Origin of the sequence: Comamonas sp. NLF-1-9, from assembly GCF_019195435.1 — a bacterium.
Taxonomy (GTDB): domain Bacteria; phylum Pseudomonadota; class Gammaproteobacteria; order Burkholderiales; family Burkholderiaceae_C; genus Comamonas_C.
On sequence record NZ_CP078069.1, the window covers coordinates 2,173,254 to 2,285,841 of the forward strand.

The following is a 112,588-nucleotide window of genomic DNA, read 5'->3' on the forward strand; positions in this document are numbered from 1 at the left end:
GCTGGTGGCCGACGCCAGCAAGTTCAACCGGCCGGCAATGGCGGGGGTGGGCAAACTCGCGCAAATCGACCGGCTCTATACCAGCGCGGCGCCACAGGCGCCTTTTGACCGCCTGCTTGAGGAGGCCGGCGTGGACTGCAGAATCTGTAGCTGAGGGCGGGACACCAGGCCATGGTTCAAGCGGCATGTCGCGCGCGGATCCCCAGCCCCGCAGGAAACGAGAGACCATGAAAACCTATCTTCTCGCGCTCGACCAGGGAACTTCCAGTTCACGCAGCATCCTGTTTGACCGTGACGGCCATATCGTGGCCATCGCGCAGCAGGAGCTGCCGCAGATCTATCCACTCCCCGGCTGGGTCGAGCACGACCCGATGCAGATCTGGCACACCCAGCTGGCCACGGCGCGCGAGGTGCTGGCACGCGCAGGGGTGAGTGCGGCGCAGCTGGCAGCCATAGGCATCACCAACCAGCGCGAGACCACGGTCGTCTGGGATCGGCGCAGCGGAGAGCCGGTACACCATGCCATCGTCTGGCAAGACCGGCGCGCCGAAGCCACCTGCGCGCGCCTGCGCGAGGCGGGTTTGTCGCAACATGTACGCGAACGCACCGGGCTGATCATCGACGCGTACTTTTCCGCTACCAAGCTGCACTGGATACTGCAACACGTGCCAGGCGCACGCGAGCGCGCCGAGCGGGGCGAACTGGCGTTTGGCACGGTAGACAGCTGGCTGATCTGGCAGCTCACCGGGGGCCACGAGGCCAGCACGCGCGCCGGCGCCCGCCACGTGACCGACGTGAGCAACGCCGCGCGCACCATGCTGTTTGACGTGCACGCCAACCGCTGGGACGAGAAACTGCTGGCGGCGCTGAAGATTCCGCCAGCCATGCTGCCCCAGGTGCTGCCCTCCAGCGGCGAATTCGGCCACACCAGCGCCGACCTGCTGGGCGCGCCGGTGCTGATCGGCGGCGCGGCGGGCGACCAGCAGGCGGCGCTGTTCGGCCAGGCCTGCTTTTCTGCCGGCATGGCCAAGAACACCTATGGCACGGGCTGCTTCATGCTGATGCACACCGGGCAGAGCTTCCAGACCTCGGCCAACGGCCTGATCACCACCGCAGCGGCGCAGCCCGGCGCGCAGGTGCAGTACGCGCTGGAGGGCAGCGTCTTCGTCGGCGGCGCAGTGGTGCAGTGGCTGCGCGACGGGCTGCACGCGATCAAGGCGAGCAGCGAAGTGCAGCAGTTGGCCGAAAGCGTGCCCGACTCGGGCGGCGTGGTCTTCGTGCCCGCCTTCACCGGCCTGGGCGCGCCCTACTGGACGCCGGACGCGCGCGGCAGCATCACGGGACTGACGCGCGGCAGCACCATTGCGCACATTGCGCGCGCGGCGCTCGAATCGATTGCCTACCAGAGCGCGGCGCTGCTGGCTGCCATGGGGCGCGACGCCGTGGCCGCTGGCGGCCAGCCGGTGCGCGAGCTGCGCGTGGACGGCGGCGCCTGCGTGAACGATTTGCTGATGCAATTCCAGACCGATTTGCTCGGCATTCCCGTGGTGCGCCCGCAGTGCGTGGAAACCACCGCGCTGGGCGCGGCCTATCTGGCGGGCCTGGCCGCAGGGGTGTATGCCAGCCTGGAAGAGCTCTCGGCGCAGTGGCGGGTGCAGCGGCGCTTCACCCCGCAGATGCCGCCCGAGCGCGCGGCCGAGCTGATGGCACGCTGGGAGCATGCGGTAGCGCAGACCCGGCTGACGCAATAAATTTCATAGCTGTCCGCGCATGCCAACATTGAGTTCATGATAGATATTCTTCTAAAAACCCTATAGATACAGCGCGAGATGCTCTCTTTTTGAAAGGCCACCCATGACATCCACCCAAGCCCCCTTGATCGCCTGCATAGGCGGCGGCAACATGGCCAGCGCGATTCTGGGCGGCCTGCTCGGCCAGGGCCTGGCGGCAGAGCAGGTGACGGTGGTCGAACCCTCCGAGGCCGCACGCGCTGCGCTGCACCAGCGCTACGGCCTGCAGAGCGCGCCCGACGCGCTGGCCGTGGCGCCGGCGCTCGCGCACGCCGATCTGGTGCTCTGGGCGGTCAAGCCGCAGGTTTTTCGCGCCGCCGCCGAGCCAGTGGCGCCGCACGTGGGCGCGGCGCTGCACCTGAGCGTGGCCGCCGGCATTCCCACCGACAGCATCGCGCGCTGGCTGGGCACCGGGCGCATCGTGCGCGCCATGCCCAATACGCCGGCGCTGATCGGACAAGGCATCAGCGGCCTGTTTGCCCGCCCCGAGGTGAGCGAGGCCGACAAGGCCTTGATCGAGCGCGTCATGGCCAGCACCGGCCAGTCGCTGTGGGTGCACAGTGAGGCGCAGCTCGACGCGGTGACCGCGCTCTCGGGCTCGGGCCCGGCCTATGTGTTCTTTTTCCTCGAAGCCATGATGCAGGCCGGCCAGGAGATGGGCCTGAGCGCAGCGCACTGCCGCCAGCTGGCCCTGGCCACCTTCGGCGGCGCCACCGAGCTGGCGCGGCGCGCCGATGAATCCCCGGCAGAGCTGCGCGCGCGCGTGACCAGCGCCGGCGGCACCACGCACGCGGCCATCACGCATCTGCAGCAGCAGCGGGTGGACGCGCACTTCATCGCCGCGCTCAAGGCCGCGCAGGCCAGGGCCGGGGAGCTGGCGGCCGAGTTCGGCAAGGACTGAGCAGCAAAGGCCTGCGCTCGCCGGGCGCACAGAGCGCATGCGGCCATGGCGCCGTCCCGCGCCGCACGTCGACCGGGCAGGCCGGCCGCTCAGCGCGCGTACGCCAGCGCCACGCCGGCAAACAGGCAGGCGCCCATCCAGTGGCTCTGGCTGAAGGCGGTAAAGCAACCCGCGCGCTCGCGCTGGCGGATCAGGCGGTAGTGCCAGGGCACCTGCGCCGCTGCGGCCAGCCAGCCGAGCCAGAAGGGCCAGCCCAGGCCCAGGGGCGCGAGCAGCCAGGCGGTGAGCAGCAGGCAGGCGCTGTAAAAACCGATGACGCAGGCCACGTCCCAGCGGCCAAAGGTGATGGCCGAGGTCTTGATACCTATCTTCAGGTCGTCGTCGCGGTCCACCATGGCGTATTCGGTGTCGTAGCCCAGCACCATGCCCATGTTGGCCAGCAGCAGCAGCCAGGCAAGCAGCGGCACGCCGCCCGTCACCGCCGCAAAGCCGATCACGATGCCGAAGCTGAAGGCCACGCCCAGCACTGCCTGGGGCACCGAAAGAAAGCGCTTGGTGTAGGGATAGACCACCGCCACCAGCACGCCGACCGCGGCCCAGGCCACGGCCTCCAGGCGCGTGGTGAGCACCAGCGCCAGCGCGAGCCCGGTGAGTACCATGCCGACCATGCCGGCCTCGGCCACCGACAGCTCGCCGGTAGTGAGCGGGCGCCCGCGCGTGCGCTTGACGTGGCGGTCGAACTCGCGGTCGGCAATGTCGTTGATCACGCAGCCGGCCGAGCGCGTGAGGATGGTGCCGGCCACGAAGACCGCCAGCAGATGCCAGCCCGGAAAGCCGCCCGAAGCCACCCACAAGGCCACCAGCGTGGGCCAGAGCAGCACCAGCCAGCCGGCCGGGCGGTTGAAGCGGATCAGGTCGAGGTAGAGCGCCAGCCGCGTGCGCGGCGCGCGGGCAGGCAGGGGCAGCGCGGAATCGGTCATGGGGCGAAATTGTCCGCAAAAGCCGCGCGCCCTGCACGCACGCCCGAATGCGCGCGCCCACTGCTTAGGGCGACGCTGAACAAGCCCCCGTGATTGCGCGCGCCCAGCCTGGGGATGGGCTGCAAGGCGCAAACCGCAGCAATAGCCGAAGCTATTGCGAGGATTTGCAAGGCCGCAGACCGCCGTAGGCTGGGATGCGCGACGCGCGAGGGGCTTGTTCAGCGTTGCCTTAGGTGTGCGGCGCGGCGGGCGCCTCTGAGGGCGCTCAGGCCCGAAGCGGCCGAACGCTCAATCCTGCAGCAGCGCGCGCAGCATCCAGGCCGTCTGCTCGTGCACCGTCAGGCGCTGGGTGAGCAAGTCGGTGGTGGGTTCGTCGTCGGCGTCGTCCACCAGGTCGAGCATGCCGCGCGCGGTGCGCGCGACCGCCTCGTGGCCCTCGACAAGGATGCGCACCATCTCCAGCGCCCTGGGCGGCGTGGCCGGGGCGTCCGCCAGCGAAGACAGCTTGCCGAACGCGGCATAGGAGCCCGGCGCCACGTGGCCCAGGGCGCGGATGCGCTCGGCGATCGGGTCCACCGCGTTCCACAGCTCGGTGTACTGCTCCATGAACATCAGGTGCAGGGTGTTGAACATCGGACCGGTCACGTTCCAGTGGAAGTTGTGCGTGGTCAGGTACAGCGTATAGGTGTCGGCCAGCAGGTGCGACAAGCCGTCGGCAATGGCCGCGCGGTCCTTCTCGCTGATGCCGATGTTGATCTGCAGGCCGGCGCTGCTCGGGCGTGCGCTGCGGGGTTGGTTGGGCTTCTTGGCCATGCGTGCTGCTCCTTGCTTGGGGTAAATGGGCGTGCTGAATACGATAGCAGCAAGCGCCGATTTTTCAAGGGTTTGGCGATGGTTTCTGGCTATCGCGCAAATAGCCATGCGCCTCAGGTGAGCATGCGCACGCCGGGCAGCTTGCAGGCGTAGATGGAATTGCGCAGCGCCGCAATCGCCTCGTAGCGCGTGAAGCTGCGCCGCCAGGCCAGCACCACGCGGCGGCTGGGTACCGGCACGCCCGGCGCCTCTTCCAGCGGCAGGTAGCGGATGGAGGGCTCGTCCGAGCGGCGCCGACGCACAGGCGAGAGCGCGTCCTGGGGCACGGCCAGGCGCGGCACCAGCGTCACGCCCATGCCGGCGGCCACCATGTGCTTGATGGTCTCCAGCGACGAGCCCTCGAAGGTGCGGCGTATGCCCTCGGCATTGGTGGCAAAGCGCGCAAACTCGGGGCAGACCTGCAGCACGTGGTCGCGAAAGCAATGGCCGGTGCCCAGGAGCAGCATGGTCTCGTTCTTCAGTTCCAGCGCCGATACCGCCGCCTGGCGCGCGAACGGATGGGTCGCGGGCACCGCCGCGAGAAATGGTTCGTCGTACAGCGGCGCCAGCGCCAGTCCGGTGTCGGGGAAGGGCTCGGCCAGGATGGCGCAGTCGATCTCGCCGGTGCGCAGCATCTCCAGCAGGCGCACGGTGAAGTTCTCCTGCAGCATCAGCGGCATCTGCGGCGTGCGCCGTATCGACTGGTACACGAGCTGCGGCAGCAGGTAGGGTCCTATGGTGTAGATGATGCCCAGGGTCAGCGCGCCGGCCAGCGGGTCCTTGCCGCGCTTGGCGATCTCGTGGATGGCCGCGGCCTGCTCCAGCACGCTCTGGGCCTGGCGCACGATCTCCTCGCCCAGCGTGGTCAGCGTGACTTCGGCGGCGCTGCGCTCGAAGATCTTCACCTCCAGCTCTTTTTCCAGCTTCTTGATGCCCACGGAGAGCGTCGGCTGGGCCACGAAGCAGGCCTCGGCCGCGCGGCCAAAGTGGCGCTCGCGCGCCACGGCCACGATGTATTTGAGTTCGGTCAGCGTCATGGGCGGGCCTGCCAGGTGCAATGGGTCGCGGATCGGGCGCCGGCGGCGCGCTCAAGCCTTGAGATATTCCGATTTTCCCCCGAGCCAGCGCGCAATGTGTGCGCTGGCAAGCTCAGGGTACTCGGCGAGCATGCGCGGCGCGGTATCGCGCGCCCATTGCAGCAGCGCGCCGTCGGTGGCCAGGTCGGCAAAGCGCAGCATCGCGTCGCCCGACTGACGCGCACCGAGGAATTCGCCGGGGCCGCGGATGTCCAGGTCGCGCCGCGCAATCTCGAAGCCGTCCTGGCTTTGCACCATGGCCCGGAGCCGCTCGCGCGCGCCCGGGCCCAGCCGCCCGCCTTCGCCCGTGCCGTAGAGCAGCACGCAGGCCGAGGCCGCCGCGCCGCGGCCCACGCGCCCGCGCAGCTGGTGCAGTTGCGACAGGCCAAAGCGCTCGGCGTGCTCGACCACCATCAGGCTGGCATTGGGCACGTCCACTCCGACCTCGATCACCGTGGTGCAGACGAGCAGCGCCAGCGCGCCCGCCTGGAAGGCCTGCATCACCGCCTGCTTCTCGGGCGCCGGCATGCGCGAATGCAGCAGGCCCACCTGCACGCCGGGCAGCTCCCCGGCCAATTCCATGTGGGTGGCGGTGGCATTGCGCAGGTCCAGTGCCTCGCTCTCTTCGATCAGCGGACAAACCCAGTAGGCCTGGCGCCCGCCCGCGACCTGATCGCGCAGCCGGGCTATGACCTCGTCGCGGCGGCTGTCGGCGATCAGCCGGGTGACGATGGGCGTGCGCCCCGGCGGCAGCTCGTCGATGGTGGAGACGTCCAGATCCGCGTAATAGCTCATCGCCAGCGTGCGCGGAATCGGCGTGGCGGTCATCATCAGCAGGTGCGGCTCGCCGCCCGCAGCGGCGCCGGGCTTTTGGCGCAGCGCCAGGCGCTGGGCCACGCCGAAGCGGTGTTGCTCGTCGATCACCACCAGGCCCAGGCGCGCGAGCTGCACCTGCTGCTGGATGACCGCGTGCGTGCCCACCACCAGCGCGGCCTGGCCGCTGGCGATCTGCGCGAGCATGGCGGCGCGCTCCTTCTTCTTCTGCCCGCCGGCGAGCCAGGCCACGGCCTGCCCGCGCGCTTCGAGCAGCGGCGCGAGCCATTGCACCAGCTTGGCAAAGTGCTGGCGCGCCAGGATCTCGGTTGGCGCCATGAGCACGCATTGCCAGCCCGCATCCATGGCCTGGCAGGCGGCCAGCGCCGCCACCACCGTCTTGCCCGCGCCCACGTCGCCCTGCAGCAGGCGGTGCATGGGCTGGGCCCGTGCCAGGTCGGCCGCAATCTCGGCGCCCACGCGCTGCTGCGCTGCGGTGAGAGCGAAGGGCAGACGCGCAAGCAGCGCCGCATGCAGACCCTGGCCAGCCTGCGGCAGCGCCAGCACCGGCGCGCGTTGGCGTGCCCGCTGGGCGCGCGCCGTGGCCTGGGAGAGCTGCTGCGCCAGCAACTCTTCGGCCTTCAGGCGCTGCCAGGCGGGGTGGCTGTGGTCTTGCAGCGTGGCCAGCGCCACGTCGGGCGTCGGGTGGTGCAAAAACAGGAGCGACTCGCGCAGTCCCCACCAGCTTTTTCTGCCATTTCCCATCTGAATTTGTGGCGGCAGCGGTGGCAGCAGCGCCTCGGGCACGGTGTCGGGCAGTTGCACCCGCGCCAGCGCCGTGGCCACTGCGCGGCGCAGATAGGCCTGGGGCAGCTGCGCGCTGGCCGGATAGACAGGGGTGAGCGCGGCGGGCAGCGGCCCTTCGGCCTTGCGAAACGCCGGATGCACCATCTGGCGCCCCCAGAAACCGCCGCGCATTTCGCCGCGCACGCGCAGGCGCTCGCCCACGGCCAGGGTCTTGAGCTGTGAAGGGTAGAAGCTGAAAAAGCGCAGCTCGCAGCGGTCGCTGCCGTCGTCCAGCACCACCACGAGCTGGCGGCGCGGGCGCTGCTGCACCTCGCTGTGCACCACCACGCCCTCGATCTGCGCAACCTCGCCGTCGCGCGCGTTGCGTATCGCGGTGATGCGGGTTTCGTCCTCGTAGCGCAGCGGCAGATGCAGCGCCAGGTCGATGTCCCTGAGCAGTCCCAGCCGCTCCAGCGCCTGCTGCGCAGGGCTGCGCCGTACAGTTGACAATTTCGCGGAATTGCGGGGTGCCTCGCTCACCCAAACAGGCTACCATGGCCGCCATCCATTGCAGCCGATTCTGCCGCCCGGGGCATGCTCAAGCGCATACACGTCCGCCATCTTGCCGCAGGCATGTATATCCACGAGTTTTGTGGCTCGTGGATGGAGCACCCGTTCTGGCGCACGCGCTTTCTGCTCAGGAACGCGCAAGACATCGCGCGCATCCGGGACAGCTCCATCCAGGAGGTCTGGATCGATACCGCCAAGGGCCGCGACGTGGCCCAGGCCGCCGAGCCGGTGCTGCCGGACGAGGCTGAGGCCCAGATCCAGAGCGCGCTGGCCGAGCTGCAGCCCGAGCTGCCCACCACGCCACTGCCCCAGGCCGCGCCGCTGGCCGACCTCTCCCCCACCAGCACCAGCGAGGAGCTGCAGCGTGCGCGCAGCATCTGCAATCGTGCGCGCGAGCAGGTGCTGTCGATGTTCGAGGAGGCGCGCATGGGCCAGGCGATCAACGCCCAGGGCGCGCAGGCGACGGTAGACGAGCTCGCCGGGTCGCTCGCGCGCAACCCTGGCGCGCTGATCAGTCTGGCGCGGCTGAAGACGGCCGACGAATACACCTACATGCACTCGGTGTCGGTCTGCGCGCTGATGATGGCGCTGGCGCGCCAGCTGCAGCTCGACGAGGCCACGGTGCGCATGGCGGGCCTGGCGGGGCTGATGCACGACGTGGGCAAGGCGCGCATTCCCGACGCCATCCTGAACAAGCCGGCGCGCCTGAGCGAAGAGGAGTTCGACATCATGCGCAGCCACCCGGCCTTCGGCCTGGAAATCCTGCGCGTGAGCAAGATGCCGATGCAGGTGCTCGACGCCTGCCTGCACCACCACGAGAAAATGGACGGCAGCGGCTACCCGCACCGCCTGACCGGGCCCGACATCCACCTGCTGGCGCGCATGAGCGCGGTCTGCGACGTCTACGACGCCATCACCTCCAACCGCCCCTACAAGAACGGCTGGGACCCGTCGGACGCGCTCCGACGCATGGCCGAATGGACGCGCGGGCACTTTGACAGCCGCATCTTCCAGGCCTTCGTCAAGTGCATGGGCATCTACCCCACGGGTTCGCTGGTGCGCCTCGCCTCAGGGCATCTGGCGGTGGTGCAGGAGCAATCCCCGGGCACCCTGCTGGCGCCGCGCGTCAAGGCCTTCTACAGCCTGCACAGGGGCGAGCGCATCGCGCCGCAGCTGATTGACCTGTCGCGCGCCGGCGCCGAGGACCGGATCGCCGCGCGCGAAGACCCCGCCCGGTGGGGCTTTTCCGATTTGAATACCCTCTGGTCTGGCCTGCCCCTGCCCCCCTGAACACCGCGGTGCCCAAGCACCATTTTTTCGCCCAATGCTCAAGCGTATTTCCGTTGATGACCTCGCCCTCGGCATGTTCGTGCACGAGTTCTGCGGCTCCTGGATGGACCATCCGTTCTGGCGCGCACGCTTTGTGCTGGACAGCGCGCGCGACCTGGAGCGCATCCGCGCCACGCCCATCCGCGAAGTGATCATCGACACCGCCCGCGGCAAGGACGTGCAGCGCGCGCCCGCCGACACCGCTGGCAGCGCGCCGGCTACCGCCTCCGTCCCCGAGTCCGCCCCCGAGCCGCCGCCCGAATCCGGCGCAGCGCAGCGCAGCCCCGCCAGCATGCAGGACGAAATGCGCCGCGCCGCGCTGATCTGCAACAAGGCACGCCAGGCGGTGGTATCCATGTTCAGCGAGGTGCGCCTGGGCAAGGCGCCCGACACCGTGCTGGCCAGCGGCCTGGTGCAGGAGATTTCCGATTCGGTGATGCGCAACCCCGGCGCGCTGATCAGCCTGGCGCGGCTGAAGACGGCCGACGACTACACCTACATGCATTCGGTCGCGGTGTGCGCGCTGATGGTGGCGCTGGGCCGCCAGCTCGGCCTGGACGAAGCCCAGCTGCGCACCGCCGGCATGGCCGGCCTGCTGCACGACCTGGGCAAGGCGATGATGGACCAGAGCGTGCTGAACAAGCCGGGCAAGCTCACCGACGCGGAGTTCGAGCACATCAAGACCCATCCGCACGAAGGCTGGAAGCTGCTGCACCAGGCGGGCAGCGTGGACGCGGCGGTGCTGGACGTGGTGCGCCACCACCACGAGCGCATGGACGGGCGCGGCTACCCCGACGGCCTCAGCGGCGAGCGCTTTTCACTGCTCGCGCGCATGGGGGCGATTTGCGACGTCTACGACGCCATCACCTCCAATCGCCCCTACAAGCGCGGCTGGGACCCGGCCGAATCGATACGCCGCATGGCCGAATGGACCAAGGGGCATCTGGACCCGGTGGTGTTCCAGGCCTTCGTCAAGAGCCTGGGCATCTACCCGACCGGATCGCTGGTGCGGCTGAACTCGGGCCGCCTGGCGGTGGTGCTGGAGCAATCGCGCGAGACCCTGGTCGCGCCAGTGGTCAAGGCCTTTTATTCGACCAAGTCCGGGTTGCGCATCACGCCCGAGCTCATCCACTTGGCCGCGCCGGGCTGCCGCGACGGCATCGCCGGGCGCGAAGAGCCCTCGAAATGGAATTTCCCCGACCTGGACGAACTCTGGACCGAAGCCGAAGTGGCCGCCTGAGCGCGCGACAATCGGCCTCTTGCACACAGACCCGGCGTGGCCTCTTGCGCGTGAGCCACGCAACCCCCGATGACGCTTCCCGCGGACCACGCCTACACGCTGGGCGATTTCGACTTCGCCCTGCCCCCCGAACTGATCGCCCAGCATCCCGCGCCCGAGCGCAGCGGCTCGCGCCTGCTGGACGCTTGCAGCTGGCCGCCGGGCGAGCGCATCTTCAGACAGTTGCCGGCGCTGCTGGCGCCCGGCGACCTGATGGTGTTCAACGACACCCAGGTGGTGAAGGCGCGCCTGTTCGGCGAAAAGAGCACCGGCGGCCACGTGGAGCTGTTGATCGAGCGCGTGCTGGCCGATGGCGAAGTCCTCGCCCACATGAAGGTCAGCAAGAAGCCCGCGCCGGGCGCGACGCTGCACTTTGCCGGCGGCGCGGCGCAGGGCGGCTTTGACGCGGTGCTGCTTGCGCGCTGGCCCGACGCCCATGGGCCACTGTTTCGGCTGCGCCTGCATGGCGGCGCCGGCGAAACGCCCTGGGAGCTGATGCGCCGGCACGGCCATCTGCCGCTGCCGCCCTACATCCGGCGTGAGCAAGCGGGCGGCCACGACCGCTACGAAGCCGAGGACAACGAGCGCTACCAGACCATCTTCGCGCACACGCCCGGGGCCGTGGCCGCGCCCACGGCCGCGCTGCATTTCGACCAGGGTGTGCTCGCCGCCCTGGCCGAGCGCGGCGTGCAGCACGCGCAGGTGACGCTGCATGTGGGCGCGGGCACCTTCCAGCCGGTCAAGAGCGAGAACATTGCCGAGCACCACATGCACAGCGAGTGGTATTGCATTCCACCGGAAACGCTCGCCGCCATTGCCGCCTGCCGTGCGCGCGGCGCCCGGGTGCTGGCCATTGGCACGACCACGGTGCGCACGCTCGAATCCTGGGCGCGCACGGGCCTGAGCAGCGCCGACACCGACATCTTCATCACGCCCGGCTTCGACTTTCGCGTGGTCGACCTGCTGGTGACCAATTTTCACCTGCCCAGAAGCACGCTGATGATGCTGGTGAGCGCCTTCGCCGGCTACGAGCACGTGATGCGCCTGTACCGCCATGCGGTCGCGCAGCGCTACCGCTTCTTCAGCTACGGCGACGCGATGCTGCTGCAGCGCGCGGCGCGTTGATCACTCGTTCGCCGCCACCTGGTTGCGCCCGCGCTGCTTGGCCAGGTACAGCGCCCGGTCGGCCAGCGCCACCAGGCGCTGCGCGTCGCCCAGCTCATCGGGCACCAGCGCGGCCACACCTATGCTGACGGTGACCACGCCGGCGACGTTCGAGCCCTCGTGCACCACCGCCAGGTCTTGCACCGCCTGGCGCAGCGCCTCGGCCTTGCGCAGGCCGCCGTCCAGGTCGCACATCGGCAGCACGCACAAAAACTCCTCGCCGCCGTAGCGCCCCACCAGGTCGTGCGCGCGGCTCAGGCCGGCACGCAGCGCCCCGGCCACCGCCACCAGGCATTCGTCGCCCTCCTGGTGGCCATAGAGATCATTGAAGGCCTTGAACAAGTCGATGTCTATCATCAGCAGCGCCAGCGACTGGGCCCCGCGCTGGCAGCGTCCCCATTCGGCCTTGAGCGTGAGGTCGAGCTGGCGCCGGTTGGCCACGCCGGTGAGGGCGTCGATATAAGCCATTTCGCGCAGCATCTCGCTGTGCGCGTGCTGCTCGGTCCGATCGACGAAGGCCAGCAGATAGTGCTCGCCAAAGGCCATGCCGCTCACCGACATGATGCGCTGGCCCGAGCTGCGCGTCCACATGCGCGCGTCCCCGGGCAGAATGCGCCCGCCGTGCTGCGGCGCGTTGGCCTTGGCGTCGTTCCACTGCTGCCACATCTGCGCGCGGTAGTCCTCGTCCGGATAGACCTCGTGCCACCAGCGCTCGCGCGTGATGACCTCGTCGGGGCCGTAGCCAAAGTACTGCTCGAAGGCGCGGTTGCGGTAATAGAACAAGCCGTCCTGGTCGACCATGCACAAGGCCACGGGCATCTCGCGCATCAAGTGGTCCAGCAGCTGCTGCGCCTCCTGCAGGCGAGTGGCCTGGGCGCGCGCTTCGGTTACGTCCTGCGCATAGCCGTGCCACTGCACTGCGCCGCCCGGCAGGCGCTGGGGCCGGGCCTGGGCGCGCACCCAGCGCTGCGGCTGGCCAGGCAGCTTGACCCGGTAGTCGTGGCTCCACAGCGTCAGGTCGCGCGCGCAAGCGGCGAGCTTTTGCATGCCGCTGTCGAAGTCGGCCCGCTCGAAGCGCTCGAACACCGACTGCGCGTCGCTGCACATCTGCTCGGGGGTGACGCCGTACAGCGCGATAGCGCCCTTGCTCGCGTAGGTGAAGTACGTGCGCCCATCGGGCTCCAGGCGCGACTGGTAGAGCAGCCCGGGCACGTTCTCGACCAGCATGTCCAGGCGCTCGCGCAGCGCGTGCTCGGCCGTCGTATCCCAGAGGTAGCCGCTCCACAGCGTGGCGCCATCGTCCGCGCGCCGCGGCTGCGACATGCCGCTGACCCAGCGCACCGCGCCGCCGGGCAGGACCACGCGATAGGAATGGCGCCAGGCGGTGAGGTTTTGCACCGACACCAGCAGGCTGCGCAGCAGCGGCGCCACATCCTGCGGATGCACGCGCTTGAGCAGGTGGCCGGCGCTTTGCCTGAGCTGCTCGGGCGTCAACTCCAGCAACTCGCGGATCTTGTCCGTGCAGAACGGAAAGCTGTCGCGTCCGCTCGGGTCGCGGCGGTACTCGAACAGCGCACCGGGCACGCCGGCACTCAGGCGCTCCAGCCGGGTTTCCAGCGCGCGCCGCTGGCTGATGTCGCTCTGTACCCCGGCCACGCGCAGCGGCCGGCCGCTGTCTTCGCGCTCCACCACGCGCCCGCGCACCTCCACCCACTGGTAGCTGCCGTCCTTGCGGCGCATGCGGTGCACGCTCTCGAAAAACACTTCCTCGCGCTGGGCTACGAACTGGCGCAGGCGCTGCAGCAGGTCCGCGCGGTCGTCGGGATGCAGCAGGCTCTCCCAGGCATGCCAGCTGCTGCCGAATTCGTCTTCGCCGTAGCCCAGCATGGTCTGCACCGCGGGCGAGTAGTACATCCGCCGCGTGCGCTGGTCCCAGTCCCAGATGCCCATGTGCGTGGCGTGCAGCACCGCACTCCAGCGTGCCTGCAGGCTCTGCAGCTCCTGCTTCTCGTCCCGGCGCTGCGCCTGGCGCGAGCGTCGGCGCCGGCGCACCCAGACGAGGCCGCCGAGCGCGGCCAGGGTGCCGAGCAGATACAACAGCGCGAGCGCCCGGGCCAGCGCATGCCAGTTGTCCATGATGGCGCGCGTGCTGCGTGCCACGCTCAGCGTGAGCGGCCGGTCGGTGACCACGCCGGGCAGGCTAAGGCTTTGCACTGCCGCGACCAGTTCGGGCGACTGCCCGTGGACGGCCACCTGCTGCACGCTGGCCGGCACCCCCAGCGCCCGATGGCGCATGAGCGCCATGCCCTGGGCCGTGGGGTCCAGGGCCGCGCCCGCTCCGTCGTCACCCAGCGGGATGAGCATGGCCTGCTCGCCGTAGATGAGTTGCGCCACCGCGTCCGGCGCCATCCGGACGTCTGCAAAGCTGCGCTTGAGCAGCGACAGGTCGAGCGCCGCCGACACGACGCCGAGCAACTGTGCCTCGGGGGAAACAATGGCGCGCGAGAGCATCAACGCGCCGCCCGTGAGACCTTGCCTGTGCGGCGGACCGAGGTAAAGCGTGCGCGCGGACGGCGCGCGGCGAAGCGGCTCAAAGAAGGGCTCGCCGTCGCGGCGCGTGCCGATGAGCGCGCCGTCGCTCGCCGCAAGCACCACGCCCTGCCCGTCGAGCACCGCCATGAGGCCGCCGGCAAGTCGCGCCTGCGCCTGCACCTGGCGCAGCAGCCAGCCGCTGCCTGTGGCCGCTTCCTCGCGCGTGTGCTCGGGCGCATCGGCCAGTACCGCGAGCATGCCGTCGAGTGTCACGATCTGCTGCGCCAGCAGCGAGGACAACACCCGCGCCTGCTGCGCCAGCAGCGCGCCCTCGCGCTCTTGCACCCGCCCCTGGGCCAGCCAGAGCACGCCGGCCAGCAACAGGCCTACCAGCAGCCAGACCAGAGCCAGCCAGCGCAGCTCACCCGCCGAGGGATTCAGCGCATGGGCGCCAGCATCCGCCATGGCCGGCACAGGGGCAAAACGAGGGAGAGCATGATCGGTCCGATGAAACGTAACCGATTGCAATTTACCCGAACAATTGCCCCAATGCCAGCCCCGGATCGGCCGCGCGCATCAGCGTTTCCCCTATGAGAAAGGCGCCAATGCCGGCTTCGCGCAGGGTTCGCACGTCCTGGCGCGTGGCGATGCCCGATTCGGCCACCAGCAGCCGGTCGGGCGGCACCTCGGCGCGCAGGCGCAGCGTGGTCTGCAGGCTGACCTCGAAGCTGCGCAGATTGCGGTTGTTGATGCCTATGAGCGGCGTCTTCAGGCGCAGCGCGCGTTCGAGCTCGGGCGCGTCGTGCACCTCCACCAGCACCGCCATGCCCAGCTCGTGCGCCAGCGCCTCCATGTCGGCCATCGGGCCGTCGTCCAGGCAGGCGGCGATCAGGAGGATGCAGTCCGCGCCCATGGCGCGCGCCTCGTGGATCTGCCAAGGGTCGATCATGAAGTCCTTGCGCAGCACCGGCAGCACGCAGGCGGCGCGCGCCTGCTGCAAATATTCGGGCGCGCCTTGGAAGTAGTGCGCGTCGGTCAGCACCGACAGGCAGGCCGCCGCCAGCGCGCCGTCGCCGCGGGCGTAGCTGCGCGCAAGCTCTGCGGGCGCAAAGTCGGCCCGGATCACGCCCTGGCTGGGGCTGGCCTTCTTGATCTCGGCGATCACCGCGGGCTGGCCAGCAGCGATGCGCGCGCGCAGGCTGCCCACGAAGTCGCGCACCGGCGCGCCGGCCTGGGCCTGGGCGCGCAGGGCGGATAGAGGCCTGCGCGCCTTGGCGGCGGCGACCTCCTCGGCCTTGGTCGCGCAGATGGCCTGCAGGATGTCGGGCACCGCGCTCATGCCTTGCAGCTCTGGGTGAAGGCGACGAAGGCGTCAAGCCGGGCGCGCGCGGCGCCGCTGGCCACCACCTGCTGCGCGCGGCGCAAGCCGTCGGCAATGCTCTGCGCCACGCCGGCGGCGTAGAGCGCGGCGCCCGCGTTCAGGCAGACCACGTCGTGCGCCGGGCCTTCCTCGCCCTGCAGCACGCCCATCAGCATGGCCCGCGATTCCTCTGGCGTCTCTACCTTGAGCGCGCGCGTGCCGGCCATGCGCAGGCCGAAATCCTCGGGGTGGATTTCGTATTCGCGCACCACGCCGTCCCTGAGCTCGCCCACGCGCGTGCCCGCGCCCAGGCTGATCTCGTCCAGGCCGTCGCGCCCGTAGACCACCAGCGCGTGCTCGGCGCCCAGGCGCTGCAGCGCGCGCACCTGGATGCCCACGAGGTCTTCGTGAAACACCCCCATCAGGATGTTGGGCGCGCCCGCCGGGTTGGTCAGCGGTCCCAGGATGTTGAACAGCGTGCGCACGCCCATCTCGCGGCGCACCGGCGCGACGTTCTTCATCGCCGGATGGTGGTTGGGCGCGAACATGAAGCCAATGCCGACCTCGGCCACCGAGCGCGCGATCTGCTCGGGCGTGAGCTGGATGTTCACGCCCAGTTGTTCCATCACGTCGGCGCTGCCCGACTTGCTGGAGACGCTGCGCCCGCCGTGCTTGCTCACCCGCGCGCCGGCGGCGGCGACGACGAAGGTGGCGCAGGTGGAGATGTTGAAAGTGCCGGCGCCGTCGCCCCCGGTGCCGACGATGTCCACCAAGTGCGCGGTATCGGCCACCTGCACCTTGGTGGAGAACTCGCGCATCACCTCGGCCGCGGCGGTGATCTCGCCTATGGTTTCCTTCTTCACGCGCAGGCCGGTGACGATGGCCGCGGTCATCACCGGCGAGAGCTCGCCGCGCATGATCATGCGCATCAGGTGCAGCATCTCGTCATGGAAGATTTCGCGGTGTTCGATGGTGCGCTGCAGCGCCTCCTGCGGGGTGATGGGGGTCATGGATGCTCCGTTTATAATAGCTGTTAGCGCTTTACTGGCAAGCGTTACAATGCAATTTGACTCAAATTCTCGCTCTTGCAGCCCACGCCGCGAAGTGCAAGCCGCTCAGGCGCGCTGCTCCAGGAAATTGCGCAAGAGCGCATGCCCGTGCTCGGTCAATATGCTCTCGGGGTGGAACTGCACGCCCTCCACGGCCAGCTCGCGATGGCGCACGCCCTGGATCTCGCCGTCCTCGCTCGTGGCCGTCACGATCAGGCATTCGGGCAGGCTGGCCTGCTCTACCACCAGCGAGTGGTAGCGGTTGACCGTGAACTCGCGCGGCAGCCCGGCGAACACGCCCTTCTGGTCCGTGGTGATCACGCTGGTCTTGCCGTGCATCTGCCTGCCCGCGCGCACCACCTTGCCGCCAAAGGCCTCGCCGATCGCCTGATGCCCGAGGCACACGCCCAGCAGCGGAACCTTGCCGGCAAAGTGGCGTATGGCCGCGACCGAAATGCCGGCCTCGCTCGGCGAGCTCGGGCCGGGCGAGACCACGATGCGCTCGGGCGCGCGCGCGGCAATGTCCTGCAGGCCAATCTCGTCGTTGCGCACCACCTCGACCTGCGCGCCCAGCTCGCCCAGGTACTGCACCAGGTTGTAGGTGAAGCTGTCGTAGTTGTCGATCATCAAGACGTTCATGCTGCCCCCACGCTGTTCACTTTGTGTACTGCGCTGGCCCGCGAGGGGGCCGTGCCTTGCCTGGGGCCACGGGGCGCTGCGGCATTCATTGCAATCCCTCCTCGACGAGTTCGGCCGCGCGCAGCAGCGCGCGCGCCTTGGCTTCGGTTTCCTTCCATTCAAGCTCGGGCACCGAATCGGCGACGACGCCGGCCGCCGCCTGCACGTAGAGCACCCCGTCCTTGACGATGCCGGTGCGGATCGCGATGGCCACGTCCATGTCGCCGGCGTAACTGAGATAGCCGCAGGCACCGCCGTACAGACCGCGCTTGGTCGGCTCCAGCCGGTCGATCAGCTCCATCGCATGCACCTTGGGCGCGCCGGTGAGCGTGCCCGCCGGAAAGGTCGCGCGCAGCACGTCCATGCTGCTCAGGCCCTCCCTGAGCAGGCCCTCGACATTGCTCACGATGTGCATCACATGGCTGTAGCGCTCGACGACGAAGGCCTCGGTCACCTTGACGCTGCCCACCTGCGCGATGCGCCCGATGTCGTTGCGCGCCAGGTCGATCAGCATCACGTGCTCGGCGCGCTCCTTGGGGTCGGCCAGCAACTCCTGCTCGGCCGCCTTGTCCTTCTCGGGCGTGGCGCCGCGCGGGCGGGTGCCGGCGAGCGGCCGGATGGTGATCTTGGTGCCCTCCTGGACCTGTTCCTGGCGCACCAGGATCTCGGGGCTTGCGCCCACCACCTGAAAGCCCCCGAAGTCGTAGAAATACATGTAGGGGCTGGGGTTGAGCGAGCGCAGCGCGCGGTACAGCGACAATGGCGACTCGGTATAGCGCTTGTGGATGCGCTGCCCCACCTGCACCTGCATGAACTCGCCGGCGGCGATCAACTCCTTGGCCTGCAGCACCGCGGCGATGTAGTCCGGCTTGGCAAAGCTGCGCTCGGCCGGATGACTCTCGCTTGCCCTCACCTGCGGCGCGCTGACCGAATACTTGAGCTGCTCCTTGAGTTCGCGCAGGCGCTTCTTGCCGCGCGCATAGGCCTCGGCCTGCGCCGGGTCGACCCAGACGATGAGGTAGAGCTTGCCCGAGAGGTTGTCGATCACCGCCACCTCTTCGCATTGCAGCAGCACGATGTCCGGGCAGCCCAGTTCGTCGGGCGGGCAGGTTTTTTCCAGCTTCTTTTCGATGTAGCGCACCGCGTCGTAGCCGAAATAGCCCGCAAGACCGCCGCAAAAGCGCGGCAGGCCGGGGCTGAGCGCCACCTTGAAACGCTGCTGGTAGGCGGCGATGAAGTCCAGCGGATTGCCGCTGACGCTCTCCACCACCACGCCATCGGTCACCACTTCGGTCTTTGCCGCCTCGCCAAAGCCGCTCGCGCGCAGCAGGGTGCGCGCGGGCAGGCCGATGAAGCTGTAGCGCCCGAAGCGCTCGCCGCCGACGACCGATTCGAGCAGAAAGCTGTTGGCGCCGTCGCCGCGCCCGCGCGCGAGCTTGAGGTAGAGCGAGAGCGGCGTCTCCAGGTCAGCAAAGGCTTCCGCGATCAATGGGATGCGGTTGTAGCCCGAGCCCGCGAGGCTCTTGAATTCCAGTTCCGTAATCACGGGGGTCTCCCAGTTCCGGCGGCGCAGATGCAGAGGCCGCCGGGTTCATCGTTCGGGGATAGGCCCGGCCCCTCGTGGCCAAAGCCTTCGGGCACCCTGGGAGGTGTACCCGGGGCGCGTTCAGCACAGGTGCATGCAGCTGCGCCAGGGCCAGGCTCCCCGGTCGCTCAGACCTGCAACGAACGCGCGATGGATGAACATGCGTGCCAGTGTAGCAAAGCCCGTGCGCCCTGCCCGGGGGCCCGGCCGGCGCCGAAGGCCGTTCGGCGCTACGCTGTGGCCTCAACGACACCAGGAGCCCCCATGCAACAGCTACCCACCCGATCGTCCATGCGCCGCAGCCTGCTCGCTTCGGGCCTGCTCGCGGCCAGCGCCACAGCCGTAGCAGCCGCAGCCCAGGACGCCAAGGACGGCCAGGACAAGGTGATCTACCACATCGACGACGCCGCCAGCCAGGCCACCAAGGGCCTGCGCAACATCCGCAACCACCTGGACGTGGCGCCGCAGACGCGCATCGTCGTGGTCACGCACGCCGCCGGCGTGGACTTCCTCATGGAAGCGGCCAAGGACGCGAAAAACCCCGACATCGATTACGCCGCCCTGGTCAGCGCCCTCAAAGGGCGCGGCGTGCGCTTCGAGGTCTGCGAAATCACGCTGCGCAACCGCAAGCTCAAGAAAGAGCAATTCATCATGGATGCCGACTTCACGCCCTCGGGCGTGGTGCGCATCGCCCAGTTGCAAAACCGCGAGCAGTTCGCCTACATCAAGCCCTGAGCCCGTGACGGGGCGCGGGCGGCAGCAGGAGGGCTGGCCAGCGCCGGTGCGTGAACAGAGCTCTTGCCAAGATGTGACAATTGTCTTAGTCTGTCTCGCACATTCTTGCGAGCACTTGCACCATGGCCAACACCCGCCCGCTTCAGCGCCCGCGAGTCCTGCCGCCCTTTGGCGCCTTCTCTCCTGCTCGCTCGTGGCGCGTCCTGTGCGCCGCCGGCGCCCTGTGCCTGAGCGCTGCAGCGTGGGCCGCCCAGGCACCCGTGCCAATCACCCAATTCGAAGTCGGCGGCAACACTCTGCTGAGCTCAGCCGAGGTTGAGCGCGCGCTGGGCGAGACAGGCGCGGCGATGACCATCGCCGACATGCAGGCTGCGGCCCAGCGCCTGCAAGATGCTTACGCGCAAGCAGGCCATGGCGCCGTGATCGTGCTGCTGCCCGAACAGACTTTTGACGACGGGCTGCTGCGCCTGCAAGTGGTCGAAGGGAAAATCAGCCAGATCAGCGTCACCGGGCAATACGGCTTCAGCCGCGAAAACATCCTGCGCAGCCTGCCCGCGCTGAGCCCGGGCCAGACGCCCCGACTCAAGGACTTGGACCGCGAGTTGTTGCTGGCCAACGCCAACCCGGCCAAGTACACACGCGTGGTGCTGCAGGCCGGCCAGAATCCGGGCGAAGTGCAGGCGCTTGCCACCGTCGAGGAACGCCCGCTGCCGCCCTGGCGCATGGACCTGGAGAACACCGGCACGCCAGACACCGGCCGCTGGCGCCTGGCGGCGAGCTACCAGAATCCCAACGTCGCCGACCGCGACATGGTGCTGGGCGTGCGCGCCGTCACCTCGCCGACCGCGCCCTCGCGCGTGGCGGTGCTGGGCAGCACGCTGCGCCTGCCGCTGTACGCGGCGCACACCGCAATCGAAGCCGCACTGCTCGCCTCCAACACCAAATCGAGCACCAACACCACCCCCGCAGGTGACTTGCGCTTTGCCGGTGACGGCCTGTCGGCGGGCGCGCGCGCGATCTGGCTGCTGCCGTTCGTGAGCGATGCCAAATCGCAGCTTTCGCTCGGCCTGGACATACGCCGCTACCGCACGCAGTGCACCCTCGGCGATCTGGGCGAGGCCGGCTGTGGTGCGGCGCGCAACAACACGCAGCACGCGCTGCCGCTGACACTGGGCTACACGCTGTACCGGCCCGATGCCTACCTCCTGAACCTGCAATGGGTGCGCAACCTCGCCTGGGGCAGCGCCGGACGCGACAGCGATTACGAGGCCAACCGCGCGGGCGCTACCAGCCACTACCAATTGCTGCGCGTCAACGCGCAGCTGCTGGGGCAGCTCTCGCGCCAGTGGCGGCTGAAGTGGCGCCTGGACGGCCAGATTGCGCCACGCGCGCTGGTTGCTGCCGAGCAGATCGGCGTGACCGGCAGCCAGACCGTGCGCGGCTACCAGGAGCGCGAGCTGATCGGCGACTCTGGCCTGTCGACCACGCTGGAGCTGAGCAGCCGCCTCGATACGCTGGTTGGCCAGCCGGTCTCGGACGCCTGGCCCACGCTCTCGCTCTTCGTGGACGCGGGGCAGGTCTCCAACCGCCTGGGCACGCCTTGCCGCCCGGGGCATTCGCGTTGCAGCGTCTGGTCGGCGGGCCTGGGCGCCGCGTGGAACGGGGAAAACCGTTTCTTCGTGCGCATCGAAGCGGCCCGCGCGGGCACGCGGCTGCAATTCACCGATCGCGGTGACTGGAAGCTGCACCTGGCCCTCTCCGCCCTGTTCTGACCAGCGCGCACCCAGGCCTTCACCGCACATCCGCCGCCGGAGCTCGACATGATTTCCTTTCTTCCCTCCCGACGCCCGGCCCTGATCGGCGCGCTCGTTGCTGCGGCGGCGTTGAACCTTGCGCCAGCGGCAGGGATCGCGCAAGTGACCGCCCCCCCGCCGTCGCCTTCACCGAGCCCTTCACCGAGCCCTACGCCCAGTCCAACGCCCAGTCCAACGCCCAGCCCTACGCCCAGTCCAACGCCGACGCCGCTACCGCCTCCTCTACCACCTCCTCCACCTCCGCCGCCGCCACCTCCTCCTCCGCCACCGCCTGCTCCCGCGCCGATACCTGCGCCGCCTCCGGCGCCAACGCCGGCACCCGCCCCGCTGCCGCCCCCGCCCCCGCCCCAAAGCAGCGACATGTGGGGCGACTGGGAGCGCGCGGCTCGCAGCATCGAGGGGCCGCGTGCGCCGCTGGGCTCATCGGCCTACCTGCTCGATGCCGTCCAGCCGGGCCCGGCCGACGCCACTGGCGCAACGCGTTGGCCCGCACCGGGCTTGCTCACGCCGCAACCGGATGGCAGCCAGTATCTGCGCGTGTTGCCCGTGCGCCAAATGTCGCGCGACGCGCTGCGCGACGTGCTGCGGGCGCGCGGCGACTACATGGACGGCTTGCTCGCCGGCGCCACCAGCCAGCTCAAGACCAATCCTCGCCTGGCGGATGCGCCGGGCTGCGACAGCGCCAGCCCCGGCTGCCTGCTGCGGCGCCAGACGCACGCGGTCTCGCCTCTGCGCCCGGCGCGACGCATGGCGCTCGTCATCGGACTCGATCGCTACCAGGATTTGCGCATTCCGCAACTCGCCAACCCGGTCTCTGACGCGCAGGCCATCGCCCGCACCTTGGGCCAGCAGATGGGCTTCGAGGCGCGTGTGCTGCCCAACGCAGGCAAGGCGCAGGTACTGCAAGAGCTCAATCGCCTGATCGAGGAATCGGGGCCGAACGACAGCGTGGCGCTCTACTTCGCCGGGCACGGCACCGTCGTCAAGGAAACCGGCGAGGGCTACTGGTTGCCCTCGGACGCACGCGCCGACGACCCCTCGGGCTGGCTCTCCAATGCCGACATCAACCGCGCACTTTCGGCCATTACCAGCCGACAGATCGCGGTCTTTGCCGACAGCTGCTACGCCGGCACGCTGGCGCAGGGCGACGCGCTGCTCGCCAGCGCTGGCGCGGATGCACCCCCCGACATCGATCGCATCCAGCGCCTGCGCGCGGTCGTCGTGATGGCCTCCGGTGGCAACGAGCCGGTGGCCGACGGCGGGCGGGCGGGCCATTCGGTCTTTGCCTGGAGCCTGCTGCGCCAGCTCGACGAGGCGCGCGGCTGGGTAGCGGCCGCGCGCATCTTCGGCGCGGTGCGCAGCGACGTCGAACGCGAGCTGCCGCAAACGCCGGTGTACGGCGTGGCGCAGGCCGCAGGGCATGAGGAAGGCGCGGACTTTCTGCTGCGGGCCAGCGGGCCGACAGGCCACTGAGGTCGGCCAGGCGCCTCAGGGATGTCCGGCACGGCCCGGGCGAGCCTGTGGCAGCGCCAAGCGAGATGGGCCGCAAAGACTGATGCAGGAAATCCTCAGCCCACGCCCATCTCTGCAAAGCTGTCCATGTAGCCATCCGCATCCACCTCGCGCACCGGCTGCCCGTGGTTGTAGCCCCAGGTGACGAGGACGACGGGGCAGCCCGCAGCCCGCGCCGCCTGGGCGTCGTTGCGCGAATCACCGACCATCAGGGTGCGCGCGGGCACGGTGCCCAGCCACGCACAGGCCTGGAGCAGCGGCAGCGGATCGGGCTTCTTGCGCGCGAAGCTGTCGCCGCCGAAGACAGTCTCGAAAGCGCCGTCCAGCCCCTTGGCGCGCAGCAGCGCCAGGGCGTGCGCGTGCGGCTTGTTGGTCAGGCAGACCAGGCGCAAGCCGGCGCGGCGCAGGCCCGCCAGGCCCTCTTGCACGCCCGGATAGAGCACTGCGTGGCTGCCGTTGACAAGGCCGTAGTGGTGCTGATAGCGTAAATGCGCCCGGGTGTAGAGCGCCTGGGCGCGCGCTGCGGCGTCGGCGTGCCCGGCGCGGGTGCAGGCCCAGAGCAAGACCGATTGCAACAAATGTTCCGAGCCCTTTCCCACGCGCAGCGCGATTTCCTCGCGTGGCATGGCGGGCAGGTCCAGTTCGGCCAGCGTGCGAGCCAGGGCCAGGGCGAAGTCGCCCAGCGTGTCGACCAGGGTGCCGTCCAGGTCGAGCAGCACCGCGTCCACCTGCGCCAGCCACGGCCCGCGCGCGAAGGACGCGGCATCGGCCGGGCCGGTTACATCCATTGACATGCTGCGGCACCCCGATTGCCGGCGAGGCATCCAATGCATTCACTGAGCCGGAGCTTGTTCCGGCGCACTACAAGGAGTTTGAATATGCGCAATTTTCGTCTTTCGGTTTTTCTCGGTAGCGCCTTGCTGGTATTTGGCGTGCATGCACAGGCCGCAAGCCCCAGCGCTGCCGAGCAGTGCGCGGGCGTGGCCCCGGCGAGCCGCGCCGCCTGCATCCGCGAAGTGGGCGCCGCCGCCCAGGCAGCGCGCAATGGCCAATTGAGCAGCGCAGACGCCGCCACCTACGAGCGCAACGCCATGGCGCGCTGCCAGGTGTTCAAGACCGAGCAGGATCGCAGGGATTGCGAAAAGCGCATGGGGCCTGCCGCGGAGCTCAGCGGCTCGGTCCAGGGCGGCGGTATTCTGCGCGAGGAAACCACCACCTACACCATCACGAAGTAAGCCGCGCGCGCATCGCGCCTATCACCTGCGCGTAATCGGGCTGGCCAAAGATGGCGCTGCCCGCCACGAAGGTATCGGCCCCGGCATCCGCCACGGCGCGGATGTTGGCCGCCTTGATACCGCCATCCACCTCCAGGCGGATGTCCCGCCCTGAGGCATCAATTCGCCGGCGCACCGCTTCCACCTTGCGCAAGGCGCTATCAATAAAGGACTGACCACCAAAACCGGGGTTGACGCTCATGATGAGCACCAGGTCGATCTCGTCGATCACCCAGTCGAGCACGTCGAGCGCGCTGGCCGGGTTGAACGCGAGCCCCGCCTTGCAGCCCGCGGCCCGGATGGCCTGCACGCTGCGGTGCACGTGGGCGCTGGCCTCGGGGTGAAAGCTGATCAGGTCGGCCCCCGCCGCGGCAAAGGCGGCGGCCAGCGCATCCACCGGCTGTACCATCAGGTGCACGTCGATCGGCACGGCGCTGCCGTCGCTCTTCTGTGCGTGCGGCCGTAGCGCCTGGCACACCATGGGGCCCAGGGTGAGGTTGGGGACGTAATGGTTGTCCATCACGTCAAAATGGATCCAGTCGGCGCCGGCGGCGATCACGCTGCGCACCTCTTCGCCCAGGCGGGCGAAGTCGGCCGAGAGGATGGACGGGGCAATGCGGTAGGCGGGGTTCATGGCGGCGATTGTCGCAGCGGCGCCGCGGGGCAGTCGGCCCGGCCCCTCGAAAACAAGGATAAACAATGGACGGATGGAGACAATGGTGGGCGCAGTGGCTGCCCGCCGCAACCGAGCTGGCCACGGTGCAATGGGCACTGCTGCTGGCGCTGGCTGCGGCGGCGGGTTATCTGGTGCAGCGGCGCATCGGCCTGCCCAAGATGGTGGGCTACGCGCTGGTCGGCTCGCTCGCTGGCTTGCTCGGCTTTGACGGAAGCGCCTGGCCGCTGCAGGGCACGGGCCTGTTCGTGGTGGAGCTGGCGGTGGCCGTGGTGCTGTTCGAATGCGGCGGCCGCCTGCCGCTGCGCTGGCTGCGCCACAACCCCATGGTGCTGGTGCAAAGCCTGGCCGAGTCGGCGCTGACCTGGGTCGCGGTCTATGCGCTGATGCTCTGGCTGAAGGTGCCCGAGCAGGCAGTGGGGCCGCTCGCGCTGGTGGCGGTAGCCGCATCGCCCACGGTGCTGATGCGTGTGGTCACCGACTCGCGCGCGGCCGGCGCGGTGACCGAGCGCGCCATCGTGCTGTCCACGCTCTCCACGCTCTACGTGCTGGGCTTGGGCGCGGCGCAGGCGCAGTGGCTCGGGCGCCCCGGCGCCAGCGCGGGCGCCGTGGCCGAGGCCGTGCTGACGGTGCTCGGCGCTTCGGTGCTGATCGGCGCGCTGCTCGCGCTGGCGCTGCGCGCGGCGCTGCGCGTGATGAGCCCGCTGAGCGAGAACACCGCCATCGTGGTGCTCGCGCTGATTGCCGCGACCACGGCGCTGGCCCCGCGCGCGGGCGGCTCGGCGCCGCTGGCGGCGCTGCTGGCGGGCATGCTGCTCAAGCACTTCTACCCGCGCCCCTGGGCCTGGCCGCGCCAGGCGAGCTCGGCCTCCACCATGCTGGCGATCGTGATGTTCGTGCTGGTCTCCACGGTGGCCGCGCAAACCCCGTGGAACCTGGCCGTGGCCGCGAGCGTGCTGGCATTGGTCATTGCGCGGCTCGTGGCCAAGGCGCTGGGCGTAGGGCTGGGCAACGCAGGCAGCGGCGCAAGCTGGCGCCAGGCGCTGTGGACCAGCGCCGCCATGGCCCCGATGTCGGGCGTGGCGCTGCTGGTGGTCACCGGCTTTGCCTCTGCGGCGCCCGAAACCGGCGCGCTGGTGGCGCAGGTGGCGCTGCCTGCCATCCTGCTGATGGAGCTGCTGGGCGCGGTCATTGCCACGTTTGCGCTCTATGGCGCGGGCGAGAGCATCCGGCCGCTGGCGCACCAGATGCGCGCGCGGGCGGCCGAACAGGTCAAGGAGCAGCCATGAGCCTGGAAGCCTTTCACGACTCCGAGCCGCTGACCCTGGGCGTGGAGCTGGAGCTGCAGCTCGTCAACACCCACGACTACGACCTCGCGCCCTACGCCGAGGACATGCTGCGCCTGATGAAGAAGACGCCGCTGCCCGGCTCCGTGGTGCCGGAGATGACCAGCGGCATGATCGAAGTCTCGACCGACATCTGCCGCTCCAGCGGCGAGGTGCTGAGCCAGCTCACCCCTATCCGCGACGCGCTGGTGCGCAGCGCCGACAAGCTCAACATCGCGGTGCTCGGCGGCGGCACGCACCCCTTCCAGCAATGGCACGAGCGGCGCATCTACGACAAGCCGCGCTTTCATGAGCTCTCGCAGCTGTACGGCTACCTGTCCAAGCAGTTCACCATCTTCGGCCAGCACGTGCACGTGGGCTGCCCCGACGCCGATGCTGCGCTCTTGATGCTGCACCGCCTGAGCCGCTACATCCCGCACTTCATCGCGCTGTCGGCCTCCAGCCCCTACGTGCAGGCGCACGACACGCAGTTCGACTCGGCGCGGCTCAATTCGGTGTTTGCGTTTCCGCTCTCGGGGCGCGCGCCCTGCGTGCTCACCTGGGCCGAGTTCGAGCAGTATTTCGACAAGATGACCGGCACCGGCGTGGTCAAGAGCATGAAGGACTTCTACTGGGACATACGGCCCAAGCCGGGTTTTGGCACCGTGGAGATCCGCGTCTTCGACACGCCGCTCACCATAGAGCGCGCGGCCGCGCTCGCCGGCTACGTGCAGTCGCTCGCCGCCTGGTTCCTGGCCGAGCAGCCCTTCACCCCGCAGGAGGACGACTACCTCGTCTACACCTACAACCGCTTCCAGGCCTGCCGCTTCGGGCTGGAGGGCGAGTACGTGGACCCGGTGAGCGGCGAGCACCTGCCGCTGCGCGAGCACATCCTGCGCACCATGGACTGCATCGCGCCGTTTGGCGAGGCGCACGGCGCTACCAGCGCGCTGCAGTTGCTGCGCGCCGAAACGCTCGCCGGCCAGAACGACGCGCGCTGGCTGCGCGAGCTGATGGCGAGCGAGCAGCTGCTGGCCGAAGTCACGCGCCGGGCGGCGCTGCGCTTTCGCGGTTGAGGCGCGCCATGGGCGAGTTCGAACTGATCCGACGCCACTTCACCCGCCCGGTGCGGCGCGCAGCCCTGGGCGTGGGCGACGACTGCGCGCTGCTCTCGCCCGCGCCAGGCATGCAACTGGCCATCTCCAGCGACATGCTGCTCGAAGGCCGGCACTTCCTGGCCGGCACCGACCCCGAGCGCCTCGGGCACAAGGCGCTGGCGGTGAACCTGTCGGACCTGGCGGCCTGCGGCGCGCGCCCCCTGGCCTTCACGCTGGCGCTGGCGCTGCCACGCGCCGATGAGGCCTGGCTTGCGGCCTTTGCGCGTGGCCTGTTCGCCCTGGCCGACGCGCACGGCTGCGAGCTGATTGGCGGCGACACCACGCAGGGCCCCTTGAACATCTGCATCACCGTCTTTGGCGAGCTGCCCCAAGGCGACGCGCTCAAGCGCAGCGGCGCACGTCCGGGGGACGATCTCTGGGTGAGCGGCGCACCCGGCCAGGCGCGCCTGGCGCTGGGCGCGCTGCGCGGCGAATGGCACCTGAGCGAAGGCGCGCTGCCCGCGCTGCAGGCGCGCCTGGATGCGCCCAGCCCACGCGTCGCCCTGGGCCTGGCTCTGCGCGGCCTGGCCAACAGCGCGATCGACATCAGCGACGGCCTGCTCGGCGATCTGCAGCATGTGCTCGACGCTTCGCGCGCGGGCGCCGTGGTCTGGGCCGATGATGCTGCCAATCTGATAGCTGTTGGCGCAGACCCACAAAGTGCCGCAGGCCAATTTGATGCAGAAATTCTGACCCAGCCAGACCCGGCTTTGCTGCGCCAGTGCGCGCTGGCCGGCGGCGACGACTACGAGCTGCTCTTCACCGCCGCGCCCGCGCGGCGCACGGCGGTGCTCGAAGCCGGCCGGCGCTGCGCCACGCGGCTCACGCGCATCGGCCAGATCCAGGCCGAGCCCGGGCTGCGCCTGCTGGACGCGCGCGGGCAGCCGCTGGCCGGCGATTTCGCTTCCTTCGACCATTTCGCTTGAGCGCCGCGCCGCCCGCCGGGCTGCAGCACACAGCCCCGCACAGGCCGGCGCGCGCGCCTTGCACCCTGTTGCAGCGCGCAGCGGGCGCTGCGGCACACTAGGGGGCTTGCGTTTGAACACCTCGTCCACAGGAAAACCCATGCGCCTGTCCCCGCCCGCCTTGTTGCGCCATGCCGCCGCGCTGCTGCCTCTGGCCCTGTCCCTCGCCCCCCTGCCGGCGCTGGCCGCGCTCGCCGGGGCCACGGGCGCGGACGCCTCGCGCATCCAGTCGGTCACGCTCTATCCCGGCGTGGCCACGGTGCAGCGCGTACTGCAGGTGGCGCCGGGCAGCAGCAGCGCCGTGTTCGGCTGTCTGCCGGCGCAGCTCGATGCGCGCACGCTGCAGGTGAGCAGCCCGGCCGAGGTGCGCATCGGCGACGTGAACGTGCAGACGCTGGAGCGCGCCGTCGCCAGCGGCTGCACCGGCGCGCTGGATGCGCGCATCCGGGCGGCCGAGGACGAGCTGGCGCGCGCACGCGCCGAGACCGACGCGCTGGAACTGGCCCAGACCTGGCTCAACACCCAGGCCGGCACGCCGCCGGTGCAGACGCGCGACAGCCTGGCGCCGGCGCAGATTGCCGCCACGCTGCAGGCGCTGCGTCGCTCCTCGCTCGACACCCTGGCCGAGCTGCACCGCGCGCGGCGCGCGCTGCAGGAGCGCGAACTGGCGCTCAAGCGCCTGCAGGCCGAGCAGGGCAGCGCCCAGGCGCCGACGGTGGCAGTGGTGCGCGTGAGCCTGGCCACACGCAGCGGCGGCGAGCTGCGCCTGAGCTACCAGGTGCGCGGCCCGAGCTGGTCGCCGAGCTACCGCGCCAATCTGGACAGCGACAGCCGCCAGGTGCAGCTCGAGCGCCTGGCGCTGGTGTCGCAGACTACCGGCGAGGACTGGAGCGGCGTAGCGCTCACGCTCTCTACCGGCCAGCCGCTGGCGGCCACGCAAGGTCCGCTGCCCCGCCCCTGGACGCTGGACGTGCAGCCCAAGGAGCCGCCGCCGACGCCCAAGATGGCACGCAGCGAGGGCGTGGCGATGATGGCCGCGCCCGCGCCGCCGGCCCCGGCGCTCGCCGCCGAGCCCGATGCCGAGCCGCTGCCAAACTTTGCGCCCAGCACCCGGCAAGGCGCTTACGCCACGCAGTTCGTGCTGCCCCAGCGCGTGAGCGTGCCCTCGGGCGGCGAGCGCGTGACGCTCTCGCTGGGCGCGCAGCAGCTCGCGGCCACGCTGCTCACGCGCACCACGCCGGCGCTCGATGCGCACGCCTGGCTCGTCGCCTTGCTCGAGCCCCTGCAAGGCAACTGGCCGGCGGGCCCGATCGCGCTGCAACGCGACGGCGCCAGCGTCGGCCAGGGGCGGTTTGACCCCATGGCCAGCGACTTCGCCCGCCTGGGCCTGGCCTTCGGGCGCGACGAGAACGTGCTGGTCAGCAGCGAGCCGGTCAAGGAATTCACCCAGAGCGCGGGCTTTACCGGCGCGCGCAGCGAACGCAGCATAGAGCGCAGCTACCGCGTGGAAAACCGCCATCGCCAGGCGATCACGCTGCAAGTGCTCGACAGCGCACCGGTCTCGCGCAACGAGGCGATCACCGTGCAGTCGCGCTACGAGCCCAAGCCCCAGGACGACAACTGGGGCGGCAAGGGCGGCGTCGCCTGGCAGCAGCAGCTCGACGCCGGCGCCAGCGCCGTCTTCAGCGCGCGCCACGTGATCGGCCACGACAAGGACGTGCGCGTGCGCGAGGGCCACTGAGCCATGGTGCAGGCCACGGCCGCCGCCGTGCGCGCCGACGTGCGCTTCATGCTCGCGCACCCGGCGCACTTGCTGGCGCTGGGTTTTGGCAGCGGGCTCTCGCCCGTCGCGCCCGGCACCGTGGGCACGCTCTGGGGCTGGCTTGCCTTCGTGGTCGCGCAGCAGTGGCTCACGCCGCTGCAGCTTGGTCTGGTCACGCTGGCGGCGCTGCCCCTGGGCTGGTGGGCCTGCACGCTGACCGCGCAGCACCTGGGCGTGGCCGATCCGGGGGCGGTGGTGTGGGACGAGATCGTGGCCATCTGGCTCATCCTGCTGCTCGTCATGCCTACGGGGCTATGGGACCAGTGCGCGGCGTTTGCGCTGTTTCGCTTTTTCGACGCGCTCAAGCCCGGCCCGGTGGCCTGGGCCGACCGCGCCTTCAAGGGCCTGGGCTGGCGCGGCGGCTGGGGCATTTTGTTCGACGACCTGGTCGCGGCGCTGTGCACCCTGCTGGTGATCGCGCTCTGGCGTCATTTTCTGGCCTGACGCGGATGATGCTATCAACACAAGAGCTGCCAACGCTGGACGTACAAGCGCTGGAGCCGTTTTTGTTGCAAATTTCCCGGGCCTTGCTGGCGCGCGGCGAGATGCTGGCGACGGCAGAAAGCTGCACCGCCGGCTGGATTGCCGCCGCCTGCACCGCGCTGGCCGGCTCCAGCCAATGGTTCGAGCGCGGCTTCGTCAGCTACTCCAACGCCGCCAAGAGCGAGATGCTGGGCGTGAGCGCCGCGCTGATCGAGGCCGAAGGCGCGGTCAGTGAGCCTGTGGCCCGCGCCATGGCCGAGGGCGCGCTGCGCCACGCGCACGCCAAGGCAAGCTTGGCGGTGACCGGCGTGGCCGGGCCCGGCGGCGGCAGCGCCGACAAGCCCGTCGGCACGGTCTGGTTTGCCTGGTGCGTGGCCGGGCGCACCCACAGCCAGGTGCAGCACTTTGGCGGCGACCGCGCCGCGGTGCGCGCGGCCACGGTGCACCACGCGCTGGCGCAGCTGGCGCACCATCTGGCCTGACACGGTTTTGCCTGCGGACACGCGGCAAGGCGCGAAGCCGCAGAGCGCGCTGCAGCGCAGGCCCACGCAGCCATCCGCTTGAAGGCGAAGCCGCGGGAGAGCGCCGGCGCGCGCAAGACCCCGGCGCCCTTGCGGTGGCCGGAGGCGCTGCCCGCTGGCCGCGCGGCGCTGCACTACCATCGCCTGCGAACATGTCCCCGGTCGCCGTCGATCCCGCCGCCTTCCTCGCCCGCCAGTTGCCTGCACAGCAGCTGCCGCTGGCGCGCTACCGGCTGGGCGAGGAGCGCACCGTCTGGCTGCGCCGCGCCCGCCCCGGCGCGCACCCGCTGCAGCGCCGGCTGTGGGCGCTGGCGGCGCGGCTGTCGCGCGTGCCCGCGCTGCGCCCCCTGCCCATGGCGGGCGCTGCGGCCTGCGCCGCCGCCCAGGCGGCGCGCCTGCGCGAGTTTGCCGATCACGGCTTGCCCGTGGCCCAGGTGCTGGCGCAGCAAGGCGAGGGTCTGCTGCTGGCCGACGTAGGTGCGGTCTCGCTCGCGCAAGAGCTCGCGCAGGCGCCGGATGCGGCGGCGCTGATCGCGCTGTGGCAGCAAGGCTTGGCGTTGATCGACAACGCGCATGGGCGCGGGCTCAGCCTGGGCAGCGCCCTTCCGCAACATATGGTGCGCAGCCCTGAGGGCGCGCTCACCCTGGTCTACCTGCCGCCCGACCCCGGCGCGCTGCTCACGCCGGCGCTGTGCCAGGTGCGCGATGCGCTCAGCTATCTCTACGCCAGCGCCATGCTGCTGCACGCCGGCGGCGCGCGCCAGAAGGCACGCCCGCTGTGGCAGGCCTGGCTGGACGGGCCGGCGCGCGCACCGGGCTTTCGCCAGGCGCTGCAGGCGCAGCTCACGCGCCTGAGCTGGCTGCGCTATCTGCCGCCCGACGCCCGCTGGGGCCACGGCGCCTGGCAGTTGCGCGCGGCCTATGAACAAGCGGTTTTACTACAATACAAATAGCTGTCAGCGCTTTGTCGGCGGGCTTTTGATCGACTTTTTGCTTGAAAGGATCGGACATGAACCTCATCCACACCGTGGCCTTGCTGGCCGTGGCCGAGTACATCGTTTTCAGTGCGCTGGTGGGCCGGGCGCGCGTGCGCGGCCACGTGATGGCGCCCAGCACCAGCGGCGACGAGGCCTTCAACCGAGCGTTTCGGGTGCAGCAGAACACGCTCGAGCAAATCGTCGCCTTCCTGCCGGCGCTGCTGCTCGCGGGCCAGTACTTCTCACCCGCGCTGGTGGCCGGCATCGGCGCGGTCTGGCTGCTGGGGCGTCTGCTCTACCGCCAGCAGTACGTGAAGAACCCGGCGAGCCGCGCGCCGGGCTTCATCCTCACGCTGCTGCCCACGGTGGTGCTGCTGCTGATGGCGCTGTGGGGGGCGCTGGGCCTCGCCCTGGCGCGCTGAAGCCGCCGCAGCCCGCCCGCGCGGGCTCAGGGTGCACAAAAAAAATGCCACGCCGGACGAGACCGGGCGTGGCGCGTTTCAGGCAGGGGCGCTTACTTGACCAGCGGGCACTTGCTCTCGGACAGCGGGCGCGTCACCAGGCTTGCGGGCAGCGTGGAGACGATCTTGTAGTAGTCCCAGGGCTGCTTGGACTCTTCGGGTTTCTTGACCTGCACGAGGTACATCTCCTGCTCGACGCGGCCGTCCTTGCGCACGGTGGCGCCATCGGCAAAGAAGTCCTTGACCGGCATCTCGCGCATCTTGTCGGCCACCTTGGCGCCGTCGGTGCTGCCTGCGGCCTTCACCGCCTTGAGGTAGTGCAGCACGCCCGAGTAGGTGCCTGCCTGCACCATGCCGGGCATGCGACCGGTCTTCTCCATGAAGCGCTTGCCGAAGGCACGGCTGGCGTCATCGCGGTCCCAGTAGAAAGGGGTTGCGGCCACCAGGCCGTGGGCGGTCTTGAGGCCCAGCGAGTGCACGTCGCTGATCACCATGGCCAGGGCCGCGAGCCGCTGGCCGCCCGCCATGATGCCGAACTCGCCGGCCTGTTTGATGGCGTTGGTCATGTCGGTGCCGGCGTTGGCCAGCGCAATCACGTTGGCTTTGGAGGATTGGGCCTGCAGCAGAAAGGAGGCAAAGTCGGAGGTGCCCAGCGGCGCGCGCGCGGCACCCACCACCTTGGCGCCCTTCTTGTTGATGGTGTCGGTCAGGTCTTGCTGCATCGCATGGCCGAAGGCGTAGTCGGTGGCCAGGATGAACCAGTTCTTGGCGCCGTCGTCGATCATGCCGGTGGCCACGCCGCGCGGCGCCGCATAGGTGTCAAAGGTCCAGTGAAAACCCGTGGGCGAGCACGATTCATTGGTCAGCGCGGACGAAAACGGCCCGGTCGCAATGGTGATCTTGCCCTTGTCCTTGGCCAGGTTCTGCACCGCCAGCGCCACCGCCGAGTTGGTCAGGTCGGTGATCATCTCCACACCTTCGGTGTCAAACCACTTGCGCGCGACCGAGGCCGCGACGTCGGGCTTGTTGGTGTGGTCGGCATCGATCACCTCGATCTTGCGGCCCAGCACCTCGCCGCCAAAGTCTTCCACCGCCATCTTGGCTGCGGTAACCGAGGTCTTGCCGCCAAAGTCGGCGTAAATGCCCGACTGGTCATTGAGCACGCCGATCTTGAGCACGCCTTCGGCGTTCGCCGCGGTGCCGAGCTGACAGGCGCCGAACACCAGCGCCGCCATGAACCATGATGCTTTCATTGTGCAAATCCTCCGGGTGAAAAAAACCATCATGGCAGCGCCGGCCCGCATGCGCAATCGGTTCTGGCCCTGAAGCCGCCGTGAGCAGGGTGCCCGCAGTCACATCAAAGACAGCGCGGGAGAGCACCGCGCGATCAATCCGCGAGCGCGTCTGCCAGCGCCGCGCGCAGCAGCGCGGCGTAGCGCTCGGCGCCGACGAAGCCGGGCTGCAGCTCGGCGCAGGAGACGGTGCGCGTGCGCATCACGCGCTCGTCCTCGGGGTGGCCGAGCGCGGCGCACAGCAGCGCCCAGTCGGGCGGTGCCACCAGCGTGCCCGCGACCAGCAGCACGCCGCTGCGCTGGCGCCGCTGCGCCAGGCCAACGAGCTTGCGCCCGCCGCCGGCATCCACCACCTCCCAGGAGGCGAGCGAGCCAAAGCAGGCCCAGGGCAGCCTGGGGCCAAGCAGTGCGTCGGCCGGCGCGACCTGCTCGGGCGCCAGCGCGCGCGCCGCCACGCCAAGGCCGGCGAGCAGGTCCACGTACATCTGACCCAGTCCCTGGTAGCTGGCGTTGATGCGCCCGCCGACCCAGGGGTGCTCCAGCGGCAAGACCACCGAGCTGCTGACCATCCACGGCCCGGTAAGCACCGCCCCGCCGCCCGAGGCGCGCACCAGCGTCGCCACGCCGGGCGCTGCCGCCTGCAAGCCGGCCAGGTAGTGCTGCTGCGAGCAGCCGAGCACGATGGCCGGCGCCTCGTGCACCCAGACGGAAAAGGCCGGCCTGCGCACCGGCTCGGCCAGACGGGCCAGGTTCCACTGCTGTTCCTGTTGGGCGATGGTGGGCATGCGTTGCGCTCAAAAAAACGCCGGCTTCGGCGCAGGCGCAAGCCTAACAGCGCGGCAGGGGGCGCGGGGCTGTCGCACAATCGGCGCCATGCACCTGTCGAGCCCCACTCCGTTTCCCCTGAACCGCCCGCGGCGCCTGCGCCGCGACGCCTTCTCGCGCAACCTGGTGCGCGAGTCGCGCCTGTCGGCGCACGACTTCATCTACCCGGTGTTCGTGCACGAAGGCAAGCAGCGGCGCGAGGCTGTGCCCTCCATGCCCGGCGTCGACCGCCTGAGTCTGGATCTGCTGCTGCCCGTGGCCGAGGAATGCGCAAAGCTGGACATTCCGGTGATGGCGCTCTTCCCCGCGATCGACACGGAACTGAAAACCCCCGACGGCAAGGAAGCGGCCAAGCCCGACGGCCTGATCCCGCGCGTGGTGCGCGCGCTGAAAAAGGAATTTCCGCAACTCGGGGTGATGACCGACGTGGCGCTCGACCCCTATACCAGCCACGGCCAGGACGGCGTGCTCGACGACACCGGCTACATCCTGAACGACGAGACGGTGCAGGTGCTGGTGCAGCAGGCGCTGGCGCACGCGCAGGCCGGCGTGGACATCGTCGCACCCAGCGACATGATGGACGGGCGCATAGGCGCGGTGCGCCGCGCGCTCGACGCCGAGCGGCACATCCACACCCGCATCATGGCCTACAGCGCCAAGTACGCGAGCAGCTTCTACGGCCCGTTTCGCGACGCCGTGGGCACGCGCGGCGCTTTGGGCAAGGCGGACAAGAACGTCTACCAGATGGACCCGGGCAACAGCGACGAGGCGCTGCGCGAAGTAGCGCTGGACATTGCCGAGGGCGCAGACATGGTCATGGTCAAGCCCGGCATGCCCTATCTGGACGTGCTGCGCCGCGTGAAGGATGAATTTCGCATGCCCACCTTCGCCTACCAGGTGAGCGGCGAGTACGCCATGATCAAGGCGGCCAGCGCCCAGGGCTGGCTGGAGCACGACGCGGTGATGATGGAGGCACTGCTCGCGTTCAAGCGCGCCGGCGCCGACGGCATCCTCACCTACTTCTCGCTGGCCGCGGCGCGCCTGCTGCGCGGCTGAGCGCGGCTCAGCGCGTGCCGGCGCGCAGTGCGCCTATCTGCTCCTCGTACACGCGCCAGGGCAGCAGGGTCTTTTGCATGGCCGGCGGCACATCGGCCACCGGGAAGAAATACGGCACCGGGTAGTTGGGGTTGTTCTTGCCGATGTACTCCAGCGCGGTGTAGCTGCTTTGCAGCGTGCCCAGGTCGTACTGGGCGGCGCGAAACGTCCAACTGGCAACCCAGCCCCCCACGGCCCTCGGCCCCATGTCGTTGCGCAGGATCACCTTCAGCGGCGTGCGCGGCGCGTCCAGGCGGAAGAAGCGCACCACGCCGGGAATCGCGCAGTGGTCGGCAAAGGCGTGCCAGTTGAAGTCCTTGGTCGGGCTGTTGAACTCCGCCAGGTAGCCGTGCTTGATGTAGTCGCCAAAGGAGTCGTCCATGTTCTTCTTGGTCGGCAGCCGCCAGTCGAAGGCCCGCACCAGCGCGTCGCTGATGCTGGCGTCGGCCAGCGCACTGGCGCTGTCCACGCAGGGCGCGTCGTAATCCACGCGCATCAGTCGGCCCAGGTCAAAGTCGCGCCGGCCCCAGGGCAGGTCGCGCGGGTACCAGACGTCCTCGGGCACCATCTCTTCCAGGCGCGCCGGCTGGTTGCAGCCACCCACCCAGGCGAGCTGGTACTGCACGTCGATGATCAGCTTGGCGCTGAGCAGGCGCTCGGGGCGCAGCCGCTGCAGCGCCAGGGTCTGGCGCTGCAGCTGCTCGCGCACCAGCGCGACCTGGTCCGCATCGTGCTGCCCGCTCAACCTGGCGACGGTGGCATGCGCGTCGAACAGGTAGTTGCAAATGCGCGCATTCCACAGCGCATACCAGTCGAGCAAGTCGTTGTACTGGCGCTCGACCACCGCGGTGTAGTACTTCTTCTTGCGAAACACCGTGCACCAGCGGTAGAGCACGCTGTCGTTGCCCACCGGCCCCAGGCCGATGAAGAGCTGATGGGCGGCAACCAGCCTGGGGTAGAGCGCAATCAGTTTGCGGCTTTGCTCGAGCACGTAGTCGTCGTAGAGCCTTTGCTGCTCGGGCGAGCCGCCTACGTGGCGCCGGCGGCGCTCCTCGATCAGCTCGATCAGCGCATTGAATTCGATGAACACGCCTATCACCTGGTCGAGCGCGCGCTTGTGCTCGGCCATGGACACCTGGGAGGCAAGCTCATCGACCTTGGAGGCGATGCGCGAGAGCTGCACCTGCATGCTCGACAGCGCCTGCTGCACCGGGTCGCTGCCGGGCAGTGCGCGGTCCAGAATGAAGTTCAGCCCTGGCTCCAGGAAGCCGCTGCCGGTGAGCGCCATGGCCTTGGCGAAGGCCATGCCCAGCACCGCCTTGCCCGCAGCGGACCAGAAGTCCTGCAGCTCGCGCCGCAGCTCGACGGGAATCTCCCGCTCCCACGGGCCAAAGTCGGGCGGCGGCGGGCAAGCGCTGGCCACCTTGCGCGCCACGGCGCTGCCCCGGGCAGCCGGCGCGACCGCCACGGCGCCCTCGTCCAGGTCCGCGTCCAGCAACCGCACGACTTCATCGGCCAGACGGTCGAGGTAATCCGCCACCGGCAGACCCGAGCCCCGCGCCCGCAGCAACAAGGCCTGCTGGTCCAGCTCGGTATCGAAGGGGTCCAGGTCACTCAGGTTGGTGCTGTATTCCAGACCCAGGAAGTCGTTGATCACGAACTCCACCTGGCCGGGATGCACAGCCAGGCGCTGAAACACCTTGTAGAGCAGCGTGCCGGCCAGATTGACGTCGATGATGGGGTTGATCTTGGCGCCGCCGTTGTATTCGAGTCCGTACAGCACGCCCTCGCCGGTCTGGGCCTGCGCGAGCAGAAAGCGCCGGCCGGTCTGCGCGGAGGCGTACATGCCCTGGGCGTCGGTGAGGCCTTGGTCGACCAGCGTGCCGTGGATGTCGCGCACCTGCAGCGCGGCACCCGCAAGCAAGCCGCTGCCCATGGCCACGCGCACGCGAAAGCTCAGCCCCTCGGTGGGCTCGGCCAGCAGTTGGGCGCCGAGAGGCTGCGCCGGCGGCAGGGTGTGGCGCCCCTGCTGGTGCTGGTAGCCCGCTTCGTCGTGGCCGATCTCGGGGTCCAGCGGCTGCAGGGCGCGCGGGTCGCTCAGGCTGTCGCCTTCGCTCTGCTCATCGCTGCTGCCGCCGCCGCAGGCCGTCGCCACGGCCGCGACCGCCCCCAGTACGGCGCCGCGCAGCAGGGCGCGGCGCGCCAGCGGCAGGGCGTGGGCGGTGGCGTCAGAGCTGCAGGCCTGGGCGTGCGCATCGTTCAAGGCGGGAAGCGGGCTGGAGTCGCGATCGCAGCGGTGCATGGCTGTCCTCAAGAAGCGGCATGCTCGCGCCGCCGCAGGCAATGGTTTTGGATGCGGGGTGGACGGCCGCGCCCGCCCCGATGGCAAGGGCGTGCGCCGCGCGGCGCATGCCCGGGACTGCATCCTGCCACAAACGCTTGCATTTGCTTGCAAGGCGGCCGGACTCCGCGGCCAGACCCTTTGGCGTCCCCGCGCGCTGCCGGTGGCATCCGGTTTGCCGTGCCCCTTGCCGCCTCAGGCCCCTACACTATGGCCTGTTCTTGAAGTCGCGGGGCAGGCGCCCCGCACCGAGCCGGGATGCAATCCATGAGTACCCAAACCTCCACAAGTCCGACGCCAGACACCTGGCCGGCCCTGTCCACTGCCGCGCTGCGCGTGGCCTTCGGCATCATCTGGATCGTGAACGCGGCGTTCACCTGGATGCCCAGCTTCGCCGACAACTACGCGGGCTATCTGCGCAACGCCGCCGACGGCCAGCCGGCCTGGTCGGCCTGGTGGTTCGACACCTGGATCGCCATCGTCGAGCCGCGCGCCGACACCTTCCTGTGGCTCACGCGCATTGCCACCACGCTGCTGGCGCTTGCGCTGCTGTTCGGCTTCGCACGGCGCACGGTCTACGTGATCGGCGCGCTCTACAGCCTCTTGATCTGGAGCACCGCCGGCGGCTTTGGCGGGCCCTACACCATAGGCGCGTCCAACACCGGCGTGGGCATCATTTACGTGCTGATCTTCGCGGTGCTGATCGCCATCAACCACCGCAGCGGCACCAGCCCCTACAGCGTCGACTACTTCATCGAACGCAAGTGGCCGGCCTGGAGCTGGGTCGCCGAATGGCGCGAGCGGCGCCTGTCGGACGCGCCGCGCGTGGCCTGGTGGGCGCAGACCGGCATCCTGCTCGGCGTGGCCGCCGTCGTCTTCTTCCTGGTCGCCGGCCTGCACAGCAGCATGAACGTGAAGGCGCCCACGCCGGCGGCCGCCGCAGCCGCCGTCTCGCCGCTGCAGCTGATGAGCAAGGAGCCGGTCAAGAAGGCTTTTGACGCCAGACTGCCGGCCCTGAGCAAGGACAAGGAAGTCGTGCTCAACATCGACGTGACCGACGAGGCTGTGGAGATCGCCAGCGGCGTGAAGTACCAGGCCTGGCCTTATGGCGGCAGCGTCCCCGGCCCGGTCATCCACGTCAAGCAGGGCCAGATGGTGCGCGTGGTGCTGGCCAACAAGGCTTCGATGCACCACTCGATCGACTTCCACTCGGCCTTCACCCCGCCCAACACCAGCTTTGCCGACATCAACCCCGGCGAGCAGATCGAGTTCACCTTCGAAGCCAAGGTGCCCGGCACCTTCGTCTACCACTGCGGCACGCCGCCGGTGCTGCTGCACATGGCCAACGGCATGTACGGCGCGATCATCGTCGACCCGATCGACGACCCGCGCCCCAAGGCCGACAAGGAATACGTGCTGGTGCAAAGCGAGTGGTACACGCGCCAGATCTCGGGCAATCTGATGGGCCCGGACTTCGCCAAGATGGAAAGGATCCAGCCCGACGTCGTGGCCTTCAACGGCGTGGCCTTCCAGTACCAGGACCATCCGCTCACCGCCGAGCCCAACGAGCGCGTGCGCCTGTACGTGGTCAATGCCGGCCCGAGCCTGTGGAGCGCCTTCCACGTGATCGGCGCGATCTTCGACAAGGTCTACCCCGACGGCAACCCGAAGAACGCGCTCAGCGGCGTCTCCACCTACAGCGTGGGGCCGGGCGAGGGCATCGTGTTTGACGTGGTGATTCCCGACGCGGGCAACTACGTCTTCGTGGACCACTCCTTCGCCCACCTGGAAAAGGGCGCTGCGGGGTCGCTGCGCATAGGCAACCCGGACAACTTCATCAAGCCCAAGGTCTCGAAGATCGAAGGCCACGCAAGCGCCGCACCGGCGGCGCCCCCCGCGGCCGCGGCCGGCCCCTACAAGTTCGACGCCGAGCGCGGCGCGCAGCTCTACACCAGCACCTGCGCGGCCTGCCACCAGGCCAATGGCGAAGGGCTGCCGGGCGCCTTCCCGCCGCTGGTCAAGAACCCGGCGGTGCTGGCCGCAGACGGCACCAAGCACATCCGCTCCATCCTGCACGGGGTGAGCGGCGAGGTCATCGACGGCGTGAGCTACCCCAGCCCCATGCCGCCGTTTGGCGGCGCGCTGTCGGACGCCGACGTGGCCGACATCGCCAACCATGAGCGCACCCAGTGGGGCAACAGGGCCAAGCTGGTGACCGCCGACGAGGTCAAGGCGCAGCGCTGAACGCCCTCTCCTGCAAAGGCCACCCTCGCGGTGGCCTTTTTCGGGCCGATTAATTGTCACGTCAGATATTACATTTACGATTTGTCAAAACTATCGAGAATCCAACTGGGGAGAGCCGCATGAGAGACATGAAAATTACCACCCGCCTGGCCCTGGGTTTTGCGCTGATGGCGCTGCTGCTGGTGGTCACCGGGCTGGTCGCGCTGTGGAAGGCCACGCCCGTAGAGCAAAGCTTCAAGGCAGTGACCGAAGAGCGCATTCCGCGCGTGCTGGCGCTGCATGAGGTGCAGCAGCAGATCAATCTGATTGCGCTGGCCATGCGCGACGTGCTGCTGGAGAGCGACATCGAAGCCTTCCAGAACGCCAAGAACCAGGTGCCCGCCTCGCGCCAGCGCATCGCCGAGATACTGGGCGAGCTCAAGCAGCAGATGCGCGCCCCGCGTGCGCAGGAGCTGCTCGGCGCGGTCTTCGCCCAGCAGGCGCGCTACGTCCAGGCGCAGGAGCAGTTCTTCGAGGAATACACCAAGGCCGGCGCCGGCGCGGCCCAGGGCTTCCTGTCGGAGCAGGCCAAGGCGGTGCGCAGCGACTACCTGAAGGCGATTGCCGACCTGCAGGCCTTCCAGCGCCAGGTGCTCGAAGGCGACAGCCGCGCGGCGGGCGAGAACGTGCGCGCCATCCAGACCGCCGTGGCCATCACTTTGCTGATCGGGCTGCTGGCGGCGGTGCTGCTGGCGCTGTGGATCATCCGCGCCATCACCCGCCCGCTGAACCAGGCGGTGCGCGTGGCCCAGGCTGTGGCCGCGGGCGACCTGTCCCAGCAGATCGAGGCGCGCGGCAACAACGAGACGGCGCAGCTGCTGCGCGCGCTCGCGCAGATGCTCGAAGGCCTGCACCAGGTGGTGGCGCGGGTGCGCGGCAACTCGGAAAACGTGGCCACGGCCAGCGCCGAGATCTCCCAGGCCACGCTGGACCTGAGCGCGCGCACCGAAGAGCAGGCCAGCGCCCTGGAGCAGACCGCCGCCTCGATGGAGCAGCTCAACGCCACGGTGCGCCAGAACGCGGACAACGCGCGCCAAGCCAACCAGCTCGCGCACAGCGCCTCCAGCGTCGCGCGCGAAGGCGGCGATGTCGTGGGCAACGTGGTGCAAACCATGCGCGGCATCAGCGGCGACAGCCAGAAGATGGCAGAGATCATCACCGTCATCGACTCGATCGCCTTCCAGACCAACATCCTGGCGCTCAACGCCGCGGTGGAAGCGGCGCGCGCCGGTGAGCAGGGACGGGGCTTTGCGGTCGTCGCAAGCGAGGTGCGCCAGCTCGCGGGCCGCTCGGCCGCCGCGGCCAAGGAGATCAAGCAGCTCATCGACGACAGCACGCGGCGCATAGGCGAAGGCACGACGCTGGCGGACAAGGCCGGCGCCACCATGGAGCAGGTGGTCGCGGGCATACAGCGCGTCTCCGACCTCATGGGCGAGATCAGCGCCGCGAGCCAGGAGCAGAGCCAGGGCGTGACCCAGGTGGGTGAGGCCATCACCCAGATGGACCAGGTGACGCAGCAGAACGCGGCGCTGGTCGAAGAGATGTCGGCCGCCGCGGCCAGCCTGCAAAGCCAGGCGCAGGAGATGGTCGGCTCGGTCGCCACCTTCAAGCTGCAGCCAGGCAGCGCCCCCGCACCTGCAGTGCGCGTGCAGCGGCCGGCCACTGCGGCTCCCGTGCAGGCGCCCGTGCAAGTGCCGATACCAGCGCCCGCGCCCTCTGCCCGACCACTTGCCGCGCCCGCCCCTGCGGTGCGCCCCAAGGCCTTGCCGGACAAGGGCAGCGATGCCGAATGGGAAAGCTTCTGATTCCGCGGCGCGCTGGCGCCTGAGCCTGCCCACGAGCCTGCGCGGCAAGGCGCTGCTCGCGCTTGCGCTGATTGCGCTGATCGCGCTGGCCAATGTGCTGACGGTGCATGCGCTGCTGCGCCGCTCGGAGAGCATTGCCGCCACGCTGAACGTCGCCGGCAAGCTGCGCATGCTGGGCCAGCGCGCGGCACTGCAGGCGCTGGCCGCCCCCGGCGCCGAGGGGGCGGCGGCGCTGCGCGAACACGAGCGGGAGTTTGCCGCTGCCTGGGGCGCGCTGCGCTCGGGCGGCAGCGCCTTCGGGCTGCAGCTGCCGGCGCTTGCGGCGCCGCTGCAACCGGCGCTGGCGCAGTTGCAGTCGGCCTGGCAAGACTACCGGCGCCTGATGGCAGAGATCGTCTCGGCCCCGCGCGCCAGCGGCGCCCAGGCGGCGCAGCTGCTGCAGGCCAGTGGCCTCATGCTGGCGCACAACGAGGCGCTGATGGATGCGCTGGTGCAAGAATCGGCCCGGGTGCAACGCAACGCCATCGCCGCCAGCGCGCTGCTGTTCGCGCTCGATCTGCTGCTGCTGGCGCTGGGCTACGCGCTCTTCATGCGCCACGTGCTCGCGCCGATCCGCATGCTCACCCACCAGGCGCGTGCCATGGGCGAAGGGCGTTACCTGACCGAGGTGCTGTTGCCCGCCGGCGCCGAATTCGCCGAGCTGGCGCACGCGCTCAACGCGTCTTCGCGGCGCATCGCCGAACTGCTCGAAGAGGTGCGCGGCGAGCGCGCGGCGCTGGCGCAGATGCAGGCGATGTTCGAAGGCCTGGCGCAAAACGACGTGGCCGGCATCTACATGGTCAACGCCGACATGCGGCTGACCTACGTCAACGCCCGCTTTGCCGAACTCACCGGCCATGCGCGCGAGACGCTGTGCGCGCATTTCGAGGTGCGCCGCCTGTACAGCGAGGCAAGCTGGCCGCAGGCCGCGCGCAGCATGGCCGAGCGCCTGAACGGACAGACGCGCAGCACGCGCTACGAAAGCCGCATACGGCGCGCCGACGGGCGCGAGCTCGAGGTCGAGATCTTCGGCTCGGCCATGCGCCTGGGCGATGCGCCCGCCACGATAGGCCTGCTGATCGACATCAGTCAGCGCAAGCGCGCCGAAGCCTCGATGCGCCGCGCCAACATCGTCTACCAGAGCACGCGCGACGCCATCGTCGTGACCGACGCCGACGGCGTGGTGCAGGACGTGAACCCCGCCTTCACCGCGATCACCGGCTTTGCGCCGACGGACATCATCGGGCGGCGCATGAATCTGCTGAGCTCGGGCAAGCAGGACCGGGCCTTCTACCACGCGATGTGGCAAAGCCTGCACGACAGCGGCAGCTGGAGTGGCGACATCCACAACCGGCGCAAGAGTGGCGAGGAGTTCATAGAGCACCTGGAAATCTCCACCGCATACAACGACGACGGCAGCGTGAACTGCCGCGTAGGCCTGTTCTCCGACGTGACCGAGGAGCGCATGCGCGAAGCGAGCATCTGGCGCCAGGCGCACTTCGACCACCTCACGGGCCTGGCCAACCGCCAGATGTTCGAGCAGCGCCTGGCCACCGGCATGGAGCACGCGCGCACCACCGGATTGCCGATGGCGCTGGTCTTTCTGGACCTGGACTTCTTCAAGGAAGTCAACGACACCTTCGGCCACGACGAGGGCGACGCGCTGCTGCAGGAAGTGGCGCGCCGGCTGCTGGCCTGCGTGCGCTCCTCGGACCATGTGGCGCGGCTGGGCGGCGACGAGTTCACGCTGATCCTGCAGGACGTGCAGCACGAGAGCGACGTCGCGCTGGTGTGCGAGAAGGCGCTGCACAGCATCGTGCGGCCTTACGCGCTCAAGCAAAACACGGTGCACATCTCGGTCAGCGCCGGCATCGCCTTCTACCCGCAGGACGCGAGCGACAGCGCCCAGTTGCTGCGCCACGCGGACCTGGCGATGTACGCCTCCAAGGAAAAGGGGCGCAACCGCTTTTCCCGCTTCGCGCCCGAGATGCTGCGCGAGGAGCAGTGGCGCCTGCAGCTGCTGCACGAGCTGGAGAAGGGCCTGGCGCGCGAGCAGTTCATGCTGCACTACCAGCCCATCGTGGGCATGGCCAGCGGGCGCACCGTCAAGGCCGAGGCGCTGGTGCGCTGGGAGCACCCGCTGCACGGCGTGCTGAGCCCGGCGGAGTTCATCCCGGCGGCGGAAGAGTCCGGCCTGATCGTGGCGCTGGGCGACTGGGTGTTTCGCGAAGCCACGCGCCAGCTGGCCGAATGGCGGCATCTCGTGGCGCCGGCGTTTGCGCTCAGCGTCAACGTCTCGCCGCGCCAGTTGCATGCGAGCGAGCATGCGGTGCAGGACTGGCTCGACTGGCTGCAGCAACTCGCCCTGCCCAGCGACAGCCTGACCGTGGAGATCACCGAAGGCGTGCTGCTCGACGGCGACCAGGCCACGGGCGCAAAGATGCTGGCGCTGCAGGGCGCAGGGCTGAAGGTGGCGCTGGACGACTTTGGTACCGGCTATTCGTCGCTGTCCTACCTCAAGCGCTTTGCCATCGACTATCTCAAGATCGACCGCAGTTTTGTCAGCAAGCTGCCCGAGTCCCAGGAAGACCGCGTGCTGTGCAGCGCCATCATCGCGATGGCGCACCAGCTCGGCATCGCCGTGGTGGCCGAAGGCGTGGAGACGCGCGAGCAGCACATCTTCCTGCGCGGCCAAGGCTGCGACTACGGCCAGGGCTACTGGTACGGGCGGCCGATGAACGCGCGCTCGCTGGGCGAGCGCCTGCAGGCCGAAGCGGGGCAAGCAGACCCGCTCGGCGCAGCACCGGGCCAGTGAGCGGCGCGCCGGGCACCCCGCTCGCGCTGCCGGCCGATTCCTTGCAAAGGCAATTACTGCCGGCGCAAATATAATCGGGCATGCCTTGCCATCCGCCCTCCGACGCAGCCGTGCCCGTGCGCTACGACAGCCGCACCAGCCTGGGCATGCAGCTGCGCCGCGTGGTCACGCAGCTGGTTGCGCGCATCGAGCGGCGCATGGAGCCGCTGGGCCTGACCGATGCGCAGTGGCGCCCGCTGCTGTGCCTGCGCGAGGGCTCGCCGGCCACCGCGACCGAACTCGCGCGCCGCTGCAACCTGGACACCGGCGGCCTCACCCGCCTGGTAGACCGCCTCGCCGCCAAGGGCTTGTGCGTGCGCGAGCGCTCGGAGCTGGACCGGCGCGTGGTGCACGTGTCGCTCACCGCCGAAGGCACGCGTGTGGCCGAGCAGCTGCCCGCCGTGCTCTGCGCGGTGCAGCGCGAGCTGCTGGCCGGTTTCAGCAGCGCGGAAGAAGCCCAGGTGCGTGCGCTGCTGCTGCGCATGGAGCGCAACGCCGCCGCGCCCGACGACCCAGGCAATTGAGATAGAAATCTGCCTCAAACGTTTGCCACGCAAGCGCTAATAGCTCCTGTTTTCATAGTTCCCGAGGCAGCCGCATCCCCGGTTGCCACTCCGCCATGACCGCAACTGAAACCTCCACCGCCGCGGTGCACGCCAAGGCCCGGCGCCGCAAGCGCCTTGCTGCACTGGTGCTCGTCGCCCTGGTTGGCCTGATCGCCTGGGGCGGCTACGACGCGCTGATCGCCAGCCACGAGGAAAGCACAGACAACGCCTACGTGCAGGGCAACATCGTGCAGATCACGCCCCAGGTCGGCGGCACGGTGATGGCCATCCTTGCCGACGACAACGACTTCGTGCATGCCGGCGCGCCGCTGGTGCGCCTCGATCCGGCCGACACCCAGGTGGCGCTGCACCAGGCCGAAGCCGCACTGGCGCAGACGGTGCGCCAGGTGCGCCAGCTCTACGCCAACAACGCCACGCTGGCCGCCCAGGTCACGCTGCGCGAGAGCGAAGTGGCCAGCGCCGACGCGCTGCAAGCCCAGGCAAGAACCAGTCTGGAGCGCGCCGAGCAGGACGTGCAGCGCCGCCTGCAACTGGGCGCCAGCGGCGCGGTCTCGGGCGAAGAGCTCAAGCATGCGCAAAGCGCGGTCGACACCGCACGCACCCAGCTCGCGGCCGCGCGGGCCGGCCAGGCCGCGGCCAAGGCGGGCGTGGCCGCAGCGCGGCAGCAGCTGGCGAGCAACCAGGCGCTGACCCAGGGCGTGCAAGTGGGCGAACACCCCAGCGTGCAGGCCGCTGCCGCCCAACTGCGCCAGGCCTGGCTGGCCGCGCACCGCACCGAATTGCCCGCGCCGGTGGACGGCTACATCGCTCGGCGCAGCGTGCAACTGGGCCAGCGCGTGGCCGCCGGCGCACCGCTGATGGCCGTGGTGCCACTCAAGGGCGTGTGGGTGGACGCCAACTTCAAGGAAACCCAGTTGCGCAATCTGCGCCTGGGCCAGCGCGCCACGCTGACGGCCGACCTCTATGGCAGCCAGGTGCGCTACACCGGCACCGTGGCCGGCCTGGGCGTGGGCACGGGCGCGGCCTTTGCGCTGCTGCCGCCGCAAAACGCCACCGGCAACTGGATCAAGGTAGTGCAGCGCATTCCGGTGCGCATCGCGCTGGATCCCGAGCCACTCGCCCGGCACCCGCTGCGCCTTGGCCTGTCCATGCAGGTCACGGTCGATACGCGCGAGCACGGCGGCGCGGCGCCCACCACTGCCGCACGCACCGAGCCGCTGGCCGAGACCAGCGTGTATGCGCTGCAGGACGGCGACGCCGACACCGAAATCGCGCGCATCATCGCCGCCAACGTGGGCACGCCATGAACCTGCCGATCGCGCTTCGGTTTTCTCTCCTTCCCCCGTTGGGGGAAGGCCGGGATGGGGGCCTACGCCTCGATGAAGCAGCGCCCCTCGCCACGCCCGTCGCCCCCACCCCGACCCTCCCCCAAAGGGGGAGGGAGCACCCGCCCCGCCACGCGATGCGCTTTCCTCTCCTTCCCCCTTCGGGGAAGGCCGGGATGGGGGCCTGCGCCCGGGCGCATGAAGACCTGCCTTCTGCGCAGCCCGTCGCCCCCACCCCAAGCCTCCCCCAGCAGGGGAGGGAGCAATCACACCAGCCACCACCGTGACCTCCGCCCATACCCCTCCCGCCGAACAGCAGCCCCTGAGCGGCTCGGCACGAGCCTGGGGCACCCTGGCGCTGTCGGCGGCCACCTTCATGAACGTGCTGGACACCTCGATCGCCAACGTGTCCCTGCCGGCGATTGCGGGCGACGTGGGCGTGAGCCCCAACCAGGGCACCTGGGTGATCACCAGCTTTGCCGTGGCCAACGCGATCTCGGTGCCGCTCACCGGCTGGCTCGCGCAGCGCTTCGGGCAGGTGCGTCTGTTCGTGGCCAGCGTGCTGCTCTTCGTCGCCGCATCCTTTCTGTGCGGGCTGGCGCCGAGCATGCCGCTCTTGATCGCCGCGCGCGTGCTGCAGGGCTTTGTCGCCGGGCCGATGATTCCGCTCTCGCAGGCCTTGCTGCTGTCGAGCTACCCGCGGGCGCTGGCCGGCCTGGCCATGGCGATGTGGTCCATGACCACGCTGATCGCGCCCGTGATGGGGCCGCTTTTGGGCGGCTGGATCACCGACAACATCAGCTGGCCCTGGATCTTCTACATCAACATTCCCGTGGGCATCGTCGCCGCCATGGGCACGATGGCGATCTACGCCGAGCGCGAGAGCGCCACGCGCAAGCTCCCGATCGACGCCGTGGGCCTGGCGCTGATGGTTCTGGGCGTGGGCAGCCTGCAGATCATGCTGGACATCGGCAAGGAGCACGACTGGTTCTCCTCCACCATGGTCATCGGCTTCGCCGTGGCGGCCGTCTTGGGCCTCGTGGCCTTCGTGTTCTGGGAACTGGCCGAGGAACACCCCATCGTCGACCTGTCGCTGTTCAGAATCCGCAATTTCTGGGCCGGCACCATCGCCACGGCCGTGGGCTACGGCGTGTTCTTCGGCAACGTGGTGCTGCTGCCGCTGTGGCTGCAGCAGTACATGGGCTACACCGCCACGGCGGCAGGCGGGCTGATGGCGCCGGTGGGCATTCTGGCCATGCTGCTCTCGCCCATCGTCGGCAAGAGCATAGGCAAAGTGGACCCACGCCGCTACGCCACCATCGCGTTCTTCGTGTTTGCGCTGGTGCTGTGGCTGCGCTCGCGCTTTGCCACCACGGCGGACTTCAGCACCATCATGATTCCGACCATCGTGCAGGGTGCGGCGGTGGCCTTCTTCTTCGTGCCGCTGGTCACGCTCACGCTGTCGGAAATTCCCGCGCACCGCGTGCCCGCCGCCTCGGGTCTGACCAACTTCGTGCGCATCACCGCCGGCGCCGTGGGCACCTCGGTCACGACCACGCTGTGGGAGCGGCGCGCGACGCTGGCGCACGCCAACCTGATCGAGCACCTGCACGAGGGCCACGGCCCGCTGGCCCAGAGCCTGGCGACGCTGCAGTCGCTCGGCCTCACGCCCGAGCAGGCGCTGGCGCAGGTGGAGCGCCTGGTCACCCAGCAAGCCTTCACGCTCGCGGCCAACGACGTGAACTGGGCGTCGGCGCTGCTCTTTCTGCTGCTGGTGCCGCTGGTCTGGCTGGCCGACGCACCCCGGCGCGGCGGCGCGGGCGCGGGTGCAGCGGCGGGCGCGCACTGATACAGCTTGGCATGCCAGCACGGAGCGAGGCGGGAAGCCGCAAGTCCCGCTGCGGCGCTGCAAGCCAAACCAACGCAGCCGCACCCTGGACGGCAACTGCGCGTGAATCAGCGCAGGTGCCCGCCAAAAAAAGCCAGCGTGCGATCGCGCGCGCGCACCGCGCTGGCTTCGTCGTAGCTGGCGCGCAGGTCGCAGTTGAAGCCGTGGTCGGCATCGTACAGATGCACCTCGGCCTCGGGGTGGGCGGCGGCCAGTTGCTGCACGCCGCTGAGCGGGATGTGCTTGTCGCGCCGGCCAAAGTGGGCCAGCACCGGCACGCGCGGCTGGCGTGCGATTTCTGCTGCGCTCGTCATGCCGCCGCCGTAATAGGGCACTGCGGCCGAGAGCCCCGAGCACAGCGCCGCCGCGCGCCAGGCCAGCAGTCCGCCCCAGCAAAAGCCGACGATGCCGACCTTGGCGCCGCTGGCGCTGGCCGCATGATCGATGGCCGCCTGGATGTCGGCCAGGACACCGGGCGCCGGCAGCTGCTCGACCTGGGCCTTGAGCGCCCTGCCCACGGCCACGTCCGAGGCGCTGTAACCCAGGTCCACGCCGGGGCGCACGCGCTCGAAGGTGGCCGGCGCGATCGCCCACCAGCCGCGCGCGGCCAGGCGGTCGACGACGGCGCGGATGTGGGCGTTGACGCCAAAAATCTCCTGCAGCACCACGATGGCGCCGCGCGCGGCAGCGTCCGGTGCGGCCTGCCAGGCGGGCACGGCAAAGCCGTCGTGGCTGGTGAGCGTGGTCCATTGCCCCATGCGGTCTCCTTTTTCCTGAAAATGCGGTCCATGCCGAGTTTGCCGCCTTCTGCCGCCCGCTGCCAGAAGCACCGAGGCCGACGGCGCAAGGAGCTTCGATGGAATTTCTCAAGCCGCTGATCGCGCTGCTGGCGATCGTCAACCCGCTGGCGGTGGTGCCCTTTTTCATCCACTACACCGAGGGCTTCAACACCGCGCAGAAGCGGCGCACGGTGCAGGTGGCGGCGTTCACCGCGTTCTGCGTGATCGCGGTCTGCGCCATGGTGGGCTTGCAGATCCTCGCCTTCTTCGGCATTTCGCTGGCGAGTTTCCAGGTGGGCGGCGGCATGCTGCTCCTGATCAGCGCGCTGAACATGCTCAACGCGCACCCCGCCGAGGCCAAGCCGCACGCGCCCGAGCTCGAAGGCGCCGCCGACAAGGCCGCGCAGGGCGACAGCATCGCGGTGGTGCCGCTGACCATTCCGCTGCTGACCGGGCCGGCGGCGATGTCCACGGTGGTGATCTACGCCGACCGCGCGAGCAACTTCTGGCAGCACCTGGCGCTGGTGGGCTATGGCGTGGTGGTGGCGGGCGCCACGGCGCTGTGCTTTTCGCTGGCCACGCCGATCTCGCGCGTGCTCGGGCGCACCGGCATCAACGTGATGACGCGGCTCATGGGCCTGATCCTGGCGGCCCTGGCGGTGGAGGTAATGGCCGGGGGCCTGGCCCGGCTGTTTCCGGCGCTGCGCGGCTGACGCCGCACGCCCTCAGCGGCCGGCGCCAGACCCCGGCGCGGCCGGCGCAGGCAGGCCGGCAAGCCAGGCGGCAAGCTCGTCGGCGAGCTGCGCCGCGGCCGCGGCCAGCGCCTGCGCACCGCCGGCGGCGTCGGGCGTGGCGGCCGGGCGCTGCACCACGAAGAGCTGCTGGGCGCGCAAGCGGGTGTCGCCCGCGGCGCTTGCAAACAGCGAGGCGCGCGCGCGCACCAGCGCGTGGCTCGCCTGCGGTGCATCGAACACCTGGCTGAATTCCTCGAGCTCGACCTTGAGCAGTTCGGGCTCGTCCGCAGCGGCGCCGACCAGCGGCGCGCCCGGGGACAAGACCGGGCGCTCCTGCCCCAGGCGGGTGCGCAGGGTCTGGGCCAGCAGCGTCGCGGGGCTCTGGCTCCAGCGCGCCAGGCTGTAGGGGCGCAGCTGCTGCGCGTTGGCATAGGCCAGGCGGTAATAGAGCGCGTTGTCGTTCACCGGCACGCCGCCCGTGGCCACGCTGCTGAGCACGATGGCCGGCTGGCGCGCGCCCTGCACGGCGCTGGCGGGGCCGGGTCCGAAGTCGTAGACGGCGCTGCGCACCGGCGGCTGCGGCAGCGCGGAACAGGCCAGCAGCAGCAGGCTGATTGCAATGCCAAAAACGGCTCTAGCGCCCGTCCTGCAAGCGCCTGCAGCAATGGTTTTGATAGTAGTCATCAGCGGTTTCCTTGCGTGGCGGCAGGGGGCGGCACGAAGCCGGGCTCGCCCGGCCCGGGGGCGGCGCGCGGCGCGCCATAGACCAGGCCTTGCGGGTTCTCGCTCACCGCGTCGGCGGCGCGGGTGAGCGCGCGCGCGGCCTGGGCGGCTTCGTCGGCCACGCGGTCGATCTGCGGCAGCGTGCGCCGGCTCGCGCGCTCGGCCAGGCCGCTGTAGCTGCGCATGCCGCTGCCCATGTCCTCGAGCAGGCCGCCCGGCGCATTGATGCGACGTGCCACCGCGCCCACATCCTGCACGGCCTTGGCGGTCTGGCTGCCGGCTTCGCGCAGCGTGCGCAGGGTCTGGCGCGTTTCACCGACGAGCGCCGGCAGCTGGGCGAGCGCCGGATCCACCCCGGTCTTGACGGTGTGCTCCAGGCTCAGCGCCAGCCGGTCCATGCTTTGCGCGGTGGCATTGATGCGCCCGAACATGGTGTGCACCAGCGCCAGGTTGTCGTCGCCCAGCAGGCGGTTGAGCCGGTCGGCCGCATCCTGGATCTTGCTCAGCAGCAGCGGCCCCTGCTCGGCCAGCTGGCTGAAGGGCGACTCCTTCATCGGAATGCGCGGCAGGCCGCTGGCGCCGCGCGCCTGTTTTTGCAGCGGCTCGCGCGCGTCGCTCAGCAGGATGTGGGCCAGGCCGGTGATGCCCTGGTAGCCCAGCGTGGCGTAGGTGGTGGCGCTGATCGGGGCATTGCTGTCCACGTCGATGTGGATGATCACGCGCCCGGCTTCGCGCGGATCGAAACCGATGGAGAGCACCCGCCCCGCGGGTACGCCCTTGTAGCGCACCGGCGCCTGGGGCTGCAGGCCGCTGACGTTCTCGGTGGTGGACAGCTCGTAGGTGGTGTGGGCGACCTCGTCGCTCGAAATCCAGTAGCCCAGGGCCACCAGCAGCGCGCCCACCAGCAGGACGAACAGCCCGGCTGCCATGGCATGTGCTTTGTTTTCCATCAGGACTCCTCGGCCCGCGTCGGGGCGGTTGGCGCAGGCGCCATGGCACGCAGCCCGCGCTGCCCGCGAAAGAAATGCTCGACGAAGGGGTGGTCGAGCTGCGCCACCTCGGCCGCCGGCGCGTGCGCAATCACCCGCTTTTCGGCCAGCACCGCCACCTTGGTGGACAGCGCATACAGCGTATCGAGGTCGTGCGTGACCATGATCACCGTCAGGCCCAGGGTGGCGTGCAGCCCGCGCAGCAGGTCGCAAAACTCGTCCGAGCCATTGGGATCCAGCCCGGCGGTGGGTTCGTCGAGCAGCAGCAGCGGCGGGTCCATCACCAGCGCGCGCGCAAGCGCCACGCGCTTGATCATGCCACCGGAGAGGTCGGCCGGCATGCGCAGCGCGTGCTCGGGCTTGAGGCCCACCATGCGCAGCTTGACCATGGCCACCTCTTGCGCCAGCGCGCGCGGCAGGGTGCGCAGCTCGTAGAGCGAGAAGGCGACGTTGTCCAGCACGTTGAAGGCGGTGAACAGCGCGCCGTGCTGAAACAGCATGCCCACGCGGCTACTGGCGCCGTCGCCGCCGAGCTCGCGCGCCGGGCGCCCGAGCACCGTGACCGTGCCGTGCGTGGGCTCGGTCAGCCCGAGGATGTGGCGCAGCAGCACCGTCTTGCCGGTGCCCGAGCCGCCCACCAGCGACAGCAGCTCGCCGCGCTGCACCGTGAGATTCAGGTGCTCGTGCACGCTGAAGGCCTGCGCGCCCGTGCCGAAGACGGTGGACAGGTCGCGGATCTCGACCACTGGCGTGGCCGGGGCAGCGGGCGCGGCGCCAGCGGCGCTCATTGGAACCCCACGTTGCGAAACACGATGGCAAACAGCGCATCCACCAGAATCACCATGGTGATGGCGCTGACCACCGAGGCGGTAGTGCCCTCGCCCAGGCTCTGGGTGTTGGGCTCGACGCGCATGCCCCAGACGCAGGCAATCAGTGCGATCAGCACGCCAAACACCACCGACTTGGCCGTGGCCAGCACCAGCGTGCTGCCCTGTACCGCCAGCGGCAGCGCCTGAAAGAAGTAGCCCGGCGTGATGCGCAGCACCACGTCCGAGGCGATGATGCCCCCGGCCAGCGCCGCCGCCGTGGTCCAGGCCGACACCAGCGGCATCGCCAGGCCCAGCGCAATCGCGCGCGGCATCACCAGCCGATAGCTGTGCGAGATGCCCATCACGCGCATCGCGTCGAGCTCCTCGGTCACGCGCATCACGCCGATCTGCGCGGTGATGGCCGAACCCGAGCGTCCGGCCACGAGGATGGCCGCGAGCATGGGCCCGAGCTCGCGGATCAGCGAAATGCCCAGGATGTTGACGATGAAGGTCTCGGCGCCAAAGCGCTGCAGCTGCAGGCTCATCAGATAAGCCAGCACCACGCCGATCAGAAAGCCCACGAGCGCGGTGATCGGCAGCGCCGTCGCCCCCATCTGGTAGAGATGGCCCGAGATGTCGCGCCAGGGCCCGCGGCGCGGCACGCGCAGCAGGCGCGCCAGGTCGAGCACGAGCTGGCCGACGACCTGCACCAGCTGCATGAAGAATTCCACGGCCGCCAGCACCATCGCGCCCAGCCGGTCCCAGGCCTCGCCCCAGCCGCGCGGCGCGCGCGGGGCCGCCGTGGGCGTGAGCTCGGCCACGCGCTCGAGCAGCTGGCGCTGCGCGGCGCTCGCGTGCAGCACCTCGGGCCAGCGCCCGCCCCAGTGGTGCCAGAGCAGCTGCGCGCCCACGTGGTCGATGTGCTGCACCGCCTGCAAGTCCCAGGCAAGCGGCCCCGCAGCGGCGCGCAGTTGCGCGGCCAGCGCCTTCCAGCGGGCGCGTTCGGCCAGGGCTGCGGCCACCCAGTCGCCGCGCGCGCGCGCCAGGGGCGCGGCGCCCCGGTCTATCGTCACGGTAGGAGCGGTCAAGGCTTGCATGGCTGCGGGCAGGAAACCGATAGTTTCACACACGGCATTGCAAAGCCGGCCACGGCGCACGGCTTGCACAGGGAAAACCGGCTGTAACGCCCGTCCCGCTTGCGCGAACAGCTATGGTTTTGAATGATCATGGTCTTTTGCCAAAGCGCCGGAGCGTGTTGCACAATGGTCCGCTGCAGGGCAGCCGGTCCAGGGCCATGAGCGACACCACCTTCGACACCATCATCATCGGCGCCGGTACGGCCGGCTCGCTGCTGGCCAACCGCCTCAGCGCCGACCCCAAGCGCCGCGTGCTGCTGCTGGAAGCGGGCGGGCGCGACAACTACCACTGGATTCACATCCCCGTCGGCTACCTCTACTGCATAGGCAATCCGCGCACCGACTGGCTCTACCAGACCGAGCCCGACGCCGGCCTCAACGGCCGCCAGTTGCGTTATCCGCGCGGCAAGGCGCTGGGCGGGTGCTCGAGCATCAACGGCATGCTCTATCTGCGCGGCCAGGCGCAGGACTACGAGCACTGGGCCGATGTGACCGGCGAAGACGCCTGGCGCTGGCCCAATGTGCTGCAGACCTTCCGGCGCCACGAAGACCATTGGCGCCTGGACCGCCCCGACAGCGTGCCCGAGGACTTCAAGCGCCTGCACGCCAACTTCTCCACCGGCAGCAGCGGCGAATGGCGCGTGGAGCGCCAGCGCCTGCGCTGGGAAATTCTGGACGCTTTTGCGCGCGCGGCGGTGCAGGCCGGCATCCCCGCCACGAGCGACTTCAACACCGGCGACAACGAGGGCGTGGGCTACTTCGAAGTCAACCAGCGCCGCGGCTGGCGCTGGAACACCGCCAAGGCCTTCCTGCGCCCGGCCTGCGAGGGGCGGCCCAACTTCACGCTCTGGACCGGCGCCCAGGCCATAAAGCTCATCACCACGGTGGACGCCCAGGGGCGCAAGCGCTGCGCCGGGGTGCAGCTCGTGAAGGACGGGCAGCAGGTGACGGTGCATGCGGTGCACGAAGTCGTCCTGAGCGCCGGCGCGATCAATTCGCCGCAGTTGCTGCAGCTTTCGGGCATAGGGCCGGCGGCGCTGCTGCAGCAGCACGGCATCCCCGTGGTGCACGATCTGCCCGGCGTGGGCGCCAACCTGCAAGACCATCTGCAGATCCGCGCGGTGTTCAAGGTGCAGGGCGTGCAGACGCTCAACACCCTGGCCAACGACCCTTTCGGCAAGGCCTGGATAGGCATGCAATACCTGTTCAACCGCAGCGGCCCGATGAGCATGGCGCCGTCGCAGCTGGGCGCGTTCACCCGCTCGGACCCGCAGCGCGAGCGCGCGAACCTCGAATTTCATGTGCAGCCGCTGTCGCTGGATGCCTTCGGCGAGCCGCTGCACGACTTCCCCGCGTTCACCGCCAGCGTGTGCAACCTGCAGCCCACGAGCCGCGGCAGCGTGCGCATCAAGAGCGCCAACTTCCGCGAGGCGCCGGCGATCGCGCCCAACTACCTCTCGACCGACGAAGACCGGCTGATCGCCGCCAACAGCCTGCGCCTGACGCGGCGTATCGCCTCGCAGCCGGCGCTGGCGCGCTACCGGCCCGAGGAATACAAACCCGGCGTGCAGTTCCAGAGCGATGAAGAACTCGCGCGCCTGGCCGGCGACATCGCCACCACCATCTTTCACCCCGTGGGCACCACGCGCATGGGCCGCGCGGACGACGCGCAAGCCGTGCTCGATCCGCACTTTCGCGTGCGCGGCATCGACGGCCTGCGCGTGGTGGACGCCGGCGCCATGCCCACCATCACCAGCGGCAACACCAACAGCCCGACGCTGATGATGGCCGAGATGGCCGCGGGCTGGATCGCCGCCGGGCAGTAGGCGCGCCCCCCGGGAAAGTCCCGATGCGCGGCGCCCGCGCCAGCCCTTACATTGCGCACACCCAAGGCACGCAGCCGCGCGTCCAGCGAGGGGCCGGGGAGACACCGCCAACAACAACAGCAACAGACAAGGCGCCCATGAAGAGGCGCCCTATTTTTGCCAGCACCCGCGTTGCGGGTGCTTTTTTTTGCCCCGGCCGATGGGAAAATCCGCGCAATGGATTCCGTCGTCGTTGCGCTGGCCTCGCTGCTGGCCGGTTTCATCGATTCGATCGTCGGTGGCGGAGGCCTGATCCTCGTGCCCGCGCTGTTTGCCACCTACCCCAGCGCGGTGCCGGGCGATCTGCTGGGCACCAACAAGAGCGCCTCCATCTGGGGCACGGGCGTGGCCACGCTGCAGTACGCGCGGCGCGTGCGCATCCGCTGGCAGGCCATGCTGCCCGCCGCGCTCACCAGCTTTGCCGCCGCGCTGCTCGGCGCCTGGACGGTGACCCAGGTCTCGGCCGAGCTGCTGCGCAAGCTGCTGCCGCTGATCCTGCTGGCCCTGCTGCTCTACACGCTGGCGCGCAAGGAACTGGGCCGCGTGCACGCGCCCACGCTCAGCCCGGCGCGCGAACGCCTGGTGGCCTGCGCGATTGCGCTGGTCATCGGCTTCTACGACGGCTTTTTCGGCCCGGGCACCGGCAGCTTCTTCATCTTTTTCTTCGTGCGCTTTCTCGGCTACGACTTTCTCAACGCCTCGGTCTCGGCCAAGCTGCTCAACCTCTCGACCAACGCCTCTTCGCTGATGCTGTTTGCGGCGCTGGGCCACGTGTGGTGGCAGCTCACGCTGTGGCTTGCCGCGGCCAACATCGTCGGCAGCATCCTGGGCGCGCGCCTGGCGCTGCGCCATGGCGCGGGCTTCGTGCGCGGCATCTTCATCGTCGTGGTCGGCGCGCTGATCCTGAAGACCGCGCGCGACGCCTTCCTCGGCTGAGCGCCTCAGCGGCTGGTAGCCAGCGGCACGTCTTCGGCGCGCCGGGGCGTGCCCATGGGCACCGATGCCTGGCCGCGCGCCACCGCGGCGATGTCCTCCTCGCTCGGGTACTGGCCGAGCAGCCAGTAGTCGAAGACGCGGCGCACGATGGGCGCCGCGGCGGCCGCGCCAAAGCCGGCGTTCTCCACGATCGCGGCAACCACGATGCTCGGCTCCTCCAGCGGCGCAAAGGCGGCGAACAGCGAGTGGTCGCGCTGGTGCTCCTCTAGCAGCTTGGCGTTGTATTTGACGTTCTGCCCCAGGCTCACCGCCTGGGCCGTGCCGGTCTTGCCCGCCGAGGTATACGGCGCACCGGCAAACACCCGCCGTCCGGTGCCGGCCTCGTTCACCGCCGCCAGCGCATTGCGCACGATGGCGATGTCCGCCGGGCGGTAGCCCAGGTGCTCGCCGGGCGGCTGCGCCACCGCGCTGACCTGGCCGCTGACCTGGTCGCGCACCGCCTTGGCCACGTGCGGGCGGTAGCGCGTGCCGCCGTTGGCCAGCACGCTCTCGGCCACCGCCAGCTGCAGCATGGTGAAGTTGTTGTAGCCCTGGCCTATGCCCAGCGACACCGTCTCGCCCGGGAACCAGCGCTGCATGTCGACGCGCTTGTAGGCGTGCTTCTTCCATTCGGTGCTTGGCAGGATGCCGCGCACCTCGCCGCCCAGGTCGATGCCGGTGATCTGGCCAAAGCCCAGCGGCGCCATCACGTCGTGGATGGCGTTCACGCCCATCTCCACCGCCAGCGAATAGAAATAGGTGTTGCTCGAATACTGGATGGCGCGCGTCATGTCCACGCCGCCCAGCCCCCCTTCGTGGCTGCGAAAACTGCGCCCGCCGAAGTTGTAGTAGCCCGGGTCGTTGACCACCAGCTTGGGGTCGCGCTTGCGCAGTTGCAGCGCGCCCAGCGCCATGAAGGGCTTGTAGGTAGACCCCGGCGGGTAGGTGCCGCGCAGCGCGCGGTTCAAGAGCGGCTTGTTGATCGATTCGTTGAGCGCCTGCCAGTTTTCCTGGTCTATGCCTTCGACGAAGAGGTTGGGGTCGAAGGTCGGCATGGACACCAGCGCCAGCACCTCGCCGTTTCTCGGGTCGAGCGCGACCAGCGCGCCGCGGCGTTCGCCGTAGAGCTCTTCGACGAGCTTTTGCAGCTTGATGTCGATGGACAGCATCAGCGTGTCGCCCGGCGTCGCCGGATGGTGCTCGAGCCGGCGCACCGCGTAGCCGCCGGCCGAGGTCTCCAGCAGCTCGAAGCCGGTCTGGCCGTGCAACCGCTCTTCGTAGCTCTGCTCCACGCCGAGCTTGCCGATGTAGTCGGTGCCGCGGTAGTTGGCCGCCTCGTCCGAGTCCTCGATGCGCTCCTTCTCCTTCTGGTTGATGCGCCCGATGTAGCCGATCGCGTGGCTGCCCACCGGCCCCAGCGGGTAGGTGCGAAACAGCCGCGCCTTGACCTCCACGCCGGGAAAGCGCCAGCGCTGCGCGGCAAAGCGCGCCACCTCCTCGTCGGAGAGGCGGGTGCGCAGTGGCAGCGAATCAAAACGGCGTGAATCGTCCATCAGGCGCTTGAAGCGGCGCTTGTCGCGCGGCTGGATGTCAACGATCTGCGCGAGCTGCTCTATCGTGGCGTCGACGTCGAGCGCGCGCGAGGGCGTGATCTCCAGCGTGTAGGCCGAATAGTTGGTCGCCAGCACCACGCCGTTGCGGTCCATGATCTGCCCGCGCATGGGCACGATGGGCACGACCGCGGTGCGGTTGCTCTCGGCCTGTTCGGCCAGGTCGTCGTGGCGCTGCACCTGCAGCACGTACAGCCGCCAGGCAATCAGCGCAAACGCCAACAGCACCATGAGCGCGACCGCCCACAGGCGCAGGCGAAAGCGCCCCGCCTCGGCCTCGGCGCTACGCAGTTCGTTGATCACAGCGGTCGGTTCTCATCCTGGTCGGGCGGGCGGCGCTGCGGCGCCAGCAGCAGCCAGCTTGCCAGCGGCCACAGCAGCGCCTCCAGCAGCGGCGCCAGCAGCGTCTCCCAGCCCGGCACTACACCCGAGCCGGCCAGGCGCAGCAGCAGCTCCAGCAGGTGCGCGGCGGCAAACAGCGGCAAGAGCTGCAGCGCCTGCCAGAGCACGCCGAACCACAGCAGGCGCCGCTGCAGCAGCTGCACCGCGAACACCAGCAGGCAATAGACCAGCGCATGCTGGCCCAGCAGCGTGGACTGGTCCACGTCGATCGCCAGGCCGAGCACGAAGGCCGCGCCCATGCCCACGTCGCGCGGCTGGTGCAGGCCCCAGAAGGCAAGCAACACCATCAGCCAGTCGGGCGTCCAGGTCACGCGCCCCAGCGGCAGCAGGTTCAGCGCCAGCGCCAGCACCAGGCTGGCCAGCATGAAGGCGGGGTTGACCGGCAGCAGCAGCTGCTGGCCCTTGGGCAGGATCATGGCTGCCCCCGCTTGCGTTCACGCGGCGCGCCCGTCGCCCGGGCAGCGGGCTGGGCCGGCTCGGCCTGCTCCTGGGCGCCCGGCTGAGGCAGGGGGCCGAGCACCAGCACCTGGCGCGCGCCGTACATCTGCGCCAGTGGCGCGCAGTAGATGCGCGCAAAGGTCGAATCGGCACGCCGCTCGATGTGCACCACGCGCGCTACCGGCAGGCCGCCGGGGTAGACGCCGTCCACGCCGCTGGTGATGAGCAGGTCGCCCTCCTGCACGTCGGCATTGCCCGGCGTGAAGCGCAGCTCCATGCCGCCGCCGTGGCTGGTCAAGGGGTCGCCAAACGCGATGCTGCGCGCGCCGGTGCGCGCGTTGAGTACCGGTATGGTCTGGTCGCGGTCGATCAGCAGCGTCACTTCGCTGAGCGTGGCAAACACCCGCGTGACCTGCCCGAGCACGCCGCGCGCATCGAGCACCGGCGAGCCCGCCTGCAGCCCGGCGAGCTGCCCCTTGTCTATCGTCACCTTGCGGCTGTAGGGGTCGGCGGTGTCGTAGAGCACCTGCGCGGCGAGCGACGGCGGCTCGATGCGCGCACGCAGCGCCAGCAACTCGCGCAGCTGCGCGTTCTCGCGCTGCAGCAGGTCGGTCGCGCTGGCGCGCACCGCCATCTGCGCCATCTGCCGACGTGCCTCCTGCAGCGCCTGCTGGGCCTCGTCGAGCGACTGGAAATAGCCCGCGCCGCGCCCGGCAAACTCCACCGGCTGCAGCATCAGCCACTGCAAGGGGTAGATCACCACCGCCACCGCCTGGCGCAGCGGCTCGGTGACGTGAAAGCGCGCATCGGCCACCATGAAAAACAGCGCCAGGGCGCTGTAGATGACGAGGCGCGAGAGGGCCGAGGGCCCCTGCCGGAAAAAGGAAGGGGCCTTGCGCTCCAGGGTGCCCAGCGGCATGCGCGCGGCCCGGCGTCAGTCGCTGGTGAAGATGCTGCCCTGGCGGTCGAGCCGGTCCAGCGCCATGCCGCAGCCGCGCACCACGCAGGTCAGCGGCTCTTCGGCCACCAGCACCGGCAGGCCGGTCTCCTCGGCCAGCAGGCGGTCGAGGTCGCGCAGGAGCGCGCCGCCGCCGGTCAGCATCATGCCGCGCTCGGCAATGTCGGCGCCGAGTTCGGGCGGGGTTTGCTCGAGCGCGTTCTTGACCGCGCTCACGATCTGGTTGAGCGGCTCGGTCAGCGCCTCCAGCACCTCGTTGCTCGATATCGTGAAGCTGCGCGGCACGCCTTCGGAGAGATTGCGCCCGCGCACTTCCATCTCGCGCACCTCGCTGCCGGGGAAAGCGCTGCCGATGTTCTTCTTGATCGCTTCGGCCGTGGGCTCGCCGATCAGCATGCCGTAGTTGCGCCGGATGTAGTTGACGATGGATTCGTCGAAGTTGTCCCCGCCCACGCGCACGCTGCCCTTGTAGACCATGCCGCCCAGCGAGATCACGCCGACCTCGGTCGTGCCGCCGCCGATGTCCACGACCATAGAGCCCGAGGCCTCGGACACCGGCAGCCCGGCGCCGATGCCGGCGGCCATGGGTTCTTCGATCAGATAGACCGCGGTGGCGCCTGCGGCCTCGGCCGCGTCCTTGATGGCGCGCCGCTCGACCTGGGTGGAGCCGCAGGGCACGCAGATGATGATGCGCGGGCTGGGGGTGAAGACGCTGCGCGGGTGCACCATGCGGATGAACTGCTTGATCATCTGCTCGGTGATGACGAAGTCGGCAATCACGCCGTCCTTCATCGGGCGGATGGCTTCGATGTTGCCCGGCACCTTGCCGAGCATGGCCTTGGCTTCCTTGCCGACGGCCTGGATCACCTTCTTGCCGTGCGGGCCGCCCTCGTGGCGGATGGCGACGACCGATGGCTCATCGAGCACCAGGCCCTTGTCGCGCGCAAAAATCAGGGTGTTGGCCGTGCCCAGGTCTATGGCCAGGTCGGTGGAGAAATACCGACGAAATGCTCCGAACATGCGGGTATCCTTTCGGCACGGCATGCGCGTCGGCCTGCCATCGCCGCGAACTGATAGGGGGTAGGGGGTCTTTTTCGCTCAATGACCAGCGCGGCGCGGGGTATTGCGGCAAAGCTCGGATAATACTGCATCCCCTGTGAACAACTCGAGGCGACACGCAGCCGTTTGCAGCGTTTGCAAGCCGTTACCGCGCCGCCCGCTCCCATGGCCCTGACACCTGAAGACATCACCCGCATCGCGCGCCTGGCGCGGCTGGAGTTGACCGCGCCCGAAGCCCAACGCATGCGCGCCACGATCAACGACTTCTTTGCCATCGTGCAGCAGATGCGGGCGGTGGACACCACCGGGGTCAAGCCGCTTGCCCACCCGCTGGCGGCGGTGCAGCCAGTGGCGCTGCGCCTGATGCCCGACGAGGTGAGCGAGCCCGACCAGCGCGATGCCTGCCTGGCCAACGCGCCCGCGGCCGAGCGCGGGCTCTTTCTCGTGCCGCGCGTGATCGAGTAAGACCATGACCGAACTGCACCGCATGGGCGTGGCGGCGCTGGCCGCCCAGTTGCGCGACAGGCGCATCAGCAGCGTGGAAGCCGCGCAGCACTTTCTGGCGCGCGCGCGCCGCCACCAGGCCCTGGCCACCTTCCTGGCCATCGACGAGGAGGTGACGCTCGCCCAGGCGCGCGCGCAGGACGCGCTGATCGCGCGCGGCGCAGCCGGGCCGCTGGCCGGCGTGCCGGTCGCGCACAAGGACGTGTTCGTCACGCGCGACTTTCCCACCACCGCGGCAAGCCGCATGCTTGCCGGCTACCGCTCGCCGTTTGACGCGACCATCGTCTCGCGGCTGGCCGAGGCCGGCTGCGTGACGCTGGGCAAGCTCGCCTGCGACGAATTCGCCATGGGCGGCGCGAGCGAGAACGTGGGCGTGCCGGCGCTGGGTTTTGACGCGCCCCAACCGGTGCGCAACCCCTGGAACAGTACGCGCGTGCCCGGCGGCTCCTCGGGCGGCTCGGCCGCAGCCGTCGCCGCGCGCCTGGCGCCCGCCGCCACCGGCAGCGACACCGGCGGCTCCATCCGTCAGCCCGCGGGTTTTTGCGGCATCACCGGCATCAAGCCCACCTATGGCCGCGCCAGCCGCTACGGCATGATCGCCTACGCCTCCAGCCTGGACCAGGCCGGCGTCATGGGCACGAGCGCCGAGGACTGCGCGCTCCTGCTGAGCGCCATGTGCGGCCCCGACGTCCTGCGCGATGCCACCAGCGTGGACCGCCCGGCCGAGGACTACAGCCGGGCGCTGGCCCAGCCGCTCGCCGGCCTGCGCATCGGCGTGCCCGAGGAATTCTTCGGCGAGGGCCTGGCCGAGGACGTGCGCGCGGCGCTCGACGCGGCGCTGCAGCAATACGAAAGCCTGGGCGCGCGGCGCGTGCCCGTGCAACTGCCGCACAGCCCGCTGGCGGTGCCGGTCTACTACATCATCAGCCCGGCCGAGGCGAGCTCCAACCTCTCGCGCTTCGATGGCGTGCGCTACGGCCACCGCGCGCAGCGCTACGGCGACCTGCTGGACATGTACCAGAAGAGCCGCGCCGAAGGCTTCGGCGAAGAGGTCAAGCGGCGCATCATGATAGGCACCTACGTGCTCTCCGAAGGCTATTACGACGCCTACTACCTGCAGGCGCAAAAAGTGCGCCGCCTGATCGCCGACGACTTCCAGCAGGCCTTCACCCAGTGTGACCTGATCGCCGGGCCGGTCGCGCCCACCGTGGCCCCCCTCATCGGCACGCAAAGCGACCCGGTGCAGACTTATCTGGCGGACATCTACACCCTGCCCGCCTCGCTTGCCGGGCTGCCCGGGCTGGCGCACCCCGCAGGCTTCGGCGCGCAAGGCATGCCCGTGGGCCTGCAGCTCGTCGCCAACCATTTTCAGGAAGGCCGACTGCTGGCCGCGGCGCACCGCTTCCAGCAGGCCACGGACCACCACCTGCAGCAGCCGGAGGGCTACGGAGCATGAACGCAGCATTGATCAGCGGCTATGAGGTCGTGATCGGTTTCGAGACCCATGCGCAACTGGACACGCAATCGAAGATCTTCAGCCGCGCCAGCACCGCCTTCGGCGCCGAGCCCAACACCCACGCAAGCCCCGTCGACCTGGCCCTGCCCGGCACGCTGCCGGTGATGAACCGCAAGGCGGTCGAGTGCGCGATCAAGCTGGGCCTGGCTCTGGGCTCGCACATCGCGCCGGAGAGCATTTTTGCGCGCAAGAATTATTTCTACCCCGACTTGCCCAAGGGCTACCAGATCAGCCAGTTCGAAATTCCCGTGGTGCAGGGCGGCAGCGTCTCTTTCTATCTGGGTGAGGAAAAGAAAACCGTGCGCCTGGTGCGCGCCCACCTGGAAGAAGACGCGGGCAAGAGCCTGCACGAGGACTTCATCGGCCAGTCGGGCATAGACCTGAACCGCGCCGGCACGCCGCTGCTGGAGATCGTGACCGAGCCGGACATGCGCTCCAGCGCCGAAGCCGTGGCCTATGCCAAGGCGCTGCACCAGATCGTCACCTGGATAGGCATTTGCGACGGCAACATGCAGGAAGGGTCGTTTCGCTGCGACGCCAACGTGAGCGTGAGGAAGCCCGGCCAGCCACTGGGCACGCGCCGCGAGATCAAGAACCTGAACAGCTTCAGAAACATGCAGCAGGCGATCGACTACGAGATCCGCTGGCAGATCGAGCAGCTCGAGGACGGCCACGCGATCCAGCAGGCCACGGTGCTGTTCAACCCCGACACCGGCGAGACGCGCGCCATGCGCAGCAAGGAAGATGCGGCCGACTACCGCTACTTCCCCGACCCCGACCTGCCACCGCTGGTGATCGCGCCCGAGTGGATTGCACAGGTGCAGGCAGACATGCCCGAGCTGCCCCAGCAGATGGCCGCGCGCTTCGTGCAGCAGTACGGCCTGCCCGAGTACGACGCGACCACGCTCACGCAAAGCCGGGCGATGGCGGCCTATTTTGAAGAGACGGCGCAGGCCTGCGGCCAGGCCAAGCTGGCGAGCAACTGGGTCATGGGCGAGATTTCACGGCGCCTGAACCAGGAAGAAATCGCCATGGAGGCGGTGAAGGTCGGCAGCGCGCAACTGGCCCGACTCATTGCCCGCATCCGCGACGGCACCATCTCCAACAACGCCGGCAAGCAGGTGTTCGAGGCCCTGTGGAGCGGGCAAGGCACCGAGGTGGACGCGGTCATCGAGGCCCGCGGCCTCAAGCAGATGAACGACAGCGGGCTGCTCGAGAAGATCATCGACGAGGTGATCGCCGCGAACCCGGCCAATGTCGAGCAGTTCAAGGCGGGCAAGGACAAGGCCTTCAACGCGCTGGTCGGCCAGGTGATGAAGGCCAGCCGGGGCAAAGCCAACCCCCAGCAGGTCAACGAGATTTTGAAGGCCAAATTGGCCTGAAACGCTTGCCAGCCGTGCGCTGGCAGCTATCAAATCAGGGTTTGCCGGCCTTGGGCGACAAGGCTTCCTGCGCGGCCCGCTGCTGCGCCCAGAGCTGGCGCAGCTTGGCGAGCTCTTCGTCAAAACGCTCGTTGATGCGCTTCTTCTCTTCCTGCTTGGAGGCGATGAAGCGCTGCTGCTCGACGCTCGCCTGCTCGTTGTCGGCAAACTGGCGCTGCAGCTTCACCGGTGCCTGGTAGAGCGCGCCGTTGTAGAACTCCAGCTCTTCATCGAGGCGTTTGCGCTCGGCGCGCAGCTCTTCGATGCGCCGCTGGGCGACTTCGATCACCTCGTCGACCTGGCCGAGCGTGAGCTCGCGCTGCGCGCGGTGGCTGGCCACGTCGGGGTAGCGCGTGATCAGCACACGCTCGGCGCGGCGTTCGGCAATCTCCTGGGCGCGCGCCTGGGCGCGCTGGCGCCGCTCGGCCTCTTGCGCGGCGCGCTCGTGTTCGGTCAGCACCGGGCCTATGCGCCGGCGCTCGGCCCCGGAGGCGTCGAGCACGCGCTGCTCGCGGTCGCTGCATTCGGCAATGAAACGGTCGGAGGTGAGCTTGCGCCCGTTCTTGTCGATGCAGGTGTAGACCTCCAGGCCGGCCCCGCCCGCCGGCGCCTGCGCCAGCGCCGACGTGGCTACCGCCGCTGCAAGCACCATTGCCGCCCGGGCCACGCTGCGCACTGCTGTCACACCCTCTTCCTTGTTCAGCCGGTCACGCCGTAGCGCGCCCGGTAAGCCAGTACCTTGTCGTGGTGCTGACGCATGGGCGCGTCCGCACTGTCTGCCGCCAGATAATGCAGCAAATCCTGCAAGTTGGCGATAGCGCAAACCTTGAGGCCGAGCGCGTCGCGCACGTACTGCACCGCGCTGTGGGGCACGTCCTGGCCGTTTTCCGTGGCCATCTCCTGGCGGTCGAGCGCAATCGCCATCGCGTGCGGCGTGGCACCGGCGCCACGAATGAGCGCAATCGACTCGCGCGCCGCAGTGCCCGCGCTCATCACGTCGTCCACGATCAACACCCGGCCGCTGAGCGGCGCACCCACCAGCGTGCCGCCTTCGCCGTGGTCCTTGGCTTCCTTGCGGTTGTAGGCGAAGGGGCGGTTGTGCCCCAGGCGCGCAAGCTCCACCGACACCGCCGCCGCCAGCACGATGCCCTTGTAGGCGGGGCCGAAAACCATGTCGAATTCGATGCCGCTGGCCAGCAGCGCCCGTGCATAGAATTGCGCCAGCCGACCCAGCCTGGCGCCGTCGCAGAACAGGCCGGCATTGAAGAAATACGGGCTCATGCGCCCGGCCTTGGTCTTGAATTCACCAAAGCGCAGCACGCCGCATTCGAGTGCAAAACGCACGAACTCCTGCGCCAGCGCGTCCGCGCCTGCAGGCGCCACCGTTTGATCCGTCATGCCAAAACCCTCATTCACCCTGACCAGCCTCAACCTCAACGGCATCCGCTCGGCCACCTCCAAGGGGCTGACTCGGTGGCTGGAGGCACAGCGCCCGGATTGTATTTGCGTGCAGGAACTCAAGGCTCAGGCCGCCGACGTGCAGGGGCGCCTGGACGAGCTGGCGGGCCTTAAGGGGCATTTTCACTTCGCCGAGAAGAAGGGCTATTCGGGCGTGGGCATCTACACCCGCCATGAACCGAGCGAGGTGCGCACCGGCTTTGGCAGCCCCGAGTTCGACAGCGAGGGGCGCTGGGTGGAGCTGCGCTTTGACACGCCCGCGCGCAAGCTGTCCATCATCAGCAGCTATTTTCCGAGCGGCTCCTCCAGCCCCGAGCGCCAGGAGGCCAAGTACCGCTTTCTCGCGGCCATGGCGCCGCACCTGGCGCGCCTGAAGGCCGAGCGCGAGCTCATCGTCTGCGGCGACCTGAACATCGCCCACCAGAACATCGACCTGAAGAACTGGCGCAGCAACCAGAAGAACAGCGGCTTCCTGCCCGAAGAGCGCGCCTGGATGACGCAACTGCTCTCGGGCGACGATGCAGCGGCGCTGGTGGACGTCTACCGCCGGCTGCACCCCGAGACCACCGCCGAGTGCTACACATGGTGGAGCAACCGCGGCCAGGCCTGGGCGAACAACGTGGGCTGGCGCCTGGACTACCACGTGGCCACGCCGGCGCTGGCGGCGCTGGCGCGCTCGGCCGCGATCTACAAGGACGAGCGCTTTTCCGACCACGCGCCGCTGACGGTGCACTACGAGCTCGCCCTGTAAGCCGCGGCGGCACGACGGCCAGCGCCGCGGCGGCGGAACTCAGCGCGCGTCACCCACGCCCAGGGGCGCGGGCGCGAGCTGGGTGATGCGCTTGAACAGCTCGGCGTAGCGGTTTGCCTCGCCGCTCCAGGGGTCGCCGTTGCGCGCAAAATCGGCATTGATGGCCTCCCACTCGGCGGGCGTGAACAAGCGCCGCGCGACCGGCAGGATTTCGCGCTCCTCGGTGCCCACGTGCGCCCATTCCTCGGCCACGTAGCGGCGCACCGCGTCGCGAAAGCCGGGAAAGCTCGCCGCCCCGCCCTGCACATAGCTGACCAGCGCGCGGTCGAGCCGGCTGGTCATGGCCACCGCGTCGTGGTGCTCGGCCTCCAGCCGATCGAGCTGGGCATCGAGCTCGCGCGTCTTGCTGCGCAGCAGCGCGAAGATCTGGTTCTCCTTGGGGTGATGCACCTTGTCGGGCATCTCGGCGATGTATTCGATCAGGCTCGCCAGCAGCGTGAAATTGGGCTCGATCTGGGCGCTCTCTATGCCTTGCACGATGTGGCTCAAGGCATGCAGCACGGCGGCGATCGCGCGGTGCTCGTTCTGGATCACGTCGATCGCCGGGATGCGCTCGCGCACCGGCTTGGCGGCGGGCCGGCTCTCGGCGCCCGAGCCCGCGCCCAGCCAGCCCTCCAGGCGCTCGCGGTCGTGCAGCAGCGCGGCGCTGTCGCCGGCGTAGACGGCGCGCCCGCGCTCGAGCACCAGCGCGTTTTCGGTGATCGGCAGAATCTGGCGCGCGTGCTGCTCCACCAGGATCACCGCCATGCTGGCCTGCTGCACCATGCCCTCGATGATGTGCAGCAGCTCCTGCGCGATCAAGGGCGCCAGGCCCTCCAGCGGCTCGTCAAGCAGCAGCATGCGCGGGTTGAGCATGAGCGCCCGCCCTATGGCCAGCATCTGGCGCTCGCCGCCCGAAAGCTGGTTGCCCATGTTGGCGCGCCGTTCGCGCAGACGCGGGAACAGCGCGTACACGCGCTCCAGGCCCCATTCGCCGGGGCGTTGCACCACCGTGAGGTTTTCCTCGACGGTGAGCGAGGGAAAGACGTCGCGCTGCTGCGGCACCCAGCCCAGGCCCAGGCGCGCACGCTCATGGCTGGGCATGCGCGTGATGTCCACGCCGCCAAAGACGATGCGCCCGCGGCGCAGGCGCGTGGCGCCCATCAGCGTGGTGAGCAGCGTGGTCTTGCCCATGCCGTTGCGCCCGAGCAGCGCCAGGCTGCCCCCGGCCGCGACGCTGAAGCCCAGCTCTTCGAGCACGATGGCATCGCCATAGCCGGCCCAGACGTTTTCCACCTGCAGCAGCTCAGGCATGGGCTTCTCCCAGATAGACCTCGCGCACGCGCGGATGGCTGGCGATGACCTCGGGCGTGTCCTCCAGCAGCAGGCTGCCCGAAACCAGCACCGAGATGCGCTCGGCAAAGCGAAACACCAGGTCCATGTCGTGCTCGATCAAGAGGATGGTCACCTCGCGCGGCAGCTGCGCTATCACCTCGAAGAGCTCGCGGCTCTCGCTCGTGGGCACGCCCGCAGCCGGCTCGTCCAGCAGCAGCACCTTGGGGCGCTGGGCCAGCGCCAGCGCGATCTCGATCAGCCGCTGGCGCCCGTAGGCGAGGTTGCGCGTCAGCGCATAGGCGTCGGCCAGCAGCCCCAGGCGCTGCAGGATGGCGGCCGCCTCGTCCAGCGCCTCGGCGCGCGCGGCCAGCGGCTTCCACCAGCGCGCGCCCAGACCCTGGCGCTCGGCGGCCGACAGCGCCACCGATTCGAGCACCGTCATGTCGCCAAACAACTGGTTGATCTGGAAGGTGCGCACCAGGCCGCGTCGGCAGCGCGCCCACTGGGCCATGGCGCTCACGTCCTCGCCCAGCAGCGTCACGCGGCCTTCGGTCGGCGTGAGGTAGCCGGTCAGCAGGTTGATCAAGGTGGTCTTGCCCGCGCCGTTGGGCCCGATCAAGGCGTGGCGTGCGCCGGCCTGCACGCTCAAGTTCACGTGGTCGGTGGCGACGAAACCGCCAAATCGGCACACCAGATCGTGGGTCTGCAATACCGTGGTGCTCATGGCGCGAGCTCCTGGCCGCGCTGGCGCGCGCGCTCGCGCCGCCGCTCGAGCCACTGCGCGGCCGTGCCCAGGATGCCGCCGCGCGCGAACATCACCAGCAACACCAGCGCCAGGCCGAGCCAGAACTGCCAGTACTGCGGGTTGATGTCCGAGAGCAGGTGCTTGGCGACGATGAAGACGATGGCGCCGATCAGGCCGCCGTACAGGCGCCCGGTGCCGCCCAGGATCAGGATCAGGAGCAGGTCGGCCGAATTCTCGAAGCCCAGCACCGACAGCGAGACGAACTGGTTGGTCTGCGCGAGCACCGCGCCGGCCACGCCCGCATAGGCCGCGCCCAGCGTGTAGACGGCCACCAGGCGGCGATGCACCGGCACCCCGAGCGCCGGCATGCGCTGCGCGTTCATCTGGATGCCGCGCAGGCTCTGGCCAAAGGGGGAATGCACGATGCGCCGCGCCAGCCAGAACAGCAGGAACAGCACCGCTACCGCATAGAGGTAGCCCACGCGGCCATACATGTCGAACTCGAACAGGCCGAGGATGGGCTTGATCTCCAGGCCCGGAATGCCGTCCACGCCGCCGGTGATGCGGGTGAACTTGTTGGCCAGTTCATAGAGCATGAGCGCCACGCCCAGCGTGACCATGAGCCGCGCCAGATCGCTGCCGCGCAGCACCAGAAAGCTGCTGAGAAACCCCAGCACCGCGGCAAACAGCGCGGCCAGCAGCAGCCCGGTGAGCGGATCGCCCATGCCTCTGAGTCCCAGCAGGCCGACGGTGTAGGCGCCAACCCCGAAGAAGGCCGCGTGGCCCAGCGAGATGATGCCGGCGTAGCCGAAGATCAGGTCCAGCGAGAGCGCGAACAGGCCGGTGATCGCGATCTGGCTGAGCAGCAGGTAGTTGCCGGGAAACAGGAAGTAGGCCAGCACCGGCAGGCACCAGAACAGGTATTCCAGCGCATGCCAGCGGGCCGAGCGGCGCTGGCGCTGCAGCGTCTCGTGCAGCGCCGCGGGCGGGGCGTGCGCGGCCTTGCGGGGCACGGAGGGTGAGTTCATGTGCGTGCCTCAGTGGTGGGGACGGCCAAACAGACCTTGCGGGCGCAGGATCAGGATGAGGACCATGATGGCGTAGATGATGAAGGCGCCGATCTGCGGCACGTAGTACTTGCCCGCGACGTCGGCCACGCCCAGCAGCAGCGCCGCCCAGAGCGAGCCGAGGATGTTGCCGCCGCCGCCCACGGTGACGACGATCAGGAAGTACACCAGGTACTTGACCGGAAACTCGGGGTCCAGGCCGAGCATTTCCACGCCAAGCGCGCCGCCCAGGCCCGCCAGCGCCGAACCGAGCGCGAAGGTGAGCATGAACACCCGGTTCACGTCTATGCCCAGGCCGCGCGCCGTGCCCTGGTTGTCCACCGCCGCGCGCAGGCGCGCGCCGAACGGGGTGCGGATCACCGACCACTGCAGCAGCGCCGCGACGATGAGGCCCGCGACCACGAGGAACAGCCGGTACACGCCGATGTCCACGCCCGGCAGGTGGATCTGCCCGGTGAGAAACTCGGGCAGGTGCAGCGGCTGCTGGCGCGCGCCGAAGAAGTAATGCGTTGCCGCGACCGCCATGAACACCAGGCCCAGCGAGAACAACACCTGGTCGAGCGCTGAGGCCTCGTACAGGCGCCGGTACAGCAGCCGCTCCAGCAGCACCCCGAGCAGGCCGGGTACGACGATGGCAAACGGAATGGTCGCGAGGAAGGGCAGACCCCAGTCATTGAGTAGCACCACGCAGACATAGCCGCCCACCATGGCGAACACCCCGTGCGCGAGGTTGACGAAGTTCATCAGCCCGAGCGTGACCGACAGGCCGACGCTGATCAGAAACAGCAGCATGCCGAAGGCGATGCCGTCAAAAATGATCGTCATGGTTCAAGCGCTGTGCGTGGGCGAGCGCCGGGCCGGCGCAGTGCGCGCGGCCCGGCGGCGTGGGCTTACTTGGCGACCTTGCCCGGGTCCTTGACCGCTTGCAGCGTGGCGAATTCCACGTTCTGCAGCTCGCCGCCGACCTCTTCGAGCTTGCGGATGTACTCGTTCTGGACCACGTCGCGCGTCTCGGCGTCGATCTGCACCGGGCCGCGCGGGCTCATCCATTGCATGCCCTTGGCCGCGGCCACGAAGGCCTCGCCCGTGGCATCACCCTTGGTTTTTTCCAGCACCTGGTAGATCAGGTGCATGCCGTCGTAGCCGCCCACGGACATGAAGTTCGGGCGGTCCTTGGGAAAGGCCTTCTTGTAGGCCGCGACATAGGCCTTGTTCTCGGCCGAGTCGTGCGCCTGCGAGTAGTGGAAGGCAGTGATCAGGCCGAGCGCCGAATTGCCCATGGCGGCGAGTTCGTTCTCGTCCGTCAGGTCGCCCGGGCCTATCGCCTGGATGCCGGCCTTGTCCAGGCCAAGCTCGCGAAAGCCCTTCATCAGCGCCACCATGGAGCTGCCCGGCGGCACGAAGGTGAACATGGCGTCGGGCTTGGCGTCCTTCACGCGCTCCAGGTAGGCGGCGTAGTCGGCGGTGTTCACCGGCGTGCGCACCTCGCCGACGATCTTGCCGCCGAGCTCGGTGAAGGTCTTCTTGAACTGGGTCTCGGCGTCGTGGCCGGGGCCATAGTCGGCCACCAGCGTGTAGGCCGACTTGATGTTGTTCTCCGCCGCCCACTTGGCCATGGCCCACGAGCCCTGGGGCAGCGTCATCGAGACGCGCACGATGTAGGGCGACTTTTCGGTGATCGAGGAGGTGGCGGCGTTCATCACGATCATAGGCACCTTGGCCTGGGTGGCCAGGGGCGCGACGGAGAAGGCGTTGGGCGTGAGGTCGAACCCGGCCAGGATGTCCACCTTGTCGTTGACCAGCAGCTCCTGCGCGGCGCGCTTGGCCACCTGCGGCGCCATGCCGGTGTCGTCCTTGACGATGAGCTTGACCTTGCGCCCGGCCACGGTGTCGCCATGCTCGGCCATGTAGACGTCGATGCCGTGCTTGATCTGCTTGCCGTAGGCGGCAAACGGGCCGGACACCGACAGCACCAGGCCGATGGTCAAGTCCTTGGCCTGGGCCAGTCCTGCGCTGGCCAGCGCGGCGGCGACCAGCGTGGCCCGGATGGCGGTTTTGATGGGTCGCATGAAAGTCTCCTTGGGGGTGGTGAAAGCAGAAAAAAGCGGCTCAGCCGCGCGGGCGCAAGATGGCGCCAAGGAAGGCCGCGAGCTCGGCCCTTGCGGCCAATGGCAGCACGTGCGCGACGTATTGGTCCGGGCGCACCAGAACCATGGCCCCGGCGCGGTCTATGCCGCGCAGCGCAAAGATGTCCTCGCCCGGCAGCGTGGCGAACACGTTCTCGTAGTCGACGAGCTGCCAGGGGCCTGTGCGCGGCTTGTAGGCCAGCGGCACCCGCTCGATAGCGACCGCCTCGTGCGGCTGCTGGTAGATGATCTTGATGTCGAACCAGGCGTTGTCGTCCAGCCCCGCCGGGGTGTGGGCGCGCACCGGCGACTCTGGCGCATCGGCCAGCCAGCGGCCCAGCGCGCCGGCCGCGGAATCCTCGCCGGCAGGTGGCGCGTCGGCAAACACGTACAGGCGCCAGCGCCCGTCGGCGCGCGCCTGGTGGCCCAGGTGCAGCGGCCGCGCGTCGGCCACGCGCACCACGCGCGCGGACTTGAAGCGCTTGCCGATCGCAAAACCCGTGGCCAGGTGCTGGTGCGTCGCCTCGCCGGTGATGGACGAGGGCGCGTACTGCGTCATGAAGCCCTGGGCAAATTCGGTGATCTGCGCGTAGGCCGCCTCGACCTCCTCGGGGCTGCCCAACTGCTCTGGCGGCGTGGCCATCATCGTGGCCCAGCGCTTGTCAAAGTCGATGATGTCCTGCCCTATGACCTGGCGCTCGGCCGAATAGCTGGCCAGCAGGCTCTCGGGGCTGCGCCCTTCGAGCACGTGCGCGAGCTTCCAACCGAGGTTGAAGCCGTCCTGCATGGACACGTTCATGCCCTGCCCGGCCTTGGCGCTGTGGGTGTGCGCGGCGTCGCCGGCGATGAACACCCGCGGCGCGCGCACGCCGCGCTGCTCTGCCGGCACGTCGTCAAAGCGGTCGCACACGCGGTGGCCGACCTCGTACACGCTGTACCAGGCGACGTGGCGCACGTCGAGCGTGTAGGGGCGCAAGATGGCCTGGGCGCGCGCAATGGTCTGCTCTACCGTGGTCTGGCGCACCGCAGCGCCGGCGCCGGGCTGCACCTCGCCCAGATCGACGTAGAGCCGGAACATGAAGCCGCCTTCGCGCGGAATCAGGAGAATGCTGCCGCCCTCGCCCGACTTGATCACGCACTTGGTGCGCACGTCGGGAAAGTCGGTCACCGCCAGCAGGTCGATCACGCCCCAGGCGTGGTTGGAGGTGCTGCCCTGGAATTCGCAGCCCACGGCGCGGCGCACGCGGCTGTGCGCGCCGTCGGTGCCGACCAGATAGCGCGCGCGCACCGTGCGCATCTGGCCTTCGTGTTCCCCGGCGGTGTGGCGCAGAGTCGCGCTGACAGGGTATTCGCCGTGCCGGGCAAGCTGCAGATCCTGCAGCTCCAGCCCGTAGTCCACCTGCATGCGCGTGGGCGCGCGCTGCATGAATTGGGCAAAGTAGTCGAGCACGCGCGCCTGGTTGACCAGGATGTGCGGGTATTCGCTCACGCCGTGCTCGTCCTCGGGCTCGCGCGTGGCGCGCACGATGCGCGCGGGATCCTGCGGGTCGGGCTTCCAGAACACGGTCTGCGTCACCTCGCAGCCTTCGGCGACGATTTCATCGGCAAAGCCGAAGGCCTCGAAGGTCTCGACGCTGCGCTTCTGGATACCGTCGGCCTGACCGATCGCAAGGCGCGCGGCGCGCCGGTCGATGATGCGCGTGCGGATGCCGGCAAACTGCGACAGCTGCGCCGCCACGATCATGCCGGCCGGCCCCGCGCCGACGATGAGCACGTCCAGCTCTTCGGGCAATTGCGTGGGGCGGTCCAGCCCGACGCCGGCGGCGGGCTGCACGCGCGGGTCGCTGGAGACGTAGCCGTGGTGGTGAAACTGCATGGAAGTGTGGCTCCGGTCAGGGCGGGCGCTGGCGGGGTCGGCGCGATGAAAAGCCTCAGGCGGCGAGCTGGCGCTCGAGCAGGTCGAGCACCTCGTAGCAGGGCAGCACCTGGGCCACGCTGGCATTGGGCTCGCGCCCCTCGCGGATGGCAGCAAAGAATTCGCGGTCCTGCAGCTCGATGCCGTTCATCGAGACGTCCACCTGGCTCACGTCGATTTTCTCGTCGCGCCCGTTGCTCAGATCGTCGTAGCGCGCGACGTAGGTGCCGCTGTCGCCGATGTAGCGAAAGAAGGTGCCCAGCGGCCCGTCGTTGTTGAACGACAGCGACAGCGTGCAGATCGCGCCATTGGCCGCCTTGAGCTGGATGCTCATGTCCATGGCGATGCCCAGCTCGGGATGGATGGGGCCCTGCAGCGCATGCGCCTGCACGATGGGGCTGCCCGCCTGCCAGGCAAACAAGTCCACGGTGTGCGCCGCATGGTGCCAGAGCAGGTGGTCGGTCCAGGAGCGCGGCTGGCCCAGCGCATTGGTGTTGCTGCGCCGAAAGAAATAGGTCTGCACATCCATCTGCTGGATTTGCAGCTCGCCCGCGGCGATGCGCCGGTGCACCCACTGGTGGCTGGGGTTGAAGCGGCGCGTGTGCCCGACCATGGCCACCTTGCCGCTCTTGCGCTGCGCCTGCGCCACCTGCTGGCCGTCGGCGAGCTTGTCGCACAGCGGGATTTCCACCTGCACGTGCTTGCCCGCCTCCAGGCACTGGATGGCCTGGGCCGCATGCATCTGCGTGGGCGTGCACAGGATGACCGCGTCCACATCGGGGCGCGCCAGCACCTCGGCCAGATCGGTGCCGGCGTGGGCAATGCCGTACTTGCGCGCCACCTCCTCGGTGGGGGCAAGGCGCCGCCCGACGAGCGCGACCACTTGCACGCCCTCGATCTGGCGCATGCCTTCCAGATGCTTGATGCCGAAGGCCCCGGCACCGACCAGGGCGACCTTGATGGGAGTGTTCATTTCTTTCCCTTATTGATAGCTGCCAGCGCTTGCCCAGCAAGCGTTCAGGCGGGATTTTCCAATATGAGATGGCCCACGGCCGTGTTCGACGCGGGCACATGGTAGAAGCGGTGCAAGACCTTGGGCAGCGCCCTGGCCTGGTCCACGTCGGCCATGGCGCCGCGCGCGATCAGCCACATCACGAGCTCTATGCCTTCGCTGCCGGCCTCGCGCACGTATTCGATGTGCGGCACCTGCGACAGGCCCACGGGGTTCTCGACAAGCAGGTCGAGAAAGCGGTTGTCCCAGGCCTTGTTGATCAGCCCGGCGCGCGCGCCCTGCAGCTGATGGCTCATGCCGCCCGTTCCCCAGACCTGCACCTTCAGGTCTTCGTCGTAGCTCTCGACGGCCTTGCGGATCGCGCGCCCCAGGTTCAGGCAGCGCTGGCCCGAGGGCACGGGGTATTGCACCACGTTCACCGCCAGCGGAATCACCGGGCAGGGCCAGGCGTCCCGCTTGGGGTCCTTCTCGCCGCACATCAGCGACAGCGGCACGGTGAGGCCGTGGTCCACATCCATCTTGTTCACGATGGTCAGGTCAAAGTCCTGCTGGATCACGCTCTGGGCGATGTGGCTCGCAAGCTGCGGGTGGCCGAACACCGTAGGCACCGGGCGCGGGCCCCAGCCCTCGTCGGCCGGCTGGTATTGGGCGGCGGTGCCCAGCGCGAAGGTGGGAATCATGTCCAGGCTGAAGGCCGTGGCGTGGTCGTTGTAGACCATGAGGATCACGTCGGGCGTGTTGTCCCTGAGCCATTGGCGCGAGAACTCGTAGCCCGCGAACATCGGCTGCCAGTAGGGCTCGTGCGTCTTGCCCAGGTCCATGGCGGCGCCGATGGCCGGCACGTGCGAGGTGTAGACGGATGCGGTGATACGTGCCATCTCAGAGCTCCTTGCCGGCGCGCTGGCCTTGCGGCTGGTGCTGCGGCTGGGCGTCGCCGTCTTCGCCCAGGTAGCGGTTGCCTTCGGGCGAGCGCCCGCCCGCGACCATCATCGCGCGGTATTCGTCCTCGCTCATGCCGGTCATGGAGCCGGCCATCTGCTGAAAGCTCAGGCCGTCGGTGGCGCCGATGCGCGCCAGGAAGTAGATGTTGCCGCCGGTGCGCATGCACCAGTTGAGGTCGCGCGCCAGCACCGCCTGCTTCTGCTCTTCGCTCATCGGCCATTCGTCCAGGTAGGCGCGCTCGTCGGCCTTGAAGCGCGCGCGGTTCTCTGCCTTCATCAGGGAGACGCAGAACTGGTTGAGCCAATAGCCTTTGCGCGACTGCTCGGCATCAAAAATGATGGTGCCGGGCACGTCCAGGTAAGGTTTTTCCAATGCCATGGCGTACTCCTTTCAGTGCGCTTCGGGCCAGTACAGGCGCATCGGGTTGTCGACCAGCAGCTTGCGTTGCAGCTCGGCCGTGGGCGCGATGTGCGGGATGAAATCGACCAGCAGCCCGTCGTCGGGCATGTGCTGCTTGAGATTGGGGTGCGGCCAGTCGGTGCCCCAGAGCACGCGGTCGGGAAACTCCTGCACCACGCGGCGCGCAAACGGCACCACGTCGCGGTAGGCGGCCTGCTCGCCATGCAGGGCGGGCGGGCCGCTTACCGACAGGCGCTCGGGGCAGCTCACCTTGCTCCAGACGTTGGCGTGCTCGCGCATGAACTTGAGGAAGAGCGCGAATTGCGCGCTGTCCACGCCCTTGGCGACGTCGGGGCGGCCCATGTGGTCGACCACGACGGTGGTGGGCAGCGCGCTGAAGAAGTCCCAAAGCTCGGGCAGGTCTGCCGCCTCGAAGTAGATCACCACATGCCAGCCCAGCGGGCGGATGCGCTCGGCAATTTCCATCAGCTCTTCGCGCGGCGTGAAGTCCACGAGGCGCTTGACGAAGTTGAAGCGCACGCCGCGCACGCCGGCCGCATGCAGGCGCTGCAATTCTTCGTCGCTCACGCCGCGGCGCACCGTGGCGACGCCGCGCGCGCGGCCGCCCGCGGCCTGCAGTGCGTCGACCAGCGCGCGGTTGTCCGCGCCGTGGCAGGTGGCCTGCACGATGACGTTGCGCGCAAAGCCCAGGTGATCGCGCAGCGCAAACAGCTCGGCCTTGCCCGCGTCGCAGGGCGTGTATTTGCGCTCGCTGGCGTAGGGGAATTCATCGCCCGGGCCGAAGACGTGGCAATGCGCATCGACCGCGCCCGGCGGGAGTTGAAAGCGCGGACGCGACGGGTTTTGGTACCAGTCGAGCCAGCCGGGGGTTTTTTCAAAGCGGCTCATGCATTGCCTCTCTCGAGATGGGCGAGCAGCCGGTCGGCCTCGGCGCGCCAGTCGGCGCTGCGCGCAAAACCCGGGCTGCCGCGCTCGCCAAACACGCCGGCGTCGGCCAGGTCGGCAATCCAGGCCTGGCGCTCGGCCGCGCCCTCGGCGATGAAGGCGGGCAGGCCGGCTTCGCGCACCGTGCGCGCACACTGCTGCATCTCCTCGCTGCGCCGGCGGCCGTGTTCGATCACGCGCTGAAAGAAGTACGCGCCCTGGCGCTCCCAGTCGATGCCGGGAAAGGTTTCGGCCAGCGAGGCGAGCACCGCGTCTTGCACACCGTAGTGGCGCGCCGCGGCAAAGCTTTCTATCAGCATGGCTTCGAGCCCCTTGATCACCACGCTGCGGCACATCTTGGTGGCCGAGGCGACGCCCAGGCGCTCGCTGGCGAGCGTTGCGGCAAAGCCCAGGGGCTTGAGCTGCGCGGCAAGCTCACCGGCATGCGCGCCGCCGAGCAGCAGCGGCACGCGGATGCGGTGCGGCGGCACGCTGCTCATGACCGCGCCTTCGACATAGCGCCCGCCGGCGCCGTCGATCAGCGCCCCCGCCTGCTGCTTGGCGCCGGGCGAGGCGGAATTGAAATCCAGATAAAAGGTGCCGGCCTTGAGCGCGGGCGCGCAGGCGCGCGCAGCCTGCAGCGTCTGGCTGGCGGTGACGGCGCAGATCAGCAGATCGCTGCGCGCGGCCAGCTCGGCGTGGCCTGCGGCAAGCTGCACACCCTGGGCGGCGGCGTGGGCCTGCAGCGCAGCGGCGCCGCTGCCCGCGAGCTTGAGGTCGTAGGCGCAGACCGCCAGCGCCTGCGCGCGCAGGTCTTCGGCCAGGATGCGCCCGACCTCGCCGTAGCCCACGAGGCCTATGCTCCAGTTGCGTGCAGACGCAGTCATGGCGCGCGCTTCCTGCTTCAATCGATGTAGCGCAAACCGGCCTTGGCCAGGCCCTCGCGCATCTTGTAGTAGTCCAGGCCGAGCACGCCGCTGGCGAAGATCTCGCGCTTGCCGCCCTCGTTGTCCTCGCGCTTTTGCGCCGCTTGCAGCGTGGCGCCGGCGCGCTCGCGCGGCACGCAGACGACGCCGTCGTCGTCGGCCACGACCACGTCGCCCGGGCGCACCCACATGCCGGCGCAGACCACGGGGATATTGACCGAGCCCAGCGTTGCCTTGATCGTGCCCTTGGAGGAAATCGCGCGGCTCCAGACCGGAAAGCCCATCTCCTGCAGCGTGCGCACGTCGCGCACACCGGCGTCGATGATGAGGGCACGCGCGCCCTGCGCCTTGAAGCTGGTGGCCAGCAGGTCGCCAAAATAGCCGTCGGTGCATTCGCTGGTCACGCCCGCGACCACGACGTCGCCCGGGCGGATCTGTTCGGCCGCGACGTGCAGCATCCAGTTGTCGCCGGGCTGCAGCAGCACCGTCACGGCCGTGCCCGAGACGCGCGCGCCCGGGTAGATGGGACGCATATAGGGTTTGAGCAGCCCCACTTTGCCCAGCGCCTCGTGCACCGTGGCGCTGCCGTAGTGCGCCAGCGCGTCGGCGCTGGCCCGGTCGGCACGCTCGATGTTGCGATAGACCACGCCCAGTTCGTACATTGTCAACTCCGTTTCCGTTTCTTCCTGCCCCTCTGGGGGAGGCTTGGGGTGGTGGCGAGCACCTGGCGTTGTGGCCCGCAAGCCCCCATCCCTGCCTTCCCCCAGAGGGGGAAGGTGCCTTGATTCACAAACCGCGCGCCTTGAGCCGCGCATCCAGGCGCGTGAACACGCGCCGCGCGTTGCCTTCGTAGACCAGGTGCTTCTCCTCGGGCGTGAGGTTCTGCGTCGCCTCGACATAGCGGCGGGTGTCGTCGTAGTAATGCCCGGTCTCGGGGTCGATGCCGCGCACCGCGCCGATCATTTCGCTGGCGAACAAGATGTTCTTCACCGGGATCACCTCGGTCAGCAGGTTGATGCCCGGCTGGTGGTAGACGCAGGTGTCGAAATAGACGTTGTTCAGCAGGTGCTCGTCGAGCAGCGGTTTCTTGAGCTCTTGCGCCAGACCCCGGTAGCGCCCCCAGTGGTAGGGCGCGGCGCCGCCGCCGTGCGGAATCAGGAACTTGAGCGTGGGGAAATCCTTGAACAAGTCGCCCTGGATGAGCTGCATCACCGCCGTGGTGTCGGCATTGATGTAGTGCGCGCCGGTGGTGTGAAAGCAGGCATTGCAGCTGGTGCTCACGTGGATCATTGCGGGGATGTCGTGCTCGACCATCTTCTCGTAGATCGGATACCAGTGGCGGTCGGTCAAGGGCGGGCTGCTCCAGTGCCCGCCCGAGGGGTCGGGGTTGAGGTTGATGCCGACGGCGCCGTACTCGCGCACGCACTTTTCAAGTTCGGGGATGCAGCTGGCCGGGTCAACGCCGGGCGACTGCGGCAGCATAGCCGCAGGCACGAAGTGCTCGGGGAAGAGCGCACTCACGCGGTGGCACAGCTCGTTGCAGATCGCGGCCCAGGTGCTCGAGGTCTGGAAGTCACCGATGTGGTGCGCCATGAAGCTCGCGCGCGGGCTGAAGATGGTCAGGTCGCTGCCGCGCTCCTGCATCAGGCGCAACTGGTTTTTTTCGATGCTCTCGCGGATCTCGTCGTCGCTGATGCTGAGCTCCGAAGCGCGGGGCGACGAACTGGCGTCGGCAAGCGCGGCAATCTGCCGCTGGCGCCACTCGCCCAGCGCCGCGGGTGCGGTGGTGTAGTGGCCGTGCACGTCGATGATCATGAAGGGTTTGCCTCTCAAGAATGGTCTGCCGCGCACAACGGCTGCATGCCGTGGCGGCGCAGGGCCGGCGCGCTGGCGGCGCTGGCAAGAAAGTCGAGAAACCGGCGCGCCGCCTGGCCGTCGCGGCAGCCGGAGACCAGCGCGCCGGAAAAGACGGTGTCGATCGCCACGGCCGCGGGCAGCGCGCCGACCACGCTGGCGCCCGGCACCTGCATCAATTCGCTGAACTGCTGAAAGCCGAGGGCGGCCTCGCCGCGCGCAAGCAGCTGCGCCACCGGCACGCCAGGGCGCGCCTGCACCAGGCGGCGCTCAAGCGCGTCGCCCACGCCCCAGCGCGCAAACAGGCGCAGCACGGCGGTGCCGCTCGGGCCGGTGGAGTAGCCGATGCTCGGCGCCGCGAGCACCGCCGCCCGCAGCGCGGCCTCGCTGGAGATGTCCGGCAGCGGCGCGCCCGCGGGCACGGCGACGGCGGTGCTGCTGCGCACCCAGTCGACCTTGCTGCCTGCGAGCGCGTGGCCGCTGGCGAGCAGCCGGTCGATGGCGTCGCTGGCCAGCAGCACCAGGTCGAGCGCCTCGCCGGCCTGCACGCGGCGCGCGGCGTCCACGCCGCCGACCGACTGCAGCGCCAGCGGCGTGCCGCCCTGCTGCTGCCAGGCCTGCACCCGCTCGGCCAGCACGGCGCGCGTGGCCATCGAAGAGATGGCGCGCAGGGGGGCAGGGGCGGCGGCGTGCATGGCAGGGGCAGAAAAATGCTTTGCCAAGGATTGTGGACAGCTAGACTCCGGCGAACAAGTCGATATCGGCACTAGCAGTTAGAACAAAACGGCATACCCGGGCTTCCATGGACCTGAAACAGCTCGAATACTTCGTGCGCGTGGCCGAACTGGGCAGCTTCACCCGCGCGGCCCAGGCGCTGGGGGTGGCGCAGCCGGCGCTCAGCCGCCAGGTGCGCGCCCTGGAGCTGGAGCTGCGCGAAACCCTGCTTGCGCGCACCGGCCGCGGCGTGCTGCCGACCGACGCCGGGCTGCGCCTGCTGGAGCACGGCCACGCCATCCTGCAGAGCGTGGCGCATGCGCGCGACGACCTCAAGAGCCGCCGCGGCGAGCCCGTGGGCCGCGTGACCGTGGGCCTGCCGCCCAGCCTGGCCCGGCGACTCACGCCACTGTTGATCGAGCGCTTTCGCCGCGAGATGCCCAAGGCGCGGCTGGAGATCGTCGAAGCGTTTTCCGTCACCATCGCAGAGTGGCTGGGCAGCGCGCGCATGGACCTGGGCTTGGTGTATTCGCCCGCCAGCCACCCGCAGATGCAGGCCGAGCCGGTGCTGGAAGAGCGCCTGTGCCTGATCGGCCCGAGCGGCAGCCTGCCGCTTGCGGGCGGCGTGGCCTTTGCCGAGCTGGCGCGCTACCCGCTGGTCATGCCCCAGCGCAACCAGATCTTTCGCAAGCTGATGGAGGCCCAGGCGACGCTCGCCCACGTCAAGCTCGACGTGGTCTGGGAGGTTTCCAGTGTGCCCGTCATCCTCGACCTGGTGCGCGCCGGCTACGGCTACGCCGCACTCACCGACAGCGCGCTGCGCGGCGAGGGCTCGGCCGAGGGCCTCATGGAAGCGCCGCTGCATTCACCCCACGTGGTGAGCACGCTGTGCGTGGTGCAACCCGCCACCAAGGGCGCAACGCCGCTGCTGCAGCGCACCGCCGAGCTGCTGCGGCGCCTGAGCCTGCGCGTGTGCGCGCTGGAAAGCGGCCACCTGTAGTGCTGGTGCGGCGGCGCGCCGGCGCTCACAGCAGCGGGCGCAACTGGCGCGCCGACTCCTGCAGCAGCGGCAGCACCTGGCGCAAGAGCTGCGCCGCCTCCACCCGGTGCGTAGCGGTGACCACGTTGATCGCCGCCAGTGTGCGCCCGCGCATGTCGCGCAGCGGCACGGCCAGCGCCTGCACGCCCAGTTCGTGTTCCTGCGCCTCGATGCAGTAGTCCAGCCGGCGTACTTCGTCCAGCACGCGCGCGAGCGCCGCCGCCTCGCTCACCGTGTGCGCGGTCAGGCGCTGCGGCTGGGCCTGGGCAAGCCATGCGGCGCACTCCGCTTCGGGCAGGGCGGCCAGCAGCACGCGGCCGGTGGAGGTGGCGTGCACCGGCAGGCGCGAGCCCAGATGCACGCCGTGGGCCAGCAGCCGGTCGCCGCTCTCGCGCACCGCGCTGCGCGCCACGATCACGACGAAGTCGCCGTCGCGCACCGCGCAGGAAAAGGACAGCCCGGTGCGCGCGGCCAGGCTGTGCAGCTCGGGCTGCACCACGCGCGGCAGCCGCGCGCTGGCCATGTAGGCGCCGGAAAAGCGCAGCACCTTGGGCGCCAACCAGTAGTAGGCGCCGTCCGATTCGAGATAGCCCAGGTGCGCCAGCGTAAGCAGGTGGCGGCGCGCGGCCGCACGCGTGATGCCCGCGCGCTGCGCGGCCATGGTGGCGTTCAGGCGCTGGCGTTCGGTGTCGAAGCTCTCGAGCACCGCCAGCCCCTTGGCCAGACCGGCGATGTAGTCGGCATGGGCGAGCGCGGCCGGGGTGTCGTGCATTTCGTGCGATCAGCGGGCGTTTTGCGCGATGATCGCACAAGGGCCGCAGCAGATGGCTGGTCGCTGCGGGGCCGCATGGCTAGTCTTGCGCAGATGGCGCCTTGCCGCGCCGCGCGCACCCCCAAAGGAGACTTGCATGCCCAGCCCGAAACACGTTCCCGTCGTCATCGTCGGCGCCGGCCCCGCCGGCCTGCTGCTTGGCCAGCTGCTCTACCAGGCGGGCATAGACAACCTCATCCTGGAGCAGCGCAGCGCCGACTACGTGCTCAGCCGCATCCGCGCAGGCGTGCTCGAACAGGTGTCCATGGACTTGCTGCGCGAGGCCGGCGCCGGCGCCCACATGGACCGCCACGGCCTGCACCACCACGGCATCGAGCTGCTGTTTGCCGGCCAGCGCCACCGCATAGACCTGCACGGGCTCACCGGCGGCAAGTACGTGATGGTCTATGGCCAGACCGAACTCACGCGCGACCTGATGCAGGTGCGCGCCGAGGCGGGACTTGCCACGGTGTACGAAGCGGCGCACGTGCAGCCGCGCGACTACGACGGCGAGCAGCCGCGCGTGCGCTATGAAAAGGATGGCGAGCTGCACGAGGTGCGCTGCGATTTCATCGCCGGCTGCGACGGCTTTCACGGGGTGTGCCGTGCCAGCATCGCGCCCGAGCGCATCCGCCACTACGAGAAGATCTACCCCTTCGGCTGGCTCGGCCTGATGAGCGATACGCCGCCGGTGAGCAAGGAGCTGATCTACGCCAACAGCGAGCGCGGCTTTGCGCTGTGCAGCCAGCGCAGCCTCACGCGCAGCCGCTACTACCTGCAGGTGCCACTCACCGACAAGGTCGAGGACTGGAGCGACGAAGCCTTCTGGGACGAACTGCGCCGGCGCCTGGACCCCGAGGCACGCGAGCAACTCGTCACCGGCCCCTCGATCGAAAAAAGCATCGCGCCGCTGCGCAGCTTCGTCGCCGAGCCGATGCGCTTCGGGCGCCTGTTTCTGGCGGGCGACGCCGCGCACATCGTGCCGCCCACCGGTGCCAAGGGGCTGAACCTGGCGGCCTCGGACGTGGGCTATCTCTCGCGCGCCTTCGTCGACTATTTCAGGAACAAGAGCACCCAGGGCATAGACCACTATTCCGAGCGGTGCCTCAAGCGCGTGTGGAAGGCCGAGCGCTTTTCCTGGTGGATGACCTCGCTGATGCACAACTTCCCCGAAGAGGGGGCGTTTCACACCAAGGTGCAGGAGGCCGAGCTCGACTACCTGGTGCACTCGCGCGCCGCGTCCACCAGCCTGGCGGAAAACTACGTCGGCCTGCCCATGGCCTGAAGCGGCGGCGCGGCACAATCGCCGCCATGCTGCACTACCACACCATCCCCGTCACGCCGTTCGCGCAGAACTGCTCGCTCGTCTGGTGCGCGCAGAGCCTGCAGGCGGCCGTCATCGACCCGGGCGGCGACCTGGAACACATCCTGAGCGAGGTGCGCGCGCGCCAGCTCAAGCTGCAAGCCATCTGGCTCACCCATGCGCACATCGACCATGCGGGCGGCGCCGGCGAGCTCAGCGAGCGCCTCAGCCTGCCCATCATCGGCCCGCACGAGGGCGACCAGTTCTGGATCGACGCGCTGCCCCAGCAAAGCGCGATGTTCGGCTTTCCGGCGGCGCAGCCCTTCACGCCCACGCGCTGGCTGCACGACCTGGACACGGTCACGATCGGGGAGGAGACGCTCAGCGTGCGCCACTGCCCCGGCCACACGCCCGGCCACGTGGTGTTTCATGCGCCGCAAATCCAGCGCTGCTTCGTCGGCGACGTGCTGTTTGCGGGCAGCATAGGGCGCACCGACTTTCCCCAGGGCAACCACGAGCAGCTCATCGCCAGCATCACCGGGCGGCTGTGGCCCATGGGCGACGAGACCGTGTTCATCCCCGGCCACGGGCCCGAGAGCAGCTTCGGGCGCGAGCGGCGCAGCAACCCTTACGTGGGCGGCACCTGAGGCCGTTTTCAACCCGTGCCCCGGGGCAGCGCCGCGGGGTTGGTGCCTACACCATCATGGGTTGGAACCGCGCAGGCGCCTATACTCGCGCCCGCTCCGGGGTGCACGACAGTGGCGTGCTGAGATGGCGGGCCGACCCGCCAAAACCGCGAACTTGATCTGGTTAGTACCAGCGTAAGAAGAGCTGCAGCGAACATCCGCAGGGCCATGCCCGTGCGGGTGCTTGCCGATTGCGGAGCATTCCATCCACCCCTTGAGGAATGCACCGCCCATGAACGCTCCCGAATCAATTTCCCAGTTGCTGGCGCAGGCGCGCGAGCCTTTTCCCGCCTCGACCAAGACCTGGATCACCGGCAGCCGTGCCGACTTGCGCGTGCCGGTGCGCGACATCCGCCTGAGCAACGGCGAGACCGTCAGCGTCTACGACACCTCGGGGCCGTACACCGACCCCAAGGCCGCCATCGATGTGCGCAAGGGCCTGCCCAGTGTGCGCGGCGCCTGGATCGCCGAGCGCGGCGATACCGAAGCCTACGCAGGCCGCGCGCCCGAGGCGATCGACGATGGCCGCAAGGATGAAGCGGCCGGGCAGCTCGCCGCGCTGCGCGCGCAGGCCGCCGGTTTGCAACGCCAGCCCCGGCGTGCCATGAGCGGCGCCAAAGTCACGCAAATGCACTATGCGCGTCGCGGCATCGTCACGCCCGAGATGGAATACGTCGCGCTGCGCGAGAGTGGCAAGCGCGAATGGATGCGCGCCTACCTCTCGGACGCGGCGCGCGAGCGGCGCCTGGCGGGCGAGCCGCTGGGCGCCTCGATTCCGAAGATCATCACGCCCGAATTCGTGCGCGATGAAGTCGCGCGCGGCAGAGCCATCATCCCGGCCAACATCAATCACCCCGAAGTCGAACCGATGGCGATCGGGCGCAACTTCCTGGTGAAGATCAACGCCAACATCGGCAACTCGGCCGTGACGTCGAGCATCGAGGAAGAGGTGGAAAAACTCGTCTGGGCCACGCGCTGGGGCGCGGACAACGTGATGGATCTGTCGACCGGCAAGAACATCCACACTACACGCGACTGGATCGTGCGCAATTCACCCGTGCCCATCGGCACGGTGCCGATCTACCAGGCGCTGGAGAAGGTCGGCGGCATTGCCGAGGACCTCACCTGGGAGATCTTTCGCGACACCCTCGTCGAACAGGCCGAGCAGGGCGTGGACTACTTCACTATCCATGCGGGCGTGCGCCTCGCGTTCATACATCTCACGGCACGGCGGCGCACCGGCATCGTCTCGCGCGGCGGCTCGATCATGGCCAAGTGGTGCATGGCGCACCACAAGGAGAGCTTCATCCACGCGCATTTCGAGGACATCTGCGACATCATGAAGCAGTACGACGTGGCCTTCAGCCTGGGCGACGGCCTGCGCCCTGGCTGCACGGCGGACGCCAACGACGAGGCGCAGTTTGCTGAGTTGCGCACCCTGGGCGACTTGACACAAATCGCCTGGAAGCACGAGGTGCAGACCATGATCGAAGGCCCCGGCCACGTGCCCATGCACATGATCCAGGCGAACATGAGCGAGCAGCTCAAGACCTGCCACGAGGCGCCGTTCTACACGCTCGGGCCACTGACCATCGACTGCTCGCCCGGCTACGACCACATCGCCTCGGCGATCGGCGCGGCGATGATAGGCTGGATGGGCACGGCCATGCTGTGCTACGTCACGCCCAAGGAGCACCTGGGGCTGCCGGGCCGCGACGACGTCAAGCAGGGCATCATCGCCTACAAGATCGCCGCCCACGCGGCCGACGTCGCCAAGGGCCATCCGGGCGCACGGGCGCGCGACGATGCACTCAGCCAGGCGCGCTTCGACTTTCGCTGGATGGACCAGTTCAACCTCTCGCTCGACCCCGAGACGGCGCTGGCGTTTCACGACGAGACGCTGCCCAAGGATTCAGCCAAGGTCGCGCACTTTTGCAGCATGTGCGGGCCCAAGTTCTGCTCGATGAAGATCACGCAGGAGGTGCGCGAGTACGCCGCCGCCAAGGGCCTGGCCGACGACGCGGCGATCGCCGACGGCCTGGCCGCCAAGGCCGAGGAGTTCCAGCGCGGCGGCGGCTCGCTGTACGTGAGCGCGCCTGAAGCGCGAAGTTGAGCCGCCCCGATGGCCTTGCTCGGGGGCGAGGCACAATGCCCGCCCTTGGGGAACGGCCCCGCCATGATCGATCCGACATGAACGACACACCACACTGGCGCTTGAATCCGGCCGAGCTGGCCGAGCTGGCCGCAAGCGACGCCCGCCGCGCGCTGGCCGAGGACGTGGGCGATGGTGACCTCACCGCCGCCCTCATCGCGCCGGACCAGACCGCCCGCGCGCGCGTGCTGCTGCGCGAGGACGCGGTGCTCTGCGGCCTGCCCTGGTTCGAGGCCGTGGTGCGCCAGATGGCGCCGGGCGCGCGCATCACCCGCCTGGCAGGCGAAGGCACGCACTGCCGCGCGGGCAGCTTCGTGATCGAAGTGGCTGGCCACGCACGCGCGCTGCTCACGGCCGAGCGCACGGCACTGAACTTCCTGCAACTCTTGAGCGGCGTCGCCACGCGCACCGCCGAGCACGTGGCAGCCGTTGAAGGCACGGCGGCGCGCATCGTCGATACGCGCAAGACCCTGCCCGGCCTGCGCCTGGCGCAGAAATACGCAGTGGGCGTGGGCGGCGGGCTGAACCACCGCATCGGCCTGTTCGACGCCATCCTGATCAAGGAAAACCACATCGCCGCCGCCGGCGGTGTGGTGCAGGCGCTGGCGGCCGCGCGTGCGCAGGGCGCGCAGGCCAAATTCATCGAGATCGAGGTCGAGACGCTGGCGCAACTGGACGAGGCGCTGGCGCACGGCGCGCGCATGGTGTTGCTGGACAACATGGACCTGCCCACGCTGCACGAGGCGGTGCGGCGCAACCGGGCGCTGGGCACGCGCGCGGCGGTGCTGGAAATCTCCGGCGGCGTGCAGCTCGATGGCCTGCGCGCGCTGGCCGAGACCGGGGTCGATCGCATCTCGATCGGCGCGCTGACCAAGGACGTGAAGGCGACCGATTTCTCCTGGCGCCTGGTCAAGGATTGATGTCATGAGCGAACACCTGATAGACGTGGAATACGAGCAGCCCGTGGCGCTGGACGTGCAGCGGGCGAAAGAGGCGCTGGCCGCTTGCGACACGCGCCGCGCCTGGGCGCGCGTGCCGCCCGAGCTCACGCCCCAAGAGCGCCATGCAACCAAGGAGCGCATCCGCCGCCTGCTGCGCGAGAAGAACGCGGTCATGGTCTCGCACTACTACGTGCACCCGGACCTGCAGGAACTGGCCGAGGAAACCGGCGGCATCGTCAGCGATTCGCTGGAGATGGCGCGCTTCGGGCGCGACCACGCGGCGCAGACGCTCGTCGTCTCGGGCGTGCGCTTCATGGGCGAGACGGCCAAGATTCTCTCGCCGGGCAAGCGCATCCTGATGCCCGACCTGGACGCCACCTGCTCGCTCGATCTGGGCTGCCCGATCGACGCGTTCTCCGCCTTCTGCGACGCCCACCCCGAGCGCACCGTGGTCGTCTACGCCAACACCAGCGCGGCCGTGAAGGCGCGCTCGGACTGGCTGGTCACGTCGAGCTGCGCGCTCGACATCGTGCGTGCGCTCTCGGCCGCCGGACAGAAAATCCTCTGGGCGCCCGACCGGCACCTGGGCGAATACATCCGCCGCGAAACCGGCGCCGACATGGTGATGTGGAACGGCGCCTGCATCGTGCACGACGAGTTCAAGGCCGTCGAGTTGCAGTTGATGAAAGAGCAGCACCCACAGGCCAAGGTGCTGGTACACCCCGAGTCGCCCCCTGCCGTGATCGCACTGGCCGATGCCGTGGGCTCGACCTCGGCCATCCTGGCGGCCGCCGCGCGCATGGACGCACCCGAATTCATCGTCGCCACCGACATCGGCCTGATGCACCAGTTGCGCGCACGCAACCCGGGCAAGGTCTTCATCGAGGCGCCGACGGCGGGCAACGGCGCCACCTGCAAGAGCTGCGCACACTGCCCGTGGATGGCGATGAACAGCCTGGCGGGCGTGGCGCGGGCGCTGGAGACGGGCAGCGGCGAAGTTCACGTCGACCCCACGCTGGGCCTGCGCGCGCGCGTGCCGATCGATCGCATGCTGGCCTTCACCGCCGGGCTCAAGCAGGGACATGCGCCCGGCGCGCTCGTCGCCGGGATCGGTGCAGCCTGATGTTTTCATTCCGAAATTGATAGCTGTTTGCGCTTGATGGACAAGGGCCAGAGGCCGATTTGAATCAAACTTTTCCATTTGCACGCATCGACTTCGCCCAGCCGCTTGAGCCCGATGCGCCGCGCCTGCGTGCCGCGTTCGGCGCGCCGCGCGAGGTGCTCGTGGCGCAGGCCCCAGGCGAGGTGCGCGAGCTGCTGCGCGCGGTGGACGCCGCCGCGCGCCAGGGCCGCTGGTGCGTGGGTTACCTGCGCTACGAAGCCGCTGCGGCGTTCGATGCGGCGCTCACGACGCACGAGGCCGACGGGCCGCTCGCCTGGTTCGCCGTGCACGATGGGCCGCGGGCATGGCCCGAGGCGGCCGCGCCCGACGAGGCAGCGGCGCCCCACCGGATTCAATGGACGGAGGAGAGCGGGCGCGCGACGTTCGACGCCGCCATCGCCCGCATCCACGCGGCCATCGCGGCCGGCGAGCTTTATCAGGTCAACCACACCGCGCCGCTTGGCGGACACTTGCAGGGCAGCCCCGCCGCGCTCTTCGCCGCGCTGCAGCGCGCGCAGCCCGGCGGCTACGGCGCGCACATCGACGCGGGCGATGTGCAAATCCTCTCGGTCTCGCCCGAGCTGTTCTTCGACTGGCGCGATGGCCCCGAAGGCGGCGAAATCCTCGCGCGCCCGATGAAGGGCACGGCGGCGCGCGGCCGCACGCCCGAGGAGGACGCGGCGCAGGCCGCGCACCTGCGCACCTCGCCCAAGGAGCGCGCCGAGAACGTGATGATCGTCGACCTGCTGCGCAACGACCTCTCGCGCATCGCCACGGCGCACGGCGTGCGCGTGCCCGCGCTGTTCGCCACCGAGGCGCTGCCCACGGTCTGGCAGATGAGCTCGGACGTGCGCGCGCGCACGCGAGCGGGGCTTGATCTGGCGCAGGTCTTCGCGGCGCTGTTTCCGTGCGGCTCGGTCACCGGCGCGCCCAAGGTGAGCGCGATGCGCATGATCCGCGCGCTCGAACCCGGGCCGCGCGGCGTCTATTGCGGCGCCGTCGGCGTGGTGCGGCCGCACGGCGCGCCGGACGCGAGCGGGCGCCACCACGTCGCGGCCACCTTCAACGTGCCGATCCGCACCGTAGTGTTGCACCAGCCATCGGCCAGCGGCTGGGCGCTGCGCTGCGGCATCGGCAGCGGCATCACGGCAGACGCCACCGCCGAAGCCGAATGGCAGGAATGGCGCCACAAGCGCGCCTTCCTCGTGCGGGCCAGCACGCCCTTCGAGCTGCTGCAAACGCTGGCGCTGCGCGCCGGCCAGTGGGGCCACGCGCCGCAGCACCTGCAGCGCATGGCCGAGGCGGCGGCGCACTTCGGCTTTGCCTGGCACGAGGATGAGGTCTGGCGCGCGCTCGATGCCACCGCGCAGGCACACCCGCAAGGCGACTGGCGCGTGCGCCTGCTGCTCGATGCAGCGGGCCAGCCACGCACGCAGGCCGCCCCGCTCGCGCCCACGGCCGAGCCGGTGCGCCTGGCGCTGGCCGATCGCCCCTTCCTTGCCGCGCAGGGCGAATTCACGCGCCACAAAACCACGCGGCGCGAGCCCTACGCGGCCTTTGCACCCACGGCGCCGGGCGTGTTCGACACCGTGCTGTTCAACGACGCGGGCGAGATCACCGAGGGCACCTTCGGCAACGTCGCCGCGCTCATCGATGGCCGCTGGATCACCCCGCCGCTCACCTGCGGCCTGCTGCCCGGCGTGGGCCGCGCGCTGGCGATTGAGCAGGGGCGCGTCGTTGAGGCCGTGCTGCGCGTGCAAGACGTGCCGCGCGTGCAGGCCTGGGCTTTCGTCAACAGCCTGCGCGGCTGGCTCGCGGCCACCCTGGACTGAACCGATCAGGCCCCGCCCGGCACCAGGATGGTGGGCGCGGCCGGCGCGGCCAGTTCGGGCCAGTCGCGGCTGAAATGCAGGCCGCGGCTTTCGTGGCGCGCCTGCGCCGAGCGCACGATGAGCTCGGCCACTTGCACCAGGTTGCGCAGCTCCAGCAGGTCGCGCGTGACGTGGAACTGGCCGTAGAACTCGTGAATCTCGCTCTTGAGCAGCGCAATGCGGTGCATCGCGCGTTCCAGCCGCTTGTTGGTGCGCACGATGCCGACGTAGTCCCACATGAAGCGGCGCAGCTCGTCCCAGTTGTGCGAGATGACCACGGCCTCGTCGGCGTCCTGCACGCGACTGTCGTCCCAGGCGGGCAATACCAGGCGCTCGCCAGCGGGCGCGGCCGCGATGCTTTGCGCCGCCGCCTGCGCGAACACCATGCATTCGAGCAGCGAGTTGCTCGCCAGCCGGTTGGCGCCGTGCAGCCCGGTGCAGGCCGCCTCGCCGATGGCGTACAGGCCCCGCAGATCGGTGCGCCCGTGCAGATCGGTGAGGACGCCGCCGCAGGTGTAGTGCGCGGCCGGCACCACGGGAATGGGCTCGCGCGTGATGTCGATGCCAAGCCCCGCGCAGTGCGCGAGGATGTTGGGAAAGTGCTCGTGCAAAAACTCCGGGCTGCGCTGCGAGATGTCCAGGTACACGCAATCGAGGCCGTGCTTCTTCATCTCGAAGTCGATGGCGCGCGCCACCACGTCGCGCGGCGCGAGTTCCGCGCGCTCATCGTGGCGCGGCATGAAGCGTTCGCCGCCGAGCGCGGCGGGCAGCACCAGGCGCCCGCCCTCGCCGCGCACCGCTTCGCTGATCAAAAAGGACTTGGCATGCGGGTGGTACAGGCAGGTCGGGTGAAACTGGATGAACTCCATGTTGGCCACGCGGCAGCCCGCACGCCAGGCGGCAGCGATGCCATCGCCCGTCGAGGTATCGGGGTTGGTGGTGTAGAGGTAGACCTTGCCCGCGCCGCCGGTGGCCAGAATCGTATGCGGCGCGCGGAAGGTGCGCACCGTGTCGCTGGCTTGATCGAGCGCGTACAACCCGAGGCAGGCCTGACCGAGGTGCCCCAGCTTGCGCGCGGTGATCAGATCGACCAGCGTGTGCTGCTCGAACACCGTGATGCCGGGTGTGGCGTGCACCGCGTCGATGAGCGTGCGCTGCACCGCCGCGCCGGTGGCGTCCTGCGCATGCACGATGCGCCGCTCGCTGTGCCCGCCCTCGCGCGTCAGGTGCAACTGCCCCTCTTCCAGGGAAAACGCCACGCCCAGCGCGCGCAGCCAGGCGATGCACTCGGGCGCCTGCTCGACCACCAGCCGCGTGGCGTCGGGCGCGCACAGACCGGCGCCGGCGATGAAGGTGTCGTGCACGTGCGCCTCGAAGCTGTCGCCCTCGCCCAGCACGGCGGCGATGCCGCCCTGCGCCCACTGGCTCGATCCATCCTCGATTGCACGTTTGGTGAGCAGCGCCACGCGGTGCGTCGGCGCCAGGCGCAGCGCTGCGCTCAGGCCCGCCAGGCCGCTGCCCACGATCACTACATCAAAGTCGAGTTCCTGCACGAGATATTGGCCCCGGATTGCGTTGTCGAAAACACCCCCGATGCGTGACACGCCGCGCGGGCCGCGCGACTTTACGCCCGGCACGCCGCAGCCCGGCGCATATCCATATGCCCGAGTCCGGGTCGCCCCCGATGGCACGGGACACCGGGGCGTACACTCGCGCCACTTGTCACGCCCCGCCATGCTGACCCACCAGTCACTGACCCGTCGGCGCCGCTTCATCACGCGGCTGCGCCACTGCGGCCCGCCCAAGGGATGCCCTCATCGCCATCCCCCGCTTGCCTGGAGCCGTACCCGTGACCTTCTCCTTTCGCCCCCGCCTCATCGACGCCCTCAAGGGCTATGACCGCGCGCGCCTCGTCGCCGACATCGGCGCGGGCCTGACGGTTGCCGTCGTCGCGCTGCCGCTGGCCATGGCCTTTGCCATCGCCTCCGGGCTCAAGCCCGAGGCAGGCATCTTCACCACCATCATCGCGGGCTTTCTGGTCGCGCTGCTGGGCGGCAGCCGGGTGCAGATCGGCGGGCCGGCGGGCGCCTTCATCGTCATCGTCTACGGCATCGTGCAGCAGTACGGCGTAGGCAATCTCATCATTGCCACGGCGCTGTCGGGCGTGCTGCTGTTTCTGATGGGTCTGTTCAAGCTGGGCACGCTGGTGCGCTTCATTCCGGTGGCGGTGATCACCGGCTTTACCAACGGCATTGCGGTGCTGATTGCGCTGTCGCAGATCAAGGATTTTCTGGGCCTGCAGGTGGCCAGCATGCCGGCGGACTTCTTCGGCATCCTGGGCGCGCTCTGGGAGCACGCGCACACGATGAACCCTTGGGCGCTGGGCACTGCGCTCGCGAGCCTGGCGGTGATCGTGGCCTGGCAGCACTGGATGCCCTCGCTGGGCGCGCGCGCGCCGTTCTCGGGCAAGCTCAACATCGTGCCCGGTGCCATCGTCGCGCTGGTACTGGCCACGGCCGCGGCGGCGCTGTTCAAGCTGCCGGTGGAGACCATAGGCAGTCGCTTTGGCGGCATTCCGGCCACGCTGCCGGCGCTGGAGCTGCCGGACTTTTCCTGGGAGTCGGCGCGTTTTCTGCTGATGCCCGCGGTGACGCTGGCACTGCTGGGCGCGATCGAGTCGCTGCTGTGCGCGCGCGTGGCCGACGGCATCATCGGCGACCGCCACGACCCCAACCAGGAGCTGATGGCCCAGGGCGTGGCCAACTTCGTCGTGCCCTTCTTTGGCGGCATGCCGGCCACCGGCACAATCGCGCGCACCGTCACCAACGTCAAGAGCGGCGCCACCAGCCCCGTCGCGGGCATGGTGCATGCGCTGGTGCTGCTGGCTGTGATCCTCGTCGCCGCGCCGCTGGCCAGCTCGATTCCGCTGGCCTGCCTGGCCGCGATCCTCATGCACGTGGCCTGGAACATGGGCGAGTGGCGCGCCTTTGCCCATCTGGGGCGCTTTCGCGCGCCCTACGGCGCTACGCTGCTGGCGGTGTTCCTGCTGACCGTGGTGTTTGACCTGACGGTGGCGGTGCAGGTAGGCATCCTCGCCTCGTGCGCGGTATTCATCTACCGCATGGCCCATCTCACCCACGCCGAGCGCCTGGCGCTGCCGGCGCTGGCCGCAGCGCCGCAAGTGCAGGCCTGGCGCTTGCAGGGGGCCTTGTTCTTCGGCTCGACCACCGCGCTGGAAGACCTGTCGGCACGCCTGCCCGCGCGTGTGCTGGTGCTGGACCTGGCAAGCCTGCTCTACATGGACAGCACCGGCAAGGAAACGCTCAAGGCGCTGCTCGCCCAGTGCGCCCAGCAGGGCGTGCGCCCGCTCCTGGCGGGCCTCGGCGGCCAGCCGCTGGCGCTGGTGCAGCGCAGCGGCCTGCATGCGCAGCTCGCGCCCAATCTCTACCCCGATCTGGCGCAGGCGGTGCAGGCGGCGCTCTTGATTTCGGGCCAGGGCAACTAGCCCGCCGCAGACGGCGCGCCCCGGCAAGCTGCTGACCGACCTGGTGCAGGCGGCGGACGCGCCAAAGAAGTACGAAGACCTGGGCGACCCCAAGCGAAAGGGGCACATCGTCATGGCCGATCCGGCGACGCAGCCGTCGACCGTCTTTTGGCTGGTGGGCCTGAAGGAAAGAGTATTCGCGGCGGTGCCCGCCTGGATGAACTTCGTCGAGGCGCTGGCCGCCAAGCAGCCGATGTTCGTCGCCTCCTTCGGCCCCACGCGCACGCATGCGGACCAATGTGCCGGCTCACCCCGCCGGCGGCCCCAGGCGGCGGCGCACCGGAAACAGCTCCCAGCCGAGGTAGCGCGTCCACAACCCCCAGAGACCGCGCTCGAAAAACAGCATGACGACCATGGTGCTCACGCCCAGCGTGATCAGGTAGATGCTGCCCAGGTCCGCCAGCCATTCGCGCAGCAGGAAATAGGCGATGGTGCCGATGATCGGCCCCTCCAGCGTGCCTATGCCGCCTATCACCACGATGAAGAACATGGTGGTGGTCCAATCGATGGAGAACGCCGGATCGGGCGCCACGCGCAACTTGGTGATGAAGAGCAGCGCGCCGGTCATCGCGCAGACCCCGGCGGCCGCCACCCACACCGCCCATTTGATGCGCGCCACGCGCACGCCCAGGCTGCGCGAGGCGCGCTCCGAATCGCGCACCGCCATCAGCGCCAGGCCCCAGCGCGAGCGCAGCAGCAGATAAACCGCCAGCGTCGCCCCCGCGCCCAATGCCAGCGCCCACCACAGCGTGAGTCCCATGCGCGTGGCCACGTTCATGCCCATCACCGTCTTGGCCACGCTGGTGCCCGAGCCGCCGCTCACGAAGGGCAGGTTGGCCATGACGAGGCGAAACACCTCCGCCACCACCCAGGTGCCTATGGCGAAGTGCGCGCCGCTCAGGCGAAACACCAGCGGCGCCACCAGCGCGCCGGCCAGCGCGCCCACCACGCCGGCAATCGGAATCACCCAGAAGGCGCCCAGCCCCGCCTGCAGCCCGAAGACCACCAGCGCATACGCGCCCAGGCCTATGAAGCCCTGCTGGCCGACCGACAGCAGGCCGCCGTAGCCGGCCAGCAGATTCCACATCTGGGCCAGCGCCAGCATGGCCAGCACCTCGGTGGCCAGCGCCAGCGTGGCGCGTTCGGCCCACCAGGGCATGCTGGCGATGGCGACGATGGCCAGCACGCCGATGACGGCGGCCACGCGGGCGGGCAGCAGATCGCGCTTCATCGTCATCGGTCCCGCGTGGCAGGGAACAAGCCCTGGGGCCGCGCCCAGAGAATGCCCAGAAACGCCAGATGCCCGGCCAGCGTGCCCCAGCCCGGATCCAGCCGCGAGCCTATGGCCTGGGCCACGCCCAGCACCACGCCGCCGGCCACCGTGCCCCAGAGCGAGCCCAGGCCGCCGATGATCACCGCCTCGAAGGCGTAGATCAGCCGCGCCGGCCCGTCCGAGGGACTGACCGTGGTGCGCATCACCAGAAAGGCGCCGGCCAGCGCCACCATGGCGCTGCCGAACACCATGGCCAGCGCGTAGACGTGCTTGCGGTTGACGCCCATGAGCGAGGCGGTGTCCGCATCGTCCGATGTCGCGCGAAACGAGCGGCCCATGGCGGTGCGCCGAAACAGCCATTGCAGCGCCGCGATGCAGGCCAGGCCCACGAGCATCACCAGCAGCGGCAGCACCCCGACGTTCACCTGGCCGCCCAGCCCCCAGGTGGCTGTGGCCAGCGGCCCCACGTCCACGCTGCGCACGTCGGCAGAGAACACCGCCTGCAGGCTCTCGCGGATCACGATGGACAGCCCGAAGGTCAGCAGCAGCGGGCGCAGCATGTCCGCGCCCAGAGTGCGGTTGAACACCAGGCGCTGCGCCGCATAGCCGAGGGCGCTGAGCACGCAGACCACCAGCACGACGGTGAGCGCCATCGGCAGCCGCAGGTAGTTGGCGCCGACGATGGTCGCGTAGCTGGCCAGCACGATCATGTCGCCATGGGCGATGTTGATCATGCGCATCACGCCAAAGCTGATCGACAGGCCGGCGGCAAACAGCGCGTACAGCCCGCCCAGCAAGACGCCCTGCAGCAGGGTATTGAGCCACTCCGCGATCATGGCGCTGCCCCCGCCGCAGCGCCAAAATAGGCCTGCGCGATCTGCTCGCGCGTGAGCTCAACGGGCGCGCCCGCCAGCACCACACGCCCTTCGCGCATGCACACCACATGCCGGGCCACGCCCAGGGCCTGGCTGATGTCCTGCTCGACCACGATGACCGAGACGCCCTGCGCGCACACCGTCGGCAGCGCGCGGTAGATGTCGCGCACCACCACCGGCGCCAGGCCCAGGGAGAGCTCGTCGCACAGCAGCAGGCGCGGATTGCTCATCAGCGCGCGCCCGAGCGCCACCATCTGCTGCTGCCCGCCCGAAAGTTCGGTGGCCGGGCGCGCGCGAAAGTCGCTCAGGATGGGGAACAGCGCATACACCGCCGCCAGGTCCCAGGGGCCGGGCCGGCGCACGTAAGCGCCCATCTGCAGGTTCTCCTGCACGCTCAGGCTGGGAAAGAGCCGCCGCCCCTCGGGCACCAGCGCAATGCCGGCCGCGCACACCTGGTGCGCGGGCAGACCGCCGATGGTGCGGCCGTCGAAGCGTACGCTGCCCGAGCGCAGCGCCAGCGCCCCCGCCAGGGTGCGCAGCAGCGTGGACTTGCCCGCGCCATTGGCGCCGATGATGGCCAGCACCTCGCCCTCGGGCAGATTCAGGTCTATGCCGTGCAGCGCCTGAAAGTCTCCATAGCCCGCGCTCAGGCCCTGCACCTGCAGCAGCGCGCTCATGCGGCGGCCTCCTCGCCAAGGTCTATGCCCATGTAGATTTCGCGCACCGCCGGCTCGTTCATCACGTCCTGGGGCGCACCCTCGGTCACCTTGCGCCCGAAGTCCAGCGCCACCAGCCGACCGACCACCGCCACCAGCGCATGCACGATGTGCTCTATCCAGATCAGCGTCACGCCGCTGGCGTGGATGGCGCGAATGGTCTGCAGCAGCGCATGCACCTCCTGCTCGGTGAGGCCCCCGGCGATCTCGTCGAGCAGCAGCAGGCGCGGGCGGCTGGCCAGCGCGCGCGCCAGCTCCAGGCGCTTGCGGTCGAGCAGCGGCAGCGCGCCAGCCAGGCGGTCGGCCTTGTCCAGCAGCCCGGTCTGCGCGAGCACCTGGCGCGCCTGCACGCGCGCGGCCTTCTCGCCCGCGCCGGCGCCGAAGATCGCCCCGACGAGCACGTTCTCGAACACCGTCAGGCCGCCAAAGGGCTGGGGTACCTGGTAGGTGCGCGCGATGCCGGCGCGGCAGCGCTCCTGCGCCGACAGCCCGGTGAGCTCGCGCCCGGCAAAAAGCACCTGGCCGCCATTGGGCGCGATGTCGCCAGCTATCAGATTCATGAGCGTGGTCTTGCCCGCGCCGTTGGGCCCGATCACGCCCAGCGCTTCGCCTTCGGCCACCTGCAGGTCGAGCCCGTCGACCACGCGCAGCGCGCCGAAGCGGCGGCTGAGCGCGCGCAGCTCCAGCAGCGGGGCGCCCTCGTGCGCGGCCATGGCCTCAGATCGGCTTGAGCTCACCGCCCACCGGCACCATGCGGGCCTGGCTGTTTTCCACGATCACGAGATCAAAGCCCTCGCCCTTCTTGTGCCACTGGCCGCCCGCAAGCGGCGTCTTGCTGACCGAAGGCACCGGCCCCTTGGTGAAGTTGACGTGGCCGACGATGGTGGCGAGATCGGTCGCGCGCAGCGCGTCGCGAATCGACTCAGGCCCCTTGCCGCCGCTCTTCTTGAGCGCCGCCAGCGCCACCTCGAACAGCGAATGCTTGAAGCCCAGCGTCATGTTCCAGGGCTTGCCCGTGGCCCTGGTGTAGGCGGCGGCCAGCTCGGCCGCGCTCTGGCCGGTGAGCGAGCTCTTGAACGGGTGCTGGGGCGACCACCAGACCTCGACCGACAGCCCGTCGCTGCGCGGCCCGAAGGCCTGCACCGCGGCCGGGAATTCCGTTGCCTTGGCCACGGTGACGATCTTGGGCTTGAAGCCTTGCTGCGCGCACTGCGCCCAGAAGTTGCCGAAGTCCGGCGGCGGCACCACGCCGGTGACGATCTCCACGCCGGCCTTCTTGAATTCGGTGATGTAGCTGGTGAAGTTGTCGTTCGGGCTCTGGTAGCGGCCGGGGTCGACGAACTTGAGCTTCTTGGCGCCCGCGACGGCGGGAAAGCCCATCTTGGCGTCGCCCCAGGCGTTGCCGTCGGGGTCGTTGGGCCAGAGCGCGCCCACGGTGCGGTTGGTCGGCAGCTTGTCCCAGATGCCGGTGAACACGCCGATGATGTCCTCCAGCCCCCAGAAGAAGTGGTTGGTCCACTCGAAGCCCTTCTTGGGGTCGCCGCCGCGGCCGAAAAAGTGCGGCTGCCAGGGCGTGTCGTTGGTCACGCAGGGCACGCCGTTGAGCTCGCACTGGTCAGCCACCGGGTTGGTGGTCTCGGGCGTGCAGCCGGAGACGACGATGTCCACCTTGTCCTTCATGATCAGGTCGCCGGTGACGTCGGCCGCGCGCGCCGCGCTGGACTGCGAGTCCTTGTAGATGATCTCCACCGCGTAGTTCTTGCCGCCGCTCTGGATGCCGCCCGCTACCAGCTTGCGTATCGCCTCCAGCGTGAATGGATCGGGTTCGGCAAACACCGACAGCGGCCCGGTTTGCGGCGCCACGTAGCCGATCTTGAAGGTCTGGGCCGCATGCACCCAGGGTGCGGGCAGCAGGCCGGCGGCAGCGATGCCGCCCAGGGTGCCGAGCGCGCGGCGGCGTGAGGTCTGGGTCATCTTCCTGTCTCCTTGTGGTGGTTCAGACAAAGCGCAGGGACACGCTGCCCATGCCCTGCATCCTGAGCGTGACGTGGTCGCCCGCCTGCACCGCGACGGCTTCGGTCGCGCCGCCCGAGAGGATGAGCGAGCCTGCGGGCAGGCTCTTGCCGCGGCGCCCCAGGTGGTTGACCAGCATGGCCACGGCGGCGGCCGGGTGGCCGAGCACGGCGGCGCCCGCGCCCAGGGCCACGGGCACGCCGTTCTTTTCCAGCACGAGGCCGGTGGTGCGCAAGTCCACGCTGCGCGCGTCCACTGCCTGCCCGCCGACGACGAAGCGCGCGGCCGAGGTGTTGTCGGCCACCACGCTCTTGAGGTCGAACTTGAAGTCGCGGTAGCGGCTGTCGATGACCTCGATGCCGGGCAGCACCACGTCGCTGGCGGCCAGCACGCTGGCGATGCTGCAGCCCGGGCCGGTGAGTTCGGTGCGGGTGACGAAGCAGATCTCGGGCTCTACCTTGGGGTGGATCAGTTCGCTCACCTTGACCTCGCCGCCGTCGGGCACGGTGAACTCGTCGACCAGGAAGCCGAACACCGGGTCGGTCACGCCCATCTGGCGCATCTTGGCGTGCGAAGTCAGGCCCGCCTTGTAGCCGGCGACGCGCGCGCCGCCCTTGAGCTTGGCCGCGAGGATGCGGTCCTGGATGGCGTAGGCGTCGTCCCAGTCCATCTCGGGGTGCTCGTCGGTGATCTTGGGCGTGTCGCGCGCCTCGCGCTGGCAGGCGTGCAGGTGCTTGGCAAGCTGGTCCAGGGTTTTGGAAGAAAGAGCCATGGGTTTGAAGTCCGAAGCGATGAAAAAATCAGGAAGCGCGAACCAGCGCGGCGGCCGGCAGCGCCTGCTTGGCCGCGTCGTAGGCCTGGCGCACCGCGCCGGGGATGAAGCTGCGCACCTCGTCAAAACGCCCGGCCTGGGCCAGCGCCAGCGCCTGGCCGCGCACCCGGCGGTAGTGCGCCAGCGCGTCGGCAAAGCCGCGCGCCGCATCGGCGGCCTGGGCCCGGCGCCCGGCGCGCTGCTGCCAGCGCTGCCAGGCAGCGTCCAGGCGCTGGTCGAGCTGGGCAATGCGCTGCAGCACCGGCGCCAGTTCTGCGCCCGAAGCCGAGTTCATCACCAAGATGTTGCAGGCGCGCATCTCCTCTATGCAGTCGGTGAGCACGTCCACCTCGCGCTGGCTGGCGAGCAGCGCGCTGGTGTCCTGCTTGAGTTCGCCGATCAGGCCTTGCACCACGCGCAGCTGGGCGTTGCTCTTGCCCACCCATTCGAGCGACTGGCCGGCGGCCGAGGCCAGCCGGCGTGCGCCATCGACCAGGCGCTCGCTCACCGCGTCCTGGGTCTGCGCCGCCTCGGCCATGTGGCGCGCGGCCTGCAGGGTGCGGTCCGAGCGCGCGCGAATGTCGGCCAGCGCGGCGCCGGTCTCGCGCGTGCGCTGCACGCTCTCATGCACGCCCTCGAGCACGGTCTTGAGGTGAGCGTCGGCCGCGGCCGCGCTGCTGGTAATGCCGGCAATCGTCTGCTGGATCTGCTGCGTCGCCTCGCCGGTGCGCACCGCGAGCTTGCGCACCTCGTCGGCCACCACTGCAAAGCCCTTGCCCTGCTCGCCCGCGCGCGCCGCCTCCACCGCGGCGTTGAGCGAGAGCAGGTTGGTCTGCATGGTGACGTTCTGAATGACCGCCAGCATCCCCTTGATCTCCTGCGTGTGGCGCATCACCTCGCGAAAGCGCGCCTCCAGCCCCTGGGCCGATTGCGCCAGCGCCTCGATGCCGCTGGCCGCATGGTGCAGCAGGGTGTCGCCCTGCTCGGCCAGGCCGTGCATGCTGCCGACCTCTTCGTGCGTCACCTCGGCGGACTGCACCACGGTCTGCACGCTGGCCGACAGCGCATCGACCTCGTCGTGCAGGCCGGCGAGCAGGCTCTGCTGCTCGCGCGAGGTAGCCACGACGCGGGTGAAGGAGGACATCATGCCGGCGTTCTCCGCTATCACCGCCAGCGCGTGGCGGTCGGCGCGCGCGGCCGCGTCCGGGGCCAGGCCGCGCAGGGAGCGCGGGCGCAGCAAGGCCGTCAGGCACAGCAGCAACAGCGCCAGCAGCGCCCAGGGCTGCAGCGCCGGCCAGGGCGCGAGCGGCGAGGCCAGCGCGGCCAGTGCCAGCGCCAGCGCCGCTGCAAGGAAAGCCGCTGCCCGCTGCACGCCAGCGCCTCAGGCCACCTTCAGCCCGCGCTGGCGCGCGAGCGTGAGAGCGGTGTCTTCGATCATGTCTTCCTGCCCGCCGACGCAGCCGCGGCGGCCCATCTCGACGAGGATTTCGCGCGCGGGCACGCCGTACTTCTTTTCGGCGCGCTTGGCGAACAAGAGGAAGGAGCCATAGACGCCCGCATAGCCCAGCGTGAGCGCGTCGCGGTCGATGCGGATGGGGAAGTCCATCATCGGCACGATCAGGTCTTCGGCCACGTCCTGGATCTTGAACACGTCGACGCCGGTGTGCACGCCCATCAGGTCGAGCACCGCAACCAGCACCTCCATAGGCGTATTGCCCGCGCCCGCGCCCAGTCCCGCCGACGCGGCGTCCACGCGGTTGGCGCCCATCTCGATCGCGGTGATCGAATTGGCCACGCCCATGGCCAGGTTGTGGTGGGCGTGAAAACCCAGCTCGGTTTCGGGCTTGAGCGCCTCGCGCACCGCACCGAGCTTGGCGCGCACGTCATCGGGCAGCATGTGGCCGGCCGAGTCGGTGACGTAGATGCAGTTGGCGCCGTAGCCCTCCATCAACCTAGCCTGCCTGACCAGCCCGGCTGCATCGTTCATGTGGCTCATCATCAGAAAGCCCACGGTGTCCATGCCGAGCTTGCGCGCCATGGTGATGTGTTGCTCGGACACATCCGCCTCGGTGCAGTGCGTGGCCACGCGGATGGTGTGCACGCCGAGCTCGTGCGCCATCTTCAGGTGGTCGACGGTGCCTATGCCGGGCAGCAGCAGCGCCGAGACCTTGGCCTGTTTCATCAAGGGGATGACGGCGCTCAGGTATTGCTCGTCGGTGTGCGCGGCAAAGCCGTAGTTGACCGAATCGCCGCCCAGGCCGTCGCCGTGGGTGACCTCGATCAGCGGCATGCCGGCCGCGTCCAGCGCGGTGGCGATGCTCTTCATCTGCTCGATGCTGATCTGGTGCTGCTTGGGGTGCATGCCGTCGCGCAGCGCCATTTCGTGCAGCGTGACTTTCTTGCCTTGGATGCTCATGTTCATGTCCTCTTTGTCTTGAACTCCTTCCCCCTTTGGGGGAAGGTGGGGATGGGGGCTTGGGCTCAAGCAAGACAACTTGCCTGTGCGGGCGCTGCTGGCCCCCACGCCTGCCCTCCCCCAGCGGGGGAGGGAGAAAAATCCGTCAAGCGGCGACGGGCTCCAGCGTCAGGCGCCCGGCCAGAATCTCTTCGGCAAACATCTCGGCGGTGCGCGCCGCAGCGGCGGTCATGATGTCCAGATTGCCCGAGTACTTGGGCAGGTAGTCGCCCAGGCCCTCGACCTCCAGGTACATCGAGACGCGCTTGCCGTCGAACACCGGGCCGTTGACCATGCGGTAGCCGGGCACGTATTTCTGCACCTCGGCCATCATCTCCTCGATGCTTTTGCGAATCGCCGCCTCGTCGGGCTCGGTCTCTGTCAGGCAGTGCACGGTGTCGCGCATGATGAGCGGCGGCTCGGCCGGGTTGATGATGATGATGGCCTTGCCTTTCTTCGCGCCGCCCACGCGCTCGATCGCGCCCGCGGTGGTGCGGGTGAATTCGTCGATGTTCTTGCGCGTGCCCGGGCCGGCCGATTTGCTCGACACGGTGGCGACGATCTCGGCATAGGCCACGGGTTGCACGCGGCTCACCGCGTTGACCATGGGAATCGTCGCCTGGCCGCCGCAGGTGACCATGTTGACGTTCATCTCCTGCTTGCCCACATGCGCCTTGAGGTTGACCGGCGGCACGCAGTAGGGACCAATCGCCGCGGGCGTGAGGTCGACCATCATCGCGCCCTCGGCAATCACCTTGCGCGAGTTTTCCGCATGCACGTAGGCGCTGGTGGCGTCAAAGACGATCTGCACGCCATCCGCCTTGATGTGCGGCACCAGGCCATCGACGCCCTGGTCGGTGGTCTTGATGCCCATCTCGCGCGCGCGCTTGAGGCCGTCGGACGTGGGGTCTATGCCGACCATCCACACCGGCTCCAGCACCGGGCTGCGCTGCAATTTCGCCAGCAGATCGGTGCCGATGTTGCCGGGGCCGATCAGGGCGCATTTCACTTTTTTGCTCATACCAACACTCCTTGTCTATCCAGCCCTCTCCCCAACGGGGCGAGGGAGAAATTCAAACGAAACGCACGCCGCAGCCGCCGATGCCGCCTATCGTCACGCGCAGGTTGTCGCCGCTCTTTACCGGCACCATGGCGGCAAGCGAGCCCGAGAGCACGACCTCGCCCGCCTCCAGCGCAGTGCCGTGCGCGCCCAGGGTGTTGGCCAGCCACGCCACGGCGTTGGCCGGGTGGCCCAGCGCTGCGGCGCCCGCGCCGGTGGCGACGATCTCGCCGTTCTTCTCCAGCACCATGCCGCAGGTGCTCAGGTCCACGTCGCGCACATCGACCAGCCGGTCACCGAGCACGAAGACGCCGCAGGAGGCGTTGTCGGCCACGGTGTCCTGGATCTTGATCTTCCAGTCCTCGATGCGCGAATCGACGATCTCGAAGCACACCATCACGCCCTCGGTGGCGGCGAGCACATCGGCCACGCTCACGCCCGGGCCCTGAAGCCGCTTCTTGAGCACGAAGGCGATCTCGCCCTCGGCCTTGGGCTGGATCAGGCGGTTCATCGGGATCGATTCGCCCTCGTTGTAGACCATGGCGTCGGTGAGCCAGCCGAAGTCGGGCTGGAACACGCCCAGCATGTCCATCACCGCCTTGCTGGTCACGCCGATCTTCTTGCCGATCACGCGCTCGCCCGCGGCCAGGCGCAGCTTCATGAGCTGCTGCTGGATGGCGTAGGCATCGTCAATAGTGATCTCGGGGTGGCGCTGGCTCAGCGGCGCCAGCACGCTGCAGTCGCTGAGCGCCTGGTGCAGCTCGCGGCCCAGTCGCTTGTGGGTGGCAGGGGTCATGGGTTTCTCGTCTCTACGTTTCAATTCAACGGGGCAGCGGCAGGGGCTCGTCGGGCCCGGCCTCGGCTAGAAAGTCGCCCACCAGCCGGGCGAAGCGCGCGCTCTGCTCGATCTGCGTCCAGTGGCCGCAGCGCCCGTAGACGTGCAGTTGCGCCCGCGCCAGCAAGGCGGTGAGGCGATAGGCATTTTCCAGCGGTATGACCTGGTCCTCGCGGCCGTGCACGATCAGGGTTTCGTGCGGGATGCGGCGCAGGTCGGCCTCGCTGCTGGCCAGCGCCTGCACCCAGCGCTGGCGCGGCGCGGGGAACATGGCGGCAAACGATTCCTGAAAGCCCGGGCGGATGCTGGCTTCGTAGCGCAACTGCGCCAGCTCGTCGCTGACCAGCGCGCGGTCGAAGGCAAAGATGTCGAGCAAGGCGCGCATCGCGGCCACCGAGGGCTGGTAGCCCCAGACCGCGTCCAGCCCTGGAGTGAGCGCAAACGGCACGCCCACGCTGCCCATGAGCACCAGGCGGCGCACGCGCTCGGGGTGGCGTATGGCCAGCGCCAGCGCGAGTCCACCGCCAAAGGAATTGCCGACGATGTCGGCGCGCTCGATCTGCAGCGCATCGAGCAGCCCCACGGCCTGGCGCACCCAGGCATCCATGCCATAGACGAAGCCGGCCGGGCGCTCGCTGTAGCCAAAGCCTGCCATGTCCGGTGCGATCACGCGCCTGTGCTGCGCCAGCGCCGGCATCACCGTGCGCCAGTTGGCCCAGGCCGAAACGCCCGGGCCCGAGCCGTGGATCAGCAGCACCGGCGCGCCACTGCCACTGTCGTGGTAGTTGGTGCGCAGGCCCGCGGCATCGATGCTGCGGGCGATTTCCGGGTTGGTTGGGGCGCCGGGGGTCTTGCTCATCGCGTTCTTGGATTACTCTTGTTTTGATAGCTTGCAACGCCTGACTGGCAAGCGTTTGAGCCAGATTTTGCTTACAACTTCACCATCACGTTGCGCAGCTCGGTATAGAACTCGAGCGAGTGCACGCCGCCCTCGCGCCCTATGCCCGATTGCTTGGAGCCGCCAAAAGGCGTGCGCAGGTCGCGCAGGAACCAGCTGTTGATCCAGGCCAGGCCTACCTCTATGCCCTGGGCCATGCGGTTGGCGCGGCCTATGTCCTGGGTGAAGATGGCCGTGGCCAGGCCGTAGCGGTTGGCGTTGACCTTGGCCAGCACCTCGTCCTCGGTATCAAAGGGCGCGATGTGGCAGCAGGGGCCGAAGATTTCCTCGGTGATCACGCTGGCCGTCTCCGGCAAGCCGGTCCAGATGGTGGGCTGCACCCAGCAGCCGTCCTTGAGCGCTTCGGGCATCTCGGGCACGCCGCCGCCGGTGACCACGGTTGCGCCTTCATCGACCGCCTTCTGGTAGTAGCCCAGCACCTTGGCCTGGTGTTCCTTGCTGATCAGCGGGCCTATCCTGGTGGCGGCATCAAACGGCAGGCCGGGCGTCATGGCCTCGGCCTTGCCCTTGAGCGCGGCGACGAACTTGTCGAACAGCGCGCGCTGCACGTACACGCGCTCGGTACCCAGGCAGACCTGTCCGCAGTTTTCGAAGGCGGCGCGCGTGACGGTGTCCACCGCCACCTGAAAGTCGCAGTCGTCGAACACCACGGCGGCGTTCTTGCCGCCCAGCTCCAGCGACACCGGGCGTATGCCCTCGGCCGCGGCTTTCATGATGGCCGTGCCGGTGCGCGTCTCGCCGGTGAAGGTGATGCCGTTGACGTCGGGGTGGCGCGTGAGGAATTCGCCGGCCGAATCGGGCCCGAAGCCGTGCACTACGTTGTACACGCCGGCGGGCATGCCTACGGCATTCATCACCTCGCCCAACAGGGTGGCGGTGGCCGGGGTTTCCTCGCTGGGTTTCACGACCACGGTGTTGCCGCAGGCGAGCGCCGGGCCGACCTTCCACGTCATCAAAAGCAGCGGCAGGTTCCACGGGCAGACCACGGCGATCACGCCGCGCGGCGTGCGCACGCCGTAGGACAGCGCCGTCTTGCCGTCGTGCGTGCGCATGTTGAAGGATTCGGTCGACACGCTCTTGATGGTGTCGATGAAGATCTGGAAATTGGCCGCGCCGCGCGGGATGTCCACGTGCGATGCGAGGTGGTTGGGCTTGCCGGTGTCGGCAATCTCGGCCTGCAGAAAGTCGTCAAAGCGCTGGTTGATGCCGGCGGCCAGTGCGTCGAGCAGCTTGCAGCGCTCCAGCACCGACATGCGGCCCCAATCGCCCTTGAGCGCCGCCTTGGCCGCCGCCACCGCCGCGTTCACCTCGGGCTGGCCCGCTTCCCAGACCTGGCCTATGAGGCTGTTGTCCACCGGGTTGCGGTTTTCGAAGCGCTTGCCGCTGGCGTTTCTCACGTATTCGCCATTGATGAAGTTCAGAAACTCTTTCATGTGCTGCTCTCGTTGTGTTCAAACTGCTCTGAACCTGTCACTGATCCAAACCCAGCGCGACCAGGGCCGCGCGGGCACATTCGGCGTCCTGCTCGGCCGAGCCGCCCGAGACGCCGATGCCGCCGATGAGCACGCCCGCCTCGCGCATCGGCAGGCCGCCGCCAAAAACCACGTTGCGCGGGCGCACCGGCATGCCCAGGCGCAGCGCCTCGTCGCCCCGGAGCAATTCGCCCCACTGCGCCGTGGCAAAGCCGAAACCGGCGGCCGTGTAGGCCTTGTCGATGGCGATGTCCACCGAATGCAAAAACGCGCCGGGCATGCGCAAAAAGGCCGCGAGGACGCCCGAGGCGTCGGTCACCGCCGCGTTGATGCGTATGCCCAACTCCTGCGCCTTGGCCACCGCCGCGACGACGGCGGCGTTGGCCGCCTCGGCGGTAATGGCGCGTTGTTCGACGCTGTGATTCATGCAACTCTCCGATAGCGAACTCCCACCCTTTGGGGGCGAGGGCGGACAACTTCTCCCTCCCCCTCTGGGGGAGGGTTGGGGTGGGGGCCAGGGGCGTATCCAAACCCCGGAGCTGGCCATGGCCGCTGCCCCCATCCCGGCCTTCCCCCACAGGGGGAAGGGGAGGGACCGCTCAGGTCACCACGCTCAGGAAGGCTTCATTGAGCTTGCGGTCGTGGTAGAAGATGCCCGCGCCCACTTCGTCCCAGGTCCAGGTGATGGGCTTCATGTCCGGGTAGTGGTCGTAGCCGCCGCTGAAGGTCTCCAGCCGGTTGCCCGAGGGCTCGAAGAAATAAATCGTCGTGCCGTTGGTGATGCCGTGGCGGGTTGGGCCGATGTCGATGGACACGCGGTTCTTGCTCATGATGTCGGCCGCACGCAGCACCTGCTCCCAGCTGCCGAGCTGGAAGGACACGTGGTGCAGCTTGTCCTTTTCGCCGTGGCGCACGATGGCGATGTCGTGCGCCTTGGCGCTGCAGGTGAGCCACACCGCCAGGTCGGTCTTCCCGTCTTCCAGCTTGACGCGCTCGACCAGAGTGAAGCCCAGCACCTTGGTGAACAAGTCCAGCGCACCTTCGAGGTCGTCGCCGTAGATCAGGCAGTGGTCCAGGCGGATGGGCAGGATGCCCGGCTGGTCGATCACGTCCATGTCGGGGTTGGTCGTGCCGCAGGCGCTGCCGGTGTCGGTCTTGTCGGCGTACAGCTCTATGGTGTGGCCCGTGGGGATCTTGAAGCGCACGCGCTCGCCGGTCTCCAGCAGGTCGCCGGCGGGCATGCGCTCGGTCTGCACGCCATAGGCTTGCAGCTTCTTGTCGAAGTCTTCGAGCGTGGCCTGGTCGAGCACCTTGAAGCCGAAGAAATCCATGCCCGCCTGATCGGCCTGGCGCAGGATGACGCTGTTGTGGTCGCGCTCGGCGCGGGTCTTGAAATAGGCCCGGCCCTGCTTGTCGCGGCCCTGGTACTGCAGGCCCATGACGTCGGTGTACCACTTCACCGATTCTTCCAGGTCCAGCACGCGTATCTGCGCATGCCCTGGACGCAAAACACCGGTCAATGCCATAGCGATCTCCTTCTTGACTTTCAGGTTGGGTAAACGGGGGTGGTGCCGGTCGTGGGCGCTGGCCGGCAAACGTTTTTCTTCATCGCGCCGAGCACGCTCACGCTCAGGTCGCTGGTGGGTTTGATGCAGCACGAGAGCACGCGGCCCGCGGCCTCGTCTTCGGCGCTCACGTGCGCGCGGCTCATTACCCGCTGCGAGTAGCTGCCCGATTCGACCTGCACCTTGCACACGCCGCAGCCGCCGTTGCGACAGCCCACGGGAATGCCCTTCTTGCCCAGGGCTTCCATGCCCTTGAGCACCGAGCGCTCGTCCGGGCAGCGGTAGCTCTCCCCGGTGTCGACGATGGTGACGGTGTGGTAGGCGGGCATTGCTTCAGACCCGGTGGAACAGCGGGCTGCGCACCTGCTGCGCGTCGGCCGCGGAGATGAACTTTTCGGTGTAGATGTCGCGCTCGAACAAGCGCCCCTGCATCAGCGTGGTGATGCAGGCTTCGATCATCAAGGGCGGGCCGCACAGATAGGCCTTGTGACCGCGAAAGTCGTTGCCAAAGTGCGCCTTGGCCGCGTCGTGCACGAAGCCGCGCGCGCCGCTCCAGCCGCTGCCTTCGGGCTCGCTTGAGAGCGCGGCGACGTAGGTGAAATTGGGGTGCTCTGCCGCCAGGCGGGTGAACTCGTCGTGGTGGTAGAGCTCTTCGCGCGAGCGCGCGCCGTTGATCAGCGTGATCGGCTTGTCGCAGCCGCTCTCGAGCAGCTCAAGCACCATGGAGCAGGGGCTGGACAAGCCCGAGCCGCCGGCCAGGAACAGATAGCCCAGGCCCTCCTTGTCGTGCGCGCTGCGGCGCACGAAGAAGCGCCCGTAGGGGCCGGCCAGCTGCACGCGCTCGCCCGCCTTGAGCTGCTCGTGCACCCAGCCGGTGCCGCGCCCGCCCGGCACGTGGCGCACGTTGAGCTCAATCTCGTGCGCGCGCGCCGGGCTGCTGGCGATGGAGAAGGCGCGCGCGCCGTGCTCGCCCGGGATCTTCAGGTTGATGTACTGCCCGGCCTGGAATTCGATGGGCGCATCGAGCTCGATCCACACGCCCTTGATGGTGGGCGTGAGGTTCTCGATGCGCGTGACGGTGCCGCCGTAGTCCTGCACCAGCAGATTGCGCGCGTCGGGTTCTTCGTCCACTTCGGCTTCGATGACCACGTCGGACTCGAGCATGGCGCAGCAGGCGAGCGCCTTGCCCTCTTCACGCTCGTACTCCATCAAGGCAAAGCTGCTGGCTTCGCCATGGTCGATCTCGCCATCGAGCACCTGGATCTTGCAGGTGCCGCACAGCCCGTGGCAGCAGGCGTGGGGCAGGTAGATGCCGGCGCGCAGTGCGGCGTCCAGGATGGTCTGACCGTCCTCGACGTCCAGCGTCTGGCCCAGGGGTTCGATGGTCAGTTGGTAGCTCATACGACTCGGTTGACTTCGATTTTCATAGCTGCCAGCGCTTGCCGGTCAAGCGCTGGCGCCATGTTTCACTCAGATTTCGCTCAGAAGCCGCTGCCGCCCAGCCCGGTCAGGCCCGGGGTGCGAAAGCGGATCACGCTCTTGTGGCCCATGCCGTTGTCGGCCATGGTCTTGGCCATGTCCGGAGTGAAGGGTTTGCCCGAATCAAACCATTCGACCTTGTCCCAGGCAATCTTCGCGAAGTCCGGGTGCGCGCTGTACATGTCGGGCAGCACCTTGTTCACGAAGTCGCCAAACACCGTGTCGGGCGGCATGGGCACGCAATGGGGCGCGCAGAACATCTTGTGGTCGTCCCAGCCCACGTAGAGCAGCGGGGCGGGGAATTTCTCGGGGGCATCCTTCGCTTCGAATTCGTAGGTACCCAGGGATACGACGGCCATGGTGGTGTCTCCTTGTGCTCAGTTCGTGGTGGCCTGGGCGCGCCAGGTGTCGAAGTTCTTCTTGTCCTGCGAGTCGGCGTAGTCCAGGTTGTCGCGGCCGAACTCCATCTTGTAGTAGCGCAGCACTTCCATGAGCGGGTCGAAGTCGGGCTTGGTCGGATCGACGTCCTCGGGGAAGCAGTTGCCCTGGTAGATCTGGTGCACCGGCAGCCAGCTCTGCTTGAACTTCTCGGGCTCGTTGTCGAAGATGTGCTTGCAGCCGTCGGAGCAGAAGTGGTACTTCATGCCCTTGTAGTCGCTCTCGCGGTAGGCGATCTTGGTCGGGTCGTCGGGCTCGACGAAGTGCATCGGCACCTGGCAGACCTGGCACAGCATGGGCAGCGTCTTGTTGTAGAAGCGCCGGCCTTCCTTTTGCTCCTTGGCGTAGTGCTCCCACAGCGGGCGGTAGTACTTGTCGAAGCTGTCCGGGTACTTGGCGGAGAGCCACTTCATGTCCTCTTCGCTCGGCGCCCAGGTGTGGAAAGGGGCGGCCGCGCCGTAGTTGTAGAACACGTTCCAGGCCATGTGCGAGAGGTGGTCCTTTTCCTTGCAGGCCTGCTCCCAGCCCAGCGGCACCTTGACGCCGTAGCGCGCCAGGTCGCGAAACAGCGCGCCGCCGTTTTCCTCGGCGTAGATCTCCCAGGCTTCCTTCCAGCTCATCACGCGCTTGGGCAGCATGTAGTCCATCATCATGGCCACAAGGGTGAGCACGCGGTAGCCGCGCCAGAACCACTTGTCTATCCACTTCTGCACGATGGGCAGGTTGTCCGGGTCTTGTTCGAGCACGAACTTGATGACTTCCAGGCCCAGCGTCATGTGGCGCGATTCGTCTGACTGCGCCGAGAAGCCGAAGGCCATGGCGCCCATGTCGCCGTTGTAGGCCGCGCCGCTGATGAAGGGCACGAACAGCAGGTTGGTCAGCACGTACTCGAAGGCAAAGCTGATCGAGAGGATGTACTCGAACGGCCCGGAAGTGACCGCGTCTTCGAAGAAGCTCTTGGGCACACTGAGGTACCACACGCGGTGGTGCATGTGCTGCCAGTCCTGGAAGCCGTTGTAGTACTTGTTGTAGTTGCTCATCGCATGGATCTGCGTCTGAGCGTGGCGGATCTCGTCGAGCGACTGCATCTGGCAGGCCACGCGCGGGCCCGCGCCCTGGAACTGGCGCCCGAGAATGGCAAAGCCCTTGTGCGACATGTACTCCAGCGGCGAGACGCCGGTGAGGAACAGTTTCAGCGTGTTGATGTAGCGCGCGTCGGTCACGCCCAGGTGGCCGTTGTTCTGCGCAAACGCATCGAGGATGGCGTAGAGCTTGCGCTCCTTCTCGCCCTGGTATTTCCAGTAGGCGTCCATCGTCATGCGAAAGGGGTCTTCGAACTTGTCCCAGTCGTGGATCTTGATGCCCTCGTATTCGAGGTAGGGGTAGATGTCCTTGAGCGACTGGTAGCTCGGCGTCCAGTTCAGGTCGCGGGTCATGCGGTTGTAGCGCTCTTTCAGACCCAGCTTCTTGCTGACTTTCATGTCCATGATTGGTCTCCTCGGGTTGGATGTTCTGGGGACTCAGTGAATCCAGCTCAGGACGAACTCGTCGTCGGATTCATCGATGTTGCCGGTCAGCGTGATCAGGTTCACGTGCAGCTCCTGCAGGTCGAAGTCGCGCCCGATCTCCTGCTCGATGGTGCTTTTGCGCACCACCAGGCGCCCGGGCACATTGATCTTGACCATGGCCGGCTGCTCGTCGAGCTGGGCGCCGGGGTTGTCCATCAGGATGGCGTCGATGATGGGACGCGTCTCCTCATTGCGCTGCAGCGCGATGAAGACGTTGGGCACTTGGGTCATCTCGTCTGTCTCCTTGCTTGTGAATGCGGCGGACGGGCGCTTACACCGCCAGGCCGGCCTTGGCCATGCGGGCGTCGAGCTGGGCGCGCACGCGCGAGAGCGCCTCGCCGGCCTCCTCGCCCAGCGCGAGCTGGGCCACGGGCATCAGCGCTTCTTGCGCACGGTCTGCCCAGTGCGCGTACCACTCTTGGAGCTGGGCCTTGTTCTCGGCGCTTTCGGCGGCGGTGGCCTTGACCACGGCATCGACCCATTTGCTGGTCTCGGGGAACCATTCGGCCGGAAAGCGCGTGAGCATGGAGATCGTCGGCCCCGCGCGCTCATTGAGCTTGCGGTCCACCTCGCGGTAGGCCAGGCCGAAGAGCAGGCCGTCGAGCGCCATGTTCTGCGCCACGAAGTTCTCGAACCAGT

General features: G+C 69.0%; 101 protein-coding genes, 1 pseudogene and 1 riboswitch (2 of these 103 only partly in view). Of the genes and pseudogenes, 40 read left to right on the forward strand and 62 right to left on the reverse strand.

Annotation, left to right across the window (positions count from 1 at the left end; all coding sequences use genetic code 11):
* The 3 genes from KUD94_RS10455 to proC form a co-directional block, all read left to right on the forward strand.
* Positions 1-154: the end of a DeoR/GlpR family DNA-binding transcription regulator gene (locus tag KUD94_RS10455; RefSeq protein ID WP_255569246.1), read on the forward strand. It extends 554 nt beyond the left edge of the window; the window shows 154 of its 708 coding nt (coding positions 555-708); the start codon falls outside the window, past its left edge; it ends in the stop codon at positions 152-154.
* A gap of 73 nt (positions 155-227) precedes the next feature.
* Complete coding sequence (gene glpK / locus KUD94_RS10460) at positions 228-1,751, forward strand: glycerol kinase GlpK (protein WP_218237152.1); 1,524 nt, start codon at positions 228-230, stop codon at positions 1,749-1,751.
* A 103-nt stretch (positions 1,752-1,854) separates the two neighbouring features.
* Positions 1,855-2,691, forward strand: coding sequence for a pyrroline-5-carboxylate reductase (gene proC, locus KUD94_RS10465; protein WP_218237153.1), 837 nt, complete (start codon positions 1,855-1,857; stop codon positions 2,689-2,691).
* Between the two features lie 89 nt (positions 2,692-2,780).
* On the opposite strand, the gene KUD94_RS10470 is transcribed toward proC, so the two are convergent.
* The 4 genes from KUD94_RS10470 to recG form a co-directional block, all read right to left on the reverse strand.
* Positions 2,781-3,650: a 4-hydroxybenzoate octaprenyltransferase gene (locus KUD94_RS10470; RefSeq protein ID WP_218239270.1), complete on the reverse strand. Its 870-nt coding sequence runs from the start codon at positions 3,648-3,650 to the stop codon at positions 2,781-2,783.
* A gap of 309 nt (positions 3,651-3,959) precedes the next feature.
* Positions 3,960-4,484: a Dps family protein gene (locus tag KUD94_RS10475; protein ID WP_218237154.1), complete on the reverse strand. Its 525-nt coding sequence runs from the start codon at positions 4,482-4,484 to the stop codon at positions 3,960-3,962.
* A 113-nt stretch (positions 4,485-4,597) separates the two neighbouring features.
* A complete protein-coding gene (locus KUD94_RS10480) occupies positions 4,598-5,560 on the reverse strand; it encodes a LysR substrate-binding domain-containing protein (protein WP_218237155.1) in 963 nt (320 codons plus the stop codon).
* 51 nt (positions 5,561-5,611) lie between these two features.
* Complete coding sequence (gene recG / locus KUD94_RS10485; protein ID WP_218237156.1) at positions 5,612-7,708, reverse strand: ATP-dependent DNA helicase RecG; 2,097 nt, start codon at positions 7,706-7,708, stop codon at positions 5,612-5,614.
* Positions 7,709-7,792: 84 nt separating this feature from the next.
* Between recG and KUD94_RS10490 the strand changes: the two genes are divergently transcribed.
* The 3 genes from KUD94_RS10490 (at position 7,793) to queA (ending at position 11,501) form a co-directional block, all read left to right on the forward strand.
* Complete coding sequence (locus KUD94_RS10490) at positions 7,793-9,058, forward strand: HD-GYP domain-containing protein (protein ID WP_218237157.1); 1,266 nt, start codon at positions 7,793-7,795, stop codon at positions 9,056-9,058.
* Between the two features lie 34 nt (positions 9,059-9,092).
* A complete protein-coding gene (locus KUD94_RS10495) occupies positions 9,093-10,337 on the forward strand; it encodes an HD-GYP domain-containing protein (RefSeq protein WP_218237158.1) in 1,245 nt (414 codons plus the stop codon).
* 69 nt (positions 10,338-10,406) lie between these two features.
* Positions 10,407-11,501, forward strand: coding sequence for a tRNA preQ1(34) S-adenosylmethionine ribosyltransferase-isomerase QueA (queA, locus tag KUD94_RS10500; RefSeq protein ID WP_218237159.1), 1,095 nt, complete (start codon positions 10,407-10,409; stop codon positions 11,499-11,501).
* Here queA and KUD94_RS10505 read toward each other — a convergent pair whose 3' ends face one another.
* The 5 genes from KUD94_RS10505 to trpE form a co-directional block, all read right to left on the reverse strand.
* Entirely contained in the window at positions 11,502-14,537 is a 3,036-nt protein-coding gene (locus KUD94_RS10505) for a diguanylate cyclase (protein ID WP_218237160.1), read from the reverse strand.
* A 64-nt stretch (positions 14,538-14,601) separates the two neighbouring features.
* Positions 14,602-15,402 carry an indole-3-glycerol phosphate synthase TrpC gene (trpC, locus tag KUD94_RS10510; protein WP_218239271.1) on the reverse strand — a complete coding sequence of 267 codons (801 nt, stop codon included), beginning with the start codon at positions 15,400-15,402 and terminating at the stop codon, positions 14,602-14,604.
* Between the two features lie 5 nt (positions 15,403-15,407).
* A complete protein-coding gene (gene trpD / locus KUD94_RS10515; protein ID WP_218237161.1) occupies positions 15,408-16,442 on the reverse strand; it encodes an anthranilate phosphoribosyltransferase in 1,035 nt (344 codons plus the stop codon).
* A 105-nt stretch (positions 16,443-16,547) separates the two neighbouring features.
* On the reverse strand, positions 16,548-17,120 hold the full coding sequence (locus KUD94_RS10520) for an aminodeoxychorismate/anthranilate synthase component II (RefSeq protein WP_218237162.1): 573 nt from the start codon (positions 17,118-17,120) through the stop codon (positions 16,548-16,550).
* 85 nt (positions 17,121-17,205) lie between these two features.
* Positions 17,206-18,705 carry an anthranilate synthase component I gene (gene trpE, locus KUD94_RS10525; protein ID WP_218237163.1) on the reverse strand — a complete coding sequence of 500 codons (1,500 nt, stop codon included), beginning with the start codon at positions 18,703-18,705 and terminating at the stop codon, positions 17,206-17,208.
* Between the two features lie 303 nt (positions 18,706-19,008).
* Here trpE and KUD94_RS10530 point away from each other — a divergent pair, with 303 nt between their 5' ends.
* The 3 genes from KUD94_RS10530 to KUD94_RS10540 all read left to right on the forward strand — a co-directional run bounded on the left by KUD94_RS10530 (position 19,009) and on the right by KUD94_RS10540 (position 22,766).
* Positions 19,009-19,479, forward strand: coding sequence for a DsrE family protein (locus KUD94_RS10530; RefSeq protein WP_255568722.1), 471 nt, complete (start codon positions 19,009-19,011; stop codon positions 19,477-19,479).
* A gap of 260 nt (positions 19,480-19,739) precedes the next feature.
* Positions 19,740-21,251: a ShlB/FhaC/HecB family hemolysin secretion/activation protein gene (locus KUD94_RS10535; protein ID WP_218237164.1), complete on the forward strand. Its 1,512-nt coding sequence runs from the start codon at positions 19,740-19,742 to the stop codon at positions 21,249-21,251.
* A gap of 402 nt (positions 21,252-21,653) precedes the next feature.
* Entirely contained in the window at positions 21,654-22,766 is a 1,113-nt protein-coding gene (locus tag KUD94_RS10540) for a caspase family protein (protein WP_218237165.1), read from the forward strand.
* Between the two features lie 95 nt (positions 22,767-22,861).
* Here the strand turns inward: KUD94_RS10540 and gph are convergent, their stop codons facing one another.
* Entirely contained in the window at positions 22,862-23,593 is a 732-nt protein-coding gene (gene gph, locus KUD94_RS10545) for a phosphoglycolate phosphatase (RefSeq protein WP_218239273.1), read from the reverse strand.
* A 90-nt stretch (positions 23,594-23,683) separates the two neighbouring features.
* On the opposite strand from gph, the gene KUD94_RS10550 reads away from it, so the two are divergent.
* A complete protein-coding gene (locus KUD94_RS10550) occupies positions 23,684-24,040 on the forward strand; it encodes a hypothetical protein (protein WP_218237166.1) in 357 nt (118 codons plus the stop codon).
* Here the strand turns inward: KUD94_RS10550 and rpe are convergent.
* A complete protein-coding gene (rpe, locus tag KUD94_RS10555) occupies positions 24,030-24,713 on the reverse strand; it encodes a ribulose-phosphate 3-epimerase (protein WP_218237167.1) in 684 nt (227 codons plus the stop codon). The genes KUD94_RS10550 and rpe overlap by 11 nt on opposite strands.
* A 65-nt stretch (positions 24,714-24,778) precedes the next feature.
* On the opposite strand from rpe, the gene KUD94_RS10560 reads away from it, so the two are divergent.
* The 8 genes from KUD94_RS10560 to KUD94_RS10595 all read left to right on the forward strand — a co-directional run bounded on the left by KUD94_RS10560 (position 24,779) and on the right by KUD94_RS10595 (position 32,424).
* Positions 24,779-26,041: a cation:proton antiporter gene (locus tag KUD94_RS10560; protein WP_218237168.1), complete on the forward strand. Its 1,263-nt coding sequence runs from the start codon at positions 24,779-24,781 to the stop codon at positions 26,039-26,041.
* A complete protein-coding gene (locus KUD94_RS10565) occupies positions 26,038-27,153 on the forward strand; it encodes a YbdK family carboxylate-amine ligase (protein WP_218237169.1) in 1,116 nt (371 codons plus the stop codon). The genes KUD94_RS10560 and KUD94_RS10565 overlap by 4 nt, the downstream gene beginning before the upstream one ends.
* 8 nt (positions 27,154-27,161) lie before the next feature.
* Positions 27,162-28,160: a thiamine-phosphate kinase gene (gene thiL / locus KUD94_RS10570; RefSeq protein ID WP_218237170.1), complete on the forward strand. Its 999-nt coding sequence runs from the start codon at positions 27,162-27,164 to the stop codon at positions 28,158-28,160.
* Positions 28,161-28,299: 139 nt separating this feature from the next.
* Positions 28,300-29,940: a DUF4139 domain-containing protein gene (locus tag KUD94_RS10575; protein ID WP_218237171.1), complete on the forward strand. Its 1,641-nt coding sequence runs from the start codon at positions 28,300-28,302 to the stop codon at positions 29,938-29,940.
* Between the two features lie 3 nt (positions 29,941-29,943).
* Positions 29,944-30,465, forward strand: a complete 522-nt coding sequence (locus KUD94_RS10580) for a phosphatidylglycerophosphatase A (protein ID WP_218237172.1) — start codon at positions 29,944-29,946, stop codon at positions 30,463-30,465.
* A 5-nt stretch (positions 30,466-30,470) separates the two neighbouring features.
* Positions 30,471-30,986 (forward strand): CinA family protein, encoded by a 516-nt coding sequence (locus tag KUD94_RS10585; protein ID WP_218237173.1) that lies wholly within the window; start codon positions 30,471-30,473, stop codon positions 30,984-30,986.
* Between the two features lie 191 nt (positions 30,987-31,177).
* The gene (locus KUD94_RS10590; protein ID WP_218237174.1) at positions 31,178-31,978 is read left to right on the forward strand and encodes a hypothetical protein; all 801 of its coding nucleotides are present in this window, start codon (positions 31,178-31,180) and stop codon (positions 31,976-31,978) included.
* Positions 31,979-32,034: 56 nt separating this feature from the next.
* The gene (locus KUD94_RS10595; RefSeq protein WP_218237175.1) at positions 32,035-32,424 is read left to right on the forward strand and encodes an MAPEG family protein; all 390 of its coding nucleotides are present in this window, start codon (positions 32,035-32,037) and stop codon (positions 32,422-32,424) included.
* 92 nt (positions 32,425-32,516) lie between these two features.
* On the opposite strand, the gene KUD94_RS10600 is transcribed toward KUD94_RS10595, so the two are convergent.
* Together KUD94_RS10600 and KUD94_RS10605 are read right to left on the reverse strand one after the other, a co-directional pair.
* Entirely contained in the window at positions 32,517-33,716 is a 1,200-nt protein-coding gene (locus tag KUD94_RS10600; RefSeq protein WP_218237176.1) for an ABC transporter substrate-binding protein, read from the reverse strand.
* A 134-nt stretch (positions 33,717-33,850) separates the two neighbouring features.
* A complete protein-coding gene (locus tag KUD94_RS10605; protein ID WP_255568723.1) occupies positions 33,851-34,540 on the reverse strand; it encodes a ligase in 690 nt (229 codons plus the stop codon).
* An 88-nt stretch (positions 34,541-34,628) separates the two neighbouring features.
* On the opposite strand from KUD94_RS10605, the gene hemB reads away from it, so the two are divergent.
* The gene (gene hemB, locus KUD94_RS10610) at positions 34,629-35,636 is read left to right on the forward strand and encodes a porphobilinogen synthase (RefSeq protein WP_218237177.1); all 1,008 of its coding nucleotides are present in this window, start codon (positions 34,629-34,631) and stop codon (positions 35,634-35,636) included.
* Positions 35,637-35,643: 7 nt separating this feature from the next.
* Here the strand turns inward: hemB and KUD94_RS10615 are convergent, their stop codons facing one another.
* Positions 35,644-37,977 (reverse strand): hypothetical protein, encoded by a 2,334-nt coding sequence (locus KUD94_RS10615; protein ID WP_218237178.1) that lies wholly within the window; start codon positions 37,975-37,977, stop codon positions 35,644-35,646.
* 306 nt (positions 37,978-38,283) lie between these two features.
* Here KUD94_RS10615 and KUD94_RS10620 point away from each other — a divergent pair, with 306 nt between their 5' ends.
* The 6 genes from KUD94_RS10620 to KUD94_RS10645 all read left to right on the forward strand — a co-directional run bounded on the left by KUD94_RS10620 (position 38,284) and on the right by KUD94_RS10645 (position 48,737).
* Entirely contained in the window at positions 38,284-40,260 is a 1,977-nt protein-coding gene (locus tag KUD94_RS10620; RefSeq protein WP_218237179.1) for a multicopper oxidase domain-containing protein, read from the forward strand.
* A gap of 128 nt (positions 40,261-40,388) precedes the next feature.
* On the forward strand, positions 40,389-42,104 hold the full coding sequence (locus KUD94_RS14860; protein ID WP_218237180.1) for a methyl-accepting chemotaxis protein: 1,716 nt from the start codon (positions 40,389-40,391) through the stop codon (positions 42,102-42,104).
* Positions 42,082-44,958 (forward strand): EAL domain-containing protein, encoded by a 2,877-nt coding sequence (locus KUD94_RS10630; RefSeq protein ID WP_218237181.1) that lies wholly within the window; start codon positions 42,082-42,084, stop codon positions 44,956-44,958. Before KUD94_RS14860 ends, KUD94_RS10630 begins: the two co-directional genes overlap by 23 nt.
* A 116-nt stretch (positions 44,959-45,074) precedes the next feature.
* Positions 45,075-45,521: a MarR family winged helix-turn-helix transcriptional regulator gene (locus tag KUD94_RS10635; RefSeq protein WP_370625865.1), complete on the forward strand. Its 447-nt coding sequence runs from the start codon at positions 45,075-45,077 to the stop codon at positions 45,519-45,521.
* 95 nt (positions 45,522-45,616) lie between these two features.
* A complete protein-coding gene (locus KUD94_RS10640) occupies positions 45,617-46,870 on the forward strand; it encodes an HlyD family efflux transporter periplasmic adaptor subunit (protein WP_218237183.1) in 1,254 nt (417 codons plus the stop codon).
* Between the two features lie 301 nt (positions 46,871-47,171).
* On the forward strand, positions 47,172-48,737 hold the full coding sequence (locus tag KUD94_RS10645; RefSeq protein ID WP_255568724.1) for a DHA2 family efflux MFS transporter permease subunit: 1,566 nt from the start codon (positions 47,172-47,174) through the stop codon (positions 48,735-48,737).
* Positions 48,738-48,844: 107 nt separating this feature from the next.
* Here the strand turns inward: KUD94_RS10645 and KUD94_RS10650 are convergent, their stop codons facing one another.
* The gene (locus KUD94_RS10650) at positions 48,845-49,534 is read right to left on the reverse strand and encodes a dienelactone hydrolase family protein (protein ID WP_218237184.1); all 690 of its coding nucleotides are present in this window, start codon (positions 49,532-49,534) and stop codon (positions 48,845-48,847) included.
* Positions 49,535-49,632: 98 nt separating this feature from the next.
* On the opposite strand from KUD94_RS10650, the gene KUD94_RS10655 reads away from it, so the two are divergent.
* On the forward strand, positions 49,633-50,268 hold the full coding sequence (locus KUD94_RS10655) for a MarC family protein (protein WP_218237185.1): 636 nt from the start codon (positions 49,633-49,635) through the stop codon (positions 50,266-50,268).
* 12 nt (positions 50,269-50,280) lie between these two features.
* Here the strand turns inward: KUD94_RS10655 and KUD94_RS10660 are convergent, their stop codons facing one another.
* The 4 genes from KUD94_RS10660 to KUD94_RS10675 are packed head-to-tail and all read right to left on the reverse strand — an operon-like array spanning position 50,281 to position 53,907.
* Positions 50,281-50,973, reverse strand: coding sequence for an ABC-type transport auxiliary lipoprotein family protein (locus KUD94_RS10660; protein ID WP_218237186.1), 693 nt, complete (start codon positions 50,971-50,973; stop codon positions 50,281-50,283).
* A complete protein-coding gene (locus tag KUD94_RS10665; protein WP_218237187.1) occupies positions 50,973-51,962 on the reverse strand; it encodes an MlaD family protein in 990 nt (329 codons plus the stop codon). Before KUD94_RS10665 ends, KUD94_RS10660 begins: the two co-directional genes overlap by 1 nt.
* The gene (locus KUD94_RS10670; protein WP_218237188.1) at positions 51,962-52,789 is read right to left on the reverse strand and encodes an ABC transporter ATP-binding protein; all 828 of its coding nucleotides are present in this window, start codon (positions 52,787-52,789) and stop codon (positions 51,962-51,964) included. The genes KUD94_RS10665 and KUD94_RS10670 overlap by 1 nt, the downstream gene beginning before the upstream one ends.
* A complete protein-coding gene (locus tag KUD94_RS10675) occupies positions 52,786-53,907 on the reverse strand; it encodes an ABC transporter permease (RefSeq protein ID WP_218237189.1) in 1,122 nt (373 codons plus the stop codon). Before KUD94_RS10675 ends, KUD94_RS10670 begins: the two co-directional genes overlap by 4 nt.
* Positions 53,908-54,104: 197 nt before the next feature.
* Between KUD94_RS10675 and KUD94_RS10680 the strand changes: the two genes are divergently transcribed.
* Complete coding sequence (locus KUD94_RS10680) at positions 54,105-55,772, forward strand: GMC family oxidoreductase (RefSeq protein WP_218237190.1); 1,668 nt, start codon at positions 54,105-54,107, stop codon at positions 55,770-55,772.
* A 216-nt stretch (positions 55,773-55,988) separates the two neighbouring features.
* The gene (locus KUD94_RS10685; protein WP_218237191.1) at positions 55,989-56,747 is read left to right on the forward strand and encodes a TSUP family transporter; all 759 of its coding nucleotides are present in this window, start codon (positions 55,989-55,991) and stop codon (positions 56,745-56,747) included.
* Between the two features lie 5 nt (positions 56,748-56,752).
* Here the strand turns inward: KUD94_RS10685 and mrdA are convergent, their stop codons facing one another.
* From mrdA to KUD94_RS10705, 4 genes are read right to left on the reverse strand one after another with little or no spacing between them, the layout of a single operon-like run.
* Positions 56,753-58,696 (reverse strand): penicillin-binding protein 2, encoded by a 1,944-nt coding sequence (gene mrdA, locus KUD94_RS10690; protein ID WP_218239276.1) that lies wholly within the window; start codon positions 58,694-58,696, stop codon positions 56,753-56,755.
* Positions 58,696-59,214: a rod shape-determining protein MreD gene (mreD, locus tag KUD94_RS10695; RefSeq protein WP_146912676.1), complete on the reverse strand. Its 519-nt coding sequence runs from the start codon at positions 59,212-59,214 to the stop codon at positions 58,696-58,698. The genes mrdA and mreD overlap by 1 nt, the downstream gene beginning before the upstream one ends.
* Positions 59,211-60,155, reverse strand: coding sequence for a rod shape-determining protein MreC (gene mreC / locus KUD94_RS10700; protein WP_218237192.1), 945 nt, complete (start codon positions 60,153-60,155; stop codon positions 59,211-59,213). Before mreC ends, mreD begins: the two co-directional genes overlap by 4 nt.
* 15 nt (positions 60,156-60,170) lie before the next feature.
* Positions 60,171-61,214 (reverse strand): rod shape-determining protein, encoded by a 1,044-nt coding sequence (locus KUD94_RS10705; protein ID WP_146912674.1) that lies wholly within the window; start codon positions 61,212-61,214, stop codon positions 60,171-60,173.
* 204 nt (positions 61,215-61,418) lie between these two features.
* Here KUD94_RS10705 and gatC point away from each other — a divergent pair, with 204 nt between their 5' ends.
* From gatC to gatB, 3 genes are read left to right on the forward strand one after another with little or no spacing between them, the layout of a single operon-like run.
* A complete protein-coding gene (gene gatC / locus KUD94_RS10710) occupies positions 61,419-61,718 on the forward strand; it encodes an Asp-tRNA(Asn)/Glu-tRNA(Gln) amidotransferase subunit GatC (protein WP_218237193.1) in 300 nt (99 codons plus the stop codon).
* 4 nt (positions 61,719-61,722) lie between these two features.
* Positions 61,723-63,213, forward strand: a complete 1,491-nt coding sequence (gene gatA / locus KUD94_RS10715) for an Asp-tRNA(Asn)/Glu-tRNA(Gln) amidotransferase subunit GatA (protein ID WP_218237194.1) — start codon at positions 61,723-61,725, stop codon at positions 63,211-63,213.
* Complete coding sequence (gene gatB / locus KUD94_RS10720; RefSeq protein WP_218237195.1) at positions 63,210-64,655, forward strand: Asp-tRNA(Asn)/Glu-tRNA(Gln) amidotransferase subunit GatB; 1,446 nt, start codon at positions 63,210-63,212, stop codon at positions 64,653-64,655. The genes gatA and gatB overlap by 4 nt, the downstream gene beginning before the upstream one ends.
* 34 nt (positions 64,656-64,689) lie before the next feature.
* On the opposite strand, the gene KUD94_RS10725 is transcribed toward gatB, so the two are convergent.
* Positions 64,690-65,379: a DUF4124 domain-containing protein gene (locus tag KUD94_RS10725; protein ID WP_255568726.1), complete on the reverse strand. Its 690-nt coding sequence runs from the start codon at positions 65,377-65,379 to the stop codon at positions 64,690-64,692.
* Between the two features lie 14 nt (positions 65,380-65,393).
* Positions 65,394-66,092: an orotate phosphoribosyltransferase gene (gene pyrE / locus KUD94_RS10730; protein WP_218237196.1), complete on the reverse strand. Its 699-nt coding sequence runs from the start codon at positions 66,090-66,092 to the stop codon at positions 65,394-65,396.
* Between pyrE and KUD94_RS10735 the strand changes: the two genes are divergently transcribed.
* Positions 66,091-66,903, forward strand: a complete 813-nt coding sequence (locus KUD94_RS10735) for an exodeoxyribonuclease III (RefSeq protein ID WP_218237197.1) — start codon at positions 66,091-66,093, stop codon at positions 66,901-66,903. The genes pyrE and KUD94_RS10735 overlap by 2 nt on opposite strands.
* 39 nt (positions 66,904-66,942) lie before the next feature.
* Here KUD94_RS10735 and KUD94_RS14780 read toward each other — a convergent pair whose 3' ends face one another.
* The 15 genes and pseudogenes from KUD94_RS14780 to KUD94_RS10805 all read right to left on the reverse strand — a co-directional run bounded on the left by KUD94_RS14780 (position 66,943) and on the right by KUD94_RS10805 (position 80,903).
* Positions 66,943-67,524: a hemerythrin domain-containing protein gene (locus KUD94_RS14780; RefSeq protein ID WP_255569250.1), complete on the reverse strand. Its 582-nt coding sequence runs from the start codon at positions 67,522-67,524 to the stop codon at positions 66,943-66,945.
* 51 nt (positions 67,525-67,575) lie between these two features.
* Positions 67,576-68,256: pseudogene (locus KUD94_RS14785) on the reverse strand (ABC transporter ATP-binding protein); the annotation flags it as partial.
* Entirely contained in the window at positions 68,249-69,001 is a 753-nt protein-coding gene (locus tag KUD94_RS10745; RefSeq protein ID WP_218237199.1) for an ABC transporter ATP-binding protein, read from the reverse strand. The pseudogene KUD94_RS14785 and the gene KUD94_RS10745, both read right to left, overlap by 8 nt.
* Positions 68,998-70,050 (reverse strand): branched-chain amino acid ABC transporter permease, encoded by a 1,053-nt coding sequence (locus KUD94_RS10750; protein ID WP_218237200.1) that lies wholly within the window; start codon positions 70,048-70,050, stop codon positions 68,998-69,000. The genes KUD94_RS10745 and KUD94_RS10750 overlap by 4 nt, the downstream gene beginning before the upstream one ends.
* A gap of 9 nt (positions 70,051-70,059) precedes the next feature.
* Positions 70,060-70,914 carry a branched-chain amino acid ABC transporter permease gene (locus KUD94_RS10755; RefSeq protein ID WP_218237201.1) on the reverse strand — a complete coding sequence of 285 codons (855 nt, stop codon included), beginning with the start codon at positions 70,912-70,914 and terminating at the stop codon, positions 70,060-70,062.
* Positions 70,915-70,979: 65 nt separating this feature from the next.
* Complete coding sequence (locus tag KUD94_RS10760) at positions 70,980-72,158, reverse strand: ABC transporter substrate-binding protein (RefSeq protein WP_218237202.1); 1,179 nt, start codon at positions 72,156-72,158, stop codon at positions 70,980-70,982.
* Positions 72,159-72,198: 40 nt separating this feature from the next.
* Entirely contained in the window at positions 72,199-74,091 is a 1,893-nt protein-coding gene (locus tag KUD94_RS10765; RefSeq protein ID WP_218237203.1) for an FAD-binding monooxygenase, read from the reverse strand.
* A 55-nt stretch (positions 74,092-74,146) separates the two neighbouring features.
* Positions 74,147-75,103: a Gfo/Idh/MocA family oxidoreductase gene (locus tag KUD94_RS10770; protein WP_218237204.1), complete on the reverse strand. Its 957-nt coding sequence runs from the start codon at positions 75,101-75,103 to the stop codon at positions 74,147-74,149.
* Positions 75,104-75,147: 44 nt separating this feature from the next.
* Complete coding sequence (locus KUD94_RS10775; protein ID WP_218237205.1) at positions 75,148-76,020, reverse strand: class III extradiol dioxygenase subunit beta; 873 nt, start codon at positions 76,018-76,020, stop codon at positions 75,148-75,150.
* A gap of 1 nt (position 76,021) precedes the next feature.
* Positions 76,022-76,462, reverse strand: a complete 441-nt coding sequence (ligA, locus tag KUD94_RS10780) for a protocatechuate 4,5-dioxygenase subunit alpha (RefSeq protein ID WP_218237206.1) — start codon at positions 76,460-76,462, stop codon at positions 76,022-76,024.
* A gap of 12 nt (positions 76,463-76,474) precedes the next feature.
* Complete coding sequence (locus KUD94_RS10785; protein WP_218237207.1) at positions 76,475-77,392, reverse strand: amidohydrolase family protein; 918 nt, start codon at positions 77,390-77,392, stop codon at positions 76,475-76,477.
* A complete protein-coding gene (locus KUD94_RS10790) occupies positions 77,389-78,315 on the reverse strand; it encodes a DUF1932 domain-containing protein (RefSeq protein ID WP_218237208.1) in 927 nt (308 codons plus the stop codon). The genes KUD94_RS10785 and KUD94_RS10790 overlap by 4 nt, the downstream gene beginning before the upstream one ends.
* A 17-nt stretch (positions 78,316-78,332) precedes the next feature.
* Positions 78,333-79,016 (reverse strand): 4-carboxy-4-hydroxy-2-oxoadipate aldolase/oxaloacetate decarboxylase, encoded by a 684-nt coding sequence (ligK, locus tag KUD94_RS10795; RefSeq protein WP_218237209.1) that lies wholly within the window; start codon positions 79,014-79,016, stop codon positions 78,333-78,335.
* A 124-nt stretch (positions 79,017-79,140) separates the two neighbouring features.
* Complete coding sequence (locus tag KUD94_RS10800) at positions 79,141-80,169, reverse strand: amidohydrolase family protein (protein WP_218239278.1); 1,029 nt, start codon at positions 80,167-80,169, stop codon at positions 79,141-79,143.
* Between the two features lie 14 nt (positions 80,170-80,183).
* Positions 80,184-80,903, reverse strand: coding sequence for a substrate-binding domain-containing protein (locus tag KUD94_RS10805; RefSeq protein ID WP_255568728.1), 720 nt, complete (start codon positions 80,901-80,903; stop codon positions 80,184-80,186).
* 107 nt (positions 80,904-81,010) lie between these two features.
* Here KUD94_RS10805 and KUD94_RS10810 point away from each other — a divergent pair, with 107 nt between their 5' ends.
* Positions 81,011-81,922 carry a LysR family transcriptional regulator gene (locus KUD94_RS10810; RefSeq protein WP_218237210.1) on the forward strand — a complete coding sequence of 304 codons (912 nt, stop codon included), beginning with the start codon at positions 81,011-81,013 and terminating at the stop codon, positions 81,920-81,922.
* Positions 81,923-81,947: 25 nt separating this feature from the next.
* Here the strand turns inward: KUD94_RS10810 and KUD94_RS10815 are convergent, their stop codons facing one another.
* Entirely contained in the window at positions 81,948-82,733 is a 786-nt protein-coding gene (locus KUD94_RS10815; RefSeq protein ID WP_218237211.1) for an IclR family transcriptional regulator C-terminal domain-containing protein, read from the reverse strand.
* Between the two features lie 136 nt (positions 82,734-82,869).
* Between KUD94_RS10815 and pobA the strand changes: the two genes are divergently transcribed.
* The 6 genes from pobA (at position 82,870) to KUD94_RS10845 (ending at position 90,848) form a co-directional block, all read left to right on the forward strand.
* Positions 82,870-84,057 carry a 4-hydroxybenzoate 3-monooxygenase gene (gene pobA, locus KUD94_RS10820; protein ID WP_218237212.1) on the forward strand — a complete coding sequence of 396 codons (1,188 nt, stop codon included), beginning with the start codon at positions 82,870-82,872 and terminating at the stop codon, positions 84,055-84,057.
* Between the two features lie 26 nt (positions 84,058-84,083).
* Positions 84,084-84,722, forward strand: coding sequence for an MBL fold metallo-hydrolase (locus KUD94_RS10825; RefSeq protein WP_218237213.1), 639 nt, complete (start codon positions 84,084-84,086; stop codon positions 84,720-84,722).
* Positions 84,723-84,809: 87 nt separating this feature from the next.
* A riboswitch (TPP riboswitch) is annotated at positions 84,810-84,920 on the forward strand.
* A 73-nt stretch (positions 84,921-84,993) separates the two neighbouring features.
* Positions 84,994-86,874, forward strand: a complete 1,881-nt coding sequence (gene thiC, locus KUD94_RS10830) for a phosphomethylpyrimidine synthase ThiC (RefSeq protein ID WP_218237214.1) — start codon at positions 84,994-84,996, stop codon at positions 86,872-86,874.
* A 77-nt stretch (positions 86,875-86,951) separates the two neighbouring features.
* Positions 86,952-87,833, forward strand: a complete 882-nt coding sequence (gene nadC, locus KUD94_RS10835) for a carboxylating nicotinate-nucleotide diphosphorylase (RefSeq protein ID WP_218237215.1) — start codon at positions 86,952-86,954, stop codon at positions 87,831-87,833.
* 4 nt (positions 87,834-87,837) lie between these two features.
* The gene (nadA, locus tag KUD94_RS10840; RefSeq protein ID WP_218237216.1) at positions 87,838-88,977 is read left to right on the forward strand and encodes a quinolinate synthase NadA; all 1,140 of its coding nucleotides are present in this window, start codon (positions 87,838-87,840) and stop codon (positions 88,975-88,977) included.
* 59 nt (positions 88,978-89,036) lie between these two features.
* The gene (locus KUD94_RS10845; protein WP_218237217.1) at positions 89,037-90,848 is read left to right on the forward strand and encodes a chorismate-binding protein; all 1,812 of its coding nucleotides are present in this window, start codon (positions 89,037-89,039) and stop codon (positions 90,846-90,848) included.
* 5 nt (positions 90,849-90,853) lie between these two features.
* Here KUD94_RS10845 and nadB read toward each other — a convergent pair whose 3' ends face one another.
* A complete protein-coding gene (gene nadB, locus KUD94_RS10850; protein WP_218237218.1) occupies positions 90,854-92,440 on the reverse strand; it encodes an L-aspartate oxidase in 1,587 nt (528 codons plus the stop codon).
* Between the two features lie 296 nt (positions 92,441-92,736).
* Between nadB and KUD94_RS10855 the strand changes: the two genes are divergently transcribed.
* Entirely contained in the window at positions 92,737-94,392 is a 1,656-nt protein-coding gene (locus tag KUD94_RS10855) for a SulP family inorganic anion transporter (protein WP_370625866.1), read from the forward strand.
* Positions 94,393-94,678: 286 nt separating this feature from the next.
* Here KUD94_RS10855 and KUD94_RS10860 read toward each other — a convergent pair whose 3' ends face one another.
* From KUD94_RS10860 to KUD94_RS10955, 20 genes are all read right to left on the reverse strand, one after another.
* Positions 94,679-95,662: a branched-chain amino acid ABC transporter permease gene (locus KUD94_RS10860; protein ID WP_218237220.1), complete on the reverse strand. Its 984-nt coding sequence runs from the start codon at positions 95,660-95,662 to the stop codon at positions 94,679-94,681.
* Between the two features lie 2 nt (positions 95,663-95,664).
* A complete protein-coding gene (locus KUD94_RS10865; protein ID WP_218237221.1) occupies positions 95,665-96,540 on the reverse strand; it encodes a branched-chain amino acid ABC transporter permease in 876 nt (291 codons plus the stop codon).
* Complete coding sequence (locus KUD94_RS10870) at positions 96,537-97,256, reverse strand: ABC transporter ATP-binding protein (protein WP_218237222.1); 720 nt, start codon at positions 97,254-97,256, stop codon at positions 96,537-96,539. Before KUD94_RS10870 ends, KUD94_RS10865 begins: the two co-directional genes overlap by 4 nt.
* Positions 97,253-98,008 (reverse strand): ABC transporter ATP-binding protein, encoded by a 756-nt coding sequence (locus KUD94_RS10875; protein WP_218237223.1) that lies wholly within the window; start codon positions 98,006-98,008, stop codon positions 97,253-97,255. The genes KUD94_RS10870 and KUD94_RS10875 overlap by 4 nt, the downstream gene beginning before the upstream one ends.
* Positions 98,009-98,012: 4 nt before the next feature.
* The gene (locus KUD94_RS10880; RefSeq protein WP_218237224.1) at positions 98,013-99,269 is read right to left on the reverse strand and encodes an ABC transporter substrate-binding protein; all 1,257 of its coding nucleotides are present in this window, start codon (positions 99,267-99,269) and stop codon (positions 98,013-98,015) included.
* A 22-nt stretch (positions 99,270-99,291) separates the two neighbouring features.
* Positions 99,292-100,080 (reverse strand): 2-oxo-3-hexenedioate decarboxylase, encoded by a 789-nt coding sequence (gene dmpH, locus KUD94_RS10885; protein ID WP_218237225.1) that lies wholly within the window; start codon positions 100,078-100,080, stop codon positions 99,292-99,294.
* A gap of 28 nt (positions 100,081-100,108) precedes the next feature.
* A complete protein-coding gene (locus KUD94_RS10890; protein ID WP_218237226.1) occupies positions 100,109-101,491 on the reverse strand; it encodes a methyl-accepting chemotaxis protein in 1,383 nt (460 codons plus the stop codon).
* A gap of 9 nt (positions 101,492-101,500) precedes the next feature.
* Complete coding sequence (dmpG, locus tag KUD94_RS10895; protein ID WP_218237227.1) at positions 101,501-102,535, reverse strand: 4-hydroxy-2-oxovalerate aldolase; 1,035 nt, start codon at positions 102,533-102,535, stop codon at positions 101,501-101,503.
* A 145-nt stretch (positions 102,536-102,680) separates the two neighbouring features.
* Positions 102,681-103,595, reverse strand: a complete 915-nt coding sequence (locus KUD94_RS10900) for an acetaldehyde dehydrogenase (acetylating) (protein WP_218237228.1) — start codon at positions 103,593-103,595, stop codon at positions 102,681-102,683.
* A 52-nt stretch (positions 103,596-103,647) separates the two neighbouring features.
* On the reverse strand, positions 103,648-104,430 hold the full coding sequence (dmpE, locus tag KUD94_RS10905) for a 2-oxopent-4-enoate hydratase (RefSeq protein WP_218237229.1): 783 nt from the start codon (positions 104,428-104,430) through the stop codon (positions 103,648-103,650).
* Between the two features lie 25 nt (positions 104,431-104,455).
* The gene (locus KUD94_RS10910; protein ID WP_218237230.1) at positions 104,456-105,328 is read right to left on the reverse strand and encodes an alpha/beta fold hydrolase; all 873 of its coding nucleotides are present in this window, start codon (positions 105,326-105,328) and stop codon (positions 104,456-104,458) included.
* Between the two features lie 71 nt (positions 105,329-105,399).
* Positions 105,400-106,860, reverse strand: coding sequence for a 2-hydroxymuconic semialdehyde dehydrogenase (locus KUD94_RS10915; RefSeq protein ID WP_218237231.1), 1,461 nt, complete (start codon positions 106,858-106,860; stop codon positions 105,400-105,402).
* A 37-nt stretch (positions 106,861-106,897) separates the two neighbouring features.
* Positions 106,898-107,326, reverse strand: a complete 429-nt coding sequence (locus KUD94_RS10920; protein ID WP_218237232.1) for a heme-binding protein — start codon at positions 107,324-107,326, stop codon at positions 106,898-106,900.
* 172 nt (positions 107,327-107,498) lie between these two features.
* Positions 107,499-108,425, reverse strand: coding sequence for a catechol 2,3-dioxygenase (locus KUD94_RS10925; RefSeq protein WP_218237233.1), 927 nt, complete (start codon positions 108,423-108,425; stop codon positions 107,499-107,501).
* 20 nt (positions 108,426-108,445) lie between these two features.
* Positions 108,446-108,793, reverse strand: a complete 348-nt coding sequence (locus tag KUD94_RS10930; protein ID WP_146912620.1) for a 2Fe-2S iron-sulfur cluster binding domain-containing protein — start codon at positions 108,791-108,793, stop codon at positions 108,446-108,448.
* 4 nt (positions 108,794-108,797) lie between these two features.
* Complete coding sequence (locus tag KUD94_RS10935) at positions 108,798-109,865, reverse strand: NADH:ubiquinone reductase (Na(+)-transporting) subunit F (protein ID WP_218237234.1); 1,068 nt, start codon at positions 109,863-109,865, stop codon at positions 108,798-108,800.
* Between the two features lie 80 nt (positions 109,866-109,945).
* Positions 109,946-110,302 (reverse strand): phenol hydroxylase subunit P4, encoded by a 357-nt coding sequence (locus KUD94_RS10940; RefSeq protein ID WP_218237235.1) that lies wholly within the window; start codon positions 110,300-110,302, stop codon positions 109,946-109,948.
* An 18-nt stretch (positions 110,303-110,320) separates the two neighbouring features.
* Entirely contained in the window at positions 110,321-111,868 is a 1,548-nt protein-coding gene (locus KUD94_RS10945; RefSeq protein ID WP_218237236.1) for an aromatic/alkene/methane monooxygenase hydroxylase/oxygenase subunit alpha, read from the reverse strand.
* A 33-nt stretch (positions 111,869-111,901) separates the two neighbouring features.
* On the reverse strand, positions 111,902-112,171 hold the full coding sequence (locus KUD94_RS10950) for an MmoB/DmpM family protein (RefSeq protein ID WP_218239280.1): 270 nt from the start codon (positions 112,169-112,171) through the stop codon (positions 111,902-111,904).
* Between the two features lie 49 nt (positions 112,172-112,220).
* Positions 112,221-112,588: the end of an aromatic/alkene monooxygenase hydroxylase subunit beta gene (locus KUD94_RS10955; RefSeq protein ID WP_218237237.1), read on the reverse strand. It continues 625 nt past the right edge of the window; only the last 368 of its 993 coding nucleotides appear in the window; the start codon falls outside the window, past its right edge — the gene reads right to left on this strand; its stop codon occupies positions 112,221-112,223.

Excerpts from the sequence above, each read along its gene's own strand:
- glpK (WP_218237152.1), top strand. The coding sequence starts at position 228 with ATGAAAACCTATCTTCTCGCGCTCGACCAGGGAACTTCCAGTTCACGC.
- proC (WP_218237153.1), top strand. The coding sequence starts at position 1,855 with ATGACATCCACCCAAGCCCCCTTGATCGCCTGCATAGGCGGCGGCAAC.
- KUD94_RS10475 (WP_218237154.1), bottom strand. The coding sequence starts at position 4,484 with ATGGCCAAGAAGCCCAACCAACCCCGCAGCGCACGCCCGAGCAGCGCC.
- KUD94_RS10480 (WP_218237155.1), bottom strand. The coding sequence starts at position 5,560 with ATGACGCTGACCGAACTCAAATACATCGTGGCCGTGGCGCGCGAGCGC.
- KUD94_RS10490 (WP_218237157.1), top strand. The coding sequence starts at position 7,793 with ATGCTCAAGCGCATACACGTCCGCCATCTTGCCGCAGGCATGTATATC.
- KUD94_RS10495 (WP_218237158.1), top strand. The coding sequence starts at position 9,093 with ATGCTCAAGCGTATTTCCGTTGATGACCTCGCCCTCGGCATGTTCGTG.
- queA (WP_218237159.1), top strand. The coding sequence starts at position 10,407 with ATGACGCTTCCCGCGGACCACGCCTACACGCTGGGCGATTTCGACTTC.
- KUD94_RS10505 (WP_218237160.1), bottom strand. The coding sequence starts at position 14,537 with ATGGCGGATGCTGGCGCCCATGCGCTGAATCCCTCGGCGGGTGAGCTG.
- trpD (WP_218237161.1), bottom strand. The coding sequence starts at position 16,442 with ATGACCCCCATCACCCCGCAGGAGGCGCTGCAGCGCACCATCGAACAC.
- KUD94_RS10520 (WP_218237162.1), bottom strand. The coding sequence starts at position 17,120 with ATGAACGTCTTGATGATCGACAACTACGACAGCTTCACCTACAACCTG.
- KUD94_RS10530 (WP_255568722.1), top strand. The coding sequence starts at position 19,009 with ATGCAACAGCTACCCACCCGATCGTCCATGCGCCGCAGCCTGCTCGCT.
- KUD94_RS10540 (WP_218237165.1), top strand. The coding sequence starts at position 21,654 with ATGTGGGGCGACTGGGAGCGCGCGGCTCGCAGCATCGAGGGGCCGCGT.
- gph (WP_218239273.1), bottom strand. The coding sequence starts at position 23,593 with ATGGATGTAACCGGCCCGGCCGATGCCGCGTCCTTCGCGCGCGGGCCG.
- KUD94_RS10550 (WP_218237166.1), top strand. The coding sequence starts at position 23,684 with ATGCGCAATTTTCGTCTTTCGGTTTTTCTCGGTAGCGCCTTGCTGGTA.
- rpe (WP_218237167.1), bottom strand. The coding sequence starts at position 24,713 with ATGAACCCCGCCTACCGCATTGCCCCGTCCATCCTCTCGGCCGACTTC.
- KUD94_RS10560 (WP_218237168.1), top strand. The coding sequence starts at position 24,779 with ATGGACGGATGGAGACAATGGTGGGCGCAGTGGCTGCCCGCCGCAACC.
- KUD94_RS10565 (WP_218237169.1), top strand. The coding sequence starts at position 26,038 with ATGAGCCTGGAAGCCTTTCACGACTCCGAGCCGCTGACCCTGGGCGTG.
- thiL (WP_218237170.1), top strand. The coding sequence starts at position 27,162 with ATGGGCGAGTTCGAACTGATCCGACGCCACTTCACCCGCCCGGTGCGG.
- KUD94_RS10575 (WP_218237171.1), top strand. The coding sequence starts at position 28,300 with ATGCGCCTGTCCCCGCCCGCCTTGTTGCGCCATGCCGCCGCGCTGCTG.
- KUD94_RS10580 (WP_218237172.1), top strand. The coding sequence starts at position 29,944 with ATGGTGCAGGCCACGGCCGCCGCCGTGCGCGCCGACGTGCGCTTCATG.
- KUD94_RS10585 (WP_218237173.1), top strand. The coding sequence starts at position 30,471 with ATGATGCTATCAACACAAGAGCTGCCAACGCTGGACGTACAAGCGCTG.
- KUD94_RS10590 (WP_218237174.1), top strand. The coding sequence starts at position 31,178 with ATGTCCCCGGTCGCCGTCGATCCCGCCGCCTTCCTCGCCCGCCAGTTG.
- KUD94_RS10595 (WP_218237175.1), top strand. The coding sequence starts at position 32,035 with ATGAACCTCATCCACACCGTGGCCTTGCTGGCCGTGGCCGAGTACATC.
- KUD94_RS10600 (WP_218237176.1), bottom strand. The coding sequence starts at position 33,716 with ATGAAAGCATCATGGTTCATGGCGGCGCTGGTGTTCGGCGCCTGTCAG.
- KUD94_RS10605 (WP_255568723.1), bottom strand. The coding sequence starts at position 34,540 with ATGCCCACCATCGCCCAACAGGAACAGCAGTGGAACCTGGCCCGTCTG.
- hemB (WP_218237177.1), top strand. The coding sequence starts at position 34,629 with ATGCACCTGTCGAGCCCCACTCCGTTTCCCCTGAACCGCCCGCGGCGC.
- KUD94_RS10615 (WP_218237178.1), bottom strand. The coding sequence starts at position 37,977 with ATGCACCGCTGCGATCGCGACTCCAGCCCGCTTCCCGCCTTGAACGAT.
- KUD94_RS10620 (WP_218237179.1), top strand. The coding sequence starts at position 38,284 with ATGAGTACCCAAACCTCCACAAGTCCGACGCCAGACACCTGGCCGGCC.
- KUD94_RS14860 (WP_218237180.1), top strand. The coding sequence starts at position 40,389 with ATGAAAATTACCACCCGCCTGGCCCTGGGTTTTGCGCTGATGGCGCTG.
- KUD94_RS10630 (WP_218237181.1), top strand. The coding sequence starts at position 42,082 with ATGCCGAATGGGAAAGCTTCTGATTCCGCGGCGCGCTGGCGCCTGAGC.
- KUD94_RS10640 (WP_218237183.1), top strand. The coding sequence starts at position 45,617 with ATGACCGCAACTGAAACCTCCACCGCCGCGGTGCACGCCAAGGCCCGG.
- KUD94_RS10650 (WP_218237184.1), bottom strand. The coding sequence starts at position 49,534 with ATGGGGCAATGGACCACGCTCACCAGCCACGACGGCTTTGCCGTGCCC.
- KUD94_RS10655 (WP_218237185.1), top strand. The coding sequence starts at position 49,633 with ATGGAATTTCTCAAGCCGCTGATCGCGCTGCTGGCGATCGTCAACCCG.
- KUD94_RS10660 (WP_218237186.1), bottom strand. The coding sequence starts at position 50,973 with ATGACTACTATCAAAACCATTGCTGCAGGCGCTTGCAGGACGGGCGCT.
- KUD94_RS10665 (WP_218237187.1), bottom strand. The coding sequence starts at position 51,962 with ATGGAAAACAAAGCACATGCCATGGCAGCCGGGCTGTTCGTCCTGCTG.
- KUD94_RS10670 (WP_218237188.1), bottom strand. The coding sequence starts at position 52,789 with ATGAGCGCCGCTGGCGCCGCGCCCGCTGCCCCGGCCACGCCAGTGGTC.
- KUD94_RS10675 (WP_218237189.1), bottom strand. The coding sequence starts at position 53,907 with ATGCAAGCCTTGACCGCTCCTACCGTGACGATAGACCGGGGCGCCGCG.
- KUD94_RS10680 (WP_218237190.1), top strand. The coding sequence starts at position 54,105 with ATGAGCGACACCACCTTCGACACCATCATCATCGGCGCCGGTACGGCC.
- KUD94_RS10685 (WP_218237191.1), top strand. The coding sequence starts at position 55,989 with ATGGATTCCGTCGTCGTTGCGCTGGCCTCGCTGCTGGCCGGTTTCATC.
- mreD (WP_146912676.1), bottom strand. The coding sequence starts at position 59,214 with ATGATCCTGCCCAAGGGCCAGCAGCTGCTGCTGCCGGTCAACCCCGCC.
- mreC (WP_218237192.1), bottom strand. The coding sequence starts at position 60,155 with ATGCCGCTGGGCACCCTGGAGCGCAAGGCCCCTTCCTTTTTCCGGCAG.
- KUD94_RS10705 (WP_146912674.1), bottom strand. The coding sequence starts at position 61,214 with ATGTTCGGAGCATTTCGTCGGTATTTCTCCACCGACCTGGCCATAGAC.
- gatC (WP_218237193.1), top strand. The coding sequence starts at position 61,419 with ATGGCCCTGACACCTGAAGACATCACCCGCATCGCGCGCCTGGCGCGG.
- gatA (WP_218237194.1), top strand. The coding sequence starts at position 61,723 with ATGACCGAACTGCACCGCATGGGCGTGGCGGCGCTGGCCGCCCAGTTG.
- gatB (WP_218237195.1), top strand. The coding sequence starts at position 63,210 with ATGAACGCAGCATTGATCAGCGGCTATGAGGTCGTGATCGGTTTCGAG.
- KUD94_RS10735 (WP_218237197.1), top strand. The coding sequence starts at position 66,091 with ATGCCAAAACCCTCATTCACCCTGACCAGCCTCAACCTCAACGGCATC.
- pyrE (WP_218237196.1), bottom strand. The coding sequence starts at position 66,092 with ATGACGGATCAAACGGTGGCGCCTGCAGGCGCGGACGCGCTGGCGCAG.
- KUD94_RS10745 (WP_218237199.1), bottom strand. The coding sequence starts at position 69,001 with ATGAGCACCACGGTATTGCAGACCCACGATCTGGTGTGCCGATTTGGC.
- KUD94_RS10750 (WP_218237200.1), bottom strand. The coding sequence starts at position 70,050 with ATGAACTCACCCTCCGTGCCCCGCAAGGCCGCGCACGCCCCGCCCGCG.
- KUD94_RS10755 (WP_218237201.1), bottom strand. The coding sequence starts at position 70,914 with ATGACGATCATTTTTGACGGCATCGCCTTCGGCATGCTGCTGTTTCTG.
- KUD94_RS10760 (WP_218237202.1), bottom strand. The coding sequence starts at position 72,158 with ATGCGACCCATCAAAACCGCCATCCGGGCCACGCTGGTCGCCGCCGCG.
- KUD94_RS10765 (WP_218237203.1), bottom strand. The coding sequence starts at position 74,091 with ATGCAGTTTCACCACCACGGCTACGTCTCCAGCGACCCGCGCGTGCAG.
- KUD94_RS10770 (WP_218237204.1), bottom strand. The coding sequence starts at position 75,103 with ATGAACACTCCCATCAAGGTCGCCCTGGTCGGTGCCGGGGCCTTCGGC.
- KUD94_RS10775 (WP_218237205.1), bottom strand. The coding sequence starts at position 76,020 with ATGGCACGTATCACCGCATCCGTCTACACCTCGCACGTGCCGGCCATC.
- ligA (WP_218237206.1), bottom strand. The coding sequence starts at position 76,462 with ATGGCATTGGAAAAACCTTACCTGGACGTGCCCGGCACCATCATTTTT.
- KUD94_RS10785 (WP_218237207.1), bottom strand. The coding sequence starts at position 77,392 with ATGAGCCGCTTTGAAAAAACCCCCGGCTGGCTCGACTGGTACCAAAAC.
- KUD94_RS10790 (WP_218237208.1), bottom strand. The coding sequence starts at position 78,315 with ATGACTGCGTCTGCACGCAACTGGAGCATAGGCCTCGTGGGCTACGGC.
- ligK (WP_218237209.1), bottom strand. The coding sequence starts at position 79,016 with ATGTACGAACTGGGCGTGGTCTATCGCAACATCGAGCGTGCCGACCGG.
- KUD94_RS10800 (WP_218239278.1), bottom strand. The coding sequence starts at position 80,169 with ATGATCATCGACGTGCACGGCCACTACACCACCGCACCCGCGGCGCTG.
- KUD94_RS10805 (WP_255568728.1), bottom strand. The coding sequence starts at position 80,903 with ATGCACGCCGCCGCCCCTGCCCCCCTGCGCGCCATCTCTTCGATGGCC.
- KUD94_RS10810 (WP_218237210.1), top strand. The coding sequence starts at position 81,011 with ATGGACCTGAAACAGCTCGAATACTTCGTGCGCGTGGCCGAACTGGGC.
- KUD94_RS10815 (WP_218237211.1), bottom strand. The coding sequence starts at position 82,733 with ATGCACGACACCCCGGCCGCGCTCGCCCATGCCGACTACATCGCCGGT.
- pobA (WP_218237212.1), top strand. The coding sequence starts at position 82,870 with ATGCCCAGCCCGAAACACGTTCCCGTCGTCATCGTCGGCGCCGGCCCC.
- KUD94_RS10825 (WP_218237213.1), top strand. The coding sequence starts at position 84,084 with ATGCTGCACTACCACACCATCCCCGTCACGCCGTTCGCGCAGAACTGC.
- thiC (WP_218237214.1), top strand. The coding sequence starts at position 84,994 with ATGAACGCTCCCGAATCAATTTCCCAGTTGCTGGCGCAGGCGCGCGAG.
- nadC (WP_218237215.1), top strand. The coding sequence starts at position 86,952 with ATGAACGACACACCACACTGGCGCTTGAATCCGGCCGAGCTGGCCGAG.
- nadA (WP_218237216.1), top strand. The coding sequence starts at position 87,838 with ATGAGCGAACACCTGATAGACGTGGAATACGAGCAGCCCGTGGCGCTG.
- KUD94_RS10860 (WP_218237220.1), bottom strand. The coding sequence starts at position 95,662 with ATGAAGCGCGATCTGCTGCCCGCCCGCGTGGCCGCCGTCATCGGCGTG.
- KUD94_RS10865 (WP_218237221.1), bottom strand. The coding sequence starts at position 96,540 with ATGATCGCGGAGTGGCTCAATACCCTGCTGCAGGGCGTCTTGCTGGGC.
- KUD94_RS10870 (WP_218237222.1), bottom strand. The coding sequence starts at position 97,256 with ATGAGCGCGCTGCTGCAGGTGCAGGGCCTGAGCGCGGGCTATGGAGAC.
- KUD94_RS10875 (WP_218237223.1), bottom strand. The coding sequence starts at position 98,008 with ATGGCCGCGCACGAGGGCGCCCCGCTGCTGGAGCTGCGCGCGCTCAGC.
- KUD94_RS10880 (WP_218237224.1), bottom strand. The coding sequence starts at position 99,269 with ATGACCCAGACCTCACGCCGCCGCGCGCTCGGCACCCTGGGCGGCATC.
- dmpH (WP_218237225.1), bottom strand. The coding sequence starts at position 100,080 with ATGGCTCTTTCTTCCAAAACCCTGGACCAGCTTGCCAAGCACCTGCAC.
- dmpG (WP_218237227.1), bottom strand. The coding sequence starts at position 102,535 with ATGAGCATCCAAGGCAAGAAAGTCACGCTGCACGAAATGGCGCTGCGC.
- KUD94_RS10900 (WP_218237228.1), bottom strand. The coding sequence starts at position 103,595 with ATGAGCAAAAAAGTGAAATGCGCCCTGATCGGCCCCGGCAACATCGGC.
- dmpE (WP_218237229.1), bottom strand. The coding sequence starts at position 104,430 with ATGACCCCTGCCACCCACAAGCGACTGGGCCGCGAGCTGCACCAGGCG.
- KUD94_RS10910 (WP_218237230.1), bottom strand. The coding sequence starts at position 105,328 with ATGAGCAAGACCCCCGGCGCCCCAACCAACCCGGAAATCGCCCGCAGC.
- KUD94_RS10915 (WP_218237231.1), bottom strand. The coding sequence starts at position 106,860 with ATGAAAGAGTTTCTGAACTTCATCAATGGCGAATACGTGAGAAACGCC.
- KUD94_RS10920 (WP_218237232.1), bottom strand. The coding sequence starts at position 107,326 with ATGAATCACAGCGTCGAACAACGCGCCATTACCGCCGAGGCGGCCAAC.
- KUD94_RS10925 (WP_218237233.1), bottom strand. The coding sequence starts at position 108,425 with ATGGCATTGACCGGTGTTTTGCGTCCAGGGCATGCGCAGATACGCGTG.
- KUD94_RS10930 (WP_146912620.1), bottom strand. The coding sequence starts at position 108,793 with ATGCCCGCCTACCACACCGTCACCATCGTCGACACCGGGGAGAGCTAC.
- KUD94_RS10935 (WP_218237234.1), bottom strand. The coding sequence starts at position 109,865 with ATGAGCTACCAACTGACCATCGAACCCCTGGGCCAGACGCTGGACGTC.
- KUD94_RS10940 (WP_218237235.1), bottom strand. The coding sequence starts at position 110,302 with ATGGCCGTCGTATCCCTGGGTACCTACGAATTCGAAGCGAAGGATGCC.
- KUD94_RS10945 (WP_218237236.1), bottom strand. The coding sequence starts at position 111,868 with ATGGACATGAAAGTCAGCAAGAAGCTGGGTCTGAAAGAGCGCTACAAC.